Origin of the sequence: Bacillus cereus group sp. MYBK245-2, from assembly GCF_051916145.1 — a bacterium.
In the GTDB taxonomy this organism is placed as follows: domain Bacteria; phylum Bacillota; class Bacilli; order Bacillales; family Bacillaceae_G; genus Bacillus_A; species Bacillus_A pacificus.
On record NZ_JBQAGB010000002.1, the window covers coordinates 1 to 115343 of the forward strand.

Below are 115343 nucleotides of genomic sequence, written 5' to 3' on the forward strand. Positions count from 1 at the left end.
ATTTATGTCAATTTAATTAGGGATGGAAGTTGTTCAAGACACTGGGGAATGTCTTATAAATTAGGGAGGAACAACTTCGATACATATACTATAAAATGTGGATGTGACGCCCGTGTGAACATAGAGTGAAAGAGAGAGGGAGTTTTAAATAGAAGATAGAAAGACAAAAATAAGACCATCACGCAGGATGGCCAAAGGAAGGGGACAATTTATGTCAATTTAATTAGGGATGGAAGTTGTTCAAGACACTGGGGAATGTCTTATAAATTAGGGAGGAACAACTTCGATACATATACTATAAAATGTGGATGTGACGCCCGTGTGAACATAGAGTGAAAGAGAGAGGGAGTTTTAAATAGAAGATAGAAAGACAAAAAATAAGACCATCACACAGGATGGCCAAAGGAAGGGGACAATTTATGTCAATTTAATTAGGGATGGAAAGCTGTTCAAGACACTGGGGAATGTCTTATAAATTAGGGAGGAACAGCTCCGATACATATACTATAAAAGATAGATGTGACCCCTATGTGAACATAGAGTGAAAGGTATGAGGATTTAAGGAATGATACATATAAAATGATTGTTGTGAGAGTTATAGAGTAAGGATACTTATAATAGAAAGAGTCTTTTCATAAATGAAGTGAAGTTCGAGTATAAATAACAGTTGAAAACTATGAAAAAAAGGATTATGCTCAACTATATTATAAGAATATAAGGTTTATCCTGCTATTTAAGGTTTTTTATAAGCCTTTAGTTATGAGGGAAAAAAGGGAGCTAGTGAATATGGAAGTAACAAAAAGACAAAGGCTGTATAATCGTTTTATACGATTAAATCCACCACAAATATTAGCATTAGGTTTTTTCTGCTTAATTGTGGTTGGCGGTTTGTTATTAAAGTTACCATTCGCAACGAAAGTACATATTAGTTGGGTAGATGCTTTCTTTACGGCAACATCAGCAGCAACTGTAACGGGTTTGGGAGTAGTAGATACTGCAAGTACGTTTACGATGTTTGGCGAAATTGTAATTATGTTTTTAATTCAAACGGGCGGTTTAGGTCTTATGACAATTGCCATTTTAATTGTTTGGGTATTAGGTAAAAAAATCGGATTACGTCATCGCTTATTAATTGGAGAGGCGTTTAATCAGACAAATATAGGTGGTCTCGTAAAATTAGTAAAACGTGTCTTTATATTTTCAATTTGTATTGAGTTTATTGGAGTCATCTTTTTATCATTTCGTTTTATTCCAGAGTTTGGCTTTGGAAAAGGTTTATACTATAGTATTTTTCACGTGATCGCATCTTATAATAATGCTGGATTTGCTCTATGGCCGGATAATTTAACAAGGTATGTAGGCGATCCGATTATTAATATTGGGATTTGCTCTTTAATCGTAATAGGTGGTCTCGGATTTACCGTACTAATTGATATATGGTATAGCCGGAGTTTTCGAAAACTATCGCTTCATTCCAAAATCATGATTATTGGAACGGTAGCGCTAAATGTGATAGCGATGATTGTGATTTTTGTATTGGAATATAATAATGTGAAGACGTTAGGGAATTTACCGTTAAATGAAAAGTTATGGGCTTCTTTTTTCCAAGGGATTACTCCTCGTACGGCTGGATTTAATACAGTTGACTACGGGGGAATGGAAGAATCATCTATATTATTTACGATGGTTTTAATGTTTATTGGTGCAGGAAGTGTATCAACAGGTGGAGGGATTAAATTAACAACGTTTGTTATTTTAGTTACATCTGTTCTTTCTTTCTTTAGAAAGAAAGAGGAAATCGTATTATTTCAGCGCACAATTAAAATGTCGACAGTAACGAGAGCATTAGCAATTGCCGTTGCTAGTCAAATCCTTATTTTTGCAGCAGTATTTATGTTAATGCTTACAGAAGACTTCAGTTTTATTCAGTTACTATTTGAAACAATTTCAGCGTTTGGAACGGTAGGATTAACGATGGGAATTACTGCAAAGTTATCAGCGTTTGGAAAATGTATGATTATGTTTGTTATGTTTTGTGGATTAATCGGACCGTTAACACTTGTATTTTCTTTAGCGCGACCAGCAAAACAAAAAATTAAATATCCGTCAGAAGATGTATTTACAGGATAAGGTATCCCGCATAAGCGAGATACCTTTTTCTTTTTAAAAGAGGGAGAACAATAAGCCGATAAGCGCTACTCGGAATAAAATTGCAATGAGTGCTGCAATTCCGCCGACAATCGCAGCGATACCACCAGTTACAGTAGCTCCGCGATTATAAGCGTAAATACCTAGTAGTACAGAAACAAGACCGAATAATGTTGGGAAGGTGAAAAGTGATAAGATAGATAAGGCAAGAGCGATAAAGCCAGCCGTTGATCCAGCAGCGGACGATCTTACATCATCTTTATGTTCCTTCTCATCGTAATCATAATCAATGCGCTGTGGTGCAACCTCAGCTGCATATTCTTCTTTATAGTCACTATAATCACTATCTATTCTATCTCTTTTTTTATACTCATCAAATTTCTCAGTCAAAGTCATGACTCCTTTCATAACAAGGTTCAATAGTAGTATGTATCTCTTTTTCCTTTTTATCCGAGTATGTACAGGGAGTAATATCCATTTAAAAGGTGAAGATTGTTTTTTTGAAATAGGAAAAGTTAGTATGACTTCCTCTATTTTGGAAAGTATAAAAAAGAATAATGAGGAAAGGGTGCAATACATAATGGAACATCCAATTGAAAATTTAATGAAAACAGCAATGACAAATTTAAAAGAGATGGTAGATGTAAATACGATTGTTGGAAGTCCAGTTTCAACAGCTGACGGAAATGTAGTATTAACAGTATCTCAAGTGGCCTTTGGTTTTGGAGCTGGAGGAAGTGACTTTAAAGGTGAATTTATTTCCGAAAAACATAATAATGGACAAGGGCAGCATAAAGAGAATAAGCAAAGTCATCCATTTGGAGGCGGAAGCGGGGCTGGGGTTTCTATTAGCCCAGTTGCTTTTTTAGTAGTTGGTTCTAACGGTGTGCAAGTATTACATCTCAATAGTAGTACACATTTAATTGAAAAAGCTTTAAATACCGTACCAAGCACTGTAGATAAATTTGTAAATGGTCGCTAAAAGTGAACTTGCATTTTTTAGGAATTATGATATATTAGAAAAAGTGCGCTTTAGGATGATCGGAATAATTGAACTGTAAATATATATGATGTGTGGAATAAGGGAGAGGAATTTATGATTAATATCAAAAACTTAGTAGTTGGCTTATGTATGTTAGTAAGCGGTTTTGTTGTATATGTAATAAAAGAAAAAGCTCCATTCTAAAACAGACAAACCGTTATTGTCTGTTTTAAATTTGTGAAAAATGTTGACAAGTTGTTATATTGATGTTAAAATTTTAATTCGTGTCTCGGTTACAGCTAGTGTAAAGTAAATAAATCTTATAAATATAATACGAAAAGTTTGCGAAAGATCGGGTAGTTTTACCAACAACTTTTGTGAACAAACCCTATAAATTATAATTATAGGCTTTATAGGTATACTAGTGAATCAAGGAGCGGTCAGTGGAACCGTAATGATGAGAGAGAGGTAGGGCTTTCATCCAGTATATGTTACTTTCCCGTTAGGTGAATATAAAAAAGAGGACTCCTTTTCAGAAGGAGTCCTCTTTCTTTTTTGTATGGAATTTAAATGCGGCTCTCAACTTGCTGGCAAATTTCATCTGTTGTTAAACCGTGGGCGTTAATTACCGATCCTTTTATTGATGTATCTGCAATACCCATCATATTAGAATCTTGCCCAGTTACAACGCAACAGTCGCATCCTTGTGCGTCATGTTCCGAGTTAATTGTAACGACTTCATGCCCCTGTTGCTGAAGAGCTTGTTGGACATCTGTTAACGAATTTTCAACACCAATTTTAGCCATAATTCTCACCTCCTACCATCTAGTTGTTAGTATGCTCAAGTTCATCGTATATATTTATACAAAGACGGTAGGAAGCATATATTTATCTGTTATTTACGGGTAGTCTGATTAAAGTACGACTTTATTTAGTCGTTATATACACCAGTAAGCATTTGGCTTACGAATTGATCGTTTAAAGTATCTTGGGCGGAAGAAGTATTTGAATGGATGTCGATGGAAGCAATAAAATTGTTATGTTCTTTATTATTTGGTTCTACCTCTACATAATTATCGAATTTACAAAAACCTTTCGTATCCATTAGATCGAATAGTTGAAGCATTTCTACTACCTCTTGTCTCGTTCCTTTAATTTGTACACACGCCATATTGATTTCCTCCTTCATTTTGACAAATTGTTTTTTAAAAATAGGATTATGATTCCGAAATGAAAAATATGAATGTTATTTTTAGACAGCGTTATTTTTATTATTTCCCCCCTTTTTCAGCAAAAGTCGTTGTATATTCCCGAATTTATAAAAACGGACGTCCGTTTATTGAATACAATAGATTCGTATCAATTGACGAAAATCCTTCTTTTAAACAAATATTTTTTTAATGGAAATTGACGAAAAAAATTTTTTGACTTTTTGTAAACGTTAACAATGTTGTTAAATCAATATAATTAAAGATGTACGTACGAATAAAAATTATAAATTTTCTAAAAATTCACTTGATTTATTTAGAAAGGAGAGTAAACTAGGAAACAATAAAAAATTCATAGAACATAGGAGGCGCTTTCCAGTGAACGAGCAATGGATTTTCTTAAATGGAGAATTTGTTCCAAAAGACGAGGCAAAAGTATCAGTATATGATCATGGTTATTTATATGGAGATGGAGTATTTGAAGGAATTAGAGTCTATAGCGGTAATGTTTTCCGTTTGAGAGAGCATCTTGTCCGGTTATATGAATCAGCAAAATCCATCATGTTAGAAATTCCATATTCTTTAGATGAAGTAACGAATATTGTTGTTGAGACGATTCGACAAAATAAATTATCTAATGGATACATTCGCCTAGTTGTATCGAGAGGAGCAGGAAATCTTGGGTTAGATCCTGATTCTTGTAAAAAACCGAATGTAGTAGTAATTGCAGAGCAACTATCTTTATTCCCGCAAGAATATTATGAAAAAGGGATTCCAGTTGTAACAGTTGCAACGCGCCGAAACCGTCCAGATGTATTGTCGCCTCAAGTAAAATCTTTAAATTACTTAAACAATATTTTAGTTCGCATCGAAGCGAAATTGGCTGGAGTACAAGAAGCGCTTATGTTAAATGATCAAGGATACGTAGCTGAAGGTTCAGGGGATAACGTATTTATTGTAAAAGGAAATAAATTAATTACACCACCAAGTTCTGCTGGAGCGTTAGAAGGCATTACACGAAACGCTATTTTAGAAATTGGTGAAAAACTTGGATATGACGTTAGAGAAGAGTTATTTACAAGACATGACGTATATGTAGCTGATGAAGTATTTTTAACAGGAACAGCAGCTGAAGTAATTGCTGTTACGACAGTAGATGGTAGAACGATTGGTTTAGGGCAAACGGGTCCACATACGAATCGTTTACTAGAAGAATTCCGAAAGTTAGTTATAGAAGATGGAGAGAAAATTTACGAAGAAAATAAAGTTGGATAACAACTTTTTATAACATAAGAAAGCGTTGATAGGGAGGAGTAGTTGATTGTGAAGCCTCACAGAGAGTCGGTGGTTGCTGGAAACCGATGGTTCACGTCGACGAACATCGCCCTTGAGTGCTAAGCTGAAGCATTTGTCTAGGCTTAGACGGTAGCTCCGTTACTAGCTAGACTCATTTTATGGGTCACTGAGGCAAGAGTATTCTTGCAAAGAAGGGTGGTACCGCGAAATCTTTCGTCCCTTCAGCACATAGCTGGAGTGTGGACGTAGGATTTTTTTTATTGATAAAAGTTTTTAAAAGGGGGCTTATAAGAACAATGTCTTCAAAAACGGAAGAGAAACTGGCAACTGGTGCACAGCTATTGTTAGAAGCGCTAGAAAAGGAAGGAGTAGAAGTGATTTTTGGTTATCCTGGTGGTGCTGTTTTACCTCTTTATGATGCACTCTATGACTGTGAAATTCCGCATATTTTAACAAGGCATGAACAAGGTGCTATTCACGCTGCTGAAGGATATGCCAGAATTACTGGCAATCCAGGGGTTGTCATTGCAACGAGTGGACCGGGTGCTACAAATGTGATTACTGGTCTAGCAGATGCGATGATTGATTCGTTACCACTTGTTGTATTTACAGGGCAAGTAGCGACAACATTAATTGGAAGTGATGCTTTTCAAGAAGCCGATATTATGGGGCTTACGATGCCGGTGACAAAACATAATTATCAAGTGCGAAAGGCTTCAGATTTACCTCGAATTATTAAAGAAGCATTTCATATTGCGAGAACAGGAAGACCAGGGCCAGTCGTTATTGACCTTCCGAAAGATATGGTAGTAGAGCAAGGCGAACGATGTAGTGATGCGCAAATGGATTTACCAGGATACAACCCGAATTATGAACCGAATCTACTTCAAATAAACAAATTATTACAAGCAATTAGAGTTGCAAACAAGCCATTAATTTTAGCTGGAGCAGGTGTATTGCATGCGAAAGCTTCGAAAGAATTAACAAGTTTTGCTCGTAAATACGAAATTCCTGTTGTGCATACATTACTTGGTCTTGGTGGCTTTCCACCAGATGAAGAGCTTTTTCTAGGGATGGGAGGAATGCATGGTTCTTACACAGCGAATATGGCGTTATATGAATGCGACTTACTCATTAATATAGGTGCGAGATTCGATGATCGTCTTACTGGAAATTTAGCTTATTTTGCTAAGGAGGCGACTGTCGCGCATATTGATATTGATCCAGCAGAAATCGGAAAAAATGTGCCGACTGAAATTCCTATTGTTGCAAGTGCTAAGCAAGCGCTCCAAGTATTACTTCAATCAGAAGGAAGGACAGAAAATCATCATGAGTGGATCTCTTTATTAAAGAATAGAAAAGAAAAGTATCCATTCTCTTATAAACGAAATTCTGAAAGTATTAAGCCTCAATATGCAATTGATATGTTATATGAAATTACGAAAGGAGAAGCGATTGTAACAACAGATGTGGGGCAACATCAAATGTGGGCAGCCCAATATTATCCGCTAAAAAATCCAGATAAATGGGTAACTTCAGGAGGATTAGGAACGATGGGATTCGGATTTCCTGCAGCAATTGGTGCACAAATTGCAAAGCCTGAAGAACTAGTTATTGCAATTGTTGGTGACGCTGGATTTCAAATGACACTGCAAGAATTAAGTGTGTTAAAAGAACACTCTTTACCTGTTAAAGTATTTATTTTAAATAATGAAGCTTTAGGAATGGTAAGACAATGGCAAGATGAATTTTATAACAAAAGATATTCGCACTCTTTACTACCTTGCCAACCAGATTTCGTTGCTCTTGCGAATGCGTATGGCATAAAAGGAGTTCGCATAGATGATCCACTTCTTGCGAAGAAACAATTGCAGCATGCAATTGAATTACAAGAACCGGTCGTAATTGATTGCCGTGTACTTCAATCAGAAAAGGTAATGCCGATGGTTGCGCCAGGGAAAGGTGTTCACCAAATGGAGGGAGTGGAAAAAAGGTGAAGAGAATTGTTACAGCAACAGTTCGAAATCAAAGTGGTGTGTTAAACCGAATTACAGGTGTTATGACACGAAGACATTTTAATATTGAAAGTATTTCAGTAGGTCATACGGAAGCATCGGACATATCGCGGATGACGATTGTTGTACACGTTGAAAATGAACAGCAAGTTGAGCAGCTAATTAAACAACTGCATAAGCAAATTGATGTTTTGAAAGTATCAGATATTACAGAAGAAGCGATGATTGCAAGAGAACTTGCACTTATTAAAGTAGCCACTTCGGTAGCGAGGGCGGAATTATACAGTTTAATTGAACCGTTTCGAGCCGCTGTAATAGATGTTGGAAAGGATTCCATAGTTGTGCAAGTAACAGGTACACAGGAGAAAGTAGAAGCATTAATTGAATTACTTCGTCCATACGGTTTGAAAGAAATTGCAAGAACAGGGGTAACAGCCTTTACGCGTAGTATGAAAAAACAAGATAAGCAAGTTATGTTAATTCAATAATCATTTAAATATAGGGGGAAATGAAAATGGCAAAAGTTTATTATGAAAAAGATGTAACGGTAAATGTATTAAAGGAAAAAAAAGTAGCAATCATTGGATACGGCTCGCAAGGTCATGCGCATGCGCAAAACTTACGTGATAACGGATTTGATGTAGTAGTAGGTTTAAGAAAAGGGAAGTCTTGGGATAAAGCGAAAGAAGATGGATTTTCAGTATATACAGTAGCGGAAGCAGCAAAGCAGGCTGATGTAGTAATGATTTTACTGCCAGATGAACTGCAACCAGAAGTATATGAAGCGGAAATTGCGTCAAATTTACAGGCAGGAAATTCTCTCGTTTTCGCACATGGATTTAATGTTCACTTTGATCAAGTGAAACCACCAGCGAATGTAGATGTATTTCTAGTAGCGCCAAAAGGTCCAGGACATCTTGTACGCCGTACATTTAGTGAGGGTGGCGCTGTTCCAGCATTATTTGCAGTATACCAAGATGCAACAGGAGTTGCGACTGAAAAGGCACTTTCTTATGCCGATGGAATTGGAGCGACGAGAGCTGGTGTATTAGAAACGACATTTAAAGAAGAAACAGAAACAGACTTATTTGGAGAGCAAGCTGTACTTTGCGGCGGAGTAACTGCGCTAGTAAAAGCTGGATTTGAAACGTTAGTTGATGCGGGATATCAGCCGGAACTTGCATATTTTGAATGTTTACATGAACTGAAACTTATTGTTGACCTTATGTATGAAGGTGGACTTGAAAATATGAGATATTCAGTTTCAGATACAGCGCAGTGGGGCGACTTCGTATCAGGGCCACGCGTTGTAACGGAAGATACGAAGAAAGCGATGGGTACAGTGCTAGCAGAAATTCAAGATGGTACATTTGCAAGAGGTTGGATTGCAGAGCATAAAGCAGGAAGACCGAATTTCCATGCGACAAATGAGAAAGAGAATGAACATGAAATCGAAGTAGTTGGACGTAAATTACGTGAAATGATGCCTTTCGTACAGCCGCGAGTAAAGGTAGGGATGAAATAATATGAAGCAGATTTTGTTCATGGATACGACGCTACGTGATGGCGAACAATCACCAGGAGTGAATTTAAATGAACAAGAGAAATTGCAAATTGCAAGGCAATTAGAGAGACTAGGGATCCATGTTATGGAAGCTGGCTTTGCAGCAGCTTCCGAAGGGGATTTTCAATCGGTAAAACGCATCGCGAATACAATTCAAAATGCTACAGTTATGAGTTTAGCTAGAGCAAAAGAAAGCGATATTCGAAGGGCATATGAAGCTGTGAAAGGTGCGGTATCTCCTCGTTTACACGTATTTTTAGCTACAAGTGATATTCATATGAAATATAAACTTTGTATGTCAAAAGAGGATGTATTAGATAGTATTCATCGTTCTGTTACACTTGGAAAATCATTATTTCCAACAGTACAATTTTCTGCAGAAGATGCGACAAGAACAGCAAGAGATTTTTTAGCTGAGGCAGTAGAAGTTGCGATTTGTGCAGGAGCGAATGTAATTAATATTCCAGATACAGTTGGATATACGAATCCAGAAGAATATTATTCTCTTTTTAAGTACTTACAAGAATCCGTTCCTTCATATGAAAAAGCAATTTTCTCTTGTCATTGTCACGATGACCTTGGGATGGCTGTAGCAAATTCGCTAGCTGCGGTTGAAGGGGGAGCATTGCAAGTAGAGGGAACAATTAATGGAATTGGAGAGAGAGCAGGGAATGCGGCATTAGAAGAAGTCGCAGTTGCTCTTCATATTAGAAAAGATTTCTATCAAGCAGAGCCTTCTATGACGCTAAAAGAAATTAAAGCGACAAGTACATTAGTAAGCAGATTAACAGGTATGGTTGTACCGAAAAATAAAGCAATCGTTGGAGCGAATGCATTCGCTCATGAATCCGGAATTCATCAAGATGGTGTATTAAAAGAAGTGACAACGTATGAAATTATTGAACCAGAGTTAGTAGGCGAATCTCAAAACCTATTTGTACTTGGAAAACATTCTGGACGTCACGCGTTTACAGAAAAAATGAAAGAGCTTGGCTATGAATTTACAACGGAAGAACGAGATGCAGTGTTTGAAGCGTTTAAAAAATTAGCTGATCGTAAGAAGGAAATTACTGAGGAAGATTTACGAGCACTTATGCTTGGTGAAGCAGCATTTGCGGCTCAGCAATATAATATTACGCAACTGCAAGTACATTTCGTATCAAATAGTACACAATGTGCGACAGTTGTACTAAAAGATGAGGAAGGAAATGTATTCGAAGATGCAGCTACTGGCTCTGGTAGTATTGAAGCGATTTATAATGCAATCCAAAGAATTTTAGGATTAGAATGTGAATTAGCGGATTATCGCATACAATCTATTACACAAGGTCAAGATGCACTGGCTCATGTTCATGTTGAATTAAAAGAAGGAACACATCAAGTATCAGGTTTTGGTGTTGCGCAAGACGTATTGGAAGCGTCGGCGAGAGCATATGTCCACGCAGCGGGGAAATTGAAATCTTTTATCCAGCTTGTGAAATAAGTGTTTGACAGGTGAGAGAGGCTATTCTCACCTGTCAAATTAAAGTTCTGAAAATTCAGTTAAAAAGGAGTGTTGAAATTGGAAAAACGTATCGTTTGTTTAGCTGGTGATGGTGTTGGACCGGAAGTTATGGAAAGTGCGAAGGAAGTATTGCATATGGTAGAAAGGTTATATGGTCATCATTTTCATTTGCAAGATGAGTACTTTGGCGGGAGTGCTATCGATTTAAATGGGCAACCATTACCACAACGAACGCTTGCCGCTTGTTTAGCAAGTGATGCGGTTTTACTAGGAGCAGTTGGTGGACCAAGGTGGGATAGTGCGAAAGAAAGACCAGAGAAAGGATTATTAGCTTTAAGAAAAGGGCTCGGTGTATTTGCGAACGTTCGCCCTGTAACGGTAGAAAGTGCAACGGCACATTTATCGCCATTAAAAAAGGCTGATGAAATTGATTTCGTTGTCGTTCGTGAATTAACAGGTGGGATTTATTTTTCTTATCCGAAAGAACGAACCGACGAAGTAGCAACAGATACACTTACGTATCATCGCCATGAAATTGAACGTATCGTTTCTTATGCCTTTCAATTAGCGAGTAAACGGAAGAAAAAAGTAACATCTATTGATAAGGCGAATGTTTTAGAATCTAGTAAACTATGGAGAACTGTAACAGAAGAAGTAGCCCTTCGTTATCCAGATGCTGAACTAGAACATATTTTAGTAGATGCAGCTGCTATGGAGTTAATTCGGAATCCAGGACGGTTTGATGTAATTGTAACAGAAAATTTATTTGGGGATATTTTAAGTGACGAAGCTTCCGTATTAGCTGGATCATTAGGAATGCTTCCATCAGCAAGTCACGCGGAAAAGGGCCCTTCGCTATACGAGCCTATTCACGGATCAGCGCCGGATATTGCTGGGAAAAATAAGGCAAATCCAATTGCGATGATGCGCTCTGTTGCCATGATGCTTGGGCAATCGTTCGGATTAACGAGAGAGGGGGGTGCAATTGAAGAAGCGATTTCAGCAGTCCTTAAATTAGGAAAATGTACAACAGATATTGGCGGGACTGAAACGACAACTTCATTTACGAAGGCAGTAATGCAAGAAATGGAAGAGCAAGCACTAGTAGGGAGAGGAAGATAATGGGGAAAAGGTTGCTAGATAAACTTTGGGAAAGACACGTAGTTGCGACAAATGAAAATGGATTAGATTTATTATATATCGATCTGCACCTTGTTCATGAAGTAACGTCACCGCAAGCCTTTGAAGGCTTGCGGCTTACAAATCGAACGGTACGCAGACCAGATTTAACATTCGCAACGATGGATCATAATATTCCAACGAAAGATGTTTGGAATATTACCGATCGCATTGCGAAGCAGCAACTAGATACACTTCGGGAAAATTGTAAACAATTTCAGGTGCCGTTAGCGGATATCGGAGATGAAGAGCAAGGGATCGTTCATGTTATCGGACCAGAACTTGGGCTCACGCAGCCAGGCAAAACAATTGTTTGTGGTGATAGTCATACAGCAACGCACGGTGCGTTTGGCGCGCTAGCGTTTGGTATTGGTACGAGTGAAGCGGAACATGTATTGGCAACGCAAACGCTGTGGCAAAGAAAACCGAAAGCGATGGGCATTGAGTTAAAAGGAAAATTACAGAAAGGCGTTTACGCAAAAGATATTATTTTGCATCTCCTTTCAAAGTACGGTGTAGCAGTTGGAACGGGATATGTAATGGAATTTTACGGAGAGACGATTCAGGCTATGGAGATGGAAGAGAGAATGACGCTTTGTAATATGGCGATTGAAGGAGGAGCAAAAGCGGGTATTATCGCGCCAGATGAAAAAACAGTTGCTTATGTAAAAGGACGTAAATATGCACCGAAAGACTATGAAACTTTCGAGAAGAAATGGTCTGAACTTTATACAGATGCAGATGCAATGTATGATTTACATATTTCGATAGACGTTACGGATTTAGCGCCATACGTTACGTGGGGAACAAATCCGAGTATGGGAGTTCGTATTGATGAGAAATTGCCAGAAAAGCATGATGTAAATGACGAAAGAGCATTTTCTTATATGGGATTAAGCCCTGGACAAAGTACGTATGACATTCCAGTTCAGCATGTCTTTATTGGATCTTGTACAAATTCCAGGCTCTCAGATTTAGAAATTGCTGCATCTGTTGTGAAAGGGAGAAAGGTAAAAGAAGGTGTGCGAGCACTCGTTGTGCCTGGATCGAAAAGAGTAAGGGACGCGGCGATGCAAAAAGGACTACATCACATATTTGAAGAAGCAGGATTTGAATGGAGAGAACCTGGATGTTCCATGTGTCTTGGAATGAATCCAGATCAAGTACCTGAAGGAGAGCATTGCGCTTCCACTTCAAATCGTAATTTTGAAGGGAGACAAGGAAAAGGAGCACGAACACATTTAGTTAGCCCGGCAATGGCGGCAGCAGCTGCGTTATATGGTCATTTTGTTGATATTAGAAAGGAGAGTTATGATGGAGCCATTTCGTATTCATAAAGGTACTGTCGCAGTACTTATGAATGATAACATTGATACAGATCAAATTATTCCGAAGCAATATTTAAAGAGAATTGAAAGGACGGGATTTGGGAAATATTTATTTGATGAGTGGCGGTATGATAATGAACGACACGAAAATCCTAATTTCCCACTTAATGCACCAGATAGAAAAGGAGCAAGTATATTAATTACAGGTGATAATTTTGGATGTGGTTCTTCAAGAGAACACGCACCTTGGGCACTTGCTGATTATGGTTTCCGCGTAATTATCGCGGGAGGGTTTGCAGATATTTTTTATATGAATTGTATGAAGAATGGTATGTTACCAATTGTAATGGATAAAGAAATGCGAGAAAAGCTTGCCAAAACGGATGCAAGAGAACAAATAGAAGTAAATTTAGAGAATGAAGTAATTACAACAAGTACGCACAGGTTTCATTTTACAATCGAGAAAATGTGGAAAGAGAAATTATTAAATGGTTTAGATGAAATTAGTATTACAATGCAATATGAACAAGAAATAAAGGAGTATGAAAGAATGGTAGCTGTATATTAAAAGATAACGGAATATTTAAAATGTATTTACATTCAGAATTAAGTATTATATACTATGTAAAAATTAGAGGAGAAAGGGAGTAAGTATTATGAAAACAATGCAATCTATTAAAATGCTTACACAACTACATCATCATACATAAAGCCCTTGAACCTAGCGTGAAAACGTGTAGGTGCAAGGGTTATTCCCGTTGTACCTACACGCTACTAAAGAGCCTTGTAGGTATATTTTATCTACAAGGCTCTTTTTATTTTCGGTTTAGGTGCATGAAATAAGCATACATTAGAAAGGGAAAGGTGTGAGAATTTCGATGACAAAATGGAAACGGGCAAATCCAAATGGAACGAGAGATTATTTATTCGAAGAATGTACGTTAATTGAAGAAGTGGAGCAAAAATTAAGGCGTACTTTTTTAGAGAGAGGTTATGAAGAAATAAGGACACCAACAATTGAATTTTATGATGTGTTCGCTTTTCAAAGCAGGCCGATAGATGAAGAAAAGATGTATAAATTTTTTGATGAAAAGGGAAGGATTATCGTATTGCGTCCAGACATGACAATTCCTTTAGCGAGAGTGATCGGAACGCAGAGGTGTGATACACCACTTAAAGTGACGTATAGCGGAAATGTATTTCGAGCGAATGAGTCCCTTACTGGAAAATATAATGAGATCGTGCAAAGTGGTATTGAAATTATCGGTATTGATAATGTAAGAGCTGAAATTGAATGTGTTATAAGTGTCATTCAATCACTTCAAAAGTTGAAAGTGCAATCTTTTACAATAGAGATTGGGCAAGTGCAGTTATATAAATGTATTGTCAAAAAGCTCTCCATTCATGAGGAAGAAGAGAAAGTTCTTAGAACATATATTGAAAGTAAAAATTATGCTGCTCTATCAAATTTTATTAGAGAAAAAAAATTTGATCGATGTGATGAAACAGTAAGGTTACTGGAGAAATTACCAAGGTTATTTGGGAATTTAGAAGTGATTGAGGAAGCAGAAAAACTCGCCTCCAGTAATGAAATGAAAATGGCCATTGCAAGAGTGAAAGAAATATATGAAGCAATTGACAAGCTAGGCTATGGATCGTACATATCAATTGATTTAGGTATGATTCAACATTTGGACTATTATACAGGTGTTATTTTCAAAGGGTATATATATGAAATTGGAGAAGAAATTGTTAGTGGCGGAAGATATGATGAGTTAATTGGAAATTTTGGAGAAATGTTGCCGGCTGTTGGACTCGCGGTGCAAGTTAATCAAATTGTGAAGGCGCTGCAGGAGCAGCAAGAACCGTATGAACGAAAGAGAATAGATATTATGATTCATTACGAGTTAAATAGATTAGCAGAAGCGGAACGGTTACGAAATTTACTTCAAAAGGACGGGAAAAAAGTAGAGATATCTTTATGTTCTAATTTAAATGACACCTTTCAATTTGCAAGAAAAAATCAAATAGTGACGGTTGTTGAGGCAAAGAACGAATCGTTAGTGGAATATGTATGGAACGAGAAATGGGTAGTCCAGAAAGAAGGAGAAACTTCATGCGTAACATTCAAATTGCGTTAACGAAAGGAAGATTAGAAAAACATGTGATTCCACTCTTTGAGCAGATTGGAATCGATTGTTCAGAGCTTAAAAATAAAGGACGAAAGCTTGTCTTTCAAAGTAAAAATACAGATATCTCATTTATTTTGGTGAAAGCAGTAGATGTTGCTACTTATGTAGAACATGGAGTAGCGGATATCGGGGTCGTTGGAAAAGACATTTTAATGGAAAACGAAAAAGATATTTATGAAATGTTGGATTTAGGAGTAGGTGTGTGTAAGTTTTGTGTTGCTTCTATCCCTACTTATAATCCGAAGAGCTACCGGAAGAAACGTATTGCGACGAAATATCCACATATTACTTCTAACTATTTTCATGATAAAGGAGAGGATGTAGAAATCATAAAAATAGAAGGGTCTGTAGAAATCGCTCCTATTCTTGGATTGGTAGATGCGATTGTTGATATTGTTGAAACAGGAAAAACATTACAAGAAAATGGACTCATTGTATTTGAGGAAATGTATTCTATATCTGCTCGAATGATTGTGAATAAGGCTGCATTAAAAACTAAAAAAGACGAAATATTCAGTATTATAAATATGATGGAGCAAGAAATTTTGTCAGGAAAATAGGGGGACTTGTAATGGAGATCGTTTTTGAAGATTTTCAAAAGGCGTTATCGAAAATAAAATTGCTACGAGAAAACGCTAATATAATAGAAGAAACTGTTCAAAGAAATGTAAGCGAAATCGTTCGAAATGTAAGGGAGAGTGGGGATGAGGCCTTATCTTTTTATACAAAAAAGTTTGATGGTGTAAAGATAAAAGAGTTTCGTGTAAGTGAAGAAGAAGAAAAACGAGCGAGTATGTTTGTAGAGAATTCATTTTTAGAAGCGTTACAAGAGGCGAAGAAAAACATTATTTCGTACCATGAAAAGCAAAAAAGACAATCGATGTTCGATTGTGCGAGTGAAGGCATCATTAGAGGGCAAATCATTCGGCCGTTAGAGAATGTAGGCGTATATGTGCCAGGCGGAACTGCTTCGTATCCTTCGTCAGTATTAATGAATGTATTGCCAGCAAAACTCGCTGGTGTGAAAAAGATTGTAATGGTAACACCGCCAAGAGAAGGAGGAATTGATCCACATATTTTAGTTGCTGCAAGCCTTGCGGGAGTAGATGAAATTTATACGATAGGTGGTGCGCAAGCAATTGCTGCTTTAGCATACGGTACGGAATCGATTCCGAAAGTGGATAAAATAGTTGGACCAGGAAATTTGTACGTCGCTCTAGCGAAACGAGAGGTATATGGAATAGTAAATATCGATATGATTGCTGGACCGTCAGAAATTGTAGTTATTGCGGATGAAACCGGCAATGCAAAATATATTGCGGCTGATTTATTATCACAAGCAGAACATGACGAGAGAGCGACAGCGATTTGTATTACAACAAATATAGAGTTAGCACAAGAAGTAGAAAAAGAGATAGAAAGGCAGTTAGAAACATTACCAAGAAGCGAAATTGCACGTGAATCAATAAATAGAAATGGAGCCATTTTTATCGTTCCTTCTATAGATGAGGCACTACAGTTATCGAATGAAATTGCCCCGGAACATTTAGAGTTACATATAAAAGAACCGATGAATGCTTTAGCTTATGTGAAACATGCAGGATCTATCTTTCTTGGACCATATGCACCAGAACCGCTCGGGGATTATTTAGCAGGACCGAATCACGTGTTACCGACAAGTGGAACGGCAAGGTTTTTCTCACCGTTATCAGTCGATGATTTTGTGAAAAAATCAAGCTTTCTGTCTTATACGGAGGAAGCATTAAGAGATGTCCAACATCATATTGTAGAGCTTGCCAATAAAGAAGGATTACATGCGCATGCGAGAGCAATTCAAATAAGATTTGAGGAGGAAGAATAATGCGTGAGTCTAGTCAAATACGTGAGACGACAGAGACAAAAATAAAATTAAGTTTACAGCTTGATGATGGGAAGAACGTTTCTGTACGAACGGGAGTTGGTTTTTTTGATCATATGCTAACTTTATTTGCAAGGCATGGAAGATTCGGTTTGCAAGTGGAGGCAGAAGGCGATGTATTCGTTGATGCGCATCATACAGTTGAGGATGTTGGAATTGTACTCGGAAATTGTTTGAAAGAAGCATTGCACAGTAAAGAGGGGATTAACAGGTACGGCTCAGCATATGTACCGATGGATGAGTCTTTAGGCTTTGTTGCAATTGATATAAGTGGACGCTCATATATTGTATTTCAAGGAGAATTAACGAATCCGAAGCTTGGGGATTTTGATACAGAACTAACGGAAGAATTTTTTAGAGCAGTTGCTCATGCTGCCAATATTACATTACATGCTCGTATTTTATACGGAAGTAATACACATCACAAAATTGAAGCCTTATTTAAAGCGTTTGGTAGAGCGCTTAGAGAAGCAGTCGAAAGAAATGCCAACATTACTGGTGTAAATTCAACGAAAGGGATGTTGTAATTGATTGCCATTATAGATTATGGAATGGGAAATATTCGTAGTGTAGAACAAGCATTAAAGCATATTGGAGCAGCGTACATTGTAACGAGTGATAAAGAAGAGATTTTTAGAAGTGATGGAGTGATTTTACCAGGAGTAGGTGCATTTCCAAAAGCGATGGATGTATTGGAAGAAAAAGATTTAGTGCGTGTGTTACAAGAAATCGGGCGTTCAAGAAAACCACTTCTAGGTATTTGCCTAGGAATGCAGCTTTTATTTGAAAAAAGTGAGGAACTACAAGGCTGTAACGGGCTAAGTTTATTGCCAGGCGTTATTCGAAAGCTAAAGGTTCCTTATAAAATTCCTCATATGGGATGGAATGAGTTAAAGAAAGAAGGAGAAATAGCGCTTTGGAATGGAGTAGAGGACGGTTCTTTCGTATATTATGTCCACTCTTATTACGCAGATTGTCCAAATGAAATTGTGTATGGAATAAGTGATTATGGAGTGAAAGTACCTGGTTTTGTAGCAAAAGAAAATATATATGGCGCACAGTTTCATCCTGAAAAAAGTGGTGATATAGGCATGCAAATGTTGAAAAATTTTAAAGGAGTGGTAGAATCATGGAAATCTTCCCAGCTATCGATTTAAAAAAGGGACGATGCGTTAGACTGTATCAAGGGGAATTTAGTAAAGAAACAGTAATGAATGAAGATCCGGTTGCGCAAGCGATTATATTTGAAACATTTGGAGCGAAACGGTTGCACATTGTTGATTTAGATGGTGCAGTTGCTGGTGAATCGTTAAACTTGTCCGTCATTGAAAGAATTTGCAAGGCAGTACGTATTCCAGTGCAAGTTGGCGGAGGAATTCGATCACTTGTAGCCGTAGAGAAGTTATTTTCAGTAGGGGTAGATAAAGTGATTTTAGGAACAGCTGCTCTTTATGATAAGCCATTTTTAGAAGAAGCAGTTTTTCTATATAAAGAAAAAATCATCGTCGGAATTGATGCGAAAAATGGTTTCGTCGCAACGAGAGGCTGGCTTGATGTATCTGAAATTTCTTACATTGATTTAGCAAAACAAATGGAGAATATAGGTGTTCAAACAATTGTATTTACAGACATTTCGAAAGACGGGACACTTGCAGGACCGAATATAGCACAATTGGAGTTACTACAAAAAAGCGTTTCTACTCGACTTATTGCTTCTGGAGGAATTGCATCTATTCAAGATGTGAAAAAGTTAAATGATATGAACATATACGGCGTCATAATTGGTAAGGCTCTTTACGAGAAAACGATTGATTTAGAAGAAGTGCTAGAGGTAACAAAGTTATGTTAGCAAAACGCGTTATTCCATGTCTAGATGTGAAAGAAGGGCGAGTCGTAAAGGGTGTAAATTTTATAGGACTACAAGATGTCGGGGATCCTGTTGAAATAGCAGCTTTATATAATGATGCGGGAGCAGATGAAATAGTATTTTTAGATATTACGGCAACTCATGAAGGACGAAAAACGATTGTAGATGTTGTAGAAAAAACGGCTTCAAAAGTATTTATTCCTCTTACAGTTGGCGGAGGAATTTCAAATGTGAAAGATATGTACAATTTACTAAGAGCTGGAGCAGATAAAGTTTCAATTAACTCAGCAGCAGTGCGAAATCCAAAATTAATCGGAGAAGGGGCAGAGCATTTTGGCTCACAATGTATTGTCGTCGCAATTGATGCTAGAAAAGTAGCGGAGGGTAAGTGGAATGTATATGTGAACGGCGGAAGAGTTGATACGGGAATGGATGCAATCAGGTGGGCAAAGCGCGTTACAGAGCTAGGCGCAGGCGAAATTTTATTAACGAGTATGGATGCAGACGGAACGAAAAACGGATATGACCTTCGTTTAACAGAAGAAATTTCAAAAAGTGTTTCCGTACCTGTCATCGCGTCAGGCGGGTGCGGTCATGCTGATCACATTATAGAAGTGTTTCAAAAGACAGCAGTTGATGCAGCATTAGCGGCATCAATCTTTCATTACGGTGAGGCGACAATAGGGGACGTAAAGAGAAAGTTAAGAAATGCAAATGTTGAGGTGCGGCTATGAAACCTAACTTTTCAAAAGGACTATTACCAGCAGTTGTAATTGAAGAAGATACAAAAGAAGTTTTAATGCTAGCTTATATGAATGAAGAGGCATATGAAAAAACAATAGAAACGAAAAGAACATGGTTTTATTCTCGTTCAAGAAGGTCGTTATGGAATAAAGGAGAAACATCAGGTAATGTCCAACATGTGCAATCTCTTTATTTAGATTGTGATCAAGATTCAATTGTTGTTGTCGTAAAGCAAGTAGGACCTGCATGTCATACGGGAGAAAAAACATGTTTTCATTACAAAATTATATAGGGGGATACATATGAAAAACGCCTTTACATTACTATTTGAAACAATTAAAGAACGAAAGAGAAATCCACTTCCTGAATCATATACAAATTACTTGTTTTCAAAAGGAGAAGATAAAATTTTAAAGAAAATTGGTGAGGAATGTACGGAAGTAATTATTGCATCCAAAAATAATGATAACGAAGAGCTAGTGAAAGAAATGGTTGATGTATTGTATCACTGCTTCGTGTTATTAGCCGAAAAAAATATATCATTAGAAGATATTATGGAGGAAGTGACAGAAAGAAATGGGAAGCTTTCGAGAGTAGGGGACAGAAGAGAAATAGATACATTATAGGGGGAATACGTATGAAGGTGGATTATCACATTCATTTAGAAGAAGGGCCATATTCAATAGGATGGCTAGCTAAAATAAATGAATCATTACAACATTATGAACCGCTAAAAGAAGAAAAACATTCTATGGAATGGCTTGTGAAAACACAAGAACGCCTGCAAAGACGTGTGAATGAAGGACCATTTACAACGAAATGGATTGATTTATATTTAGAAGAAGCTTTGCGAAAAGGGATAAAAGAAGTTGGTATTGTCGATCATTTATACCGTTTTTATGAAGCGAAAGAATACTATGAAAAATATGTTGATATTAGTGATTCGGGGCTTGGACGTTTACAAAAGGAATGGTTAGACCAAGTAAGGGTAGCTTCACTACATGATTTTACAAAGGCAATTGAAGAGGCGAAAGAACGGTGGAGTAAAAGAGGTGTTACGCTTAAACTTGGAATTGAAGCAGATTATTTTATTGGTGGTGAACAACAATTACAATCTTTACTTGCATTAGGAGATTTTGATTATGTAATTGGTTCTGTTCATTTTTTAAATGGCTGGGGATTTGATAATCCAGATACGAAAGAATATTTTAAGGAACATGACTTATATGCTTTATATGATACGTTTTTCAAAACGGTTGAGTGCGCAGTTCGTTCTGAGTTATTTGATATTATTGCTCATCTTGACAACATAAAAGTATTTAATTATCGGTTAGATGAGAATGAACAAATTTCTTATTATAAGAAAATTGCGCGTGCATTAGTAGAAACAAATACAGCAACGGAAATAAATGCGGGATTGTACTATCGCTATCCTGTGCGCGAAATGTGTCCGAGTCCGCTATATTTACAAGTATTAGCTAAACACGAAGTTCCGATTACACTTTCTTCAGATGCTCATTATCCGAATGATTTAGGGAAATATGTGGAAGAGAATATAAAGACGTTACGTAATCATGATATTGCTCACTTAGCTACATTTACGAAACGAGTCCGAACGATGAGATTACTAGAAGAAGTAACAATTTCAAAATGATCATGATTTTTTCATGAAAACCCATCTTTTTGTTCAAAATAAGAAAGAATAAAAAGGAGGGTAAAGAAATGGTGAAACAACAAAATAAACAAAATGTACAAGATGCACAGCAACAAGCGTATACTTCTGATACGAATGCTACATCTCAATCAGTGATTGAGGAGCAAATTAGTGATACAGTTGCAGAAGGAACAATTGATGTGAAGCTTGGAAAACAATCGCAAGAAAAAGCGTAAAAAGAGGGGAGACTTGCATCTCCTCTTTTTTTATGGAAAAGTGTCGATTTTCAAAACTATAATCAAATTCCTTGGTTTTTATATGTGGATTTCTTACAATGAAAGATAAGAGCTATCCTATTTTGTATAGAAGAGGTGTTAGTATAGTGGCAAAAATATTAGTAGCAGGAAAAATTCCAGCAATCGGATTAGAACTATTAAAAGATCATGATGTAGAAATGTATGATAAAGAGGAGTTAATTTCTTTAGATGAATTAACAGAACGTGTAAAAGATAAAGATGCATTGTTAAGCTTACTTTCTACAAAGGTGACAAAAGAAGTGATTGATGCGGCACCTAATTTAAAGATTGTTGCAAACTACGGTGCTGGTTACGATAATATTGATTACTCATATGCCGGAGAAAAAGGGATTGCGGTAACGAATACACCGAAAGTATCAACGGAAGCGACAGCGGAATTAACATTTGCACTTCTTTTAGCAGCTGCACGTAGAATTCCTGAAGGTGATACGCTATGCCGTACAACTGGATTTAACGGATGGGCTCCATTATTTTTCTTAGGCCGCGAAGTACATGGTAAGACAATTGGAATTATCGGCCTTGGAGAAATTGGAAAGGCAGTTGCAAAGCGTGCAAAAGCGTTTGGAATGAATGTTTTATATACAGGACCAAATCGAAAGCCCGAAGCTGAAAGTGAACTGGAAGCAACATATGTAACATTGGAAGAATTATTACAAACAGCAGACTTTATTACAATTAACTGTGCGTATAATCCGAAATTGCATCATATGATTGATGAGGAACAGTTCAAAATGATGAAGAAAACAGCGTATATTATAAATGCTTCACGTGGACCAATTATGCATGAAGCGGCACTTGCTCATGCTTTAAAAACGAATGAAATTGAAGGGGCAGCTCTTGACGTGTTTGAATTTGAACCGAAAATTACTGAAGAGCTAAAAGGATTAAAGAATGTGGTACTTGCTCCTCACGTAGGAAATGCAACATTCGAAACGCGTGATGCGATGGCCGAAACGGCGGTAAGAAATATTTTAGCTGTATTAAATGGCGAAGAACCTGTAACGCCTGTCAATCAAAAAGTATTCGTTACAAAATAAAAAGAAACCTTCCGGAATCGGAAGGTTTCTTTTTATTTTTCTTTATTTGCTCTTTTTGATGGTCGTTGTCTAAGGAATTGAGATAGCATGTACAAAATATATAGTGGAATAGCAATGAATAAGAAAACAGAAAAATTACCGAATCCTGTTTGGTACATTGTGATAATGATGCCCACTAAAAATAGTGTAATAATGATGCTATATCGTGGAATTGGTACATCTTTTAAACTTGGGATACGAATGCGGCTCACCATTAAAAATGCGAACGTTACAAATACTGTAATAAGAACGATTTTTGGAATGGTATGTGAAAATAATGTTAAGAAAGCAACAAGCCCTCCCGCTGCTGTAATCGGTACCCCAGTGAAGTATTTCATTGAAGTAGAAGATGGTGTTACATTAAATCGTGCTAAACGATATGCTCCGAAAAGAGGGAATAGCCCCGCTATGTATAGTCCGATGATTCCATAATTAGAGAAAGATGTGTAATACATGAGAACAGCAGGTGCTGCACCAAATGTTACGACATCCGCAAGCGAGTCAAGCTCTTTTCCCATTTGTGAATCAACACGTAATAAACGAGCAACACGCCCATCAAGACTATCTAACATCATCCCGATAAGTACTAAAATAGCAGCTGATTTATAATATCCTAAAGATGCATAGCCGATTGACAAGAATCCACTATATAAATTTCCGAGCGTAAATAAGTTTGGAATAGCTGCTCTATACAAAATCTGATCCCTTGCTTTCTGTAATAAATTCTTAATTAGTTTATGAAAGTTTACTTATTTTATCATACCATAAATTTCTTCTTCATACGAAAGAAATTCCCAATTTGTGAAAGATTTCATAGAAGAATGATTTGAAAAATAAGTGAAAAAAGAAGCAACTTTTATAAAGTTGCTTCGTGTATTATTCAAAGTTCGTTGTCATAGTTCCAGTTTTATACCGATTGTTAGGATCGAAACGTAACAAATCTCCATAAATGAGTTTGTCGGAAAGTTTCAATTCCGTTTTTGCTTTTTCAATATTCGGTTGACATAATGAGATGTCTGCTTCTTCACCTGTGTTTCGTTTATAGCACATGTTTTTTGTATAAACATAATCTTCCGAAACGAAGCTACCATCACGCATTACCATAAGAGGGTCTTTTTCTTTAATAAATAGGTCAGTTCCAAATTCAACTGATTGATTTGTTTTAATACCAAGTAAATGAAGTAGCGTTGGTTTAATATCAATTTGACCAGACACTTTAGAAATGACTTTTCCTTCTTGACCAGGCACGTGAATGATGAGAGGGACGCGTTGTAATTGCATAGAATCAAATGGTGTAATAGCGTCTTTCCCAAGGAATTGAGCCATAGCTGCGTTATGGTTTTCAGAAATACCGTAATGATCTCCATAAATGACAATAATGGAATTATCATACAGTCCTTCTTCTTTTAATTGTTTAATAAATTGTTTAAGAGCTTCATCCGTGTAACGAACAGTTGGGAAGTAACGGTTTACAACACCACTTTCTGAATTAAACTCATCAACATATTGATCTTCTGGATTTAGAAGGAATGGAAAATGGTTTGTTAAAGTAATGAATTTTGTATAGAACGGCTGTGGTAAAGATTTTAGCTTTGGAATAGATTGTTCAAAGAACTCTTTATCTTTTAACCCCCAACCGACAGACATTTGTTCTGTGCCAACATAATCATTTAAATTAAAGTAACGATCATATCCAAGTGCAGGGTACATTACATCACGATTCCAAAACGTTTTATCGTTTGAATGGAAGACAGCAGAAGAATATCCGTATTTCTTTAATTGTTCTGGTGTAGCTGTATATTCATTTGTTGCATGAGTAAAGAATACAGAACCGCGGTCTAACGGATAAAGTGAATTTTCAACGATAAATTCAGCGTCAGAAGTTTTACCTTGCCCTGTTTGATGATAGAAGTTATCGAAATAAAAACTATCTTTAATAAATGCATTTAAAAATGGAGTAATTTCTTTTCCATTTATTTTTTTATTAATAACAAAACTTTGTGTAGATTCCATTGAAATCAAAATTACATTTTTACCTTTTGCAGCTCCAAATAAGTTTTTATCAACTTGCTTATCTTTTGAGTCTGTATAGTTTTTAATTTCAGAGAACCCGTCCCCACTCGCAAATACACGTTCAGCTGAAGATTTAGATTGAAGTGTAATATCAAATAGATGATATGTGTATAACCCTAAATTTTTCACGACAGTTTGACGGTCAAACGAGCGTGAGAACATTTGTGGTTTATAAATAATGGAAACAACAATTTGTAGTGCTAATAGAGCTGTTACACCGCTAAAGAAAGTTCTCTTTTCAGAGCGAGAAAGCGGCGTTTTGTCGCAAAATGATGGGAATTTACGCGAAAGAAACATTAAGATGATCGCATCTGCGAATAACAGTAATGTTTTATACGTAAAGAGTTCTTTTATACTCGTCCCTAAATCAGCCATATTATTTGTTTGAAATAATACTGGGAACGTAACGAAATCGTTATAAAACCCATAAAACATTGCATTTCCAAATAAAATGAATGATAGTATAAAACTAATTCCAACTATAATGCGATTTCGGTGTTTAGATGCAAATAAAGCAAAACCGAAAAATAAAAGTAACGCAGCTAGTGGATTAATAAAAAGCATAAATTCTTCAAAGAAATTATCAATTTTAATATCAAACGCTAGCTTGTACACAATATATGTTTTTATCCATAATAAAACGACTGCAACGAGTGCGAATCGCAGTTTTGGAAACAGACGTTGTAGCATAATATACTCCTCTCCTAAAAAGCATGACGGTTCTTGTGGGCCTATTTGATTAGCGCCTCATTTTATATATACGAACAGTCCTTTATTATTATGTTTATTATACTATGAGTATCATTATACGAAAATAAAAGAGAGTTGTGGACTTTTTTATAACAATTGAGTAGAAAAAGGGCAGTAGGAGACAATAAAATGGAGTTTCTATGTATGATTATTATCGTGCGCGGAAAGAATCGTGTAACAATACGGAGGTTATAATGCGAAAATTATTATATTTTATAGTATGCAGTAGTGTTATACTTTTTGCTTCACCAAGTGTGTCGGTAGCTCAATATGATGCACCTCTTATGGAAGATGCCCTTTATTCTGTCTTATTCCCGAAAATAAATAAAGCAATCGAAAAACAATATGGGGGCTTGAAGCCTTATCAATGCCCGAAAATTATTAGTTTAAAAAAAGTGTATAGCGGTACATATTTATTTCAAGCAGTTATTGAAGTGACAAAGTATGAACGTGTTGCAGGGAAAATTGCGCCACCATTTGAGAAGGTAACGATTACATTTAATAACGAAGAAGGCGAATGGGAAGTGACAAAGGTTTCAGTAAAGCGCTTATCAAACGATACGAAACTAAACTGTAAAAAAGCAATATAAAAAATTGTTTGACAAATAAAATGGTCCTTTGGTATTGTTAATAGCAACAATTAGATGTTTGAAAATTAAATAGACTTACCTCATCTACTCTCAAAGGTAGAGGCCGCGATAGGAAAGAGTAAGCTATGGGAGATTTAATGGGATCTGTGATCATAGGTTGAAAGGGACTATTGCCGAAATATAAGAATAACCATCTTATTCATATATTGGGACTACATTGAATAAATGTAGTACTGTCATAAGATTTATTTTATGGAGAGCTATTTGGAGATGTTGATGCGGTTTCTTATTTTGAGGAGATAACAACTCGTTTATTTTTTCAATATATATTTTTCCTAATAAGAAACGCGTGTGAACATTGTTCCGCGCGTTTTTTGTCTATCTAAAAGCGTGCTGCAATGAATAGAAGATTGGGGTTATGAGTTTTAGAGGAAATAAGGGAGGAATTCAAATGTATTTACACGGCACAAGCCGAATCAATGGGCAAGGACACTTAGAAATTGGAGGGTGCGATACGACGCAGCTAGCAAAACAATACGGAACACCACTTTATGTATACGATGAAGAGTCAATTCGAGGAAAGTGCCGCGCGTTTCATCGTGCTTTTAAAGAAAGTGGGTTCTCTTATCAAGTAGCATATGCAAGCAAGGCGTTCTTGTGCATGGAGATGTGCCGAGTAGCTCGTGAAGAGAATATGTCATTAGATGTTGTTTCTGGAGGAGAATTATATACTGCACTACAAGCAGGATTTCCGGCATCGCGCATTCATTTTCATGGCAATAACAAAACAGATGAAGAAATTGTGATGGCTCTTCAGGCGAATATTGGTTGTTTTGTCGTAGATAACTTCTTAGAATTAGAAATTTTGCATGATTTAGCAGTGCAACATGGGAAATTTGTGAACATATTAATTCGTGTAACGCCCGGAGTAGAGGCGCACACACATGAATATATTACAACAGGTCAAGATGATTCAAAATTTGGATTTGGCGTGTCAAATGGTCAAGCGATGCAAGCAATTGAGCTTGCTTTACAAAAATCCAATTATAACGTGTTAGGAATTCATTCACATATCGGATCACAAATATTTGAAACGGCTGGCTTTGTGCGAGCGATTGAAGTTCTTCGTCAATTTTTAGAAGCAGTGAGAGAGCGAACAAACTATGTAGTAAAAGTGCTAAATGTAGGGGGAGGATTCGGAATACGCTACACAGAGTCCGATGCACCATTAACTCTTGAGACGTATGTGCGAGCTGTAACAAGTGCGGTGAGAGAACAATTTACGTTATGTAATTATCCATTGCCAGAAATATGGGTTGAACCAGGTCGTAGTATTGTAGGTGATGCCGGAACGACACTTTATACAGTCGGATCTGTGAAAGACATTCCTGGTATTCGGAAATATGTATCAGTGGATGGTGGGATGACTGATAACTTAAGACCTGCTTTATATAACGCTCGTTATGAAGCGATGTTAGCGAATCGAGGGAATGATGAGAATGAGGAAGTTGTTTCGATTGCAGGGAAATGCTGCGAGAGTGGAGATATGTTAATTTGGGATATTAATCTACCGAAAGTTACTTCTGCGGATTTACTAGCAATTTCTTGTACAGGGGCATACGGGTACTCGATGGCGAATAATTATAATCGGATTCGTAGACCAGCTGTCGTCTTCGCGAAAGGTGGTACATCACAAATTGTTGTAGAGCGCGAAACATATGAAAATATTATTGGGAACGATCGCATACGTATTAAAGAACTTGTTTAAATGAGGAAAAAGGAGTTGTTCGGATGGGCAATTCCTTTTTTATAAAATAAAATAATTAAAATATATCGGAAAACTAGGATTGAAAAAAATCAGAATTGTGATAAAATACAAATACAAAGCTTATCAAGAGAAGCGGAGGGAACTGGCCCGGCGAAGCTCGGCAACCTGCTTATAGAAAGCAAGGTGCTAAATCCAGCAAAATGGAATCCATTTTGAAAGATAAGGTAAAATATATTACCGAACAGTCTTTTCGAAATGGGAAAGATTTTTTTTATGAATAAAAAGGGGGGCTGTTCGCGTGAGCGTACGGGAACATTTTGAGGAAGTATCTGAGAAAATTGAAGCGATGCTTGCTGATATGAAATATGGTTCAATTACAATTGTTGTGCAAGATGGCAAAGTCATTCAATTAGAGAAAAGTGAAAAAGTACGTTTAAAGTAAAAAGCGCTGACTAGAAAAACTAGAGGCGGTTTTAACCTATTTCATTAGGTTAAAACCGTCTTTTTGCTTTTATAGGGGGAAAAAACATGTTGACGTATGAAACGTGGGAAGAAAATGATGTTTCATTTTCAGAAGAAGATGAAACGAAAGGCGCGTTATCTGTATTAAGTTGGGCTTATAAAGAATATAAAAGTGAAATTGTATACGCATGTAGCTTCGGAGTGGAAGGGATGGTACTGCTGCATCTTATTAACCAAGTAAATCCATCTGCTAAAGTTGTTTTTTTAGATACAAACGTACATTTTCAAGAAACGTATGAATTAATTCAAAAAGTGCGGGAACGATTTCCGTCATTAAATATTATAGAAAAACAACCAGAACTTACACTTGATGAACAAGCCAACTTGCATGGTGACAAGCTATGGGAGAGCAATCCTAATCTCTGTTGTAAGATTAGAAAAATTTTGCCTTTAGAAGAATCATTAGCGAATGAAAAAGCGTGGATATCGGGACTGAGGAGGGAACAATCAGAAACCCGTAAGCATACAAAGTTTATAAATCAAGATCATCGCTTTCGATCTATTAAAGTTTGTCCGCTCATTCATTGGACGTGGAAAGAGGTATGGCGATATGTATACAAACATAGTTTGCCGTATAACCCATTACATGACATTGGATATCCAAGTATTGGGTGTGAGAAGTGTACGTTACCTGTAGGAGAGGGTGGCGATTCAAGAGATGGTAGATGGGCCGGGAAAGTAAAAACTGAATGTGGCCTTCATTATCAATAAGGTGAATTTGAAAATAAAGCTAAGAGAGGGTATAGAAAATGAGTACAAGAAACGAATTAATAAATCGAATAGACGAGACATACGACGTATCACAAATTGAAAAAGAAATTGGGCTAGACAACATTGCATTAAGTGATTTAGAACTATTAGCGACAGGGGGATATAGCCCGCTTACTGGTTTTTTAGGAAAGAAAGATTATGATTCGGTTGTAGAAACGCTTCGTTTAAATAATGGAAGTGTTTGGAGTATACCTATTACATTACCAGTAACAGAAGAGGTAGCAGAGACGCTAAAAGTTGGAGAGGAAGTAAAACTTGTTAACGGTGGAAATGTATATGGTGTCATTCAAATAGAAGATATTTTTGTGCCTGATAAGGAAAAAGAAGCGTTACTAGTGTATAAAACGACGGATGAGGCTCATCCAGGAGTGAAAAAATTATACGAACGACCGAACGTTTACGTCGGAGGAGCTATTGTTCTGACGAAACGTTTTGAAAATAATCCGTTTCCTTCTTATCATTTAGATCCAATTGAAACGAGAGAAGAATTTAAAAAACGTGGTTGGAAAACAGTAGTTGGATTCCAGACGAGAAATCCGGTACATCGTGCTCATGAATATATTCAAAAATCTGCTCTTGAAATTGTAGATGGCCTCTTTTTAAATCCGCTCGTTGGGGAAACGAAGTCGGACGATATTCCTGCTGATGTAAGAATGGAAAGTTATGAAGTATTACTTCAAAACTACTATCCGAAAGATCGTGTCTTTTTAAGTGTATTTCCTGCAGCAATGCGTTACGCAGGACCGAGGGAAGCGATATTCCATGCATTAGTCAGAAAGAATTTTGGATGTACCCACTTTATTGTAGGACGCGATCATGCAGGAGTAGGAGATTATTACGGTACTTATGAAGCACAAGAAATTTTTACAAACTTTACAGTAGAAGAGTTAGGGATTACACCGTTATTTTTTGAGCATAGTTTTTACTGCACGAAATGTGAAGCGATGGCTTCAACGAAAACATGCCCGCATGGAAAAGAGGATCATGTCATCTTATCTGGTACGAAAGTAAGAGAACTATTAAGAAACGGTGAGGTTCCGCCAAGTACATTTAGTCGTAGAGAGGTAGTAGAGGTACTAATTAAAGGTTTGAAAAAAGAAGTAGTAACAGAATAGGGAGAGAATGAGATGGATACGAATATTACTTGGCATACAGCTTCTGTTTCAAAAGATGAGAGAAGAGTGAAGAATGGGCATCATAGTTTTGTCATTTGGTTTACTGGTTTATCAGCTTCGGGTAAATCTACAGTAGCGAACGCGGTTGCTCGTAAACTATTTGAAAAGAATATTGGAAACTATGTACTTGATGGAGATAATATACGTCACGGTTTAAATAAAGACTTAGGTTTCTCTGAAAGTGATCGTATGGAAAATATAAGACGAATTGGCGAAGTAGCGAAGCTATTTGTAGATCAAGGGACTGTTGTTCTTACAGCGTTTATTTCACCGTTTCGAGTAGACCGAAAACAAGTTAGAGATCTATTAGCTGCAGATGAATTTATAGAAGTGTTTGTAAAATGTCCAATGGAAGAGTGTGAGAAACGTGATCCGAAAGGACTTTATAAAAAAGCAAGAAAAGGTGATATTAAAGATTTTACAGGTATCGATTCACCGTATGAGGAACCAGAGCAAGCGGAATTAACTGTAGAAACGCACAAGTATTCTATTGAAGAATGTGCAGAACAAATCGTGAAGTACTTACAAGAGCGTAGTTTTATATAGGGGGATAAAAAATGAGTTATGAAAAAGTATGGGCTAACAATGAAAAATTAAATCAAACTGAGAAAAATAAATTAAAAAAAGATGGATTGGAAATCTTTAATGATATTCCTTACTATGCAGAGAATGGCTTCGAATCTATTCCGAAAGAAGAGTGGGACGCATTCAAATGGGCAGGGTTGTACTTACAAAGACCGAAGGAAGCTGGTTATTTTATGATGCGTGTAAATATCCCTTCTGGCATTATTACGAATGCACAGGCAGAAGTGCTTGCTTCTATCGCTGAGGATTATGGACGTGACGTAATAGATATTACGACAAGACAGGCAATTCAGTTTCATTGGTTAGAAATTCATCAAATTCCAGATATTTTTAAAAGATTAGCAAGGGTTGGGTTATCTTCAGCTGGGGCGTGTGGTGATATAACGCGTAATATTACGGGGAATCCACTTGCTGGTATTGATGCAAATGAACTATTTGATACAACTGGCATTGTAAAAGAGGTATATGATTATTTCCAACATAATGAAGAATTTTCTAACTTACCACGTAAATTTAAAATGTCTATTAGTTCTAACATTTATAATTCAGCAAACGCAGAGATTAACTGTGTTGCATTTACACCTGCAACGAAAGAAATAGATGGTGAGAAAAAAGTTGGTTTTCATATAAAAGTAGGCGGTGGGTTATCAGCCCGTCCATATTTAGCTGATGAATTAGATGTATTCGTTTTACCAGAAGAAGTGAAGGCGGTAGCAATTGCGATTGCTACGATATTCCGTGATTTTGGATATCGTGAAAAACGTCATTTAGCTCGTTTGAAATTTCTTGTTGCAGACTGGGGAGCAGAGAAGTTTAAAGAGAAGCTAATAGAATATACAGGACCATTACAAAGTAAAGGAGAAAGTGCTCTTAAAGGCTGGAATGCGGGGTACTTTTATGGTGTCCAAGACCAAAAACAAGATGGACTAAAATATGTAGGTTTTAATGTGCCAGTAGGACGCCTACATGCAGAAGAAATGTTTGAGATTGCAAGAATTGCTAAACAATATGGGAATGGACAAATTCGTACATGTAATTCACAAAACTTCATTATTCCGAATGTTCCGCCAGAAAATGTAACTGGCTTGCTAAATGAGCCGTTGTTTGAAGCGATATCAGCAAATCCGAAATCGTTTATTGGTCACGCGGTTTCTTGTACTGGTATTGAATATTGCAATCTTGCATTAGTAGAAACGAAAGAAAGATTACGAAAAATTGCCGAATACTTAGATACACAAATGGCACTCGATGTTCCGGTTCGTATTCATATGGTAGGATGCCCGAATTCATGTGGTCAACGTCAAATTGCTGACATTGGATTGCAAGGTGTAAAAATGAAAACGAAGGAAAAAGGAATTGTTGAAGCATTTGAAATATATGTAGGTGGAACGCTGTTAGATGGTGGTGCTTATAATCAAAAGTTAAAAGGAAAAATAGATGGCGAGGATCTACCTGATGTACTCGCATCATTTATAAGTTATTTCAAAGAAAATAAATTACCAGCTGAAACGTTTTATGATTTTGTAGGCCGTGTTGGTGTAGAGACATTACAAACAGCGTTAAATAACGTGTTAGAAGAAGTAATAGCGTCTTAGGAGGGGTAATATGGATTTATATCGATTTGAAGCGGTATTAGTGAATAGCATTGTTCCGATTGTTGTTGTTGCTGAAAGTGAAGAACAGGCATTTAAGATGGCGGAGATTGAGCTTGAAAAACATTTTTTACCGTTACCAGAAGTAAAGGAGATTGCTTTGTTTGAAAAAAAGAAGATTCGAAAAAGCGCAGCCTTTGTTATTCATGAGTAAGGAACATTGAAATATTAAGAAATGAAAACTTCCATTCCTATATAAGGATGGAAGTTTCACTTTAATAGTAGAAATGAGGAGAGATGATGGGAAAAGTATATATCGTTGGAGCGGGCCCTGGTGATCCAGATTTAATTACTGTAAAAGGATTGAAATGCATTGAGAAAGCAGATGTTATTTTATACGACCGTCTCGTGAATAAAGAATTGCTTTCTTATGCAAAGCCTGAAGCGGATTTAATTTATTGCGGAAAACTACCAAATTATCACACGATGAAGCAAGAGACAATTAACACGTTTCTTATTAAATATGCGAAAAAAGGAAAAGTTGTAACGAGGCTAAAAGGTGGGGATCCATTTGTATTTGGTAGAGGAGGAGAAGAAGCTGAAGCGTTAGCAAAGCAAGGTGTACCGTTTGAAATCGTTCCTGGTATTTCAGCTGGAATAGCTGCTCCTGCTTATGCTGGTATTCCAGTGACACATCGTGATGCAAGTGCAAGTTTTGCTATTGTGACAGGGCATAGAAAAGAAGATGCTGAAGAGGATGTGAAGTGGGAAAATTTAGCGAAAGGTGTAGAGACTTTAGCTGTGTATATGGGGGTTAGCAATTTACCCTACATATGTGAGCAACTGATAAAGCATGGAAAAGATAAAAGTACGCCTGCTGCTATTATTGAGCGGGGAACGACATCTATGCAGCGCACAGTTGTTGGGACGTTAGGAACAATTGTAGATGTTGCGAAAAAAGAACAAATTCAAAATCCGAGCATGATTGTAATTGGAGAAGTCGTCCGTTTTAGAGAAAAAATCCATTGGTTTGAGAAACAGACAGAAAGTACGTATCAAGTAAGTGGAGTGTTATAAAATGAAAGCCATCTTATATATATGTCATGGAAGTCGCTTGAAAGCAGCGAAAGAAGAAGCGGTTGCATTTATTACGTCATGTATGAACCGTGTAGAGGCAAGTATTCAAGAAATTTGTTTTTTAGAGTTAGCGAGTCCAACTATTGATGAAGGGTTCCGTACATGTGTGAAGCGTGGTGCTACAGAGATTATTATTATTCCAGTTTTTTTATTAGCGGCAGGTCATGTGAAAAAAGATATCCCGTTTGAATTGGAAAAGTTAAATAATCAATATCCAAGTATAAAAGTGACCTATGGTAATCCATTTGGTGTATCAGAAGCACTTATAAAATCAGTGTATAGCGGAAGTGGCATTGAACAGGAAGATAAGAATGAAGTGACGTTACTTCTCGTTGCAAGAGGGAGCAGTGATCCTGAAGTATTAAAAGATATAAACTGGATTGCTTCTTTATTTCAAACGGAAGAGAAGATTAAGAAAGTAGAAGTTTGTTACTTAGCGGCTGCCGAGCCGAAATTTGAGGAGAAGTTAAAGGAAGTTGTAGAACGAAAAGAAAAGAATATCGTTGTGCTACCTTACTTGTTATTTACAGGTTTACTTATGAAACATATTGAAAAAGAAGTGCGCCAATATGAGCTAGATGAGATAAAAATAAGTCCGTATTTAGGAAAGAATGAAGCGTTTCAGTATATGTTAATTCAGAAAACGAAGAAATTATTGAAGGGAGATCAATATGTATCCACTTACAGTGCGAGTTGAGAAGAAACGTGTTGTTGTCATTGGTGGAGGGAAAGTCGCGGGATTCAAAATTATTCCTTTACTAAAACAAGGTGCAGATATAGTTGTGGTAAGTCCTGAATTGGATGCGAATTTAGTGAAACTTGTAGAAGAAAAGAAAATTCGTTGGTATCAAAGGGAGTATGAAAAAAGTGATATTAATGGTGCTTTTTTAGTTGTAGCAGCGAGTAGTGATGCCGTATTGAATGAAAAGGTTGCTGAAGATACGGCAGAAAATCAGCTGGTAAATGTTATTACGAATCCGGAAAGTGGAAATGTTCATTTTCCGGCGGCGTTTCATCGTGGGCTACTTAATATAGCTGTTTCTACTGGAGGAGCGAGTCCGAAACTTGCAAAAAAAATTCGAGATGATATCGCAAATAAATATGATGAGACGTATGAATCGTATCTGGATTTTTTATACGAAGTTAGAATAAAAGTGAAAGAATTACAAATAGAGAAAAGAGAGAGAAATATATTGTTGCAAGAGGTATTGAAGTCGATATATGTTCAAAATGAACAAAAAAGAGAATTGTTTTTACAAGAATTAGAGAGAAGAGTTCATATAGGATAATAAATAAATTGTACTTTACAACTATAAAAATATAATTTATAATCACAAGTAACTTCAATAGATGAAATCGATGAGCAAGAAGAGTATGTATATTTGATACGTTCAGAGAGCTGGGGTAAGGTGTGAGCCCGGTACGATAAAATATACAGAATGGGCTTGCGAGAGGTATGTTGAACATTGTAGTAGGCAACCCGGGTTCCGCCGTTAAAAGGATAGAGTATCGGAGTTTTTCCTGTACTTGAACAAGTGGGATTTATCAATCCAATTGAGGTGGTACCACGGTATTAACATTACATATATCGTCCTCTACATGCATATTTGCGTGTAGGGGACTTTTTTATTTTCTAAAGGAGGTGTGCGAGTATGAAATGAAAGTGTATAATTAACAAAAGTTTAAATATTCAGAAAAGGAGAATTTATGATGAAAGAAACACAGCAATGGACGTCGAAAATAGGCTTTGTACTCGCAGCAGCCGGAGCCGCAGTAGGTCTTGGTGCAATATGGAAATTTCCATATGTTGCAGGTAATGGCGGGGGAGGCGCATTCTTCCTTGTATTTTTACTATTAACTTTATTTATAGGTATGCCACTCCTTTTAGCTGAATTTGTTATTGGGCGTAGTACGCAAAAAGAGGCAGTTACAGCGTATAAAGTATTAGTGCCAAATAGCAAGGTATATCCTTGGATTGGTCGCATGGGAGTTGTTACTTGTTTTAGTGTACTATCTTTTTATAGTGTTGTAGGTGGATGGATTTTACTTTACTTATACTATAGTGTGACAGGAAGCTTCTGGAATGGAGTGACTGATTATGGGCAATTATTCGGTGAGACGATTTCAAATCCAGTAAGCGCGATTGGAGCGCAATTTGTCTTTATGCTTTGTACGATTTTTGTTGTAAGTAAAGGTGTAGAGAAAGGGATAGAAAAAGCAAGTAAGTATATGATGCCGCTATTATTTATTTTGTTTATTGCAATTATTGTTCGTGCGTTAACACTGGATGGTGCTTTTGCTGGGGTAGAGTTCTTCTTAAAACCAGATTTTTCAAAGCTGACAGCAGATACGATTTTATACGCGATGGGACAATCATTCTTCTCGCTAACAGTTGGGGCCTCGGTAATGGTCACGTATAGTTCCTATTTGAAGAAAGAAGAACATTTAGCAAAATCAGCAACATCTATTGTAAGTTTAACTGTTTTTATTACAGTACTTGCAGGATTAGCGATTTTTCCGGCGATTTTCGCATTAGGTGTTAAGCCGACTGAAGGACCGGGGTTACTATTTATCGTCCTTCCAGCAGTATTTGCGAAAATACCATTTGGACAATTTTTCTTCATTATGTTTTTGGTGTTATTTTTCTTTGCAACGTTAACATCTGCGATTTCCATGCTTGAAATTGTAGTAGCATCTGTTGCGAAAGATAACGAGAAAAAGCGTCCGTCAGCATCGTTATTAATTGGTATTCTTATTTTTGCAGTTGGAATTCCGTCAGCTCTATCGTTTGGAATTATGAGTGATGTGAAAATATTTGGGAAAACATTCTTTGACTTAGTCGACTTCTCAGTAAGTAACGTATTGCTGCCATTAGGGGTACTAGCTATTTCGTTATTTGTACCAAATAAAATGAGTAAAGAAATGTTAATGAAAGAATTAGAAGTTACGGAAACGAAAGGGAAAACATTATTTAATATTTGGTTCTTCTTACTTCGTTATGTTATTCCAGTAACTGTAATTATTGTATTTTTAAATGCGATAGGCGTATTTAAAATGTTTGCATAATAAAAAGACGGAGATTTCTCCGTCTTTTTATTATGTTGTAGGTGTATTTAATAAACGATTATATGCTTTATAGGCTGTGACGACTGCGAGGAATGATCCGATTAAAAATAAAACTGAGCCGCCAAATGTAAATATCCGGCCAATAAAAGTTTCTCTAGCTTCTTGTATTTCTTGTTGTAATTGTGTATTCATATAATTCACCCCGTAAACTATAGGCATTTAGTTGTAGTCTATGTGGAATGCCTATAGTGTGTGAAGGGGAAATAAAAAAACTCGGTATGCACCGAGTTTTTTTATAATCCGATATAAGGAGATGGATCAACTGCGTTTGTCTTACCGACATTCCATTCTCCAAGATGAAGTTCAAAGTGTAAATGTTGTCCGTATGATTGGCCGGTATTCCCCATAAATCCAAGTTGAGTTCCTTGTTTTACAGTTTGTCCATTCGATACAGAACGGCTACTCATATGAGCATATACTGTTGTATATGTTTTTCCGTTAATACGGTGAGATAAGTACACAACATTTCCGTAACTAGATGATAATTCTGAGCGAATAACAACGCCATCTGCAGCGGCAATAATTGGAACAGTTCCTGAAGCAGCGATATCGATTCCTTTATGGTTATCAATAGAGCGCACGCCAAAACCAGAAGTTTTTGATCCAGCTGCTGGTTTAATAAATCCTCCGATGTTTGTATCGTGTGGTGTTGGGGCCGCTTGAGCTGTTTGAGCAGATGAAGCAGCTTGTTTACGAGCTTCTTCCGCCTTGCGAGCTTCCTCAGCTTTACGAGCTTCTTCTGCGCGTTTTTCTTCTTCAATTGCCTTTTGAACAGCTTGACGCTGATTTTCTAAAATGCCTTTAGATTCTTCTAATCCTTCAATCTCTGAATCTACTTTTGCCACTTTCGTATGTAGATCGCTAATAAGAGTTTGTTGCTGTTGTTGGTTATTTTGTAATTCTTGTTGTTTTTGTTCTAATTTTTGCTCGGATTCTTTCAGTTGTTGCTCTTTTTTCTCAACAGCCTCTTTTTCTTTCGTCACAGCATCTTGGTCAGTTGTTTGTTTTTTCACAATATCAGTATCGTTGTTTAAAATTAAACTGACAGAGTACATATTATCAACAAGATCAGCAATGTTTGCAGAATTTGTTAATACTTCCGTAATGATATTTGTGCGAGGTTTTTCTTGCATAGATTGCAGTCGTTGCTTAATAACTTCCTGACGTGTATCTATGTTTGTTTGTAATTGCTCTATATGTTTCTTTTTTTCAGTAATTATTTGTTGTGTTTTACTAATTTCTTTTTTTGTATCGTTTAATTCAGCTTCGTTTTTATTAATAGAAGTAGTTAAATCGTCGATTTTCTTTTGTAATTCTTGAATTTCTTTTTCTATTTGTTCTTTCTCGGCTGATTTATTTTGTAAGTCATTTTGTTTTCCTTCTAATTCAGATTGAATATTAGATAATTTATCTTGATTCGTTTCAGCGTATGCGGGTGAAAGTAACGGGGAAGCAAAAATCGTTCCTGCTGCTAAAACGCTGAACGCTACAAATTTCTTTTTCATGGTTGTCTAGCTCCTTTCCCTATGAATGTTATATATCATAAGAAGAAGAGTGTCTATCGTTGTAACCATAATGTAAAGAAAATTTTATAAAATTACTAAGTTTTGTCGGAATTTATCATTTTTCAACGATAAATTTCACTGTAGATTCATTTTTTATATTTGTGTAACAAAGGTTTGTTTTTAGAGTTTTCTTGTAAAATAAAGGGAAAAGTGAATTTGTTTTATGTAGTGAAATATTAGTTATATATTCAATAAAACACTGGTAAGGAATCGTTCTCATGTTAGGTTTTCTGACATGGGTTTTATTTTTGTCAAGAAAATTATTTGCGTTCGGGCAAAGTTATTTTGTTGTCAGATTTTAAATTTTGATTTATGATTTTTAACAGGGACAAAATGTAGTGAATTGTCGAATAATATGTAATACTCTTAATTTCAAGTTTTATAGAGATAGATAGAATGAGAGATGGAGTGACACATCGAAGAGGGGGTTACAACAAATATGAAAAGAATAGGACTTGCATGGCAAATATTAATTGGTCTTACGCTAGGTATTGCAGTTGGGGCAATTTTCTTTGGCAATCCGGCAGTGGTGAGCTATTTACAACCAATTGGTGATATTTTTATCCGATTAATTAAAATGATCGTTGTACCGATTGTTGTAGCGAGTATTGTTGTTGGGGTTGCTGGTGTTGGCGATGTAAAAAAATTAGGTCGACTAGGCGGAAAAACAATTATTTACTTTGAAATTATTACAACAATTGCAATTATTGTCGGTCTATTAATTGCGAATATTTTCCAACCAGGAAAAGGCGTAAATATGGAGCAGTTAACAAAGACAGATATTTCGAAATATACACATACGACAGAGCAAGTACAAAGTCACTCATTTGCAGATACATTTGTAAATATTGTTCCAACAAACATTGTAAAGTCATTAGCTGACGGAGATATGCTTGCTATTATCTTCTTCTCTGTATTATTTGGTTTAGGTGTAGCGGCAATTGGTGAAAGAGGAAGACCGGTTCTTCAATTTTTCCAAGGTGTAGCTGATGCAATGTTTTACGTAACAAACCAAGTTATGAAATTTGCACCATTTGGTGTATTTGCGTTAATTGGAGTTACAGTTTCTACATTTGGTCTTTCTTCATTAATTCCATTAGGGAAATTATTAATTGTAGTATACGGAGCAATGATTTTCTTCGTTGTAGTCGTATTAGGAATTACAGCGAAAATATTTGGAATTAACATTTTCCAATTCTTTAAGATTTTAAAAGATGAACTGATCTTAGCGTACTCTACAGCAAGTTCAGAAACAGTTTTACCAAAAATCATGGAGAAAATGGAGAAGTTTGGTTGTCCAAAGGCAATTACATCTTTTGTTATTCCGACAGGTTATTCATTTAACTTAGATGGATCAACTTTATATCAAGCAATTGCGGCTATTTTCTTAGCACAAATGTATGGTATTGATTTATCTATTACACAACAAATTACATTATTACTTGTATTAATGCTTACATCAAAAGGTATTGCGGGTGTACCTGGCGTATCATTCGTTGTATTATTAGCGACACTTGGTACAGTAGGTATTCCAGCTGAAGGTTTAGCGTTTATTGCTGGTATTGACCGTATTTTAGATATGGCCCGTACAGCAGTTAACGTTGTAGGTAACTCTTTAGCAGCTGTAGTTATGTCTAAGTGGGAAGGTCAGTATGACGCTGAAAAAGGACAAGCCTATTTGAAAGAAATTTCTAATAAGCAAGCAGCTTAATTATAATTTGAACAAGCTCTCACATAATATGTGGGGGCTTTTCTATATAGAAAGGGAGCAGACGAAATGAAACGTAAATATGGTGACGGTTCTTCGTGGAAGCGACTAATAGAGAGGGATTATACTGTTAAGCAAATAGAAGAAGGAATGCTAGGAATACTGGAAATAGAAAAGGTGAGAGAACCTAGTTGTAAAGAATATGATGGTAAGGAACTTTGTATTGCTGGTAATCAGTATACGTGGATTCAATATTTCATAGATGGGAAAAACTTTGCGATTACAGCTATGTTAGATGATCAGAAAAAATTAGTGCAATATTATATCGATGTGGCGAAAGAATATGAAATAGATGACTGTGGCTTACCATATTTTGATGATTTATATTTAGATGTAGTGTTATTACCGAATGGTAAAATGTATGTACTCGATGAAGATGAGCTAGAGGATGCTTATAAAAGTGGCGATGTTACAAAAGAAGAGTATGAGTTAGCTTGGTACACTACGAAATGGATCATAGCTGCAATGAAAAATAGTGAATTTTATTGGATTTCAATATTGGAAGAAGAAATCAAAAATTTAAAATGATTATTGTATTCAAATTTTTGTATAATTACCAAAAAAATCTATACAAAAAATAATTGACTTTTGTTTTGTAAGCGAGTAAAGTTAGGGAAGAAATTATTATTAAAAAATAAATATGAAACCTTCTTATAAAGAGAGGCGGAGGGACTGGCCCTACGATGCCTCGGCAGCGGACTCGATTTCAGAGTGCTGTGCCAAATCCAGCAAGCATATGCTTGAAAGATGAGAAGAGCGTTTCTTATAGATGTATAAGACCTCTTCTCGTTGGAAGAGGTCTTTTGTTATTCATTAGAAAAAGGTTGAAACTAGGGAGAGATGGTACTTTGAAAGAAACGAGAGGAAATGGTTTGGCATTATTACCACTTGGGATATTTTTGGCGCTATTTATTGGTTCTGGAATTATTACAGGTGATTTCTATAAATTGCCGATACTTGTAGCAATTTCAATTGCTGTAGGAGTCGCTTTAGCAATGAATCGTAAAGAAAGTTTTCATGTAAAAGTGGAACGATTTGCTAAAGGTGCAGGGAACCCAGACATTATGATTATGGTTCTGATTTTTGTACTGGCAGGAGCATTTTCTGAAACAGCAAAAGGGATGGGTGGCGTTGATTCTACAGTTAACTTAGCGTTATCGATTTTACCACAAGGATTTATCGTAGCTGGCATTTTCGTTATAGGAGCATTTATTTCATTAGCGATGGGAACTTCAATGGGAACAATTGCTGCATTAGCACCAATTGCTGTAGGTATTAGTGGGCAAACTGATATCTCAATTGCACTTACGATGGCTACTGTTGTTGGCGGAGCGATGTTTGGTGATAATTTATCATTTATTTCAGATACAACAATCGCAGCTGTACGTTCACAAGGAACAGAAATGAAAGATAAGTTTAAAACGAACTTTTTAATTGTATTACCAGCAGCTATTATTACAATTGTACTATTAGTAATCATTACTTTAGGAAGCGATACGCAGATTAAAACGCATAGCTTTGACTGGATAAAGATTTTACCGTATGCAGGAGTACTTATTACAGCGCTACTTGGTTGGAATGTACTTATCGTGTTAACTGGTGGAACTGTACTATCTGGGGTTATCGGTCTTTTAGATGGAAGTTATACGTTAGAGAGTTTCTTTAAAAGTGTAACGACTGGAATGGGCGGTATGATGGAGTTAGTATTACTTGCTATTTTAATTGGCGGTATGGTCGAATTGATTCAATATAATGGTGGCATTCAATATTTAATGAATATTTTAACGCGTAACATTCGTTCAAAAAAAGGAGCAGAGTTCGGTATCGCTGGTTTAGTAGGTATGACGAATATGTGTACAGCGAATAATACCATTTCTATTATCTTTACAGGTCCGCTTGCGAAAAACATTGCAGATCAATATGAAATTGATCCTCGTAAATCAGCGAGTGTATTAGATCTTTTCTCGTGCTGTGTGCAAGGGTTAATTCCGTATGGTGCGCAAATGTTAACAGCAGCAGGATTTGCGGCGTTATCTCCAATTGAACTGTTACCATATGCGTTTTATCCAATCTTAGTTGGCGTATGTGGAATCATTTCTATATTAATTGGTTTCCCGAGGTTTTCTAAAGTAGCGGAAAAAAAAGAGTATCATAAAACAGCATAATGAAAATGAAGTGTATGAAAAGTAACGAAAGCCGTACAGAGAACATTCTCTGTACGGCTTTTTATGTGCGGGAAAAGAGTGAATGATCCCATGCTATCGTATGTTTTTACAAAAGGCTGAATGCAACTCGGTCTTAAGTCTGAGTTAAAAACGGTTCTTAAGCTCGTTATGGAAAAAAGAAAAAATAGTTAAGATAAGAGTATCAAATCGAAGGGAGGCAAGCACAAGATGAAACAATTTCTAGCGTTTATCGCGGCTGGTATTTTAGCTTTAATTGCTCTTGGTAGTCTTGCTGGTATTGTAGGATTCGCAATCGGAGCAGGAGTTGTGTACTGGAGCTATAAATCATTTGTGCGAGCACAATCATTTTTTGGAAAGTTAGCTTGGGGTATTGTTGGTTTGATCGGCTTGTCCATCGCCCTTTCTCATTCCCCAGCATTAATCGGTATTGCAGCATTAGTAGTTTTATACTACGGATACCGTGAGTGGAAAAAAGAAAAAGATGTAGTTGTTGATTCTGCTCCAGAAAGTTCTAAACCATATAGCAACTTTGAAGATGAGTGGAACAAGTTAATGAAAAACTAATATAAAATCAATCAAATCAAATTTATAAAGTAGAAGAGAGGAAGATTATAATGAAACAATCTTTATTCGGACGTGTACGCGATGCAATTTTAGCAGATTTTCATAATGTGTTAGATGAGAAAGAAAGAAAAAACCCAATTGCTATGTTAAACCAATATTTACGTGATAGTGAGCGTGAAATAACAAAAATTGAGAAGTTAATTCAGCGTCATAAAACATTAAAATCTAACTTTGCTCGTGAGCTTGAGCAAGCACGTTATTTCGTGAATAAAAGATCTAAGCAAGCGATCATCGCTCAAGAAGCAGGCGAACTACAACTACATGAGCGTGCATTAGAAGAAGTAGCTTATTATGAAGGGCAAGTAACTCGATTAGAAGAAATGTATGCAGGTGTTGTAGAACAAATTGATGAGCTAGAGCGTCGTCTTTCTGAAATGAAAAATAAATTAAAAGAAATGCACGCAAAACGTATGGAATTAATGGCACGTGAAAATATGGCACACGCAAATCGTCGTATGAATGCTGCGATGCATAAAATGGATGAAAATAATCCATTCTTACGCTTTGAAGAAATTGAAGATCATATTCGCGACTTAGAAACTCGTATGAACGAGGAGCATGAACGTGACACATTTGATATGAAGATTGCAAAGCTTGAGCGTGAAATGAAAGAAAAGAATGATGTATCGTTAACGAAAGAGTTAACAAAATAATAGTAGTATATTATAAAACAGGCTTATGATATAGTGATAGGAGAAAAGGTGTTGGAAAGCAATGCCTTTTCTTCTATGTATATGTGACAAGAAGGGGGGAGCTGAAATGAAGAAACATTTTTCAAAGACACAATTAATGGGGATGCTCCTCATCATATTTGGATTCGGTCTTTTTCTTGATATGATACTTGGACATTTTGAACCAGGTGGTCTCATTTTTGCATTTATTATGCTTATGTTTGGAAGGCATTATCGTAAAAAGAATCGTTATGTACGGGGAAATGTATTTTTATTTGTCGGTGGTATCGTATTTTTATTCTTCTTATTTTCATCAGCAGCATTTGTTCTTGTCGTATTTGCTTGTTTAGCTTTAATTGGTTATCAATTGATTCAACAAGGGCATCAGCAAAAAGCAATGAAGGTTGAAATTAAAGAAGAAGGGATTATAGACGAAGAGAAGCAAATATATCGTACAGAACCATATTTAAAAAATATGTTTGTAGGCAATGTACGAATGATGGATCATATTTATGAACTTGAGGATATTAATGTTCAATATGGTGCTTGTGATGTGGAAATAGATTTAACAACTGCTATGATTCCAGAAGGAGAAACGGTAATTGTTATTCGGGGTGTCGTTGGTAATATTCGTTTATATGTGCCATATGATATTGAACTGTCTTTAAATCATTCTGTTATTGTCGGACGTGTGCTCTTGCCAGGTCATGAGGAGACAGGGTTTAACCGCAATGTTACATTTAGAACAGAGCAGTATAAAGAGGCTCCTCGTCGTATTAAAATTATTTCTTCGCTTGTCGTAGGCGATACGGAAGTGAGGAAAGTATAATGAAGAAACAAAAAAATATTTCGTGGATGTATATTCGTTATTCTATGTTGTCCTCAGTTAGTATCGCACTCATTTGTACAATTGTATATGTATGGAAAAGCGAGCAACAAGTATATGATTTATTATGGAAGGAATCCATCGCTTCTGTTCCAATTGGCTTGTTTATTATGACTACAAGTTTACTTATCGGGGGGATTGTAGGATATGCAATCGGTTACTATATAGAGCAGCGTATACAAGGATTAAATACGTTTCTATTTGAAGTAGAGCGAGGGAATTTTCCGAGTGATGTTTCGTTTACTGCAGATGATGAATTTCATGAAGTGGAACGAAAAGTAATCGGTCTGGCTCGTCGATTAGAGGAGCAAGCTGGACTCTTTCAAAAGGTAACGAATGAACGAGCTCATTGGAATGAAGAGATGAGACAAGAAGCGATTTCCCAAGAAAGGCATCGATTGGCGAGGGAGCTGCATGATTCTGTAAGTCAGCAGCTTTTTGCAATGTCGATGATGATGTCGGCTATTAATGAACAAGTAGCTGAATTTCCAGAAACGACGAAAAAGCAGTTACAGCTCGTTGAAAATATGGTTGTAAATGCACAGTCAGAAATGAGAGCATTGCTTCTTCATTTACGCCCAGTACAGTTAGAAGGTAAGAAACTAACAGAAGGTATAGAAGAATTATTAACAGAACTATCTAGAAAGCAACATATGAAAATTGAATGGTTAATTGAACCGATTCAATTAAAAAAAGGTGTAGAAGATCACTTATTCCGCATTGTACAAGAGGCGCTATCTAACACTTTACGTCATGCGAAGGCAAAGAAAACGGAAGTGCGTCTTCGAAAAATTGATCAATATGCAATATTGAAAATTATTGATGATGGTGTAGGTTTTAAAGTAGGAGTGAATAAGGCTGGTTCTTACGGATTAAGGTCAATACAAGAGCGTGTTCATGAAATTGGTGGGACATTAAAGGTACTTAGTTTTCCAAATAAAGGTACACAAATAGAAGTAAAAGTACCGATTATGATTGAGAGAGGGGGAGAATCATGATTAAAGTATTACTAGTGGATGATCATGAGATGGTTCGAATGGGTGTATCAGCATATTTATCAACGCAGCCAGATATTGAAGTAGTTGGAGAAGCTGAAAATGGAAGAAAAGGTTCAGAGTTAGCTTTGCAATTAAGGCCGGATATTATTTTGATGGATCTTGTCATGGATGAGATGGATGGTGTTGAAGCAACACGTGCTATTATTCAAGAATGGCCAGAAGCAAAAATTGTAGTTGTAACGAGCTTTTTAGATGATGAGAAATTGTATCCTGTTATTGAGGCCGGAGCGACAAGTTATTTATTAAAAACATCAAGAGCGAGTGATATAGCAGACGCTGTACGAGCTACTTATGATGGAGAAACGGTATTAGAGCCGAAAGTTACTGGTAAAATGATGTCTCGTATGCGTCAGAAGAAAGAACAACCTTTGCATGAGGAGTTAACAGAAAGAGAGTCTGAAATTTTGTTATTAATTGCAGAGGGGAAAAGTAATCAAGAGATTGCAGATGAGTTGTTTATTGCCCTCAAAACAGTAAAGACACATGTGAGCAATATATTAAATAAGCTAAATGTAAGTGACCGGACACAGGCGGTTATTTATGCGTTTCGACATCAATTGACGAAATGATAAAGTGAAATTTTAACCAGTGGGGTGGTCCCCACTGGTTATTAGTTTGTACAAAATCTTTTTATTGACGCCAATAAATGTAAGCGTTATCATTAAGTTGTTAACAGTACATACAAAGGGGAGAATGTATATGCTAGTTCAAACTATATTCGGTATGGATAAGTCTAAAAAACTAGGAGATTATGTGAACGCATTACAAGCGCTTTGTGAACAATATAATGTTGAAACAGATAAAATTGCAATTGTTGAGGCGACAGAAGAGTACTATTTATTTTTAATAAAGCAAGAAGAGTGCTACGATGTTGTCAAAGTAGAAACAGTGGATACAAATATCGATTATTATACGAAAGCGTATAAAATAAGCAGTTTTAATCATACTGCTTATCAAATGTAAAAAAACTCCCTTTCGGGAGTTTTTTAGGATGCTTTTATTTCACGAGATTCGGTGAGTAAGGGAACTTTTTTCGCGCCGCTTAGCTTAGCGATTGTAAGGCCGATAAGAGCTCCGATTAATGCAGGTACTAGCCAACCTATTCCTTCATTATATAAAGGGATAAATTCAAAATATGATGTGATAAATGAAACTGAAATACCACCTTGTTTTAATCCATCAAATACGCTTACGATTGCTGCGCCAATTAAAGCACCTACATAAACAGAGCGATATCCACCGAAATATTTATGCAGTAACGATAGTAGAACAAGTACAATCGCAACTGGATATACAACAAGTAAAATTGGAACAGAGATGGAAATGATTTTTGTTAAACCTAAGTTGGCAACTAATAATCCCAATACACAAATGATACTTGCGAATGTTTTGTATGAAAATTTAGTCAATAATGTTGAGAAATATTGACTACATGCAGATACAAGTCCAACACATGTTGTTAAGCAAGCGAGTGTAACGATAAGAGATAATAAAAGCAGACCATATGGACCGAATAATTGTTGTACGATTACAGTAAGTAATTTTCCACCATTCTTTGCATATCCGAGCGAGACGCTAGTTGCACCGAGCCAGCCAAGCGCACCATATACAAGTACGAGGCCAATAGCAGCAATAAGTCCAGCTTTGGCTGTTGCGATGGCAATGGATTTACGATCCTTCACACCTTTAGAGCGAATGGTATTTACAACGATAATGCCAAATGCAAGTGCTGAAATGGTATCCATCGTTAAGTAACCTTCCATAAAGCCTTTGAAAATCGGAGAAGTTTGATACTCTTGCATTGCAGGTCCTGATTGTCCAAGTGGTGTAAATACACTTTTAACAAACAATAAGAAAATAGAGAGTAATAAAATAGGTGTTAATATATTTCCGATACGATCTACAAGTTTAGATGGATTCAAACTCAGCCAATATACGATAGCAAAGAAGATGATTGTATATGCAAAAAGTGCTAGGCTGCTAGAGCGAATCGTTTCTGGTAAGAAAGAACTAACGCCCATTTCATAAGCGACATTTGCAACGCGTGGAATACCCATAGAAGGACCAATGGCGATGTATACAACTACCGTAAAGAATATTCCGAATAATGGGTGAACATGACTTGCAAGTTGCTGCATACCATTTCCTGATAAAGAAATTGCGATAACTGTTAGTAGTGGTAAACCCACTCCTGTTAGTAAAAATCCAATCATTGCCGGCCAAAAGTTTTCGCCTGCATTTTGTCCAAGCATGGGAGGGAAAATTAAATTACCTGCCCCAAAAAATAAAGAAAATAGCATAAGACCCGTGAAAAAAATATGTTTTTTTGATACAGTGTTCATTGTTTTTCCTCCTTTTTTAAAATTCATTTGTAAGAACACAAAAAACTCGTCCCTAAAGAAAGGGACGAGTTATATTTACCCGCGATACCACCCTAATTTATACATGTAGAAATAATTCTATATGTATACGGCTCTGCAACGTACAACATGATACGTGTTCCTTGTAACGGGGAACAGCCGGTAAGAACTTACTATAACATTCGGTTCTACTTCTCGGAGATGATTTTCGGCTACGCACTGAACGTTGGCTTTCAGCAAATCGCCAACTCTCTGGGGGACAGTCCTATAACGTACTCGTTCTCGTCAATGAATTTTTATTCAAGTATTCTGAAAGTATTGTTACATTTTTTTTTTAGAAAGTCAATATATTTTTTAATAAAATATATATATGCGGAAATGTTATTTGTTTTGGAATGAATAGTTGATGTAAATTGAATTGTAAAACAGAAGTAAAAATTTGCGGAGAATTGTAAAATTTATAGAGAAAGTTGATATTTATAGGAGTAAAGAAGGGATTGTTTGAATTTAGAGAGAATAATACAACAATCCACTTGCTGGAAAGAACAAACCAAAAGAGGTGACTGAAATGCTTGCGATGGGAGTATTATTTGGCATTATTGCTATAATTGGTTTTATGTGGTTATATTATTCGCGTTCGTTTAAACAAGCAGAAGTTTTACTCTTTCAAAAAGGTAGTTTGTTGACAAATCAGTCTAGATATTTAGTATGTCCGAAGTGTGGAAGTGCGCAGGCCAGAAGTGGAGGATATCAAGAGTGTTGCAAAATTAGATTATGAAAGAAGGAAGCCTCACATTATTTTGTGAGGCTTCCTTCCTTACAACTTCATGGCGCTCCAAATGGTCCAACGATCTCTTTCGATAATAGGAGAGACGTTTTGTAAGGCGGTCTTTACTTGTTGTAGAAGTTGAGAAAGTTCATAATCTGTTAGTTCATATAGAATGGATCGGCCTGTTCGAGGTGATAAATCTTGCAATAATGCCTGTACAGAACCATGTATTTTTCGTATCTCCCATTGTGTTTGAGTCGGGAAAACGTGAAGAAAATATTTTTGTAATTCTTGCTGTATCGTGGTGGTTTTTGGACGTCTTTTTGATTCTATTTCAATGAGTTTTGGGAAGATAGAGAAAAAATATCCACGGATGTGTTCGGGACTTCCAGGGATCGTACAATCTTCAATAGTTCGGTCTTGTACAATAAGTACACCGTTTTTCTTTAATATACGAGAAGCTTCACGTAGAAATGTAGGAACGTCTTGTAAATGATGAATAACTGCGCGCGAAATAACAATGTCGAATGTATCATTAGGATATGGGACGCTATGTGCATCACCTTGAATGAAAGAAATGTTTGAAAATCCGCTACAATTTTCTTTTGCAGCCTGTAATATTTCTTTTGAAAAATCAAGCCCAACAACACTTTCTGCTCCCATAAGAGCAAGTTCTTTCGTATAAATCCCGCCACCACAGCCGATATCAATTATTCGTTTCTTTTGTACGTCTGTAATATTTTTTATCATTTCTCTCCAAGAAATATGGGCGTTTCGCTGTGCGTATGTGTATTTATTATTTGCATCGTGAAAATTAATGGACATGAAAAAGACCTCCTTTCAATGCTTAGTATAGCGTATTTTATAGTGTGTCACGTTTTTGTTTTTTGTATGAAGATTATAAGAGTTTCTTATTGTAAAAGGAGGATTAAGTTGAAAATGAAATATGTATTGCTGTTATTTGTTATGTTACTAGCATCTTGTAGTCAAGTTGAGCAAAAAAAAGAAACAAAAAAAGTGGAAGAGACGGTGAATGAAGTGAAAGAAACAATAGAGGTAACCGTTATACAAAAAAAACATAAAGAGAAAAAGTTACAGGAATCAGAAGCTAAGGTAGTAATAGACATTATAGATAAAGCTGAGAAACAAGAAATAACAGGTAGCTTTGGTGAACCTGAATATGAAATACAAATTAGTAGAGATGGGAAGAAAGAAACGTATTATGCATGGCTAAGAGGAGAAGACAGACGAGGATGGGTACAACATAAGAAAGCTATGTATATGCTGAATAAAAAAGATACAGAAAAGCTTTTGGCTATATTTCCAAATGTATCAGAACAAAAAGAAGATGAAACACAGGCAGGTCCTTTAACGGAAGTAACAAAAAAAGATTTGCAGATTACCGCGTTCCATATTAAAGCGGGCGATCAAAAAGTGAATTATACAGTACGGTATACGATTTCACAATCACTATACAACAAGTTAGAGAAGGAACAAGAATACTATTTGCAGGTCATTTTTCCAGAAAAAGTTCAAAAATTAATTGGAGCAAAAGAGAGTGGAAAAATCTTAGGAGAAAAGGTAAAGGAAGGATATAAACAGTATGAATTGCATGCTACTGTTCCGGTACAAGGTGCTTCAGAATCACAATTAAAGTCATTAGAAACATATTATGAAAATTATGATTTGAAAATATTAAATAGTAAACAAGAAAAAATAGGTGTTTTTCAAAATATTATTCAAATTGTTAAAGATTATGGTGAAAAAATGAATTTACAAAGATAAGGTGAAACGTTATTCGAGATAAACTCCTCAATTCTATATGAACTTTCCTAGGAAATGATAATAGAGAGGGGAACCCCCCCTCTCTATTACTTTGCTTTTGCAGATGGCTCATTCATTGATTTTCGTGTAATAAGAAAAGAAATCATAAGAGCGGAAAGGATGATAAGAGCAATAAATACGTGATTGGGCAACAAATCTAATAGTAATACGTAACTAACGGTATAAAAAATAAGAGTTGAGGCTAAAAAAGATAGAGCTCCTATTATGAGAGATTGTAAATTCAATTGTGTGCACCTCCTTTTATTTATATTTTTGTCTAAAAATGGATTATATAAACATTATTTCTAACAATAGAAAAAAATATGTCATAATAGAAAAAAGAACAAGCTTTGATGAATGTATATCATTCATTAATGAAAGATAAAGGAGAGGAATATGAAAAATAATAAAAAAGGATTATGGGGAATTATTGTTGCAATAGGGTTATTTTTACTTTCTAAGTTAAAGTGGGTATTTGCAATTTTTAAATTAGCAAAGTTTTCAACGGTATTTAGTATGTTTCTATCACTTGGTGCGTACGCAGTTATATATGGTTGGCAATTTGGGGTAGCGCTCATTTATTTGTTGTTTATTCATGAAATGGGTCATTTATGGGCTGCGAAAAGAAAAGGTATACCAACATCGCCAGCAATATTTATTCCATTTATGGGCGCTCTTATTGGGATGAAAGAGATGCCTAAAAATGCAAAAGATGAAGCATATATTGCCTATATGGGACCTCTTTTCGGATTACTTTCATTTTTACCGGCTATTCCACTTTATATGATAACGAAAGAGCCGTTTTGGGCGCTCATTATTTTACTCGGAAGTATGATTAATTTCTTTAATTTAATTCCGGTTTCTCCGTTAGACGGGGGACGGATTATTTCAGTTGTAAGTACGAAAATTTGGGGAGCGGGGCTTGTTTTACTACTTGGGTATTCAATTTATTTTAAAAGTATTTTGGGCGGATTTATTTTTATTATCGGCTGTATGGAATTGTATAGAGTAATAAAGAGAGATGAGCCAATTAAGGAATTAGGATATAAAATTGATGGAATGAAAGAATATGTTGCAAGGCTTGAAGAAGAGTTAAAAGAAACTGGTGCAGTGCATCGGAATATATATATGATGCAACATGAAATAAATGTATTAAGGCAAAAAGAAAGAGAGAAAGAATTAAAAACAGGAGAACTTCAAAAGATTGAAGTGTTAGAGTATCTTTTACCAAAGTTTGAGCCACTTGATTACGTCCCATATGAAGATGAAAAAGAAACACATACAATTCATATACGAGAAGCATTTGAAATGTCAGAAAGAAAATTACAGGAATGGGATGCAGACAAGAGACAACAGGAAAACTATTACAAAGTGGATACGAAAACGAAATGGACAGCATTTGCTTGTTATATCGGATTAATGGCTATACTCGGTTACGCAGCTTATGAAGGGTATATGGTTTTACAAGAACATTTGCCAACGAGGAATGTATAGAAAAATATTGTCGAAATGATAAGCTAGCTAGCATTCTAGTTAGCTTATTTTCTTTTGTAAGTGCAATGTTCATATATTTTTCACAAAAACACCGTGTTAATAGTGATTAAAATCACAATCTGTATTATACAATTCGGTTAAACTAAAAACAGTTAAGGAAATAGAGGAGTGGGATACAATGTTAAGTGAAAAAACAATTGAAATCGTAAAGTCAACAGTACCATTATTACAGGAAAAAGGCGTTGAAATTACAACGAGATTTTATGAAATTTTATTTTCGGAACATCCGGAGCTATTGAATATCTTCAATCATACAAATCAGAAAAAGGGAAGACAACAACAAGCGTTAGCGAATGCTGTTTATGCAGCTGCAACGTACATTGATAATTTAGAAGTTATTATTCCAGTTGTAAAACAAATTGGTCATAAGCATAGAAGTTTAGGTATTAAAGCAGAGCATTACCCGATTGTAGGTACATGTTTACTACGCGCAATTAAAGAGGTCGCAGGTGCACCTGATGAAGTTTTAAACGCATGGGGAGAAGCTTATGGTGTCATTGCTGATGCATTCATTAGTATTGAAGCAGAGATGTATGAAGAAGCGGCACATAAAGAAGGTGGATGGAAAGATTTCCGTAACTTTGTAGTTGTAAAAAAAGTGAAGGAAAGCGATGTTATTACGTCATTTTATTTGAAACCTGAAGATGGAGGGAAAGTTTCTTCATTCATCCCAGGACAATATGTAACGGTTCAAATCAATATTGAAGGTGAAACATATACACATAATCGTCAATATAGCTTATCAGATGCTCCTGGAAAAGAATATTATCGTATTAGTGTCAAGAAAGAAAAAGGTGTAGATACACCGGACGGTAAAGTATCTAATTACTTACATGATCATGTAAAAGAAGGCGATATGTTACCAGTAAGTGCACCAGCGGGAGATTTCGTATTAAATATGGATTCAACATTACCAGTTGTCCTAATTAGTGGTGGAGTAGGTATTACACCAATGATGAGTATGCTAAATACGTTAATTGAACAAGATTCAAAACGTAATGTATGTTTTGTTCATGCAGCACTAAATAGTAATACACATGCAATGAAAGAACACGTTGAGGCAGTAGATAATGAATACGAACAAGTGAAAGCATACACTTGCTATTCGGCGCCGACTGAAAAAGATCTGGAAATGAAAAACTTTGATAAAGAAGGTTTGATTGAAGCTGAATGGCTGCAAACGATTATTCCGACAACGGAAGCAGAATTTTATTTCTGTGGTCCAGTAGCATTTATGAAGCATATAAATGCTACATTAACTGATTTAGGTGTGAAACAAGAGCATATTCATTATGAATTTTTCGGTCCAGCAGCAAGCTTACAATAGATGGAGTTTGAAGAAGCAAAAAAACGAGGTATTATTTCACCTCGTTTTTTATTTGTTCTCGCAATAATCGATTTACCGTTTCGCGGCGTATACCGATGAGCTGACCAATTTCAGTTTGTGTTAATATTTCATATATAGGAATGTCACCTAAATATAGTGTGAACCATTCTTGTAAGCGATGAAGACGTTCTTTTGGAGAGACGGTCGTCAATTGGTCGATACGTTGCTGCATCATTCTTAATTTTGACTGTAATTGCATAGCGATATTTGCATATGATGCAGGATCCGCTTGAAGTTGATTGTACCACTCATTGCTAATTATAGGTTCAACTTCCGTTTTCATTAAAGCGATTGCTGTACCGTGATATTCCTTCGGTGAAATTAAGGAATGGTGAGGTATCGTTTCTCCTGGAACGATAATGTTAAATAGAAATGGTGTTCCATCTTCTTCTATCCTTACTACTTTTAATAAACCTGTTTTTATAAAATATAAAGGACCGTCCTCACCTTGACGGAATAGTACATCTCCTTTGTGTAGAATCAATGTTAGCCCCCCGTTTATTAAACATTTCTATTTTTTAGTGTATATGTATAAAGACAATATGCTATTTAAACAGCAATTTCATTGACGAAATATATGCTATTACAGTAGTATACTATTTAGTGTGTAATAGTACTAGCAATGAATACGCTGTAGGGGGTTTAGTATATTGTTAGATGCGATAAAAATGACGGATATGAGAATTCCGGCAAATGCCATCATTCATGTAGAAGAGATGAAAGGTGGAGTCGTGTTATCCGTTGAAGTGGATGGCCAAATTATTTATACGATGGCTTATGATGAAGAAACAGATAGTTATGCTGAATTGTATGATCGAAACGATAAGAGGGCGTGCCAAGTACATGAAGACTTTATGGGATGGTCACTTCTTCACTAAAAAGATGTCAATATGACATCTTTTTTTATTAAAACGATAGAATATACAAAGAAATGAAATATAAGGATAAAATTTGTAATAAATGATTTTGCATTGTTAGCACTTTGTAACTGCAAGTAAATTATTTTTTCGCTATCATAAAGGTAACAGTCGCAGTTATAGGAGTGGTCAACGTGAAGAAAGTACATATTTCCAATTACATGTTATTATGTGTTTGTTTAATTTTATTTGTTCTCTTAGGAGGATTTTTATATTCATGTGTATAAGAAAAAACGCATTCTAAAAAGAACACGTTATAAAAAAGAAGTAATGATTAATCTAGTCCCAAGAATAATTAATGTGATACGTAATAAATTAATTACGGCGTTACCGCTTAATTTTGTATTAATATATGCCCCGATTTTTCCACCAATCCATGCACCAGGAATAAGAATTAATGCGTAAATCCAGCTGACATTTCCAAGGGAGATGTGAGTTGCAGAACTTACAATTGCTGATAGAAATACGATAAACATCGAAGTTGCTACAGCAATATGTGCTGGGAATGCAAAAAGTAGCATCATTGCTGGAACAAGTAAAGCACCGCCACCAATTCCAAATAACCCAGATATAAAACCAACTATAAAGGCGATAAAGATAGCGAGAAGCGGTGGGAATTGATAGTGTACAGTGTTTCCTTCGTTATCTGTAAAAGAGCGCTTGATTACAGTCATATTTGATAAAGAAAGGGGTTTTAATTTGTCTCGTAACATAAGAAGAATGGAGACAAAAATAAGAAAAATCCCAAAATATAAAGAAAATGTATCTTGGTTTAAAAATTTATTCGCCCACGAGCCGATGATACCACCAGGGCCACTCCCGATAAATAAAATAAGTCCACTTTTGTAATCTACTCGTTTATGCTTCATATAAGTAAGGGTGGAAGATAGTCCTGTAAAAACGACTGTTACCATTGAGGTTCCTACTGCAAGTTGTGGTGATAGGCTGTGTAATCCGATTAATAACGGAACAATAATAATTCCGCCGCCAAGTCCGACTAGACTCCCGACTGTCCCGGCGATTAGCCCGATGAAAAGTAACATGATGTATTCCAAAATTGCCAACTCCTCTATATAACTTATCCACCAATTATTATACACGCTTTTTCATGGGAAAAAGCTTTGTTCACAAAAAAGTCGTCTTCCTAGAAAAATAAGGAAGACGACTTTTAATTAAAAGATTAAGTGTAATAAAGAATAAAATAAAGCAGCTAAAGAAGCTGAAATAGGAAGTGTAATAACCCAAGTAATTAACATGCGTTTTGCAGTTCCCCATTTTACACCTTTCACACGATGAGAAGCACCAACCCCTAAAATAGAAGAAGAGATAACGTGCGTCGTACTAACTGGTAAGTGAATGAATGTTGCCCCGAAAATAACAAGAGATGATGATAAATCAGCAGCTACACCATTTACAGGACGAATTTTCATAATTTGTCCACCGACAGTTTTAATGATTTTCCATCCGCCGACAGAAGTACCAAGACCCATTGCAATGGCACAAGATAATTGTACCCAGAACGGGATATCGCTAGAAGTATGATAACTATTCGCCATAAGAGCCATTGTAATGATTCCCATTGCTTTTTGCGCATCATTCGTACCATGTGTATAAGCTTGTAATGCAGCAGTGAAAATCTGGAATATACGGAAGTTTTTGTTCGTCTTCGTTAAATTAAAGTTTTTAAAGACGACTTTAAAAATACTGTATACGATATAACCAATAACAAATGCGATAATTGGTGAAATGATTAAAGCTTCAATAATTTTTATGAATCCTTTAAAGTTTAATGAACTAAAACCAGCAGCAGCGATAGCTGCACCTGCGATGGAGCCAATGATTGCATGCGAAGAACTACTTGGAATACCGTAGTACCAAGTAATCAAATTCCATGCTATTGCCGCAAGTAAAGCAGCTAAAATTACAAGAGAACCATTTTGTAAAGCGAACGGATCAACAATATCTTTCGTAATCGTTTTTGCTACACCTGTAAATGTCATCGCACCTAAAAAGTTCATAATAGCTGCCATAATAATTGCATGTCTAGGCTTTAGAGCTTTCGTTGAAACAGCCGTTGCAATAGCGTTTGCTGTATCGTGAAATCCATTAATAAAGTCAAAAGCTAAAGCGCAAATGACTACTAAAACGGTCAGTATCAAGAGTGTATCCATGATCAAACTCCTTACGCGTTCTTCATAATAATTGTTTCTAATACGTTTGCAACGCTTTGGCAGCTATCCGCTACTTCTTCAAGCTCTTCGTAAATCTCTTTGTATTGAATGATCTTAATTGGATCTTTTTCACGAGAGAATAAGTGCTTAATCGCGTGACGGCGAATATCATCACATTGTGATTCATAATCTTTAATCTTAATCGCATTTGTACGAATGTCGACTAATTTTTTGTTAGACATTAATTCAACAGAGTTTGCAATTTCAATCGCACATTGATTAATTGCTTCTACGAATTTAATCATGTATTCATCAGCTTCTGTAATAGAATACATTTCGAATAGACCAGCACTATGATCTAATCCGTCTAATACATCATCCATACTCATTGCAAGCTGTAGGATGTCCTCACGTTCAATAGGAGTAATAAACGCTTTGTTTAGCTCCATAATGATTTCGTGAATAAATGAGTCACCTTTTGACTCATACTCTTTCATGCGCATAGAAAACTCTTTTAAATCGCTAGCATTTTTAATTTTATACTCCACGAAAAACTGCGCGCCTTCTTTTAAATTTTCGGAAACATTCATTAACATTTCAGAAAATTTATCTTTTTTTGATTTAAAGACCATTATTAGTTACCCCCACAAAAGTAATATATGTAAAATATATTGGCTAGTCAATTCTAACAAAAAACTGTCGTTTTTTAAAACATTTTATCGAAAAGTTTACAAAAACTTAACATAACTCTTATTGTTGTATTAATAATATTAATAATCAATATTGAATATCTTACTTGTAGAATGTCCTTTTCTTGCAAAAAGTATGAATGTGAAAGAAAAGCTTTACACTACAGGAAAGACTACGTTATTATAATAAATTTAAAAGGAGGTATATTCTTCCTTTTGAAAAGAAGAGTGTAAACAAACGAAGGAAGTGAACGAATGAAATTGAAGAACACTCACTTAAAAAAAATGCAGGAGTGGTTCAACAAGAGGAAGAAGCTTCGTAATTCATTAATTGTATTAGGAAGTTTGCTCGCTACTCTATTTATTGCTATAAATATAATAATTTCTATTCAAGACATATCTGAATTAAAGCAGGCTGTTCCGCAGCCGACCTTAATTTATGATGCAAATAATGAAGTTGCGACTAAATTAGCTTCTTCTAAAACAGAAGGCGTAAAAAAGAAAGATATTCCTGATATTATGGTTCAGGCCATTGTTGCAGTAGAAGATAAGGAATTTTTTAACCATCACGGGATTTACTATAGTGGAATTATAAGTGCAGTTTTTAAAAATATTACAGCAGGAGAAGTTGTAGCAGGGGGAAGTACAATTACACAACAACTTGCGAAAAATGTATTTCTGACACAGGATCGCACATACTCTCGAAAAATTAAGGAATATTTTTTAACAAAAAAAATAGAGCGTACGTATACGAAAGATGAAATTATTGAAATGTATATGAACCAAATTTATTTTGGTGAAGGTGCTTGGGGTATAAAAAGGGCAGCTAAATCTTATTTTGATAAAGATGTAAAAGATTTAACAATTTCAGAAGCAGCAACGATTGCGGGCTTGATTAAAGCACCATCTGCGTATTCACCTTATAAAAACTTTAACAAGTCAATTGAAAGACGTAATGTCGTATTAAGTTTAATGAAAGAGCAAGGGTATATTTCGGACGAACAGTATAATAAAGAAAAAGAGAGTGGACTTGTGTTAAAACGTGGCGTTGATGATAAATACAAGGGAAAATACTCTCAATATGTAGACTATATTGTTAGAGAGGCGATGGACAAGTACGAATTAACACAAAATGAAATTTTAGCAGGTGGTTATCGTATTTATACAGAGCTTGACCCGAAAAAACAACAGGCCGTAGAAGACGTTGTGAATAATGATAGTTATTTCAAAGATAGTGGCTCAGACCAACTCATGCAAACGGGTGTAGTTCTTATGAATCCCAAAACAGGTGGTGTACCAGCTTTAGTTGGAGGCAGAGGGCCGTATCAGTTTTTACAGTTTAACCATGCAACCCAATTAAAAAGACAACCTGGCTCAACGTTAAAGCCTTTGGCTGTATATGTACCAGCGTTAGAACAAGGATATGAAGTATACGATATATTAAAAGATGAACCATTTAACATTAAAGAATATAAACCACAAAATAGCGATCATACTTTTCACGGTGATGTGACAATGTATGAAGCCGTAGCAAAGTCGTATAATGTTTCAGCTGTGTGGCTATTAGAACAAATTGGATTAGATAAAGGATTGAAATCTTTAGAGCGATTTGGTATTCCATTAGTGCCAGAAGATCGTACGTATCCAATTGCTTTAGGCGGTATGCATGTGGGAACATCTCCATTTGTAATGGCTCAAGCATACAGTACATTTGCAAATGACGGAGTCCAAGTGGAAGCTCATGCAATTAGGGAGATACAAAATGCTGAAGGTGAAACGCTTGGAAAGTGGTATAAGAAAGAGACACGAGTGACGAGCGAGAAAGTTTCTCAAAAAATGACATATTTATTAAAAGGTGTTGTCGAAAAGGGAACGGGCGAAAAGGCGAAAGTTAATAATGTTGATACGGCAGGTAAGACAGGAACTACTCAAATTGTAAATGGCCCGAGCACCGGTGCAAAGGATTCATGGTTTGTTGGATACACACCAGATTTGGTAGGTGCGATTTGGGTAGGATATGATAAAACCGATAGCGATCATTATGTTCCGGGTGGTAGTCAAATTACGACGACAATGTTCCGGGATATTATGAAAAAAGCGAACGCAAATCCAGCTCAAAAAGCATTTCAGTTATCGCTCATATCTGAGGCTGATTATAAAAAACAATTGACTACAATAGAAGAGGAAAAACGAAGAAAAGAAGAAGAGAAGAGAAGGAAAGAAGAGGAACAACAACGAAAACAAGAGCAACAAGAGTGGCTTGATAAAGTGAAAGAATGGATTCCTTCATTTTGGTAAAAGAAAGAGGCGAATAACGAAATTCGCCTCTTTTTTTGTACAAAAACAACATAAAATTTTAATCGGTAGAGAGTTTTGTCTATCTTCATTAGCTATTAATCCATATCTATTGAGATACATGATATTACTCGTTAAGTATAATATTCGTACTGCCAAAGGATTCGGAATCGTATGTGACGATTATTTGGCCTTTACTAATAGGTTCGTAAGGTAATTCTTCTTCGTAATTACCGCTATTTTCATTGTGGATAGAAAGTGTGATTTCATCGACTTTTTTATTTGTATACTGATCTTTAATCATTTCAGCAATTTGGAGTAACGCCTCGGAACTAGAAGCTTTCGTAATAAGTATCCCTTTTATAACTTTTTTTTCATTCTTTGTGGCATTGGAATAAGGGATGTTGCTTTGTTTCGTATATAGAAGTTTGTATGGAGCAGTTTTTCTCTCTGCTTTTGATATAGTGGAATATTTTAGAGTTAAAAAAAATCCTACACATAAAATAATGCATACCATAAGTGCAAACCAAATGCGTATTAGTGACATAACTCTCATTTTCATCCCTCTTTCATATCTTTGACTTCACTATTTATCATACAAAATGAGGATTAAGATAGAGTAAATTTGAAGTAAAGAAACGTAAAGAAGGAGCACCTATCCTCCCAAATAAGTGCTCCTTTTTATTCAAAGAGAGATTTAATAGACAATCAAAAACTTAGTACTTATAAATGTGCTTGATAACTCCAAAATAGTATTGGAAATTGTGGTTAGTAAATTCGGAAGATGGAAAGTATAGCAGTTGTTTCGCCTGTATTAGGAATAGAAATAGTATTTGCTGTAGGCTGTACAGAAATTGTTGTGCCAGCTGTTAAAGTAACAATCGTTGAGAAAGAAACCGCACTACCGATAACGTTAGTTGAGAAATTACGAGTAGGTGGTTGCCCGTTAAATGAAAGACCGAAGCCAAATGGTGAAGAACCTGGGAAAGTTGTAGATGCAGAGAAACTAATATCATATACACCAGTTTCTAAAACAGTTAGAGTATCAGAACCATTAAAGGATATATTTGACAATTCAAATGATTCATTAAATTGTATATTACTTCCTGGTGATACAGTTTGTGCATTTGTGTTTCCTAATACAGCCGTAGTTACAGGAATTGGAGTACCCGCCGGTCCTGTTGCACCCGTAGCGCCAGTAGCGCCAGCCGGTCCTTGAATACCTTGAGGTCCTTGAGCCCCGGTAGCACCTGTTGCACCTGTTGCCCCGGTAGCGCCAGTAGCGCCAGTAGCGCCAGCCGGTCCTTGAATACCTTGAGGTCCTTGAGCCCCGGTAGCGCCGGTAGCACCTGCAGGTCCTTGAACGCCTTGAGGTCCTTGAGGCCCGGTAGCGCCGGTAGCCCCCGCAGGTCCTTGAACGCCTTGAGGTCCTTGAGGCCCAGTAGCGCCAGTAGCACCTGCAGGTCCTTGAACGCCTTGAGGTCCTTGAGGCCCAGTAGCGCCAGTAGCACCTGCAGGTCCTTGAACACCTTGAGCCCCCGTAGCACCAGTAGCACCTGCAGGTCCTTGAATACCTTGAGGTCCTTGAGCCCCGGTAGCGCCGGTAGCCCCCGCTGGCCCTTGAACACCTTGAGGTCCTTGAGCCCCGGTAGCACCTGTTGCGCCTGCAGGTCCTTGAACACCTTGAGGTCCTTGAGCCCCGGTAGCGCCGGTAGCCCCCGCAGGTCCTTGAACGCCTTGAGGCCCAGTAGCCCCGGTAGCGCCAGCCGGCCCTTGAATACCTTGAGGTCCTTGAGGCCCTTGAGGTCCAGTAGCGCCTTGAGCGCCTGCTGGTCCCTGAGGCCCAGTAGCACCTTGAGCACCCGCCGGTCCTTGAGGTCCAGTAGCACCTGTTGCGCCAGTAGCCCCGGTAGCACCAGTTGCTCCTCCTCCAAGGCATCCTGACCCGTATTGAACTAGGATAGCTTGGATCTCTGTTATGAGTTTAACTAGTTTGTCGGTCGTACAACAATCTACTTTGAATAACTTAGCGATATACAATAAATAATTAAGCAGGCTTTGTAGTTCAACGTACAACGCTCCGCATGAGAAAGGTGTTGTTCTTAAAATAGTTAATAGATTAGCAATGATAGAATTTCCAATTTGTCTTTGTGCTGGAGATAAATCTAAGCAATTGAGAAATTTTTGTAAGTTATTTAGGGCAGCGATCAAGTTATCGATATTATTTTGAGAAGGGTTTTGAAAGACAGCTTGAATAGCTTGGCCAAGAGCTTGAAGAAGTCTAACGAATTCTGTAAGTTCGGACTTAGAGATGTTAATATGACTACAAGCTCTGACTTCGCAACAGTCATTACCATAAAATACTTTTCCTTTATTTTTATTGTTCATCTTTTCATTCCTTTCTTTCATAGAATCAATAGTCATTACTATATATTAAAATGAAATTTATACTAAATCCGTGATGGACAAACTACCATTTCTAAAAAAATAAGAAATTGGCCCGCTTGGCAAACAAATAAGTAAGATATAGAGAAGGTTTCATATAATGTAAAGAAGAAAAGTTCAACATAAAAAACTGCATGTCGATTGTTAAGGGATTTAACAATTGACATGCAGTTCGTGGATTGGATTTTATTTGTCTTGATTTAATCTTTCAAGGGCTGTTTTAGGTAAGATTGGAATTGAAATAGTAAAAGTAGTACCATCTTCATTACTAGTCATTTTTAATGTACCGTTATGATTTTGAATAATTTTTTTCGTTACTGCCAAGCCGAGTCCTGTACCGGAATCTTTTGTTGAGAAGAATGGATCAAATATATATTCTTGAATCGCTGATGGAATACCAGTTCCATTATCAGTGAAAGTAATACGAACAAAATTATCTAGGCGGTAACTAGTAATTTGGATAGAAAGTTTTTTTTCTCCTTGAGCATCGACAGCGTTCTGGAATAAGTTTAAAAAAACTTGCACAAGTTCATGACGATCAATATGAACTGAAATATCATCTAATTCGGTAGAAAAATTATAATCAATTGAAATGTTATGTAAAAAGACTTCGCTAGCTAGTAACTGTTGAATATAATCACGTAAAAATGTATTAATTGGAAAGGGTTCTCTTGTAAATTCACGTGTTTTTGAAATAGATAAAAATTTTGTAATGATACTATTTGCGCGATCTAATTCAGGAATAAGTAAGTTTTTAAATAGTTCTTTATTAGATGGAGAAACAGTTTCTTGTAAAAATTGTAAATAACCTCGTACGGTTGTAAGAGGATTACGTACTTCATGTGCAATACCAGCTGCAATTCGCCCTGCTAACGAAAATTTTTCTGCATCACGTTCTGTGTTTAAATAATGAAAGACACTAATAACTCTAAAAATTTCTCCGTTATAATCACGAATAATCCGGTTATTTAAAATGCCATAGTTTTTGTCTAAAACTTCTTCATTATATATTTCTGTGCCTGTTCTTAATGTTTCAAGAGCTTTAATTTTTTCTTCAGGTAATTTTAGTAATTGTTGAATTGGCTTTCCGATTATATCATTTCGGACTACACCAAAATCATCTGCCGCAGCCTGATTACATAAGGTTATATTTCCTTTATTATCAACAAAGGTTACATGATGTGAAAAAGCATCAAAAATATGAACAAAGTATGTTTCAAGTTGTTTAAATAAAAATAATGAATCGCAAGTAAGCTGAAAATCAGCCTCTTTATTCTCTTTTTGTATGTTTTGAATAGAATGAGTTGATCTCGTTTTCTTTATTTGTAAACCAATCTGTGGATTTTTATATGTGAAATGATGTGGTAATTGATTCACAAGTTCTTCATAAAAACGTACTTTATTTTCTAATTCTTCTATTCGTTTTTCATGAGACACAATATCATCTTTTGGAAGCATAAATAAATAACCCCTCAATTTAAAAATTCTTCCATCTAGTATATCATATTTTTATACGGATACTCTTAAAGAAGGGACTACTTAATGAAATTGATTGGTCGAAGTGTTCAGGAAGTGAGTAGAATGGATAGTAGGTGAAGTTAAAAAGGGAGGAATATATTTGCTTTTCATTGGAGTAACAGGGTGGGGAGATCATGATTCTTTATATATAGACCCCTATGAAAATAGAAATAAATTACGAACATATAGTGAGTATTTCCCTATAGTAGAAGTGGATAGTTCATTTTATGCGATGCAACCTGCACGAAACTATACGAAATGGGCAATGGAAACACCGAAAGATTTTTCTTTTATCGTCAAAGCATATCAAGGAATGACAGGACATATGAAAGGTGAAATTCCTTTTTCTACGTTCGATGAGATGTTTGATGTATATAAACAATCTATTCTTCCTTTAATTGAAGCTGGTAAATTAAAAACGATTTTATTTCAATATCCACCATGGTTTGATTGTAAAAAGAAAAATGTAGATTTTCTCCGATATACGAAAGAAAAAATGGAAGGTTTTCCGTGTGCAATAGAATTTCGAAATCAAACATGGTTTTATCCAGAAATGAGAGATAAGACGTTAAAGTTTCTAGAGCAAGAGAAATGGATTCATACAATTTGTGATGAGCCACAGGCAGGGATGGGTTCGGTACCACTCGTATTAGAAGTAACGAATGCAGAGATGGTGTTAATACGTTTTCATGGCCGAAATGTTCATGGCTGGCTTGATAAAGGGGAAAATTGGAGAGCGGTTCGTTGCTTATATCGCTACAACAATAAAGAATTAGAAGAATGGGTAGAAAGACTAGAACAATTAAAAAAGAAGACAAAGGACATATACGTACTATTTAACAATAATTCAGGCGGAGATGCGGCTGATAATGCGAAACAGCTTATGAAAATGATGAACATTACATATGGTGAGCCAAAGCCTGAGCAATTAAATTTGTTTGAGTGATAATAAACAAGAAAGGCACTGTACAAACAGGGGGAATGTACAGTGCCTTTCTATATGAAAAAGAGGGGTAACAATGTTACTGAGCGTTTGGTTGATTCATCAATTGTTGGCTTCGTAATAAATGATAATGGTTATCATTATCATTGTCAATGGTTTTCCTGAAAATAAATAAAAAATTTTTTGTGAGGTAGTAACGATAGGGAGATGCCTAATAGAAGTTTGGCTAAAGTAAGGAATTGTTTCGAGGTAGATTTCCGGCAAACCCCTGATAAAGTATAAAAAAAGAACAGCAATTAATGCTGTTCTTTGCTAGTGATGAATTGTTGTAAATCAAAAGGAGTTATCGCTTGGATAAATTCTTTTGAGATAAGTGTTTGAACAAGAGTACTCTCAGAAATAGAAGCACCTGTTTTCTTTTCATAAGCTTGTTTTAATAAATCAAGTTTTTCAGCCGTTTCTTTCGGTAATTCAATTGTTAAAGTGTTCATAATTTCTCCCCCTTACTATTAGAGTACCACTACAATATAGGAGAGACAAGAAAAGAGAATGTGAAACATAAAAAAGGTTACCATTTATAAATGGTAACCTTTTTTATGTATAAGAGTTATTAAGCAATACCGATATACTTTAAAGTTTTTGATGGAGTACTATGATCAAAGAAGTGTTGTAAAAATGCGATATCAACACCTGATTTGTATGCACAATATCCCCAAGTTTTTCGAAGTGTATGTGAGCTAATCCCTTCTAATCCAACTTCTTTTGCAGCTTTGTTTAAAATGTACCACGCATGTTGTCTCGTAATAGATTTTGTTCCTTTTTGAGACTTTAACAATGGTTCATTACGTTTCCAAGTTTTACGTTCTTTCATATAGTCTTCGATCGCGTGCTGTAAGTCTTCATTTACAGCGAACCATTTATGTTTCTTTACTTTTTCATTGTAAAATAAAATGGAATGGCGAACATTTTCATTTTCATCGATTACATCACTAACTTTTAATTGTAAGATTTCGCTTACTTTTAAGCCAGAATTTACAGCTAATACGAATAATAAGCCATCACGTTTCGAAGATTGTAAAAGTATATTTTTGATAGTTTCTAATTGTTTTTCGTTTTGAATAGGTTGTCCTGCTTGTTTCATTTCACGCACTCTCCTCTTTTATATGTGTAAAGGAAAGGATTAACTTGTTTCTTACTATAAAGGGAGAGTGTGAATTTCATGTGAACTCCTAGTGAAATTAAGACAAATTATTTGACTTCTTTTACTTTTTGTAAATTAAAGTAGAATACAACACTATTAGTCGTATTATATACACCGTACTCGGCATGGTGGAGGTCTAAAATATTTTTAACAATAGATAATCCAAGACCAGTACCACCAGTATGACGGCTACGCGATGCATCTAAACGATAGAAACGATCCCAAATTTTTTCAAGACTTTCTTCTGGAATAGGGTTTCCTGTGTTTTCGATTTCAACTTTTACTGTACCTTCCATTTCCATAACGGAGACTTGTATTTTTTCTCCATCTGGTGTATAGCGAATTGCATTGCTAAGTAAATTCACAACTACTTGTTCAATACGACTACGATTCGCTTTCACAAATATAGAAGGGTCTACATCTATATTCACTTGTAAATGCTTTTCCTCCATGCTAAATAATAACTTTGTATAGACTTGTTGAATTAATTCACCGATTGAGAACGTCGTCATATCTAGTTTGTACGTACCTGATTCTAATTTTGCTAATTCTAACATTTCAACAATAAGTCTGTTCATATTTTCAGTTTCTTCTAAAATAACATCTGTGTAATACGTCGTATCTTTACTAACGCCATCTTTAATTCCCTCAGCGAAACTTCTAATTACACTGAGCGGTGTTTTTAATTCGTGTGATACACCAGAAATGAATTCTTTTCGCGTTTTTTCTAATTGACGTTCACGTTCAATATCTTGTTGTAATTTTGTATTGGCAACATTTAATCGATCGATTCGGTCTTTTAAATTTACAGATAACGTATTAATACTACCGGAAAGCCCTCCAATTTCATCGTCTGCTGTTACAGGTAATTTTTCGCTAAAATCAAAATTGGCCATTTTCTTTGTAACGCGATTCATTTTAATTAATGGTTTCACAATGATTTTTGAGTAGTAGAAGGATAACAAAATAATTACGAGAAATACGATGATTAAGGCATAGACATAATAATCTTTCAAAACGAGCATCGCTTCATTAACAGGTTGCAAAGATGCTATCGCAAAAGCATATTCTGTAATCTCTCCATTTTCTATAATAGGTTTTACAAAGATACTATTCTTTATATTCTCCCCGCTATCTATTATATAAGTGTTTAATTGCTGCGAGTTAGCAGTGCCATTTCTAATAAGCTCTGCAAAATATTGAACGGCTTGCAATGTTTCAATATCATTTGCAAGACGAACCTCCGCTTTCGATGGAAGCTGTAATTTAGAGATCGTACCAGTAAACTCAATTTGAGTAACAGTTTTGTATCGGTTTGTAAGTCTATTTTTAGAAGGGTTACCATTAATAGATGAAAAATCTGAATTGGTATATTCGTTTTGCCATCTATTATAATTTGTTGTCAATTTTATTGGTGTTATTGTTTTGTTTTGTAGTAAACCGACGACGTTTATCACATCGTCTTTTTTCAATCCTAAGTTTTCGAATTTCTTATATTCTTCGGGTGTTAAAAGATTATTGAGAGGAATAGAATATGTCTCATTATTTTTAGGATTAAATACATCAATATAGTAATTGTTGTCGCTTTTAATAATGCCATTCGTATTTAAAAATTGCATGTCAGCATTTGTTTTATCATGAAATTCTTGTTTTAGTTTTCGAATTTCTTCATAAGTTTTCCCACTTTTTTCGTACGTATCTACGAACTTTTCAAAAGCAGTTTGAACTGTTTTTACTTTTTTATTAATATAAAATTTCTCTAAAAATAGAGATTGTCCTAGGAAAAATAGGAGGAATATGATTGTAAATAATGTTGATGTTAATAGAAATAGTTTAAAGACGATACTTCTGTTTTTCACTGCGTCACCTCTTGTGAGAAATACTGTAAATGGTTTCTTTATTATAACAAACGTTACAAAAAAGTAGAGGAGAAAATCTGTCTCTTCTGGAAGTAGTTTTTAATAAAAAGTCACATAAAAAGAACTCGACAGACGTATGACGAGTTCTTTAATGTATTATTGTTGAATTGCTGCATCTAAAGCGATTTCAATCATTTCGTTAAATGTAGTTTGACGCTCTTCAGATGTTGTTTCTTCACCAGTGAAGATGTGATCGCTTACTGTTAAGACAGATAATGCATTTACACCGTATTTCGCTGCTAATGTGTAAAGCGCAGTTGTTTCCATTTCTACTGCTAGTACACCGTAATCTCCAAGCTTTTTAACCATGTCCATGCTTTCGCGGTAAAATACATCTGCTGTTAAAACGTTACCAACACGAACGTGTAGGCCTTTTTCAGTTCCAGCATCGTAAGCTTTCTTTAGAAGATCGAAGTTTGCAGCTGGTGCAAAATCAAATCCTGGGAATGTTAAACGGTTCATATTAGAATCCGTACAAGCTGTCATTGCAATAATAACGTCACGTACTTTTACGTCTTTTTGAATGGCACCGCAAGTTCCAACGCGAATTAAATTTTTAACTCCGTAGCTTTGGATTAATTCGTTTACATAAATAGAAATAGAAGGAACACCCATACCTGTACCTTGCACAGATACACGTTTTCCTTTATAAGTTCCAGTGAAACCTAACATACCACGCACGTTATTATAGCAAGTAACGTCCTCTAGAAATGTTTCAGCAATATATTTTGCACGCAATGGATCACCAGGTAATAGAATAGATTCAGCAATTTCGCCTTGTTTTGCTTCAATATGTACACTCATGAAAAGTCCTCCTTATAATGTATTGATAGAAATCAATATCATTTGCATTATACACTACGAATCCTTTCAATTAAAATCTTTTTATTATTTGTAATATGTGCAAAACAGAAGGATTTCATAAATTGTCATCTAGAATATATATGTAAGAAGTTTTGTATGAATAGAGACTATAAAAATGGTAGGTGATGTTTTGAAAAATCTTGTCATTGGACTCGTTGCTTTGCTATTTGTTGTAGTAGGCGGATTTTACATAAAAAAGTATCAAGAAACTACAGAGACTGTAGGTGATGTTCAGGAAGTAAAATGGGATGTGTCAAATGGAAAAGGAAATGAGAAAGCAGATATTGTGTTTCAATTATTAAATAATAAAAGTAGCGAAGTGCGTGGTGTGAATGATCAAATTCGGGCAGTTATTGTAGACGGACAATTAAAACATGTACAACAAATGAAACCTACATTCGCAGGAAATGGATCATATAAGGTATCTTCTAAAATAGCGAAAGATGAAGGATATACAATATTTTTATATGAAGACAAAAATAAGTCTGTGCAATCATTTGCGAAGAAAGATTTTGGGAAGGAAATAGAGGAGAAAAATAAGAAAAAAGTAAAATTTCCAATCGATAGTGTACTTACAAAAAAAATAGGGGAGTATGAAGTTTCTCTTTTATTCGGTGCACTGCATCCGAATGAGCCAGTGACGTTAACATTTCAATTTCAAGCGAAAAAGGGTGAAAAATTGAAATTACATTCAGAGAGAGGAGAAGTGGAGGCGCTCTATATTGTGGACGAAACGAGAGAAAATTTTTTATATGCAATCCCTGTTGATACAGATGGACAATTACAATACCGTATTACATTTCCTGCTGAAGGAACGTACAAAATATGGGGAGATTTCTATATAAATGGTAAGAAATATGAAAAAGAATTTATTGTACAAGTTCAAAAAAGAAAAAACAGCTAACTATTTAGCTGTTTTTTCTTTTTCCTATTAATTTTGTTACAGAGAGCATCGTAATTGGTAAAGAATGATTCTTTCTAAATGCTAAATATTTACCGCTCCATGCTGGTTTATATTTTTCTTTAAAATGTCGTAACCCGCTGAAACTATATGTGTAACGAACATTATTAAAGATGGCAGCAGCAACCCGTTCAGACCAGAAAGATTGTGTCGATAAACCTACATTTGAAAGTGGTGCCATACCAATATTAAAGGAGTGGTATTCATTTTCTTTTGCCCACTGGAATAGGTGGATGAAAATTGCATCCATAATGCCGCTAGGCGCATCTGGATAATAGCGCATTAAATCAACAGACAATGATCCGTCTTGATATACGGGCATAAATGTCGTGAATGCAATGATTTTTCCATCTGCATCAGATAATGTAGCGATAGGAGCACGGCTAATATATTCACGATCAAAGTATCCGAGTGAGAAACTTTTCTCTTTTTTTCCACCGAGCCACGCATCTGAAACTTTTCTTAATTCTTCAAATAGTTCATCTGAGAACGGCGGCTGGTGAATAGAGAATGTATAGCCTTCTCGTTCAAAACGGTTGAAAGTTGCTCGCATACCGGCACGTTTTTTTCCTGTTATTGTAAATGTGTTCAAGTCAACGACAGCCTCTTCACCAAGCTTAAAGAAGTTGTAACCAAAATCATGATATAAACTCATCCATTTACTTTCGATTTGGTAGAATACACAAATGTATCCAAATCGGTCAGCTTCAGCTAAAAACTCTTGTAACACAGTACGGTAGGAGGAAGGATCTCCAATTGGATCACCTAGCACAACAAGACGTTTTCCAGTTATAGAGAAGAGAAGGAGCGCTTTCCCATCACTACTAAAGAAGAATTGTTTATCACCTAAAAAACCTAAATGACTAAGTACATTTCCACCATGTTCATCTAAAAAGTTTTGCAATCTTTTATCATTAGCTGGTTGCCCGGGAAATTCATTTCGATAACGATTAGCAATGAGTGAGCCAATTAGTAAAAATGTAGGAACGAAAAAGGCAGCTGCTAATGCACTTCGTTTTACTTGCGTAATATTACGAACGACAAAATCAGGTTTAAAAGCTTCTTTTGCACCTGCAAATAAAATCCCTAAGTTTTTATATAAATATAAAGTTATAAGTAAGAATATAAAAACTTTTACGATATCAGAAAGTGAGACTTCCATTTTCTCGCGTACAAATCTTTTACGAAGCATATATAATACAGCGAGTACAATTAATAAAATAAACGTTTCTTCAATATCAATCCCTTTTAGCGTATTAAAGATAGCTGCTCCGATTAAAGAAACAATCGTCATATAGTAAGAACGCTTTGTTCCATAATATATGCCTCGTGAAAGGATTAGGAGGAGAATACCGAATGTTAGTGATAAGCTAAAAGAAAATTGAATAAGATGTTTTGGAGCTAGAATATGTAAGGCGTGTGCTCTGTTTATACTTGTCGGTAGAATGGTCGATAAAATAACCATTAATCCAGCAAATACTGTTAAAGCAGCAGAGGCCCATGAACCTAGTTTTCCTAGAAAATCACGCTGCAAAGTCCATATAACACCAGTTGTTTCTAATGCAGGCGCAATAAAAGGTTTGTCTTCAAACTTTTTAATGGCCACGCCTGTCATTTCAAAAGCTGCAAAAATAAGACCGAGGCAGAATGGTAAAATGTAATAGACGAGGCGATATAATAACATAGCAGGTAGTAATACGCCTGTATCAATGCCATATTGTCCGAGCCCAGTTAAAAAGACAAGGTCAAATGAACCAAGTCCACCAGGTACAAGACTAACAACACCAGCTAAAGCAGCAATGACATACACACCTAAAAACTTTTGAAATTCGATATCAATGCCAAATAATATTAGTATGACGTACATAACAATACCAGCAGATACCCACTCAACTAACGAAACTAATGAGTATAAAACAGTTGGATTTTTCTCTTCTTCTCGTTCATCTTGTCCTTCGGTTTGCTTTGGTTTTCTATTTTTTAGTTTAGAAAAGCCGATGTATATAGGGACGAAAAGGGCGAAGAAGATCAAAACAGGCCATAGCCACGGTTTTTCATGCAAAATAAAACTTGTGTCTAATATTCCAATAAGGCCGAGGAATGAAAGAATAGCGAGTCCGTTAATAAAAGCAGTTGTCATCCAGGCGATACTTTTAATCAGCTTGCCATTTTCTTTTATGTATGGACGATAAAGCATCGTACGTACACCCGCTCCAACGAGACCACCAAATCCAATAAATCCATTTAAGGTATTAGCAATCCATGAGATACGAAAAATCTTTTGGACAGGTATATCAGCTTTTAAATAACGAAGCATAACATAGTCGTAAAAGAACATTGTTGATACGGCAAATGCACCAAGTGTAATTGCTAAAAAGACTCCTCCGGTTGGAATGTTTTTAATTGTATTGATTGCTTCTAAAAAAGAAATGCCTGCTAATTCTTTTTTTGCTTGAAAGAATACAATGGTTAATACAACAAATGGGAAGATAATTTTCCCGATTTGTAAGAAACGTTTCCATGAAAACGACATAAATACAACTCTCCTTGTATAAGAAAACTGAGACAATAATATTATTATGACAAACTTCAAGAAAAATAAAAAGGTAAATTCCTGTATGAGGAAGCTATTTTTTTATAGGGATTATATTTAAAAGAGTATTTCGTTTGTCAGAAAATTAAGTTAAAATAAATTGAAAGAAGGAAGAGAGGGGAAGTAGATGATTATAATAGGTTATGCGGGATATGAGCTAGAGAAAGCAAAACCTAATACATCAGAAGATTTCTTTAATAGATCTGAAGTGACATATATATTAAATGATAAAGAAAGAACCTTTTCTGTTTTATATGTTCGATATTTTGAAGAAGCTTTACAAGAAATTACTCCTTTTGAAGGAAATCCGGTATGTAAAGTAGAAAATCAAGACATATATTTGCGGGATATTGTAGCGATCTGTTGTTTACTGAAAGAGAATGAGCTTCGCATGCAAAAACGTTTGTATTTAAATAATATAGAAGAATTCCAACAATATTTTGATGAGGAAATAGTCGTGAAAGTACAAGAAATATTGGCTGAATTACATAAAAATAAAAGAGTAGAAATAGCGTGAACTGGCAAAGGAGAGGGAAAAATGTCTAATCTAATGGTGGAAAATCAAACAGAACAAGTTTCTATGTTTTTAGAAGATGTTATTCATTTGATAACCAATTATGTAAATTATCATACGTTGCCTTCTTTATTAGAAGAGACACCGGCAGGAAACGAACAATATTATAAAGGGTTATTAGCGTCAATAAGACGTCTTCTCGTTTTTTGTGAAGAAGGGCATGATGCGTGTTTTGTTTTGTTAAATAGCCAGCCATTTCGAAAGACAGCAGCTGAAAAGATTTTATATAAAATTTATCATCAAGTAATTGCAGAGTTTTTTTCACCAAAGAGTGATCATTGGTATGAAAATAGTCGATCTGCTTATACAGGGAAAAACTCCATCGTTTTTCAACAAACGCCACCTGCATCTATAGAGCAAGTAATGAAGAATTTAGAAGGTAAATTTCAATTGATGCGTGAAGAACTAGAATATTATGAGACGGATTACCAAACAAAGATGTTACACAAATATTAATTGTGAAAAAGAAGCTAAGGGTACTTAGCTTCTTTTCCTTTTGCACAGTTATATAAGGGATTTCCTTTGAATATATTTAAGGGGATAGCATTAAGGAGGTGTAACATGAGTCAGCAAGGTGTATTCACAGATTACTTTCATGAAGTAGAAAGCTGGTGTGAAAGTGTTCTTCACGTATTAGATAGCCGTGCAATGGAAGTGTATGATGTCCATATGCTTGCTTATAAAATTCAAACGTTATTAGATCGTATGAAAGAGCATGAGTATGATACAGATGCAGAGTTTATGTATGAAATAAGTGATGATGTAGAACATATTCAGCATCATTTGCAGGAAGTATTCGTGCAGGGAGAAGAGGAATATGAACTATGTGAAAGAGGGGATAGTGAACGAGCTGTTCCAATTGGAGGGCATACACTCCCGCCACTACCATATCCATATAATGCGTTAGAACCGTATATTTCTAGAGAAATTATGATGTTACACCATGATAAACATCATCGTAGTTACGTGGAAGGATTAAATAAGGCAGAGAAGATGATGGAAGAAGCGAGAAAAACAAATCAATTTGATTTAATTAAGCATTGGGAAAGAGAAGCTGCTTTTCATGGATCAGGTCATTACTTGCACACAATATTTTGGAATAACATGAAAAAAGGTGGCGGCGGAAGTCCAAGAGGGGCTCTTTCACACCGGATTGAACAAGATTTTGGAAGTTTCTTGCGTTTTCAAAAACATTTTACAGAAGCAGCCTCTAAAGTGGAAGGTTCAGGATGGGCAATTCTCGTTTGGGTTCCGCGATCGGGAAGATTAGAAATTTTACAGAGTACACTTCATCAATTATTTACACAATGGGATACGATACCGCTCCTTGTACTAGACGTGTGGGAACATGCGTATTATTTACAATACCAAAATCGAAAAGATGAATATATTAAAAATTGGTGGAATGTTGTAAATTGGCCGGATGTAGAAAAAAGATTTGAAAGTGCAAAACAAATAGAATGGACACCTTATTAGACGCAGGTTCTCTGCGTCTTTTTTATTGGTAGGAGAGGGAGATTTCGTTCATATTTTAAAAGGCCAAGCATACACTTGTACAAAAAGTGCCAAAAGGACGTGGGGGGAAATATGAGACGAATTTGTGTAATCATTACGCTTCTTATTATGTACGCAAGCGTTATACCAATTCCTACATATGCAAAGATGACCAGCAATGTTAGTGCTCGAAATGCTGTATTAATGGAGCAACAGTCAGGTCGCGTATTATACGGAAAAGCAGAACATGAGCCGCAAAAGATTGCTAGTATAACAAAAATTATGACTGCCTTGTTAGCTGCTGAGTCAGGAAAAATGAAAGAAATGGTCTCGGTTAGTAATGAAGCAGTGAGAGTAGAAGGCTCAGCAATTTATTTAAAGCCTGGACAGAAAGTAAAATTAGAGGATTTAGTATACGGACTCATGCTTAGATCTGGTAATGATGCAGCACAAGTAATTGCTGAAAATGTAGGAGGGAGTATAGAAGGGTTTGTATATTTAATGAATGAAAAGGCGAAACAAATTGGAATGAAAGATACTCACTTTTCAAACCCACATGGTTTGGATGGAGATGGATCCCATTATTCGTCGGCCTATGATATGGCACTTTTAACAAGGTATGCAATGGGGAACGAAACCTTTAAGAAGATTTTTGGGACAAAAACGTATAAATCAGATTCGTGGGATTATCCGTGGAAAAACAAACATAAACTTGTGACGTCTTATTATGAATTTGCAACAGGAGGAAAAACGGGTTTTACGAAGAAAGCAGGACGGACGCTTGTTACAACAGCATCAAAAGATGGACTAGATTTAATTGTCGTGACTTTGAGCGCTTCTAGCGATTGGGATGATCATATGAATTTATTTGATAAAGGTTTTGAACGTTTCAAACAAACAAACGTTGTAGGACAAGGAGCTCTTGCTGAAATAACTGAAAAGAAATATGCCAATCATGTTTATACGAAAAATAGTTTTGCGGTACCTTTAACTGAGCAGGAAAGAAAGAATGTCGTATTAAAAGTTGAACTCGATAAAAGTGCGAAACTTAAGGATGGAGTAAAGGTTGGAAAGACAGAAATTTATGTTGGCAATGAGAAAGTTGGAGAACGAAATTTATTTTATAGTAAACGAAAGTTAGTAGCTACAACGGGAGTGTATTGGAATAATGTGAAAGAAATTTTTTCTCATATGATAGGTGTTGGAAGCGATGGTTAATCTCGTATGGGTAGCGATGGCAGTCATAGGGATTGTATATGCCATGATAAATGGAACGATGGAAGCAATCAATAAAGCAGTATTTGATGGAGCAAAAGACGCAGTAACAATTTGTATAGGGCTCATTAGTGTTTTAGTATTTTGGCTCGGTTTAATGAAAGTTGCAGAGGAAGCAGGGTTGTTAAAAAAGTTAGTGTCACTTTTTATGCCGATAGTAAAAAGATTGTTTCCAGAAATACCAAAGGACCATCCGTCAATGGGATTTATTTTATCGAATATGATGGCTAACTTTTTTGGGTTAGGTAATGCTGCGACCCCTCTTGGTATAAAAGCGATGGAACAATTGAAAGAGTTAAATGGGGGAAAGGATTCGGCGAGCCGTTCTATGGTGACGTTTCTTGCGTTAAATACATCAGCGATTACTTTAATTCCTACTACTGTCATTTCGATTCGAATGACGTATGAATCAGCGAATCCAACTGAAATTGTTGGGGTAACATTCATTGCACAAGTACTCTCTATGATCGGAGCGATTTGGATTGATCGCTATTTTTACCGAAGAAGGAGTAGGAAGGGGCGGAAAAAATGAGTATTGTTAATACGATATCATTATGGGTAATCCCTTGTGTAATTGGTTTTATTCTTTTATATGGAACGATAAAGAAAGTGCCGACGTATGAATCGTTCGTTGAGGGGGGAAAAGAAGGAATTCAAATTGCAATCTCTATTTTACCGTTTATGGTTGGAATGCTCGTATCTATTTCTATATTTCGAGCTTCAGGTGCATTGGATGCAATGATATCAGTAATGAAGCCGATGTTAGATTTAATTCATGTCCCAGCAGAAATTGTTCCACTGGCACTTATACGCCCTATTTCGGGCTCTGCTGGTTTAAGTATTACGACCGATTTAATTGCCACATATGGACCAGACTCATTCATTGGGCGATTGGCTTCTACGATGCAAGGGAGTACAGATACGACTTTTTATATTTTAACAGTATACTTCGGAGCTGTTGGAATTAGAAAAATGGGAGATGCATTAAAAGTAGGACTTTTTGCTGATTTAATCGGAATTATTTGTTCGATTGTGTTTGTTTCTTTAATGTTTAAGTAATACTATTCATTTTTTATGCTATTTCGCTTATAATACGTATACGACCACTATTAAGGTGTTGCTTAATAGTGGTTTTTTTATGCGGTATTTTTGACAAAATAATGAACTTTTATTGTGAGCAATATGAAAAATATGGACAATAATAAAAGGTAAAACCATGATTTGACCTTTATATGTTTATTATCATCGCTATGTTGTTTAAGTAAGAGGAAGCGAAAAGCCGTTAAGCGTATGCGGTTGCCAAGTCTTTCTAATGTAAGGTAAGATAAATTCGAGGTGAAAAAAAGAAATGGAACGATTACAAAAAGTGATTGCGCAAGCAGGTATTGCATCGAGAAGAAAGGCTGAGGAATTAATTCAGCAAGGAAAAGTGAAAGTTAACGGAAAAATAGTGAAGGAGTTAGGAACGAAAGTAACTCCTCAAGATAAAGTAGAAGTGAATAACATTCCTCTTGAAAAAGAAGAACCTGTTTATTTTTTACTATATAAACCAACTGGCGTAATTTCAAGTGTATCAGATGATAAAGGAAGAAGTGTTGTAACAGACTTTTTCCCGGAAATTACACAACGTTTATTCCCAATCGGACGATTAGATTATGATACGTCTGGCGTATTATTAATGACAAACGATGGGGACTTCGCAAATGTATTAATGCACCCTAGATATAAAGTTGAAAAAACATATGTTGCAAAAATAAAAGGTCCTCTAACAGGTGAGAAAATTCGCATGTTAGAACGCGGTGTTATGTTAGAAGACGGAAAAACAGCACCAGCGCGTGTGAAAATCATTTCTTGGGACAAGCGTAAAGAAATGGCGATTGTACAATTAACAATTCATGAAGGTCGTAACCGTCAAGTACGTCGTATGTTTGAAGCTTTAGACTGTAAAGTAGTGAAACTAAAGCGTGAACGCTACGCCTTTTTAGAAGTGGGTAGCTTGCGACCTGGTGATGCAAGAGAATTGACACCGCATGAGGTGAAACAATTACGTGCATTGGCTTCTACAAAGCCTCGCTAATCGATATTGTGAAACTTTCACCAGTGGAATGCTCCGCTGGTGATTTATTAAAAATACATATATTCATCACTCGTCGAAGAGAGGGGAAACAATATGAAAAAAAATCGCTTATTATTTCGCGTTATTATTCTGCTCATTTTAAGCGGTGCTGTAGGATTTACACTTTATCAAGGATATTTCTCTAAAGAAGAGAAAATGGAAATTGGAAAAGAAGCACCTAACTTTGTTGTGACAGATTTAGAAGGAAAGAAAATTGAGCTAAAAGATTTTAAGGGAAAAGGTGTATTTTTAAACTTTTGGGGTACGTGGTGTAAACCTTGTGAGAAAGAAATGCCTTATATGAATGAACTATATCCAAAGTATAAAGAAAAAGGCGTTGAAATCATTGCGTTAGATGCAGATGAAACGGATATTGCTGTTAAGAATTTTGTGAAACAATACGATCTTAAGTTCCCCGTTGCAATCGATAAAGGTGGAGAAATTATAAAAACGTATGGAGTAATACCATTACCAACAAGCTTCTTGATTGATAAAGATGGTAAGGTGATTCAAGAGATTAAAGGTGAACAAACGAAGGAACAATTGGAGGAGTATTTAAAGAAAATCACTCCGTAATAAAGAAAACCTTTACATACAAGGCGCTTACCTATAGTGCCTTCGGTTTAAAAATTCTGAGTATTGCGGTAACTTGAGGTTAGAATATACAATAGTACATATAGATACAGGGGCGGTGAGAGTGTTGAAAGAAATTAAATGTGAATGTGGACATGTGAATCCGATAGGAACTGTTTTTTGTGAAGCTTGTGGGAAACCATTTGAAAGCAATGAAAATATAAAACTATTGGATATGCGCTATGAGGGGAGTGCTCGGAGATCTCTCACGCAAACAAAAACGATTATTGATAAAATTTGGAGCTTTTTCTCTTCTGTAAAAGTGGGTGTATGGCTCATTGTAATCACTTTAGCTGCATCGGCGATAGGGACTATTTTTCCGCAAGAAATGTACATAACTCCAGGAATTGCACCAGCTGAATATTATAAGCAAGAATACGGATTTTTAGGGCAATTATACTATCAATTAGGCTTTAATAATTTATACGGTTCATGGTGGTATATGATGTTAATTGCTTCAATTGGTATTTCTCTTGTGATATGTAGCTTAGACCGTGTCATTCCACTTTATAAAGCTTTAAAGAAGCAAGGGGTAAAAAGACACCCTAGCTTTTTAAAGAGACAAAGATTATATGGCACTGGTACACCGCAAGAGGGAGATTTTGAAAAAGTTCAAAAGAATTTAAAGAAAACGAACTATAATGTGAAAGTGGAAGACGGAAACGTTTTAGCAGAAAAGGGACGTTTCTCGCGTTGGGGTCCATATGTAAATCATATCGGTCTTATTATCTTTTTATTCGGTGCGATGCTTCGTTTTTTACCGAGTATGTATGTAGATGAAACGCTTTGGTTACGTGATGGTGAAACGAAAGAAATACCAGGGACGGATGGCCAATATTATTTAAAAAGTGAGAAGTTTATAAAGGAAGTTTATGATAAAAGTAAGGACAAGGAAGTTTTTGATGAAGCAATTGACCGTGTAGGTGATAAAATGATTGCGAAAAACTTCCAAACGAATGCCGTATTATATAAAGCGGTAGGTGAAAAGATAGCTGGACAAAAACCAAAATTGGAAAAAGTAAAAGAAGTTGAAATTCGAGTAAATGAACCGCTGAAATTTGATCAATTTGCTGTTTATCAATTGAGTTATAGAGAAAATGAATTTAAAAGTATGTCCTTCCGTTTGCAAAATAAAGAAAATAATCAAAAGTGGGGACCGATTAAAGTTGATTTAACAAACCCTGCAGAAAAATATGATTTAGGAAATGGTTATTCTTTAGAACTATTAAGCTATTTCCCTGATTTTTATTTTGATGAGAATGGAAGGCCAAATACAAAAACAAAATTACCAAACAACCCTGCATTTGTATTTAAAATGTTTACGCCTGAAACACCAGATGGTGAAGTGAGTTTTGTTGGTATTCAGCAAAATATAGAACCTGATGGAAATAATAAATATAAAATGTCGTTTGCAGGCGTGGAAATGCAAAATGCAACAGCACTTACTGTAAGGAAAGATTTAACGCTTTGGATTCTCGGTATTGGAGGATTTATATTTATGGTTGGTGTCATTCAAGGAATGTATTGGAATCATCGCCGTATTTGGATACAACGCGTTAATGATGAATGGTGGATTGCAGGACATACGAATAAAAACTGGTTCGGTTTAAAGAAAGATATTGAAAGAGTACTAGAAGGTACAGCAATTCCGCAACCAAATGATAAAGTAGTCGATAAAAAAATTAGTTAAGGTGGGGAAACGATATGGTGCAAATAAGTAGTAACTTTCTCTTTACCGCATTTATTTTATATTTAATTGCCACTCTATTTTTTGGGGGAGCAATTAAAGAAAAGGGTCATAAATGGGCAAACGTAGGAATAACGATTACAATTTTAGGGTTTATTGCACAAACAGTTTATTTTGTAACAAGGTGGATCGCATCAGGTCATGCGCCAGTTAGTAACTTTTTTGAATTTGGTACGTTTTTCGGCATGATGCTTGTCGGAGCATTTATTGTCATGTACTTTATGTACCGCGTAAGTATAATCGGACTATTTGCATTACCAGTTGCGCTTTTATTAATTGCTTATGCAAGTATGTTTCCGAGGGAAATATCACCGCTTATTCCATCTTTAAAAAGTAATTGGTTACATATTCACGTGACGACTGCGGCTGCAGGACAAGCAATTTTAGCAATTAGTTTTATTACGGGCGTTATGTATTTATTGAAAAATGTAGATCAATCAGTGAAAAGTAAACGTACATTTTGGCTAGAGACGGTAGTATTCACACTTGTTTGTACAGTTGGGTTTATTGGAGTAACAACGGTATATTCTAGTATGAAATATGAAGCGAAGTTTCAATGGATTGATAAAAATGAACAACAAGTGGAAATGAAATACAATCTTCCGGCTTTAGTGGGGCCGCATGAAGGGAAGTTACTGACAGAAAATAAATTAGAGCCGACAGTTGAAGTTCCGGCGATTGTAAATGCGAAAAAATTAAATACTGTTATTTGGTCAATGTTAGTTGGAACGTTACTCTATATCGTATTAAGGCTAATTTTACGTAAACGAGTATCAGCGGCACTTCAGCCGTTAGTGAAAAATACGAATAGCGATTTGTTAGATGAAATAGGATATCGTTCTATTGCAATTGGATTCCCAGTTTTCACATTAGGTGCATTAATTTTCGCCATGATTTGGGCTCAAATAGCGTGGACACGTTTTTGGGGCTGGGATCCGAAAGAGGTTTGGGCACTTATAACTTGGCTCTTTTATGCGGCGGTATTACATTTACGTTTATCAAAAGGGTGGCACGGAGAGAAGTCAGCATGGTTAGCGGTAATTGGTTTTGCAATCATTATGTTTAACTTTATTGTAGTAAACTTAATTATCGCGGGTTTACATTCATACGCATAGAGAAATAAAATAGGAGAGTGTATGTCACTTTCCTATTTTATTTTTGTCAACTTTTCTTCTTTTTTGAGAAAAACATGACAAAGTAGCGGTTGATTTTGTAAAATGATGTCGAGGACATTATATACTGTTCAAAAAAAATACATAGTTTTGGAAAAAAATTGAACAAACTTTATTATTCTTGTGAAGCATAATATGGGAAGTGAAACATTTAGAAGATTGCTTAAATAAACGAGAATAGCGCAACATAATAGTATAGAAGGGTAGGTGTGAACCGTTGTGGTAAAAGTACGCAACGGGTAGAAATGGAAAATGAATCAAGAATTTTAATTGTAGACGATGAGGATCGTATTCGTCGTTTGTTGAAAATGTATTTAGAGAGAGAACAATACACAATTGAAGAAGCAGACAATGGTGATACAGCTTTAGAAATGGCGCTGCAAAATGATTATGATTTAATTTTATTAGATCTTATGATGCCGGGTAAAGATGGTATCGAAGTATGTAAAGGGGTTCGTGAGAAGAAAGCGACGCCAATTATTATGTTGACAGCAAAAGGTGAAGAAGTAAATCGAGTACAAGGGTTTGAGGTAGGAACTGATGATTATATTGTGAAACCATTTAGCCCACGTGAAGTAGTGCTTCGAGTGAAAGCGGTCTTACGCCGTTCTGTACCAACAACATTCTTTACACAAGATACAACGACAAAAGATGTTACTGTATTCCCTCATTTAACAATTGATAATGATGCACACCGTGTTACAGCAGATGGTAATGAGGTGAACTTAACACCGAAAGAATACGAATTACTATTATTCTTAGCGAAAGCGCCTGATAAAGTATTCGATCGTGAGCAATTGCTAAAAGAAGTATGGCAATATGAATTCTTCGGAGATTTACGTACAGTTGATACGCATGTAAAGCGTTTACGTGAGAAGTTAAGTAAAAAATCACCCGATGCTGCGAAGATGATTGTTACCGTTTGGGGAGTAGGTTACAAGTTTGAGGTTGTGAACGACTGATGCTTTGGAGAAGTGTAGTAGGGAAGTTATGGATGACCATATTACTTCTCGTTTCGTTCGTGCTTGGATTTGTTGCGATTTTACTTTCACAGTTTTTTAGAACATATTATGTTGATATGAGTGAAGCTAGGCTTCAAAAAGTTGCAACAAGTGTTTCAGAGTTAATTGAAGAAGGTGCCGATGTAAAAACGATTGAGAATATCGCATACAAATTCTCTGATCCACTTTCAAGGATCATTATTGTAGAAGATGGAAAAGAAATATCTTCTTCACCGAAACAAGAAGGATTAGTCACTCTTACAATGGATGACTTAAAAGAAGATAAAGAATTAGCGGCTGTGTTTACAGACAAAAAAGAAATTAAGAATAACATTAGAAAAGCCTCTAATAGTAGAAAGAATAAAAATACTGAAAATGATATTATGATTGTCGGAAAACCAGTACAGTCAAAAAATCAAAGTGCAGTGTTTGTATACGAATCTTTACAAGTGCCGATACAAGGTATGGAAAGAACGACTGATTTTATATTCTTATCAGCAGGGATTGCGATTATATTAACAACTTTCTTTGCATTCTTCTTATCTACTCGAATTACAGCACCGCTTCGTAAAATGCGTGAGGTTGCTTTTGAGGTATCGCGTGGGAAGTTTGATGCAAAAGCTCCTATGGTATCCCAGGACGAGATTGGTGAGCTTGCAACAGCCTTAAATCAAATGGGGAAACAGTTGAAGTTTAATATGAATGCCCTGCAGCAAGAGAAAGAACAGTTAGCTAGTATTTTAAGTAGTATGGCAGATGGGGTTATTACATTAAATCAAGAGGGTGAAGTCGTTGTAATCAATCCGCCGGCTGAACATTTCTTACAAGTTTGGCAAGAAGAAAAAGAGATAGAGCTCAGTAAAAAACTACCTTCTGAACTTGTTGAACTATTCCATCTCGTTGTAGAAAGCGAACAACAACAAGTGGTTGAAATTAATTTACAAAAAGGTAACTATGTAGTTCTTATGACGCCGCTTTACAATCAAACGAAAATTCGTGGGGCTGTAGCTGTATTGCGTGATATGACGGAAGAACGCCGTCTTGAGAAAATGCGCCAAGACTTTATTGCGAACGTATCACATGAACTTCGTACACCGATGGTCATGCTCCAAGGGTATAGTGAAGCAATTTTAGATGATATTGTGCAAACAAAAGAAGAAATTAACGAGTTTGTTCAAATCATTTATGATGAATCCGTTCGTTTAGGGAAACTTGTAAATGAATTGTTAGATTTAGCGCGTATGGAAAGTGGTAATGTAGAGTTACATATAGGTGAAGTTGATATTCATCCTTTCGTTGAAAAAATAAGTCGTAAATTCCAAGGAATTGCAAAGGATAAAGAAGTCGCGTTAACGGTTGATTTCAAAAATCCAATTGAGCAATACCCGTTTGATGCAGATCGTATGGAACAAGTATTGACGAATTTAATTGATAACGCAATACGTCATACGAACGCAGGTGGACATGTAACGCTTGTAATTGATACGAAAAATAATGGTCTTATTTTTGAAGTACAAGATTCGGGCGCTGGTATTCCAGAAGAAGATATTCCATTTTTATTTGATCGTTTCTATAAAGCTGATAAAGCAAGAACACGTGGGAAAAAAGGTGGAACAGGACTCGGGCTTGCGATTGCAAAAAATATTGTGCAAGGCCATGATGGGAAAATTGCTGTTTCAAGTGTCGTTGGAGAGGGAACTACATTCTCTGTATATTTACCGAATCGTATAATTTAGATATACGTTTTTAAAGTTGATAATGAATAAAGTTCTACTGTTGTTTATTTTTTTGTAAAATCAATTAAATAAATAATAGTAGAACTTTTTTTCTAACTTAGTCGAATGAAGAATGATGAGAGGGGTGTCGTAAAGCGATGAAATTATATACAAAAACAGGAGATAAAGGGACAACAAGTGTAATAGGCGGCAGAGTGGATAAAGATAATATCCGAGTTGAAGCATATGGCACAATAGATGAGGCGAATTCTCATATTGGATATGCGATGACTAAACTACAAGGCGGGTCTTTCGGAGATATTTACAATGAACTTGAAACGATTCAACATGAACTATTTGATTGCGGGGGAGACTTGGCGATAGTAGGCGAGAAAATTCCTTATAAAGTAAAAATTGAAATGGTCGAAAACTTAGAAAGTAGGATCGATTCGTATACAGAAGAAGCACCGCCACTAGAACGGTTTATTTTACCAGGTGGAAGCGAGTCGGCAGCTGCTATTCATATTGCACGTACAGTTGTAAGGCGAGCAGAACGATGTATCGTGTCCCTGCAAAAAGAAGGAGAAATAAATGAAGTTGTTCTAAAGTATGTAAATAGATTATCTGATTATTTATTTGCAGTAGCTAGAGTAATAAACGCTCGATTACAAGTAAAAGATGTAGAGTATAATCGCAGTGCAATCGTTTTTCGTGATAAGAAAGAGAAGGAAGTGGAGTGATTCACTTTCTTTTTTTGTATAGTTTTTTCTGTAATATACCAAAATAGAGAAGGTATGGTCGTAATTAGAAAACGGAGGATGTATATGAAAGCTTTAAAATATGGCGTCATGTTATTGACAGTACTATTTTTATCTCAATTACATGTGTACGCAGAGGGAAATCAATGGGCATGGCCTGTTGAAGGACAGATAAGTGATTATTTTGGAACAAGGCACGGAAAACACTACGGTATAGATATAGCGGCACCGATTGGCGCGCCTGTGTCAGCTATTCAAGAAGGTAAGGTAACAAAGTCTTATTATTCAAGTAGTTATGGAAACGTTGTTTTTATTAAACATGGAGAATATGAGGCTGTGTATGCACATTTAAATAAGAGATATGTAGTTCAAGGGGATTATATTTCAAAAGGAGAAATAATTGGAGAAGTAGGAAATACAGGAGAATCCCGAGGTGCACACTTACATTTAGAAGTTCATCAAGGAAGATGGACGATGGCAAAAAAGAATGCGATGAATCCATTGCTTGTTTTACATGAACAAAGAAATGAAGCAGTTTCTTCATCGTTATACGTCGTCCAAAAAGGCGACACTCTAGTTAGCATTGCGCGGAAATTTAGAATGTCAGTTAAGGAAATTCAAGAAAAAAATGGGTTGCAACAAGAGCTGATTTATCCAAATCAACAATTATATGTAAAGTAAAAAAAGAGCTAGTTAAAACTAGCTCTTTTTTACCAAAAAATAAAGACACATATAAATCCAGAAATAGCTAAGTAGCTATATAAGTAAAATACTTTCGCTCTTGTTTTTTCGTTTGTTCGAAATAGTACAATAGTCGGTTCAATTAAACCAATTGTCAAACAAAGTAAACCAAGAAGCATACAACCGATTGAAATAGAGTACAGGGCGATTTGTGGTCCTTGAAATGGAATCATCCATTTTAATAAAAATGCAATGAGTGCAGTATAGCAAATGCTGCCGATGTATTTATTCAACGGTGCATTAGAACGGAAACCAGGAAGCTTTTTTAAGAAAGAGCGGGAAACAACTTCAATTTGTAAAGATGTATGCTCTTCTATTATTTTTTGAGCTTCTTTTCCTTTTTGGAAAAGGGATAATATCCAGTTTCGCTCACCTTGAAAAATAAATTGTGAAGTTGTCAAATAATGATCAACCTTTACTTTATTCCAACTCTTCCATGGATGACGCTCACATAATTTTAATTTACTTTCTGACTTTTTATCATACTGATAAATACTGATGCCATCTTCATCGAAAGCAGCATAGTATGTCTCGCTTGAGAATGTGCCTAAATCAATTGGACAGTAGAAAAGTAATTCTTTTTTTAAGTAAAAGTATTCTTTCCTTAAGTTTTTTTTCATTGTTTCTCGAATAGAGTGTCTCTTTTCTTTCTTCATGACATTTCCTCCATAATCCAGAAAATGTTCTTATCTTAACAATTCAACATCTTATCACTTTTAATTATATATGACTAGGGGATTCATAGGAGAAATGCCGAATACTAAAAAATATGGAGTGTATTGTAAAATATAATGAATGATTTTGATTATGTAAAATTAATAACTTATTTTTAATAAGTTACGATTTTTTTGTTCACAATACGATCATGTTGTTGTATAATGAAGTAGAAAATAGAATATCGGTCTATCTTCGGGGCAGGGTGAAAATCCCGACCGGCGGTGATGAACTATATGTGATTTTGTTCTAAGCCCGCGAGCCGTTAAGGCAGGATTTGGTGTGATTCCAAAGCCGACAGTACAGTCTGGATGGGAGAAGATGGAGGTTCAAGCGTTCAAAAAAGATAGGTATTTGAACGTCTGTTTGATGTGCCTTAAATTCTCCCTTTGTGTAAAACACAAAGGGTTTTTTCGTTCTATGAAAAAGTAGGCATAGCAGAACCTTTCCACTTTCCATGAGATGATCGATGGAAAAGGAGAGAGAAAGATGAAACAAAAAAACAGTGTAGTGCAGATGGTGAGTGTAGCAATGCTAAGTAGTATTGCATATTTACTGATGATGTTGGATTTCCCATTCCCAGGGCTTCCGCCATTTTTAAAAATTGATTTTAGTGATGTGCCAGCTCTAATTGCTGCGATTATTTTCGGGCCAGTTGCAGGGGTAATTGTAGAAGCGATAAAGAATATTTTACATTACGGGATTCAAGGGAGTTTAACGGGAGTACCAGTTGGAGAAATTGCTAACTTTATTGCAGGATGTTTATTTATTGGACCAGCAACTTTCTTATTTAGGAAGTATCGTACTGTTAAGAGTTTAACGACAGGATTAATGCTAGGGACAATTACAATGGCGCTCATTATGAGTGTATTAAATTACATCATCATATTCCCAGCTTACACTTGGTTTTTAAATTCACCAGCTATGTCTAGCGAAGCGATAAAAACAACGGTTGTAACGGCAATCTTACCATTTAATTTGATTAAAGGAATTGTTGTAACAATTGTATTTGTAGCGTTATTCTCACGCCTGAAAGTATGGGTATTTGCAAAAATGAAAAATGCATAAATATAAAATAAAACCATTAGTAGTATACAACTACTAATGGTTTTTTATTAAGGAGACTGAAAATAGAAAACAAAAAATACCCCTCAAATGAATGAGAGGTATTTTTTGAAGTTAATAAAAGACTATTCGAATTTTAAAGCATCGCCGTCGAATGATTCGTCAGCAACTTTAATTGAGTCAGTTGGACAACCTTCGAATGCATCCATCATATCTTCAAGTAATACATCTGGAATTTCAACGATACCTTGGTTATCGTCTAATGTTACGAATGCAATACCTTCATCATCATAGTCATAAATGTCTGGTGCAGCAGCGCCACAAGCACCACATGCAATACAAGTATCTTTATCAACGATTGTATATTTTGCCATCTTTTTTCCCTCCTGATAATATGTATGTGAAAAGCTCGCCATAAAAATTATAACCTTATTGTAAAACGGTTTTTAAAACTTTTCAACATAAAATTATAATGATAATCCTTATCAATTAGAGTGTCAACTAATTTTTGCATTATGTCATAAGATTTTCAAAATACGTAAATGTTATTTCGTTTGGTACAATATAATATATACAGGTATATATTGCCCATATGATAAGTTTAATGAGTAACGGTAGATGGCGCAATCATATCAAAAGTAATTAAGTTAGATTGAAAGGTGGAAGCGGTAATGCAACTACAATATACTGTATTGTATTGTTTAAAACAATTGAATGGTGAAAGAACCGTTTCTTCTATTTATTATTTATTAAAGGGAAAACGTTCTTCGCAAACGTTACAAGATGGAAATATGTTCCGAATTTCTTTTTTGTTTGGAATATATAAATCGTTAAATAGAAATGAATATGATCGTGAAGTTGCAAAGTTGTTGCAAGCAGATTTGATTCAAGAAATACATGAAAATACATATTTGTTAACACCTAAAGGTAAAATGCAGTTACATACATGGGAGGAAGGGTATGCTTTTCCAGCCCATTTGCATGGTTTGCACTATGGTGAATTAGGTGAAACGTTTTGGAAAAGATTATCTTTAATTATTCAAACTGTATCTAATTTACAACAGAATAATACGAAGTTTATTCCTATTCAACAAGATACAGAAATAATGGTGTGGGTGAAGCGATTTTTAACAGGTATGCCGTATAGGCGAAGTGAATTGGCGAAAAGATTATGGAAAGAAATACATAATCTTTTAGGGAAATGTGATGTGATAGAAGCAACGATTGTAACATATAGATTAACAGGATATGAACGTATCGGTTGTACATTGCAGCAGTTAGCGGAAATTACGAAACGAGATATTTTCAGGGTATATTTCTTATTTTGGGGTACAATTCATTTCCTTATACAAGAAGTTCGCGATAAAGAAAATGAATTTCCGTTATTAGCTGAGATTATCTCTTATCCAAATGAGAGAGCTGAATTATTTAGTTTATCAACGAAAAAAACATATAATTTTTGGAGACAAGGGCGCTCATTAGAAGAAATAGCGACAATTAGAAATCTAAAGGTTGCAACGATAGAAGATCATTTTGTTGAAATTGCTTTGCGTGAAAGAGATTTTTCTATCGAGATGTTTATGGAAAAAGACAAAATAGATAAAGTAACAGAAGTAATTGATGCATTACAAACACGTAAGTTGCGTGAGTTGAAACAAGCTGTTGGAGAGGGTATCTCTTATTTTGAAGTTCGTCTTGTATTGGCGCGGATGGAGGGTATAAATGAAACTTGAGGAATATTTATATAGGTGGTTTGGATATTCTGAATTTCGTCCAGGTCAAAAAGGGGTAATTACAGATTTATTGGAAGGAAAAGATGTTATAGCGATGCTTCCGACCGGAAGAGGGAAGTCTATGTGCTATCAACTTCCAGGGCTCATGCAAGAAGGGACAGTACTTGTTGTATCACCATTATTATCTTTGATGGAAGATCAGGTTACACAATTAAAATATGTTGTGAAAAACCGAGTGATAGCATTTAATAGTTTTCGGACATTGCATGAAAAAAGAGAAGCAATGAAAAGGTTAGCTTCCTATAAATTTATTTTTGTTTCACCTGAGATGTTGCAGTCGGAATTGTTAATAAGAGAATTGAAGAAAGTTCATATTTCATTATTTGTTGTGGATGAAGCTCATTGTATTTCGCAATGGGGTTATGATTTTAGACCAGATTATAAAAAACTAAATGTAGTTATTGAAAATATCGGGTCTCCTACGGTGCTAGCATTAACTGCAACAGCGACGAAAGATGTACTCCGAGATATAGCAGAGAGTTTGAATTTGGAGAATGTGACGCAGCATGTGTATTCTATTGATCGTCCAAATATAGCAATGGAAGTACAATTTGTGGAGACGATAGAAGAGAAGAAAGAGGCGCTTTTGGAACAGGTGATGTATTTACAAGGGCCGGGGATTGTATATTGTTCAAGCAGAGCATGGACAGAACGTTTAACGGAATATTTAAGGGGAAAAGGCGTTACTGGTGTCGCTTTCTATCATGGTGGTATGGAACATGAAGAGCGCATGTTAATTCAACAGCAGTTTATGAATGACCAGTTGCAGCTTGTAATATGTACAAGTGCTTTTGGTATGGGAGTAAATAAATCAAATACGAGATATATTATTCATTTCCACTATCCGACTAATATAGCTTCTTATTTACAAGAAATCGGAAGAGCTGGAAGAGATGGTGAACCTAGTATAGCTATTTTACTATGCAGTCCGTTAGATCACGATTTACCAATTTCAATCATTGAAGATGAATTGCCAAGCCAGTCACAAATACAATTTTTATTTTCTTTACTGCAGGAAAGAATGTTTCAAACAAAAGAATTACCAATAGAAGAGGTAGAAGAAATTTGTTATAATGCAGCAAGATTTAATGAACAATATTGGCGTTTCGTCCGCTATCATCTTGAAAAGCTTGGAATCATACAACAGAGAAAATTAATATTAGAGAGCTTGTCAGATGAAATTATGACAAGATTAATAGCTGAAGTAGAAATCAGGCTACGTAATAAATATAGTGAGCTAGAAAACATGAAATCATGGATACAAGTGAAAGAATGTAGACGTGAATATTTGCTGCGACAGTTCGGTTACAGAAAAGAGGGCGAGTTAAAGAATTGCTGCGACTATTGTCATATTACAAAAACAGATTATAAAAAAAGACAAGCGCAACAATCGGATTTCGACTATAATTGGGAAACAGAGTTACAAAAGCTTTTCGGTCTAGAAAAGATGGGGGAATGATGAACATTCAAAGGCATAATATTGAAGATATGAGTCCGAAAGAAATAAGGTTGAATCTGTATATCACACAGTTCATTATTATCGGTATCGGTTGTTTACTAGCATATATACTATTCCGAGATATAAAGTCGGTGTATAGTCTGTGGAAATGGGAACCGGTGTCTATACTTATAATAGGTGGCTTGTTAGCGATTGGTATTGTGTTATTAGATTATGTTGCAATGCGAGTATTTCCAGAGTCTTGGTTTGATGATGGTGGTATTAATGATAGGATGTTTCAAGGGATGTCAGTTATGCATCTACTTGTTATTACATTCATTATCGGCTTTGCAGAAGAATTTTTATTTAGAGGTGTAGTGCAGACGCACTTTGGAATTGTAATAGCGAGTTTCGTATTTGCAGTATTACATATTCGGTATATAAAAAAGCCATTTTTGTTTTGTTTCGTCTGTTTCATTAGTTTTGTTTTTGGCTATGTATTTGAATGGACAGGAAATTTGTTTATAACAATCTTTGCACACTTTCTTGTTGATTTTATAATGGGGCTCCAATTAAGAAAATAAATGGAAGGTGGTGGTGAACAACATGAGAAGACGAATTCCTGATTTTGAAGAGGAATTAGAAGTTGAGCGAGTGGAAGAAAAAGAAGGTTTACCGCCGCGTAGTGAAATTCATAGAAATAAAGAGAAAAAACAAAAGTTTAAAATGAATCATATTTTCGTCCGAGTTTTAACATTTCTATTCATATTACTACCAATTAGTATTTTATGGTATACGGATAAATATATTCAGGTGAAAAGTGATGGTAATAACGCTGGAAAAAGTGCATTTGAGGTCATTTTCTTTGATTCAGCTAAATCTCAGTCCGAGGCATCATCTGAGAAAGTTGTCACACATACGGTGAAAGAGGGAGAAACCTTAGAAAGTATAGCAAAGCAATATTTTTCAGATGAAACTGGGATCGAAGTGATTAAAAAGTATAATGATTTACAAAAAGATGAAGTGAATGTAGGTCAAGAATTAAAAATTCCGATAAAAGATAAGTCCACGAAGCGAGAGAGTTAGTAAAATACTTACTATAAAAACTGGGAATTATCTTTATGAGGAAGGGAGTAAAAAATATATGATATGGATTATCTTATTAAGTACTCTCGTTTGTATTGGTATTATATTTCTTCTTGTAATGTATACGGAAGCAACGCGTAATACGGTGCTAGAACATACTTTAATATTTGAAGAATTTCCGAAAAGTTTTCAAAAAGTAAATATATTCTTTATATCAGATATTCATAGAAGGGGCATTTCGAATTCGTTAATTGAACAAGTAAAAAGAAAAGTAGATCTTGTAATTATTGGTGGTGATTTAGCGGAAAAAGGTGTCCCTTTATCGAAAATCTCTGCAAATATACAAAAGTTAAGAGCGATAGCTCCTGTATATTTTGTATGGGGAAATAATGATTATGAGATTGAATATCATGAATTGGATGCTTTATTATTAGAAAATAATGTGAAAGTTTTAGATAATACAAGAGTTGTATTTGAGTCTGAATTAGGAGAGAAAATTTGTTTGCTCGGTGTAGATGATGTTGGTTTGAAACGTGATCGTTTAGATTTAGCGTTGGCTGATTGTAAGGAAGATGGTTTTCGCATATTAATTAGCCACAACCCTGATATAATAAATAAAATGTCTGGAAAAGAACAAATTTCACTTGTGTTAAGTGGACATACACATGGAGGACAGATTCGATTATTCCCATCTAAAAAATATTTAAAAGGTGGCGTATATAAGCATTCAAATATGACTCTTTTTGTTAGTAATGGGTATGGAACAACGTTGGTTCCACTTCGCTTCCGAGCACCTGCTCAAACACATATTATTACGTTATGCGGAGGGAAATGATGCCAACTCTAAACGGAAAATATAATATAAAAGCTGTTTCGAATATAATTGGAATTCAACCAAGTACGCTTCGTGCATGGGAAAGACGATATCAAATGATTGCCCCAAAGCGGAATCATGCGGGGCATCGATTATATACAGAAGAGCATATTCAAATTTTAAAATGGTTAATGGACAAGGTTTCTTCCGGCATGATGATTGGACAAGCAGTTCAATTATTAGAAGGGAATCGTTTGCAGAATAATGTTCAAAATGAAATACATTACGGTAGAGAAGTTGTTTTAGTGGACGATATACTACAAGCTTTGTTAAAATTTGATGAAATTACAACTTCTGCATTGTTAAACGAGGCTTTTAGTATTTATGCAACAGAAAAAGTTATAGCAAGTATTGTTCTTCAAGTGTCAAATAAATTGTTAACGTTAAAAAATAACAATGAAGTTACAATGGTGCAATTCCAATATGTCGTATCATTTTTACAAACGCGTCTAGGGATGGTATATCATAATGCATCATCGTTTTCTTCTATACACAAAGTTGTCGTGTTAGAAAGTAATATGTTGAAAGGGTTTGTTTTCTCAACGTATTTACGATTAAAAGGATATGATGTGATATATATTCGGGCAAGCGTAGCGGAAGATAGTATTTCGTTAGCTGTTGAGCAAATAAGACCTAAATATGTAGTAATCTCTTTTGATGACGGACGAGAACGGAAGAATGTAATGAGCTATGTGGGTTTTTTGCAAGAAAAAAATGAGAACCTTTCTGTTGGGATTATAGGAGAAATAGGTGCTCGAGATCAGTTGAACATTCAAACAAGCCTAATTGGTGATACGAAAGAAGAATGGGATGATTGGTTAAACATGTTAGAATAGTTGTTCGAAAAGAACCATCTATTTTCTATTTCATATAATAAAAATTATATTCATTGGTTGCGTAGGGAGGGTATGATATGAGGCTGGAACGATTAAATTACAATAAGATAAAAATTTTCTTAACATTTGATGATTTATCTGAAAGAGGATTAACGAAAGAAGATTTGTGGAGAAATGCACCGAAAGTACAGCAATTATTTCGTGATATGATGCAAGAAGCAAATAAAGAATTAGGATTTGAAGCGGATGGTCCGATTGCAGTTGAAGTATTTTCTCTACAAGCGCAAGGAATGGTCGTAATTGTAACGAAAGAACATCAAGAAGCGGATACAGATGATGAGTTCCGTGACGAGTTTATTGAAATGCAAGTGACTCTAGATGAAAGCGAGCATATCCTTTATGAATTTGCTACACTAGATGACGTAATTAACCTGTCGAATCGTTTATATAACCTTGATGTAACTGGCGGAAAATTATATACGTGGGATGGGCGTTTCTATCTTTGGATGGAAGAAGAGGAGCAAATTCAATTACTGAAGGCAGATTTTATAGCTATTTTAGCGGAATATGGTAATCCGTCTACAGCAACTATTTATCGTCTAATGGAGTATGGTAAAGAATTAATGGCTTCTCAAGCAATTGAACAAATACACAATTACTTTGTGAAAAAACAAAACCTTAGCTAATATAACCTAAGGTTTTGTTTTTTTTATTGTACTTAAATGTATCTTTTCAAAGTGCTGTACATGAATAAAATAAAAAATATTTAAATATTTAAGTATTTTACTTTTCTAAAAGTAATAAAAGGACTATAATGATAGTGAAAACGCTTGCAACAGAAAATACTTTGTATATATTTGTTAGCGTTTTCTATTGCATTCCAAATTTAACGGTGTATACTAGGCAATGAAGGTTTACTAAACAAGTGAAATTACAGGGGGTTTACTTACTATGGTAGCCGAAAAGGGAACTCAAACAAAAACACAACAACAAAGGGAACAACATTTTGAACTATTGAATTCAACACAAATTGTTATCAGTGAAGCGTTAGAAAAATTGGGTTATCCAAACGAAGTATATGAATTATTAAAAGAACCAGTTCGTATGATGACAGTGAAAATACCAGTTCGTATGGATGACGGGACTGTTAAAATATTTACAGGATATCGTGCACAACATAATGATGCTGTTGGTCCAACGAAAGGTGGAATTCGCTTCCATCCGAATGTAACAGAAAATGAAGTGAAAGCACTTTCAATTTGGATGAGTTTAAAATGTGGTATTGTCGACTTACCATATGGCGGAGGTAAAGGTGGAATTATCTGTGACCCACGTGAAATGTCATTCCGTGAGTTAGAAAGATTAAGCCGTGGTTATGTACGAGCAATTAGTCAAATCGTAGGGCCGACGAAAGATATTCCAGCTCCAGATGTATTCACAAACTCTCAAATTATGGCATGGATGATGGATGAGTATAGCCGTATTGATGAATTTAACTCGCCAGGATTTATTACAGGTAAGCCACTTGTATTAGGTGGATCACATGGACGTGAAACAGCAACAGCGAAAGGTGTTACAATTTGTATTCGCGAAGCTGCAAAAAAACGCGACATTGATATTAAAGGTGCGCGCGTTGTTGTTCAAGGATTCGGTAATGCTGGTAGCTTCTTAGCTAAATTTATGCATGATGCAGGTGCAAAAGTTATTGCAATCTCAGATGCTTACGGCGCATTGCATGATCCAAATGGATTAGATATTGATTATTTATTAGACCGTCGTGATAGCTTCGGTACAGTAACAAAACTATTTAATAATACAATTTCAAACAAAGAATTGTTAGAACTTGATTGTGACATTTTAGTTCCAGCTGCAATTGAGAATCAAATTACAGAAGAAAATGCTAATGATATTAAAGCAAAAATTGTTGTTGAAGCTGCAAATGGTCCAACAACATTAGAAGCAACTAAAATTTTAACAGATCGCGGAATTTTACTTGTTCCAGACGTATTAGCGAGTGCTGGTGGGGTAACAGTATCTTACTTTGAGTGGGTACAAAATAACCAAGGTTACTACTGGACTGAAGAAGAAGTAGAACAACGTTTAGAAAAAGTAATGGTAAGATCATTTGATTCTATTTATGAAACAGCACAAGTTCGTAAAGTGAACATGCGCTTAGCAGCGTATATGGTCGGTGTTCGTAAAATGGCTGAAGCAAGTCGCTTCAGAGGTTGGGTATAATATTATATTGTGAGAAAACGTGATTCCTTTCGAGGGAATCACGTTTTTTTGTTGAAGTATTAGAGTGAGGTGTTGTAAATGGGAGATGAAATGATGGAACGAGTAGAACAATTAGAAGAAAAGGTTAAGAGGTTAGAGGGAGAACTCGTAAAAACGAAGCAAGATCGAAAAGCAAGTACCGCTCGGGTGTTCGGAGAAGGATTATTATTTTTAATATTTGGTGCGGTTGTAGTAGGGCCGATTATCGCTTTTATATTGGTAATTATTAATTGGTTTGTTGAAAAATAAAATAAAAACAAAAAGAACGCTTGTTCTACACGAACAAACGTGCTATACTCTCCTTAGATAAACAAAACGGAAATGATTTTAAGGAGAGATAAATGATGAAAATGACAGTAGACCAAAGATTTATGATGCCAGCAGATGTTGTAGAACGAGTGGAAGTATTAAGAAACAAACAAAGTAAGCGCGGCACATTATTACAATCAGTAAATAAATTTTTCGGTTTAGATACGAAAGAAGATTGTGTTTGGTTTTACGGTTTTTATGGAGTTGCTGTAAGTATTTTATTATTTATGGTGTTCACATCAAATATTTTCGATTTTCTCTTCGCGTAAGAAATATGCTATAAGGACATTGCTACCGAATACATATATAAAGAAGTAAGGTAATCTTCTGAAGCGGGAGTTGGTAGTAATGGCGATGTTTCCTATAGAGCGTAACTATATTGGATATGGAAGTTCACGACCGGGTATTCCTCTTTCTAAAGTAAGGTTTATTGTAAGTCATGATACGGGGAATCCTGGTAGCAATGCGATTGGGAATCGGGATTATTTTAATGAAATACAGCCGAAAGCTTCGGCACATACATTTATAGATGACAAAACGATATTAGAAATTATTCCTATAAATGAAGTTGCCTACCATGTTCGATATGGTGTGCCGACAGATAATGACTTATATGGATATGATGCCAATAAGGCTGCCATTGGAGTGGAGCTTTGTTATGGCGGTGATGTTAACTTTTGGGAAGCATATACCCGTTTTACGTGGTATCATGCGTATTTATGTCAAAACTTCGGCTTGAATCCGAAAAAAGATATCGTATCACATAAAACACTTGACCCAGCTAGAAAGATTGATCCTGAAAATGTATTAGGGAAACAAGGTATTAAATTTCAGCAGTTTTTAGCAGATGTCTATCGGATGTACGTTTCGTTTAGATGACAAATATATGAAAAATGAATACAATAAAGATAGGTGCCTACTGCTGTAAGTAGGTTTTTTCTTGTTTTTATAAATAGTGTATTGGTAGAAGACTAGGAGTGAACCGAGTATGCAGAAAGAAACAGCTATTATAATTGGAGGCGGTCCGTGCGGATTAGCAGCAGCAATTTCGTTGCAAAAGGTAGGGATAAATCCGTTAGTAATTGAAAAAGGAAACATTGTAAATGCGATTTATAATTATCCAACTCATCAAACATTTTTCTCCTCTAGTGAAAAATTAGAAATTGGTGATGTAGCTTTTATTACAGAAAATCGTAAGCCTGTTCGAAATCAAGCGCTTGCGTATTATCGCGAAGTAGTAAAACGTAAATCTGTACGTGTAAATGCTTTTGAACGAGTGGAGAACGTTCAAAAAGATGGAGAAGCTTTTCAGGTTGAGACGACAAAGCGTGACGGAAGTAGAGAAATATATATAGCGAAATATATTGTAGTAGCAACTGGATATTATGACAATCCAAATTATATGAATGTTCCAGGTGAGGAATTGAAGAAGGTAGCTCACTATTTTAAAGAAGGACATCCTTATTTTGATCGAGATGTAGTCGTTATAGGTGGGAAAAACTCGAGTGTAGATGCCGCTTTAGAGCTTGTGAAAGCTGGTGCACGTGTAACGGTTTTATATCGCGGAAGTGAGTATTCACCAAGTATAAAGCCGTGGATTTTGCCAGAGTTTGAGGCGTTAGTCCGAAATGGTACAATTGACATGCATTTCGGGGCTCATGTGAAAGAAATTACTGAACATACATTAACGTATACAGTTGATGGCGAAGCATATACAATCCAAAATGATTTTGTATTTGCGATGACTGGTTACCACCCTGATCATAGTTTCTTAACAAAGATGGGTGTTCGGATTGATGAAGAGACAGGACGTCCAATTTATGCACAGGATACGATGGAAACGAACGCTGAAAATATTTTCATTGCAGGTGTAATTGCTGCTGGAAATAATGCAAATGAAATATTTATTGAGAACGGTCGATTTCATGGGGATGCGATTGCGCAAACCATTGCAACAAGAGAAATATAAAAAGAAGCTGTCGAAATAAACTTCGACAGCTTCCTTTTTAATCGTGCATAAACATGTTTTGGATTGCTTCATGAGAAGTTGTATTCTCTAATGCAACTAATAATTTAATACGTGCTTTTTGAGCGTTTAAACCGTATGTGAATACAATACCCATATCTTTTAATTGTTTGCCGCCACCTTCATATGAATATACATCTTGAACGATGCCATTGAAACAGCGAGAAACTAATACGACAGGAATTCCTTTATTTATTAGTCGTTCTAGACTAGGAAGTGTTCTTGGAGGTAAATTACCTTGTCCAAGCGCTTCAATAACAATCCCGTCTACCGGAAGATTTTCAATTGCTGCTAACAATGTATCGTCCATACCAGCGTACGCTTTTAGAACGACTACATTTTTAGAAACCTTATTTACTGAATATGTTTCGTGATGTACTAAAGCATGGTGGAATACAACACCACGTTTTGTTACCATACCGATTGGTCCATACTGTGGACTTTGGAATGTTGCTACATTACTTGTATGTGTTTTCGTTACGTTTGTAGCGCAATGAATTTCGTCGTTTAATACGACTAAAACGCCTTTTTCGGCAGCTTCACTACTGCTAGCGACTTTTACAGCTGATAAGAAGTTATATAGACCATCAGCACCTAATTCATTGCTAGAGCGCATTGCGCCTGTTACAACGATCGGAATAGTTGCTTGTACTGTTAAATCTAAGAAATAGGCCGTTTCTTCTAATGTATCCGTACCATGCGTAATGACTACGCCATGAATGTTGTCTTGTTTTACTCTTTCATCAATGATGACTTGTAATTGTAACATTTCGCTCGGTGTCATATGAGGAGATGGTAGATGAAACACATCTTCAACGATTAAATCAACATCGCCTTCTAAATCCGGAATGAATTTTAAAAGAGGATTTTTTTCACCTGGTTGTACGACCCCAGTTTCTTTATCTTCCTCCATTGCAATTGTTCCACCTGTGTGTAAAACTAGGATTTTTTTCAATGCTTATACCCCTTTCAAGTAAAAAAATACATTTAGAACATAACATGTTTTGAGTAAATTCGACAATGGAAATGTATAAAAGTATGCCTCGAAAATGACAATAAAATGAAATGCTATATGTACGATGTATAAAATTACGAAACGAAATGTGCAAATACAGTATAGGAGGGAGCCGTTACGTTGAAAAAGATGGAGAGAATGCTTATTCGTATATTAATAATACAATTCATTTGTCTTTCTGTTGTGCAATTGTTATTTATACATAAGTCATCAGTGAAATATTTATCTAAAATTGTTTATTATGAAGGTGTCATGGTAAAAAACAAAGCAGAAATCTTACGGGTGAATAGGTAGTTTTCATTTTCTTCTATGAAGGATTATGCTACAATAATTGAGGATTTAATGACGTGAAGCAAATGAGAAGAAGCAGGAGAATACCTGCTTTTCGTTTTGTTTTATAAGTGAAAAAATGAGGTGTTACAATGGATAAACGAATTTCAATTGCTATAGATGGTCCAGCAGCGGCTGGAAAAAGTACAGTTGCGAAAGTTGTGGCGAAGAAGCTTTCTTACGTTTATATTGATACAGGCGCAATGTATCGTACAATTACATATGCAGCCCTTGAGCAAAAAGTGGACATTGAAAATGAAGAGCAGTTAATGGAAGTTGTAAAAAATGTGAAAATTGAGTTTCAGCAAGGAGAAAATACACAACTTGTATTTTTAAATGGACAAGATGTTTCGGAAGTCATTCGTACACCTGAGGTGACGAATCGAGTATCGATTGTGGCAAAACATCGCCTTGTTCGTGAAGAAATGGTACGTCGTCAACAAGAGTTAGCAGAAAAAGGCGGCGTTGTAATGGATGGTCGTGATATTGGTACACATGTGTTACCAGATGCTGAAGTAAAGATCTTTATGCTTGCTTCTGTTGAAGAAAGAGCAGAGAGAAGACATTTAGAAAATATGAATAAAGGTTTCGATTCTAATTTAGAGCAGTTAAAAGAAGAAATTGCTCAGCGTGATAAATTAGATTCAGAACGCGAAGTTTCTCCTCTAAAAAAAGCTGATGATGCATTGGAATTAGATACAACTTCTTTATCAATTGAAGAAGTTGTCCAAAAAATTATGGGTATTGTTTCGGGAGTGTTTGCGAAATAAAGAAAGGGGGTAGCCTCTTTCTTTTTTGTTTATATAAAAATGTAAAGGATACGTGAATTGTGAGTCTCTTTCCTTGACAAATGACCGGATTTATAAGAAGTTAGTTAAAGAGGAATAAAACTGTCAGAATATATTCGCTATTATATTTCAAAACATACTTTCTTCAACATGATTTTGCTGTATACTATTTATATAGGTTTAATATATTTTCTAGTGAAATGTATGAAGCTTACGTATGTGATGATAAATTCTTAAACATGCAAATGAAAACAATTGTTTTCATTTCGTATATACATAAAAAATGCTTTGTCAATTCTGTAGGGAGGTATTTCCATGGTAGAGAAAATGAATGAAGAAGTTATGGATTCAAAAGAATTACAAGTTGGTGACGTTGTTACAGGTTCTGTAACGAAAGTTGAAGAGAAACAAGTGCTTGTAAATGTTGGATACAAAACAGATGGCGTAATTCCAATTAGTGAATTAGCTAACGTTCATATTGAAAAAGCAAGCGATGTTGTAGAATTAGATCAAATACTAGAATTAAAGATTATTAAATTAGAAGAAAATGATCTTGTCTTATCTAAACGTGCTGTTGATGCAGAAAAAGCATGGGTAGAATTACAAGAGAAATTTACTTCTGGTCACGTATTTGATGTTACCGTAAAAGATATCGTGAATGGTGGATTAGTTGTGGACCTTGGTGTTCGTGGCTTTATACCAGCTTCACTTGTAGAAGTACATTATGTAGAAGATTTTACTGACTATAAAGGCAAAACATTAGCCGTGAAAATTGTTGAATTGGACCGTGAAAAAAATCGTGTGATCCTTTCGCATAAAGCGGTAGTAGAATTAGAACTAGATTCTAAGAAGAAAGAAGCAATTTCTTCATTAAAAGAAGGCGACGTTGTTGAAGGGACAGTACAACGACTAACGGATTTTGGTGCTTTCGTTAATGTTGGCGGTGTGGACGGTTTAGTTCATATTTCACAAATTTCACACGAACGTGTAGAGCAACCTTCTGAAGTATTAGAGCAAGGTCAAAAGGTAAAAGTAAAGGTATTATCTGTTGATGCTGATACACAACGTATTTCTTTATCAATTAAAGCAGCTCAACCAGGACCTTGGGAAAATATTGCTGGTGAAGTAAAAGCTGGTGATATTCGTGAGGGAATAGTAAAACGTCTTGTTACATTTGGTGCATTCGTTGAAATTTTACCTGGCGTCGAAGGTCTTGTGCATGTATCTCAAATTGCAAATCGTCACGTGAAAAATCCAAATGAAGTATTGGAAATGGGACAAGAAGTAAAAGTGAAAGTACTTGAAGTTCATGTAGCAGAGAAACGTATTTCTTTAAGTATAAAAGAAGCGCTTGAGGAAAATAATGTAACTGAAGATTATAGTCAGTATGAACCGAATGCTGATTCTGCTACTTTCCAATTAAGTGACATTATTGGTGAACAACTGAAAAAATTAAAGAAATAAAGAGGGGTACAAGTGGTAAGGGCAAAACGTAAATTAGATCATATTGAATACGCTCTTTCTACTGGTCAGTCTCGTACGCATGGCTTTCATGATATTGATTTTGTGCATCAAAGCTTGCCAAATTCAAATTATGACACAATAACATGTGAAACAAAAATCGGCGAACTTTCACTAAGTTCGCCGATTTTTATCAATGCGATGACTGGTGGTGGAGGAGAGAAAACGTTACATATTAATGAGCAATTAGCATATGTAGCGAAACATCATAATCTTGCTATGGCTGTAGGATCGCAAATGGCTGCGTTAAAAGATGAAAGTGAGGCTGCTTCTTATAAGATAATTAGAAAGGTAAATCCACATGGGGTTTTCTTTGCTAATTTAGGTAGTGAGGCAACTACTGAGCAGGCAGAGCGTGCCGTTGATATGATTGAAGCGAACGCATTACAAATTCATTTAAATGTCATACAAGAGTTAACGATGCCAGAAGGAGACCGTGACTTTACTGGTGTGCTTCAGCGTGTTGAGAAAATTGTTTTAAATAGTAAAGTTCCTGTCATTGTGAAAGAAGTTGGATTTGGAATGAGTAAGGAAACAATGCAACAGTTAGCGAGCATAGGTGTAACGGCAATTGATATTGGCGGACAAGGTGGTACGAATTTTGCTGCTGTTGAAAATGAAAGAAGACAGCGAATGCTTTCTTATTTTAATAACTGGGGCATACAAACAGCAACCTCGATTATTGAAGCAACCTCTACAAATAATAACCTCTCTTTTATTGCATCTGGGGGTATACAAACAGCGCTTGACGTAGCGAAAGCAATCGCATTAGGGGCGAATACAACTGCTTTTGCTGGATACTTTTTACGCATTTTAATGCAAGATGGCATCGAGAAGTTAGTGGATGAAATTGATCTTCTACATACAGATTTGAAATTTATTATGACAGCTCTTGGCGCGAAGACGATAGAAGAGTTACAATCTGTACCTCTTGTTGTAAAGGGCGAAACGTATCATTGGTTAACGCAGCGTGGTATTGATACGACGCATTATAGTAGGAGATAAAAAATCAACCGTTTGGTTGATTTTTTTGTTTTCTATTCATTTTAGTAATATAAAGTGAGGGATAGAATTGATATTCTAGAAAAATGAAATAATTCCTATATATAAACAGTATCTTGTAAAATTTGCGACTGAAAAATGTAGATAATGTGCCATTGAATTATTGCAGAAGGCTTAATTTTGCTAAGAAAAATAGGTATGGATAAAAATAAAGTTTAGAAAAATTTGTATGTGAAATGTTATTTCAATATGAATAGAAATTATGAAGAAATATGTAAAAGACGGTTTCGTACAATATCGAAACCGTCTTTTTGTATTCATTAGTGCTGATTCTGTTTTCGAGCTTGCTCAGGTGTATCAAGTCCAGTTGCACCCGGATATTGTAGTGATTGGTCACGGTCAGATTCAACGCGGCGAGATTCTCTTAGTTTTCGTTCTTGACGATCTTTACCCATAATGAATAGCACCTCCTTATTAAAAGTGTTGCTGTTATATGAAAAAACTATGCGCGAAGAAAGTGGATTAACTTTCATAAAAAGTTCCCATAATGGAAAACATAGGAGGTGAAATGATGGAAGGGAGTACTTTTTATTTTGTAGCTTGGATAGGGTGGATTGTCGTAACATTTTTTATGAAAAAGGACTCTATTCGGTGGAAGATAAGCGCTTGTATATTGATTTTTATTATTTGTTCTCCGTTACATGTAACGATTGCTTCATTCACGGTATCAGTAAATGCAATTTTACTTTCTGGTATAGCTTTTATAGGAATCACGCTCTATTCTATTTGGAAAAAATTATATAGCTTACTTTCGGCACTTATTATTGCAATGTTATATACAAGTTTTCATTTGTTAGAAGTATATGATCCAATTTGGATTGTGGTGGACAGGTTGTTTTTGTTAAGTAGTGCTCTTGTATATGCATCCGTTTTATTACATGAGGATCGCATATTACGACTATGTTCTCTTTATATAGGAATGTTGCAGGGAGAGTTGTTTGTGACAATTATTTTTCGGAAACTGCATTTTCCTTACGATTACGGTAGTTTAGCGTTTTTTGATATCGTCGCTGTTTCTACATTATTCATGGCAATTTTATTTTGGATTGCGAAAGTATCAGTACACATGGAACAGTTTAAGAGGAAAACACGTAAAAGAAAGGCGAGGGTAATACATGATTGAATATACACCGGCCATTTTATGCGGCGTAATAGCAGGGACAGTAACGAGAGTGCTTATGCTCCGGACAGATACGCGGCAATATCCGACGAGGCTCCACGGGAAAATTATTCATATTGCGATGGGGTTAATTGCGGCAGCTTTAGGAGCGATTGCGATTCCGTCTATATTGAAAAAAGATTTTTCTGCCATTACGTTTCTTACGTTAGCAGCAACACAGTTTCGTGATGTGCGTAATATGGAAAGAAATACATTGCAACAATTAGATGGTTATGAGCTTGTACCGCGTGGGAATACATATATTGAAGGAATTGCATTAGTTTTTGAAAGTCGCAACTATTTGGCGATGTTAACGTCGTTTGTAACGACGTTTGCTTATATAGGGTTCCGTTCATGGATTGCTGGAGTAGTTATGGCTATCATCGCATTTTTTATCGCGAAAAAATTAATGTCTGGTAAGAGGTTGCATGATCTTGTTGATATCGAGCATGTTCCACTTCGTTTTGAAGGAGCGGGGCTGTATATTGATAATATTTACATTATGAATATTGGATTGCCAGCAAGACAAGAGGAAATTATGAAGTATGGAATGGGTTTTATTTTAAGACCGAAATCAATTGATGCGATGGTGACAATCTCTAACTTAGGACAACGACAAGCTATTTTACATGATGTTTCTGTTGCTTTAGGGATTTATAGAGATTCTGGTACGCCGGCACTTGTACCGTTAGCAAAGCGTGATTTAGAGGATGGCAGGGTTGGAATCTTTGTCTTGCCACAAGATCAAGATGCGGAGAAAGCGATAGGTGTCATAGGGAACGTGCCGACGTTAGAAAGTGCTGTTCATATGTCATCGGAAGCCCCGAAAGGAAGGGGAGATAAGAGATGATGTTAGAAAGTGTAATTCTTGCAGTTATTACAACGACCCCGGAGAAATTTGCTGGTGGTGCTCCTCTGTTTACTTGTGAATCTAAAGAGGAATTAGAATTTGTTGCAAATAATTTAGAGGCAATTCTAGATGGCATTGCGCATCGCTTACAAGAGAATGTATATATTATTGTGAAACATTAGCAACGTGTGTTATAATGTGAGGTGTTTTGATACGTTGAGAAATATTCTGGAATGCAAATCCCTTCTTGCACAAAGAAGGGTTTTTTACATAATAAACAGAAGCAAGTTGAAAGGATGAAAGTATATGCCGAAACCAGTAATAGCAATAGTAGGCCGCCCGAACGTAGGGAAATCTACTATTTTCAATAGAATTGTTGGAGAGAGAGTTTCAATCGTAGAAGATATTCCAGGTGTAACGCGCGATCGTATTTATAGCGCTGGAGAATGGTTAAATCATGAATTTAACATTATTGATACAGGTGGAATTGATATTGGAGACGAGCCATTTTTGACACAAATTCGTCAACAAGCTGAAGTAGCAATTGATGAAGCGGATGTTATCATTTTTATGACAAATGGTCGTGACGGTGTAACAGCAGCTGATGAAGAAGTTGCGAAAATATTATATCGTTCAAATAAACCGGTTGTACTTGCAGTAAATAAAGTGGACAATCCGGAAATGCGCAGTGATATTTATGATTTCTATGCATTAGGATTTGGTGAGCCATTCCCAATTTCGGGTACACACGGATTAGGATTAGGTGACTTATTAGACGAAGCTGCACAGCATTTTCCAAAGATTGAAGAAGACGGATATGATGAAGATACAATTCGTTTCTCTTTAATTGGCCGTCCAAACGTAGGGAAATCATCACTTGTAAATGCTCTTCTTGGTCAAGAACGTGTAATTGTTAGTAATGTAGCAGGAACAACTCGTGATGCGGTCGATACACCATATAGTAAAGATGGGAAAGATTATGTAATTATCGATACAGCTGGTATGCGTAAAAAAGGGAAAGTGTATGAAAGTACAGAAAAGTATAGTGTACTTCGTGCACTAAGAGCGATTGAACGTTCTGACGTTGTTTTAGTCGTTTTAGACGGTGAAGAAGGAATTATTGAACAAGATAAAAAAATCGCTGGATACGCTCATGATTCAGGGCGAGCTGTCGTTATCGTTGTAAACAAATGGGACGCAGTGAAAAAAGACGAGAAAACAATGAAAGCATTTGAAGAAAACATCCGTTCTCATTTCCAATTTTTAGATTACGCACCGATTGTGTTCTTATCTGCGAAAACGAGAAAACGTACACAAACGCTAATACCGGTTATCGATGAGGTAAATGAAAGTCATAGTATCCGTATTCAAACGAATGTATTAAATGATGTAATTATGGATGCGGTAGCGATGAATCCAACGCCAACGCATAACGGTAGTCGTCTGAAGATTTTCTATGCAACACAAGTTGCGGTAAAACCACCAACATTTGTTGTGTTTGTAAACGATCCAGAACTATTGCATTTCTCATATGAGCGTTTCTTAAAGAATCGTTTACGTGAATCATTTGGCTTTGTGGGAACGCCGATTCACATTATCGCTAGAGCAAGAGACTAATGGAGAGGATGTGATTTTATGACAAAAATCACAGTAGTTGGAGCAGGTAGCTGGGGAACAGCGTTAGCGATGGTATTAGCTGACAATGGGCATGATGTACGTATTTGGGGAAATCGTTCTGAACTTATGGATGAGATTAATACAAAACATGAGAATAGTCGATATCTTCCGGGAATTACATTGCCAAGCACAATCGTAGCCTACTCTTCTTTAGAAGAAGCATTAGTAGATGTAAATGTAGTACTGCTTGTAGTACCAACGAAAGCGTATAGAGAAGTACTACAAGATATGAAGAAATATGTAGCGGGTCCGACTACTTGGATTCATGCAAGTAAAGGAATTGAACCTGGTACGTCAAAACGTATTTCGGAAGTGATTGAGGAAGAAATTCCAGAGGACTTAATTAAAGATGTTGTTGTACTATCTGGACCGAGTCATGCGGAAGAAGTTGGGTTACGTCAGGCGACAACTGTTACGTCTGCAGCAAAGCGTATGGAAGCGGCTGAGGAAGTACAAGATTTGTTTATGAATAGTTATTTCCGTGTATACACAAATCCAGATATCGTTGGAGTTGAACTTGGTGGTGCGTTAAAAAATATTATCGCATTAGCTGCTGGGATAACTGATGGTCTTGGATTAGGTGATAATGCGAAAGCGGCATTAATGACGCGTGGTTTAACGGAGATTGCTCGTTTAGGAAGAAAAATGGGTGGAAATCCGTTAACGTTTGCTGGTCTAACTGGTATGGGGGACTTAATTGTAACTTGTACAAGTGTCCATAGCCGAAATTGGCGTGCTGGGAATTTGCTTGGAAAAGGACACTCTTTAGAAGAAGTGTTAGAAAGCATGGGTATGGTTGTGGAAGGTGTAAGAACAACGAAAGCTGCGCATGAATTGGCAGAGAAAATGGAAGTGGAAATGCCGATTACAGCTGCTTTATATGACGTCTTATTCAATGGGAATAATGTAAAAGATGCAGTAGGCTCATTAATGGGGCGTGTTCGAAAACATGAAGTGGAAGCTATACCTGACTTACTTTAAAGAAAAGCGACAGAAGTACAATTGTACTTCTGTCGCTTTTTATTTTTTTGGGTCTTTTCACCATTTTTTTATTTTTGCATAGGATGAAGAGTAACTTGAGGAGAGGGTGAAAAGAATGGATAACAACATTTTTAATAACATTGAAAAAGAAGCGAAAGTGAATAAAGAAGATATTTTTAAATTAGCATCATCGGTACAAAATGCGAATTTACGTGATGAGACTGTACTTCGTCAATTGATTCATCAAGTGGCTCTTATGGCAGGACGTGAGGTGCCGAAAGAACAAGAGGATCAAATTGTAAAAGCGATTATTAACAATAATATGCCGACAGATTTTGGCTCGTTAAGCAAAATGTTTAAAAAATAAAATATGAGAAACAAAGAGTTTGTAAATTGCATATGATAGCCATGAAAGTATGGGAATAGAGCTGTTTTGGGCATATTTGGTCAACCGAAGCGAGTGATACACTCGCTTCGGTTTTATTTTTATCTAGACTGGTGGAAAATGCTGAAAAACCTATTGATTAAAACTACATATTCTCGATTTGTAGTAAAATGTTCTTTTTTGTATTTGTTTAAAGATTTTAATTTGTTAAAATAGTATAAAAATAGATTGATAAAAAGGGGTGTGTATATGTCGGAAGGGCTAATAAAAATGTGGTTTGCTTTAGGGGCAATTGGATTTATGTTTTTTGCAGTAAGTTTTATTTTGCTAAGCAGATATAAAATAAAGAATAAATTTTTGAAAGGGATTACAGCGTTGGTAGCGTACACCCTTATGATTGTATCAGGAATTGTTATTTTTCTTGTTGTATTTAGTGGACCTGTACAGCAGTAAAGGGAATGATACGGAGCGAGTTAAATTAGTATGAAAAGGTGATTGCTAGTGAAAAAAGTCCATATTATTTTAATATTTTGTTGTATGAGCATTTTAACAGGATGTCTGTATCCAAAAGAAAATATGAAACAAAATGCTGTGCCTTATGAAGATCAGCTGCAGGTCGTTCAAAAAGCTGTTGCGACATTTAAGGAGCAAAATGACGGGATATTGCCAATTAAGACGCGGGATATGAATACGCCTATTTATCAAAAATATCCAATCGATTTTCAAAAGATTTCTCCGCGTTACATACAAGAAGCGCCAGGGAATGCCTATGAAAGCGGGGGAGTATATCAATACGTATTAATAGACGTTGAAACAAACCCGACAGTAAAGTTAATTGATGTGAGGATGGCTGAACAAATTCAGCAATTATCATTAAAGCTTAGGATGTATCGAGATGAACATCAATATCCACCTTTTAAAAAGGTAATTTCAGATGGTGTGTATGAATTAGATTTCAAAAAACTTGGATATAAAGATGTACCGCAAGTGACAAGTCCGTATTCTGGTAAAGGACTTCCGTTTGTAATTAACGAAAAGGGAGAAATTTATGTTGATTATAGAATCGACTTATATGAAGCGCTGAAAAAAAACGAAGGACAATTTAAGGAGGGGGAAGATATTCGGAATATACTTTCGAAAGATTCTCCGTTTGTACCTGCGTATTCTTTACCGTATACGGTAAAGAATGGAGAACCAATTTTTTTAAAATCATAAGTCATGAACCTTTCTTTTAGTGAATAAGTTCTAGAAGAAAGGTTTTTTATGTTACACAACTTGCGATGCAAACAAAAGGTATTTTTTTAATAGTCATATGAAATTGGACAAAATTATATGATATATTGTCCGAACTTCTAGAATACCATTATATTATATCAGATATTATAGGCAACGTTAGAGAAGGTATTAGTTGACTATAAACGTGGAATTATTCCCAAAAATATTGAGGGAGGGAATCACTTGGAAAAGGTAGATATTTTTAAAGATATTGCGGAACGCACAGGCGGTGATATTTATTTTGGAGTTGTAGGAGCTGTTCGAACAGGAAAATCAACATTCATCAAAAAATTTATGGAACTTGTAGTTATTCCTAATATTGAAAATGAGTCTGACCGTCAAAGAGCGCAGGATGAACTACCTCAAAGTGCTGCTGGCCGTACAATCATGACGACGGAACCGAAGTTTGTTCCAAACCAAGCGGTTTCTATCGAAGTAGATGAAGGTCTTGAAGTGAATATTCGATTAGTAGATTGCGTCGGATATACAGTTCCAGGAGCAAAAGGCTATGAAGATGAGAATGGCCCGCGCATGATTAATACTCCTTGGTATGAAGAACCTATTCCATTCCATGAAGCTGCAGAAATCGGAACACGGAAAGTAATTCAAGAACATTCAACAATTGGTGTTGTAATTACAACAGATGGAACGATTGGTGAAATTCCAAGAAGAGATTATATAGAGGCAGAAGAACGCGTCGTAAATGAGCTAAAAGAAGTCGGAAAACCTTTCATTATGATCATTAACACTGTACAGCCGTATCATCCAGATACAGAGCAATTGCGCCAAAGCTTATCTGAAGAATATGATATCCCAGTCATTGCGATGAGTGTTGAAAGTTTAAGAGAAACAGATGTATACAATGTACTTCGAGAGGCGTTATTTGAGTTCCCTGTTTTAGAAGTGAATGTGAACCTTCCGAGCTGGGTAATGGTGCTAAATGAAGGGCATTGGTTACGCCAAAGTTATCAAGAAGCCGTTCAAGAGACTGTGAAGGATATAAAACGTCTTCGTGATGTAGACCGTGTCGTATGGCAGTTTAGTCAGTATGAATTTATTGATCGAGCGAGCCTAGCTGGCATTGATATGGGGCAAGGCGTAGCAGAGATTGATCTATATGCACCAGATGAATTATATGATCAAATTTTAAAAGAAGTAGTAGGGGTAGAAATTCGAGGGAAAGATCATTTATTGAAGCTTATGCTCGATTTATCTCATGCGAAAATAGAATATGATCAAGTGGCGGATGCCCTGCGTATGGTAAAACAAACAGGATATGGTGTAGCGGCGCCTGCGTTAGCTGATATGAGCTTAGATGAGCCAGAAATTATTCGTCACGGTTCAAGGTTTGGTGTGAAATTAAAAGCGGTAGCACCATCTATTCACATGATTAAAGTTGATGTGGAGTCCACGTTTGAGCCAATTATTGGTACAGAAAAACAAAGTGAAGAACTAGTTCGTTACTTAATGCAAGATTTTGAAGATGATCCATTATCAATTTGGAATTCTGATATATTTGGACGTTCGCTGAGCTCGATTGTTCGGGAAGGTATTCAAGCGAAACTATCTTTAATGCCAGAAAATGCGAGATATAAATTAAAAGAAACGCTAGAAAGAATTATTAATGAAGGATCTGGCGGATTAATCGCGATTATATTATAAGAAAAAATCCCTCTCATCGTAGAGGGATTTTTTAAATTTTCGCATACAAAATAGGAAAATAAACAGCCATTATCTAATATATTGTTGTAAATTGTCAAGTTTCATCAGATTTTCACATTTTAAGAGTAACAATTTCCTTAAAAATATTGAATTATAAAGGAGAATCGTATAATATAGGCGTTGATAATGATTTATCTACATCTTTGTAGTATAGAATTTGTAAAAATTGCCTACAAATGAAAGTAAGACTCATTTTATGATCATTATACAGTCTTATCTTTGGGAGGAGGTGAATGGCATGAACAAGACAGATTTAATCAATGCTGTTGCAGAAGCAAGTTCCCTTTCTAAAAAGGACGCAACAAAAGCAGTAGACGCTGTTTTTGATTCTATCTTAGAAGCTTTAAAACAAGGTGATAAAGTACAACTGATCGGATTCGGTAACTTCGAAGTTCGTGAGCGTGCGGCTCGTAAAGGTCGTAACCCACAAACAGGTGAGGAGATTGAAATCGCTGCAAGTAAAGTACCTGCATTCAAACCTGGTAAAGCGTTAAAAGATGCGGTTAAATAATCCTTACATATTAACAGGGAAGAAGAGTTTCCTTTTAGGAAACTCTTCTTTTTGCTTTTAAAAACATAAATATGCTAGAATGTGTTCGTATCACTTTTAGGTTTTCGGGAGGGCTAGCGGATGGCAAAAGTTAATTTAGAACAAATTGAACATGCAGTACGCCTTATTTTAGAGGCAATCGGAGATGACCCAAATCGTGAGGGAGTACTTGATACACCAAAGCGTGTTGCAAAAATGTACGCAGAAGTGTTCTCAGGTATGCATGAAGATCCGAAAGAACATTTGCACAAAGTGTTCGGAGAAGATCACGAGGAGCTTGTACTAGTAAAAGATATACCGTTTTATTCGATGTGTGAGCATCATTTAGTTCCATTCTATGGAGTTGCTCACGTTGCATATATTCCGCAAGGCGGAAAAGTGACAGGGTTAAGTAAATTAGCTCGTACTGTAGATACAATTGCACGTCGTCCACAGCTGCAAGAACGTATTACATCAACAGTAGCGAACTCTATTATGGAAGTACTAGAGCCGCATGGTGTAATGGTAGTAGTAGAAGCAGAACATATGTGTATGACGATGCGCGGTGTGAAAAAGCCAGGTGCAAAAACAGTAACAACAGCGGTACGTGGTGTACTAGAAAATGATGCTGCAGCACGTAGTGAAATTTTATCTTTTATTAAAACGAAGTAAAGAAAAGTGGGAAACTGCTTTTCTTTTTTTTTTTTGTAAATAAATGATATAGTTTTAGCAAGGCAGAGTGAGAATAGAAAGGCTACTTAAAAGAATAGAAGATGTTATGTAGTTCGATAGAAGTTTGGAAAGAGTAGCCAAGTTTTGGTTATAGAAAATAGAGTGTATGTGTTATAATAAGTTTTATGAATTAGAAAACAAGGGTGATTTTTGTGTGTGACATCTACGGAGGGTATGCGGGTATAAGAGAGAAATTGATGGTGAAATTACGCCATCCTTATTTTATAAACTATATTGAAGAACCATTTATTGATGAAGAGAAAATAGCATTGTTATATGGTACTTTAAAAGGTGCAAATTTACATATAGAACAAATTGAGCATTATGTAGTAACGATTATGCTTGTGCAAATTGCGCTTGATACACATGAAAGAGTATCGAATAAAGTAGGGGAAGAAGCGAATGAATCGCATAAGCGTCGCCAGTTAACAGTGCTTGCTGGTGATTATTATAGCGGGTTATATTATTACTTATTATCTATGAATCGTGATATTGTTTTAATTCGTGCGCTTGCTGAAGGAATTAAAGAAATTAATGAACACAAAATAATGTTATATCAAAAAGCGCATAAAACGATGGATGACATACTGGAAAGTGTAGTAACGATTGAGTCTGCACTTTTGCAAAAAACATGTGATCATTTTCATTTATCGCATTGGAAATCGTTTATAACATATGTACTAGGGAAAAATCGTCTCCAAAAAGAATGTGAATTACATGTTGAAAAACAGCATTCACCTGTTTTTCAAGCGGTTCAAGAGATTTTGAACGATAAAGCGGATGCAGAAACAGTTATGAATGGATGGATGATGGAACTCGGAAAGAAAGAAGATCAATTTTTAGAGAATCACACAGATATAAGCGAAATAAACTCTGTGTTAAGAGATAAATCGAAGACATAAGCAATTTTACATTGGAAGAAGGTACGAGCATGCAACAATCAAAAGAAGAAAGAGTACATGATGTATTTGAGAAAATCTCTGATAAATACGATGTAATGAATTCTGTAATTAGTTTTCAAAGGCATAAAGCGTGGCGTAAAGAGACGATGCGCATTATGGATGTAAAACCAGGTAGTAAAGCGCTTGATGTTTGCTGCGGGACAGCGGACTGGACAATTGCGCTAGCTGAAGCAGTGGGTGAACAGGGCAAGGTTGTTGGTTTAGACTTCAGTGAAAATATGTTATCTGTTGGTAAGCAAAAGGTAGAGGCTTTACAATTAAAACAAGTAGAACTTCTACACGGAAATGCAATGGAACTTCCATTTGAAGATAACACATTTGATTATGTAACGATTGGATTTGGTTTACGTAACGTACCGGATTATATGCACGTATTAAAAGAAATGACGCGTGTAGTAAAACCGGGTGGAAAAGTAATTTGTTTAGAAACATCTCAACCAACAATGATTGGTTTTCGACAAGGTTATATTTTATACTTTAAATATATCATGCCGTTATTTGGAAAGTTATTTGCGAAAAGTTATAAAGAATATTCATGGCTGCAAGAATCTGCTAGTACATTCCCAGGTATGAAAGAATTGGCTAATATGTTCGAAAAAGCTGGACTTGAACGTGTGCAAGTGAAGCCATTTACTTTTGGGGTAGCAGCGATGCATTTAGGTATGAAACCAGAATCAAAATAGAAAAAAGAAGTTTTAGGTTAAGGTGAACAATATGAAGTTACAACTTATGTACTCTTTTTTACGATCGGATATTAATGTGATAGAAAAAGAATTAAAAAAGACAGTTGCTTCTGAACAGCCATTAGTAGAAGAGGCGGCATTACAACTTATTGAAGCTGGTGGGAAGCGAATTCGTCCTGTATTTGTGTTGCTTGCAGGGAAATTTGGAGATTATAAGTTAGACGCAATTAAGCATGTAGCTGTTGCGTTAGAACTTATTCATATGGCTTCTCTTGTTCACGATGATGTTATTGATGCCGCGTTTTTACGACGTGGTAGTGCAACTGTGAATGCGAAATGGGGAGATCGTATTGCCATGTATACAGGGGACTATTTATTCGCTAAGTCTCTTGAATGTATAACGAATATTGAAATTCCAGAGGCACATCAGGCTCTATCGCATACCATTTTAGAAGTTTGTAAAGGTGAAATCGAACAAATTAAAGATAAGTATGACTATGACCAAAATTTAAGAACATATTTAAGAAGAATAAAGCGAAAAACCGCATTATTAATTGCTGCAAGTTGCCAATTAGGAGCAATTGCTGCTGGCGCTAATCGTGATACAGTAAGTCGTCTGTTTTGGTATGGCTATTTCGTAGGGATGTCGTATCAAATTATTGATGATATTTTAGACTTCGTTTCCACAGAAGAGAAACTTGGAAAACCTGCTGGTGGTGATTTATTGCAAGGAAACATTACGCTTCCTGCTCTATATGCTATGGAAGATCCGGTTCTTTGTAAGAAAATCAAATCTGTACATGAAAATACAACAGCGGACGAAATGAAAGAAATTATTGAGGCTGTAAAAAATAGTGATGCTATTGATAAAGCATTTGCGTTTAGTGAACGTTATTTACATAAAGCATTAGAAATGATAAAACCACTCCCACGTGGACAAGCAAAGTATGCATTACAAAATGTAGCAAAGTATATTGGGAAACGAAAATTTTAGTGTTTTTTCTAAAAAATAAAATAATCTCTCTATTTCAAAACTATTGCACAATTGTGATAAGGGTGTTAATATGTGTGTGGGGATATACAATTACATACATAATTCAGAAGTGGAGAGATTTTTTATGGAAAAAACATTTCTAATGGTTAAACCAGACGGTGTACAACGTGCCTTCATTGGGGAAATTGTAGCTCGTTTTGAGAAGAAGGGCTTTCAATTAGTTGGTGCAAAATTAATGCAAGTCACTCCGGAAATTGCTGGACAACATTATGCTGAGCACACAGAGAAACCTTTCTTTGGTGAATTAGTAGACTTTATTACATCTGGCCCTGTATTTGCAATGGTATGGCAAGGTGAAGGTGTAGTAGATACAGCTCGTAACATGATGGGTAAAACAAGACCACATGAAGCAGCTCCTGGAACAATTCGTGGAGATTTCGGTGTAACTGTTGCGAAAAATATTATCCATGGTTCTGATTCGTTAGAAAGTGCAGAGCGCGAGATTGCTATTTTCTTTAAAGAAGAAGAATTAGTTGACTACTCAAAATTAATGAATGAATGGATTTACTAATTATTTTGAAATAATTTGTAAACGCTTTAATCACTGTGATAATAGTAGAAAGTGCAAGGAGAATAGGGGTATTCTTCTTGCACTTTTTTTATTTCTATTAGTTACGAAGTTAGAGCTGTTATGATATATTGATATGTAAAGTAACGGCCTATCGGAGAATAAGCGAATGGCTGATGTATTCATAACTCTTTCATATTTTTAGAGTAATGAAAGA

The 115343-nt window shown here is 35.8% G+C and carries 124 protein-coding genes, 4 riboswitches and 3 other annotated features; of the genes, 98 read left to right on the top strand and 26 right to left on the bottom strand.

Annotation, left to right across the window (positions count from 1 at the left end):
• The first annotated feature begins 786 nt into the window (after positions 1-786).
• Positions 787-2130: a TrkH family potassium uptake protein gene (locus tag ACTFRN_RS04770; protein ID WP_000454127.1), complete on the top strand. Its 1344-nt coding sequence runs from the start codon at positions 787-789 to the stop codon at positions 2128-2130.
• Between the two features lie 33 nt (positions 2131-2163).
• Here ACTFRN_RS04770 and ACTFRN_RS04775 read toward each other — a convergent pair whose 3' ends face one another.
• The gene (locus ACTFRN_RS04775) at positions 2164-2556 is read right to left on the bottom strand and encodes an imidazole glycerol phosphate synthase (protein ID WP_001997037.1); all 393 of its coding nucleotides are present in this window, start codon (positions 2554-2556) and stop codon (positions 2164-2166) included.
• Positions 2557-2668: 112 nt separating this feature from the next.
• Between ACTFRN_RS04775 and ytfJ the strand changes: the two genes are divergently transcribed.
• On the top strand, positions 2669-3130 hold the full coding sequence (gene ytfJ / locus ACTFRN_RS04780) for a GerW family sporulation protein (RefSeq protein ID WP_001997038.1): 462 nt from the start codon (positions 2669-2671) through the stop codon (positions 3128-3130).
• A gap of 114 nt (positions 3131-3244) precedes the next feature.
• Entirely contained in the window at positions 3245-3334 is a 90-nt protein-coding gene (locus tag ACTFRN_RS04785; protein ID WP_000608225.1) for a hypothetical protein, read from the top strand.
• A gap of 362 nt (positions 3335-3696) precedes the next feature.
• Here the strand turns inward: ACTFRN_RS04785 and ACTFRN_RS04790 are convergent, their stop codons facing one another.
• Positions 3697-3936, bottom strand: coding sequence for a YkuS family protein (locus ACTFRN_RS04790; protein WP_001062581.1), 240 nt, complete (start codon positions 3934-3936; stop codon positions 3697-3699).
• A 125-nt stretch (positions 3937-4061) separates the two neighbouring features.
• Entirely contained in the window at positions 4062-4301 is a 240-nt protein-coding gene (locus ACTFRN_RS04795) for a DUF3911 family protein (protein ID WP_000752504.1), read from the bottom strand.
• A 415-nt stretch (positions 4302-4716) separates the two neighbouring features.
• On the opposite strand from ACTFRN_RS04795, the gene ilvE reads away from it, so the two are divergent.
• The 20 genes from ilvE to ACTFRN_RS04895 all read left to right on the top strand — a co-directional run bounded on the left by ilvE (position 4717) and on the right by ACTFRN_RS04895 (position 22953).
• Positions 4717-5613 carry a branched-chain-amino-acid transaminase gene (gene ilvE / locus ACTFRN_RS04800; protein ID WP_001005497.1) on the top strand — a complete coding sequence of 299 codons (897 nt, stop codon included), beginning with the start codon at positions 4717-4719 and terminating at the stop codon, positions 5611-5613.
• Between the two features lie 16 nt (positions 5614-5629).
• Positions 5630-5858, top strand: a binding site (T-box leader).
• Positions 5859-5930: 72 nt separating this feature from the next.
• Positions 5931-7631, top strand: coding sequence for an acetolactate synthase large subunit (gene ilvB, locus ACTFRN_RS04805; protein WP_000095845.1), 1701 nt, complete (start codon positions 5931-5933; stop codon positions 7629-7631).
• Positions 7628-8137 carry an acetolactate synthase small subunit gene (ilvN, locus tag ACTFRN_RS04810; RefSeq protein ID WP_000822944.1) on the top strand — a complete coding sequence of 170 codons (510 nt, stop codon included), beginning with the start codon at positions 7628-7630 and terminating at the stop codon, positions 8135-8137. The genes ilvB and ilvN overlap by 4 nt, the downstream gene beginning before the upstream one ends.
• Positions 8138-8163: 26 nt before the next feature.
• Entirely contained in the window at positions 8164-9174 is a 1011-nt protein-coding gene (gene ilvC / locus ACTFRN_RS04815; RefSeq protein WP_074614904.1) for a ketol-acid reductoisomerase, read from the top strand.
• Between the two features lies 1 nt (position 9175).
• Positions 9176-10696: a 2-isopropylmalate synthase gene (gene leuA / locus ACTFRN_RS04820; RefSeq protein WP_000809575.1), complete on the top strand. Its 1521-nt coding sequence runs from the start codon at positions 9176-9178 to the stop codon at positions 10694-10696.
• A gap of 78 nt (positions 10697-10774) precedes the next feature.
• Positions 10775-11839: a 3-isopropylmalate dehydrogenase gene (leuB, locus tag ACTFRN_RS04825; RefSeq protein WP_074614902.1), complete on the top strand. Its 1065-nt coding sequence runs from the start codon at positions 10775-10777 to the stop codon at positions 11837-11839.
• Positions 11839-13233: a 3-isopropylmalate dehydratase large subunit gene (gene leuC / locus ACTFRN_RS04830; RefSeq protein ID WP_000518095.1), complete on the top strand. Its 1395-nt coding sequence runs from the start codon at positions 11839-11841 to the stop codon at positions 13231-13233. Before leuB ends, leuC begins: the two co-directional genes overlap by 1 nt.
• Positions 13211-13792, top strand: a complete 582-nt coding sequence (gene leuD, locus ACTFRN_RS04835) for a 3-isopropylmalate dehydratase small subunit (protein ID WP_000433214.1) — start codon at positions 13211-13213, stop codon at positions 13790-13792. The genes leuC and leuD overlap by 23 nt, the downstream gene beginning before the upstream one ends.
• Positions 13793-14102: 310 nt before the next feature.
• Complete coding sequence (gene hisZ, locus ACTFRN_RS04840) at positions 14103-15365, top strand: ATP phosphoribosyltransferase regulatory subunit (protein ID WP_000170318.1); 1263 nt, start codon at positions 14103-14105, stop codon at positions 15363-15365.
• Positions 15341-15976, top strand: coding sequence for an ATP phosphoribosyltransferase (hisG, locus tag ACTFRN_RS04845; RefSeq protein WP_001244478.1), 636 nt, complete (start codon positions 15341-15343; stop codon positions 15974-15976). The genes hisZ and hisG overlap by 25 nt, the downstream gene beginning before the upstream one ends.
• An 11-nt stretch (positions 15977-15987) precedes the next feature.
• Entirely contained in the window at positions 15988-17277 is a 1290-nt protein-coding gene (gene hisD, locus ACTFRN_RS04850) for a histidinol dehydrogenase (protein ID WP_088106563.1), read from the top strand.
• Entirely contained in the window at positions 17277-17861 is a 585-nt protein-coding gene (gene hisB, locus ACTFRN_RS04855; protein ID WP_001209290.1) for an imidazoleglycerol-phosphate dehydratase HisB, read from the top strand. The genes hisD and hisB overlap by 1 nt, the downstream gene beginning before the upstream one ends.
• On the top strand, positions 17862-18491 hold the full coding sequence (gene hisH, locus ACTFRN_RS04860; RefSeq protein WP_000560335.1) for an imidazole glycerol phosphate synthase subunit HisH: 630 nt from the start codon (positions 17862-17864) through the stop codon (positions 18489-18491).
• Positions 18464-19183, top strand: a complete 720-nt coding sequence (hisA, locus tag ACTFRN_RS04865; RefSeq protein WP_000402315.1) for a 1-(5-phosphoribosyl)-5-[(5-phosphoribosylamino)methylideneamino]imidazole-4-carboxamide isomerase — start codon at positions 18464-18466, stop codon at positions 19181-19183. Before hisH ends, hisA begins: the two co-directional genes overlap by 28 nt.
• Positions 19177-19935, top strand: coding sequence for an imidazoleglycerol phosphate synthase cyclase subunit (hisF, locus tag ACTFRN_RS04870; RefSeq protein ID WP_000880230.1), 759 nt, complete (start codon positions 19177-19179; stop codon positions 19933-19935). The genes hisA and hisF overlap by 7 nt, the downstream gene beginning before the upstream one ends.
• Entirely contained in the window at positions 19932-20237 is a 306-nt protein-coding gene (gene hisI, locus ACTFRN_RS04875; protein WP_000803969.1) for a phosphoribosyl-AMP cyclohydrolase, read from the top strand. Before hisF ends, hisI (ACTFRN_RS04875) begins: the two co-directional genes overlap by 4 nt.
• A gap of 10 nt (positions 20238-20247) precedes the next feature.
• A complete protein-coding gene (hisI, locus tag ACTFRN_RS04880; RefSeq protein WP_000786130.1) occupies positions 20248-20571 on the top strand; it encodes a phosphoribosyl-ATP pyrophosphatase in 324 nt (107 codons plus the stop codon).
• Positions 20572-20582: 11 nt separating this feature from the next.
• The gene (locus ACTFRN_RS04885; protein ID WP_000861821.1) at positions 20583-21599 is read left to right on the top strand and encodes a histidinol phosphate phosphatase domain-containing protein; all 1017 of its coding nucleotides are present in this window, start codon (positions 20583-20585) and stop codon (positions 21597-21599) included.
• A gap of 68 nt (positions 21600-21667) precedes the next feature.
• Positions 21668-21835, top strand: a complete 168-nt coding sequence (locus tag ACTFRN_RS04890; RefSeq protein ID WP_000240694.1) for a DUF4025 domain-containing protein — start codon at positions 21668-21670, stop codon at positions 21833-21835.
• Positions 21836-21981: 146 nt separating this feature from the next.
• Positions 21982-22953: a 2-hydroxyacid dehydrogenase family protein gene (locus ACTFRN_RS04895; protein ID WP_001062826.1), complete on the top strand. Its 972-nt coding sequence runs from the start codon at positions 21982-21984 to the stop codon at positions 22951-22953.
• 32 nt (positions 22954-22985) lie between these two features.
• Here the strand turns inward: ACTFRN_RS04895 and pssA are convergent, their stop codons facing one another.
• Together pssA and ACTFRN_RS04905 are read right to left on the bottom strand one after the other, a co-directional pair.
• Positions 22986-23687, bottom strand: a complete 702-nt coding sequence (gene pssA / locus ACTFRN_RS04900) for a CDP-diacylglycerol--serine O-phosphatidyltransferase (protein WP_000285422.1) — start codon at positions 23685-23687, stop codon at positions 22986-22988.
• Between the two features lie 181 nt (positions 23688-23868).
• On the bottom strand, positions 23869-25755 hold the full coding sequence (locus tag ACTFRN_RS04905) for an LTA synthase family protein (protein WP_000941720.1): 1887 nt from the start codon (positions 25753-25755) through the stop codon (positions 23869-23871).
• A 200-nt stretch (positions 25756-25955) separates the two neighbouring features.
• Here ACTFRN_RS04905 and ACTFRN_RS04910 point away from each other — a divergent pair, with 200 nt between their 5' ends.
• The 12 genes from ACTFRN_RS04910 to ACTFRN_RS04965 all read left to right on the top strand — a co-directional run bounded on the left by ACTFRN_RS04910 (position 25956) and on the right by ACTFRN_RS04965 (position 37021).
• The gene (locus ACTFRN_RS04910; RefSeq protein WP_088106564.1) at positions 25956-26405 is read left to right on the top strand and encodes a DUF3888 domain-containing protein; all 450 of its coding nucleotides are present in this window, start codon (positions 25956-25958) and stop codon (positions 26403-26405) included.
• An 89-nt stretch (positions 26406-26494) separates the two neighbouring features.
• A riboswitch (Lysine riboswitch) is annotated at positions 26495-26676 on the top strand.
• Positions 26677-26856: 180 nt separating this feature from the next.
• The gene (gene lysA / locus ACTFRN_RS04915) at positions 26857-28173 is read left to right on the top strand and encodes a diaminopimelate decarboxylase (protein WP_049111562.1); all 1317 of its coding nucleotides are present in this window, start codon (positions 26857-26859) and stop codon (positions 28171-28173) included.
• Positions 28174-28290: 117 nt separating this feature from the next.
• A riboswitch (SAM riboswitch) is annotated at positions 28291-28399 on the top strand.
• Positions 28400-28471: 72 nt separating this feature from the next.
• On the top strand, positions 28472-28615 hold the full coding sequence (locus tag ACTFRN_RS04920; protein WP_000116161.1) for a YezD family protein: 144 nt from the start codon (positions 28472-28474) through the stop codon (positions 28613-28615).
• Positions 28616-28701: 86 nt separating this feature from the next.
• Positions 28702-29406, top strand: coding sequence for a phosphoadenylyl-sulfate reductase (gene cysH / locus ACTFRN_RS04925; protein WP_000958989.1), 705 nt, complete (start codon positions 28702-28704; stop codon positions 29404-29406).
• Positions 29407-29444: 38 nt separating this feature from the next.
• A complete protein-coding gene (gene sat / locus ACTFRN_RS04930) occupies positions 29445-30581 on the top strand; it encodes a sulfate adenylyltransferase (RefSeq protein ID WP_049111560.1) in 1137 nt (378 codons plus the stop codon).
• Positions 30582-30593: 12 nt separating this feature from the next.
• Positions 30594-31187, top strand: a complete 594-nt coding sequence (gene cysC / locus ACTFRN_RS04935) for an adenylyl-sulfate kinase (RefSeq protein ID WP_000380511.1) — start codon at positions 30594-30596, stop codon at positions 31185-31187.
• A gap of 11 nt (positions 31188-31198) precedes the next feature.
• A complete protein-coding gene (locus tag ACTFRN_RS04940; RefSeq protein WP_000119632.1) occupies positions 31199-32821 on the top strand; it encodes a nitrite/sulfite reductase in 1623 nt (540 codons plus the stop codon).
• A 10-nt stretch (positions 32822-32831) separates the two neighbouring features.
• Entirely contained in the window at positions 32832-33032 is a 201-nt protein-coding gene (locus ACTFRN_RS04945) for a DUF3906 family protein (RefSeq protein ID WP_000366912.1), read from the top strand.
• Positions 33033-33118: 86 nt separating this feature from the next.
• Positions 33119-33895 (top strand): uroporphyrinogen-III C-methyltransferase, encoded by a 777-nt coding sequence (cobA, locus tag ACTFRN_RS04950; RefSeq protein WP_000521271.1) that lies wholly within the window; start codon positions 33119-33121, stop codon positions 33893-33895.
• 1 nt (position 33896) lies between these two features.
• Positions 33897-34652 (top strand): sirohydrochlorin chelatase, encoded by a 756-nt coding sequence (locus ACTFRN_RS04955; protein WP_000644352.1) that lies wholly within the window; start codon positions 33897-33899, stop codon positions 34650-34652.
• Positions 34627-35244 (top strand): NAD(P)-binding protein, encoded by a 618-nt coding sequence (locus ACTFRN_RS04960; protein WP_000283349.1) that lies wholly within the window; start codon positions 34627-34629, stop codon positions 35242-35244. The genes ACTFRN_RS04955 and ACTFRN_RS04960 overlap by 26 nt, the downstream gene beginning before the upstream one ends.
• Positions 35245-35305: 61 nt before the next feature.
• Positions 35306-35554 (top strand) — a binding site (T-box leader).
• A gap of 111 nt (positions 35555-35665) precedes the next feature.
• The gene (locus tag ACTFRN_RS04965; protein ID WP_041184454.1) at positions 35666-37021 is read left to right on the top strand and encodes a sodium-dependent transporter; all 1356 of its coding nucleotides are present in this window, start codon (positions 35666-35668) and stop codon (positions 37019-37021) included.
• A gap of 30 nt (positions 37022-37051) precedes the next feature.
• Here ACTFRN_RS04965 and ACTFRN_RS04970 read toward each other — a convergent pair whose 3' ends face one another.
• Together ACTFRN_RS04970 and ACTFRN_RS04975 are read right to left on the bottom strand one after the other, a co-directional pair.
• Positions 37052-37213, bottom strand: a complete 162-nt coding sequence (locus ACTFRN_RS04970) for a hypothetical protein (protein ID WP_001095994.1) — start codon at positions 37211-37213, stop codon at positions 37052-37054.
• Between the two features lie 101 nt (positions 37214-37314).
• The gene (locus tag ACTFRN_RS04975; RefSeq protein WP_000726427.1) at positions 37315-38586 is read right to left on the bottom strand and encodes a murein hydrolase activator EnvC family protein; all 1272 of its coding nucleotides are present in this window, start codon (positions 38584-38586) and stop codon (positions 37315-37317) included.
• A gap of 499 nt (positions 38587-39085) precedes the next feature.
• On the opposite strand from ACTFRN_RS04975, the gene gltP reads away from it, so the two are divergent.
• The 9 genes from gltP (at position 39086) to ACTFRN_RS05020 (ending at position 46802) form a co-directional block, all read left to right on the top strand.
• Entirely contained in the window at positions 39086-40357 is a 1272-nt protein-coding gene (gene gltP, locus ACTFRN_RS04980) for a glutamate/aspartate:proton symporter GltP (RefSeq protein WP_000821146.1), read from the top strand.
• A 66-nt stretch (positions 40358-40423) separates the two neighbouring features.
• A complete protein-coding gene (locus ACTFRN_RS04985) occupies positions 40424-40942 on the top strand; it encodes a DUF402 domain-containing protein (RefSeq protein ID WP_014893185.1) in 519 nt (172 codons plus the stop codon).
• Between the two features lie 120 nt (positions 40943-41062).
• Positions 41063-41168, top strand: a riboswitch (SAM riboswitch).
• Positions 41169-41262: 94 nt separating this feature from the next.
• Positions 41263-42579, top strand: coding sequence for a Na+/H+ antiporter NhaC family protein (locus ACTFRN_RS04990; protein ID WP_000665478.1), 1317 nt, complete (start codon positions 41263-41265; stop codon positions 42577-42579).
• 228 nt (positions 42580-42807) lie between these two features.
• Positions 42808-43164 carry a lmo0954 family membrane protein gene (locus ACTFRN_RS04995; RefSeq protein WP_000808648.1) on the top strand — a complete coding sequence of 119 codons (357 nt, stop codon included), beginning with the start codon at positions 42808-42810 and terminating at the stop codon, positions 43162-43164.
• A gap of 50 nt (positions 43165-43214) precedes the next feature.
• The gene (locus tag ACTFRN_RS05000; RefSeq protein ID WP_088106565.1) at positions 43215-43877 is read left to right on the top strand and encodes a PspA/IM30 family protein; all 663 of its coding nucleotides are present in this window, start codon (positions 43215-43217) and stop codon (positions 43875-43877) included.
• A 106-nt stretch (positions 43878-43983) separates the two neighbouring features.
• A complete protein-coding gene (gene liaF / locus ACTFRN_RS05005) occupies positions 43984-44724 on the top strand; it encodes a cell wall-active antibiotics response protein LiaF (protein WP_000716091.1) in 741 nt (246 codons plus the stop codon).
• Positions 44724-45779 (top strand): sensor histidine kinase, encoded by a 1056-nt coding sequence (locus ACTFRN_RS05010; RefSeq protein WP_000744320.1) that lies wholly within the window; start codon positions 44724-44726, stop codon positions 45777-45779. The genes liaF and ACTFRN_RS05010 overlap by 1 nt, the downstream gene beginning before the upstream one ends.
• On the top strand, positions 45776-46408 hold the full coding sequence (locus ACTFRN_RS05015; RefSeq protein ID WP_000598709.1) for a response regulator: 633 nt from the start codon (positions 45776-45778) through the stop codon (positions 46406-46408). Before ACTFRN_RS05010 ends, ACTFRN_RS05015 begins: the two co-directional genes overlap by 4 nt.
• A gap of 55 nt (positions 46409-46463) precedes the next feature.
• The gene (locus ACTFRN_RS05020) at positions 46464-46802 is read left to right on the top strand and encodes a DUF3922 domain-containing protein (RefSeq protein WP_370530097.1); all 339 of its coding nucleotides are present in this window, start codon (positions 46464-46466) and stop codon (positions 46800-46802) included.
• Between the two features lie 23 nt (positions 46803-46825).
• On the opposite strand, the gene brnQ3 is transcribed toward ACTFRN_RS05020, so the two are convergent.
• Positions 46826-48181: a branched-chain amino acid transport system II carrier protein BrnQ3 gene (gene brnQ3, locus ACTFRN_RS05025; RefSeq protein ID WP_001099152.1), complete on the bottom strand. Its 1356-nt coding sequence runs from the start codon at positions 48179-48181 to the stop codon at positions 46826-46828.
• A 57-nt stretch (positions 48182-48238) separates the two neighbouring features.
• Positions 48239-48497 (bottom strand) — a binding site (T-box leader).
• A 270-nt stretch (positions 48498-48767) separates the two neighbouring features.
• On the opposite strand from brnQ3, the gene ACTFRN_RS05030 reads away from it, so the two are divergent.
• Positions 48768-48977 carry a hypothetical protein gene (locus ACTFRN_RS05030; RefSeq protein ID WP_000880630.1) on the top strand — a complete coding sequence of 70 codons (210 nt, stop codon included), beginning with the start codon at positions 48768-48770 and terminating at the stop codon, positions 48975-48977.
• Between the two features lie 39 nt (positions 48978-49016).
• On the opposite strand, the gene ACTFRN_RS05035 is transcribed toward ACTFRN_RS05030, so the two are convergent.
• Complete coding sequence (locus ACTFRN_RS05035; RefSeq protein ID WP_000026256.1) at positions 49017-49793, bottom strand: class I SAM-dependent methyltransferase; 777 nt, start codon at positions 49791-49793, stop codon at positions 49017-49019.
• 108 nt (positions 49794-49901) lie between these two features.
• Between ACTFRN_RS05035 and ACTFRN_RS05040 the strand changes: the two genes are divergently transcribed.
• Positions 49902-50753 (top strand): hypothetical protein, encoded by an 852-nt coding sequence (locus ACTFRN_RS05040; protein WP_000782993.1) that lies wholly within the window; start codon positions 49902-49904, stop codon positions 50751-50753.
• A gap of 86 nt (positions 50754-50839) precedes the next feature.
• Here ACTFRN_RS05040 and ACTFRN_RS05045 read toward each other — a convergent pair whose 3' ends face one another.
• Positions 50840-51037, bottom strand: a complete 198-nt coding sequence (locus tag ACTFRN_RS05045; RefSeq protein ID WP_001053353.1) for a hypothetical protein — start codon at positions 51035-51037, stop codon at positions 50840-50842.
• Positions 51038-51188: 151 nt separating this feature from the next.
• On the opposite strand from ACTFRN_RS05045, the gene ACTFRN_RS05050 reads away from it, so the two are divergent.
• Together ACTFRN_RS05050 and hmpA are read left to right on the top strand one after the other, a co-directional pair.
• Positions 51189-52286: a site-2 protease family protein gene (locus ACTFRN_RS05050; protein ID WP_000794485.1), complete on the top strand. Its 1098-nt coding sequence runs from the start codon at positions 51189-51191 to the stop codon at positions 52284-52286.
• A gap of 178 nt (positions 52287-52464) precedes the next feature.
• A complete protein-coding gene (gene hmpA / locus ACTFRN_RS05055; protein WP_000947720.1) occupies positions 52465-53673 on the top strand; it encodes an NO-inducible flavohemoprotein in 1209 nt (402 codons plus the stop codon).
• Between the two features lie 31 nt (positions 53674-53704).
• Here the strand turns inward: hmpA and ACTFRN_RS05060 are convergent, their stop codons facing one another.
• On the bottom strand, positions 53705-54217 hold the full coding sequence (locus ACTFRN_RS05060; protein ID WP_000600575.1) for a Crp/Fnr family transcriptional regulator: 513 nt from the start codon (positions 54215-54217) through the stop codon (positions 53705-53707).
• A 166-nt stretch (positions 54218-54383) separates the two neighbouring features.
• Between ACTFRN_RS05060 and ACTFRN_RS05065 the strand changes: the two genes are divergently transcribed.
• Positions 54384-54611, top strand: coding sequence for a hypothetical protein (locus ACTFRN_RS05065; protein WP_000882907.1), 228 nt, complete (start codon positions 54384-54386; stop codon positions 54609-54611).
• Positions 54612-54904: 293 nt separating this feature from the next.
• On the opposite strand, the gene ACTFRN_RS05070 is transcribed toward ACTFRN_RS05065, so the two are convergent.
• From ACTFRN_RS05070 to ACTFRN_RS05080, 3 genes are all read right to left on the bottom strand, one after another.
• Positions 54905-55705, bottom strand: a complete 801-nt coding sequence (locus tag ACTFRN_RS05070; RefSeq protein ID WP_000455758.1) for a sulfite exporter TauE/SafE family protein — start codon at positions 55703-55705, stop codon at positions 54905-54907.
• Positions 55706-55822: 117 nt separating this feature from the next.
• Positions 55823-56821: an inorganic phosphate transporter gene (locus ACTFRN_RS05075; protein WP_000380271.1), complete on the bottom strand. Its 999-nt coding sequence runs from the start codon at positions 56819-56821 to the stop codon at positions 55823-55825.
• Positions 56822-56832: 11 nt separating this feature from the next.
• The gene (locus ACTFRN_RS05080) at positions 56833-57453 is read right to left on the bottom strand and encodes a DUF47 domain-containing protein (RefSeq protein WP_000231448.1); all 621 of its coding nucleotides are present in this window, start codon (positions 57451-57453) and stop codon (positions 56833-56835) included.
• Positions 57454-57765: 312 nt separating this feature from the next.
• On the opposite strand from ACTFRN_RS05080, the gene ACTFRN_RS05085 reads away from it, so the two are divergent.
• A complete protein-coding gene (locus tag ACTFRN_RS05085) occupies positions 57766-59808 on the top strand; it encodes a transglycosylase domain-containing protein (RefSeq protein ID WP_000769283.1) in 2043 nt (680 codons plus the stop codon).
• Positions 59809-59932: 124 nt separating this feature from the next.
• Here the strand turns inward: ACTFRN_RS05085 and ACTFRN_RS05090 are convergent, their stop codons facing one another.
• From ACTFRN_RS05090 to ACTFRN_RS05100, 3 genes are all read right to left on the bottom strand, one after another.
• Positions 59933-60361, bottom strand: coding sequence for a hypothetical protein (locus ACTFRN_RS05090; RefSeq protein ID WP_001265562.1), 429 nt, complete (start codon positions 60359-60361; stop codon positions 59933-59935).
• Positions 60362-60573: 212 nt separating this feature from the next.
• Positions 60574-62193, bottom strand: coding sequence for a Gly-Xaa-Xaa repeat protein (locus ACTFRN_RS05095; RefSeq protein ID WP_140383353.1), 1620 nt, complete (start codon positions 62191-62193; stop codon positions 60574-60576).
• Between the two features lie 243 nt (positions 62194-62436).
• Positions 62437-63708 carry a PAS domain-containing sensor histidine kinase gene (locus ACTFRN_RS05100; RefSeq protein WP_000937013.1) on the bottom strand — a complete coding sequence of 424 codons (1272 nt, stop codon included), beginning with the start codon at positions 63706-63708 and terminating at the stop codon, positions 62437-62439.
• 160 nt (positions 63709-63868) lie between these two features.
• Here ACTFRN_RS05100 and ACTFRN_RS05105 point away from each other — a divergent pair, with 160 nt between their 5' ends.
• A complete protein-coding gene (locus ACTFRN_RS05105; RefSeq protein ID WP_049111617.1) occupies positions 63869-64714 on the top strand; it encodes a DUF72 domain-containing protein in 846 nt (281 codons plus the stop codon).
• A gap of 293 nt (positions 64715-65007) precedes the next feature.
• Here the strand turns inward: ACTFRN_RS05105 and ACTFRN_RS05110 are convergent, their stop codons facing one another.
• From ACTFRN_RS05110 to deoD, 4 genes are all read right to left on the bottom strand, one after another.
• A complete protein-coding gene (locus tag ACTFRN_RS05110) occupies positions 65008-65202 on the bottom strand; it encodes a DUF3924 family protein (protein WP_001094859.1) in 195 nt (64 codons plus the stop codon).
• Between the two features lie 119 nt (positions 65203-65321).
• Complete coding sequence (locus ACTFRN_RS05115) at positions 65322-65852, bottom strand: tyrosine-type recombinase/integrase (protein ID WP_000806236.1); 531 nt, start codon at positions 65850-65852, stop codon at positions 65322-65324.
• Between the two features lie 107 nt (positions 65853-65959).
• The gene (locus ACTFRN_RS05120; protein WP_000797532.1) at positions 65960-67771 is read right to left on the bottom strand and encodes a sensor histidine kinase; all 1812 of its coding nucleotides are present in this window, start codon (positions 67769-67771) and stop codon (positions 65960-65962) included.
• Between the two features lie 156 nt (positions 67772-67927).
• Positions 67928-68635, bottom strand: a complete 708-nt coding sequence (gene deoD, locus ACTFRN_RS05125) for a purine-nucleoside phosphorylase (protein ID WP_000110707.1) — start codon at positions 68633-68635, stop codon at positions 67928-67930.
• Between the two features lie 175 nt (positions 68636-68810).
• Here deoD and ACTFRN_RS05130 point away from each other — a divergent pair, with 175 nt between their 5' ends.
• On the top strand, positions 68811-69599 hold the full coding sequence (locus tag ACTFRN_RS05130) for a hypothetical protein (RefSeq protein ID WP_041184453.1): 789 nt from the start codon (positions 68811-68813) through the stop codon (positions 69597-69599).
• A gap of 4 nt (positions 69600-69603) precedes the next feature.
• Here the strand turns inward: ACTFRN_RS05130 and mprF are convergent, their stop codons facing one another.
• Entirely contained in the window at positions 69604-72189 is a 2586-nt protein-coding gene (mprF, locus tag ACTFRN_RS05135; RefSeq protein WP_000010863.1) for a bifunctional lysylphosphatidylglycerol flippase/synthetase MprF, read from the bottom strand.
• 187 nt (positions 72190-72376) lie between these two features.
• On the opposite strand from mprF, the gene ACTFRN_RS05140 reads away from it, so the two are divergent.
• The 14 genes from ACTFRN_RS05140 (at position 72377) to ACTFRN_RS05205 (ending at position 85415) form a co-directional block, all read left to right on the top strand.
• Positions 72377-72766 (top strand): hypothetical protein, encoded by a 390-nt coding sequence (locus ACTFRN_RS05140; protein ID WP_088106567.1) that lies wholly within the window; start codon positions 72377-72379, stop codon positions 72764-72766.
• Between the two features lie 21 nt (positions 72767-72787).
• The gene (locus ACTFRN_RS05145) at positions 72788-73279 is read left to right on the top strand and encodes a YpuI family protein (protein WP_000067566.1); all 492 of its coding nucleotides are present in this window, start codon (positions 72788-72790) and stop codon (positions 73277-73279) included.
• 105 nt (positions 73280-73384) lie between these two features.
• Positions 73385-74299 carry a superoxide dismutase gene (locus tag ACTFRN_RS05150; RefSeq protein WP_000082669.1) on the top strand — a complete coding sequence of 305 codons (915 nt, stop codon included), beginning with the start codon at positions 73385-73387 and terminating at the stop codon, positions 74297-74299.
• A 111-nt stretch (positions 74300-74410) separates the two neighbouring features.
• Entirely contained in the window at positions 74411-75535 is a 1125-nt protein-coding gene (dacB, locus tag ACTFRN_RS05155) for a D-alanyl-D-alanine carboxypeptidase DacB (RefSeq protein ID WP_001252623.1), read from the top strand.
• Positions 75528-76124: a spore maturation protein SpmA gene (gene spmA, locus ACTFRN_RS05160; RefSeq protein ID WP_000247807.1), complete on the top strand. Its 597-nt coding sequence runs from the start codon at positions 75528-75530 to the stop codon at positions 76122-76124. Before dacB ends, spmA begins: the two co-directional genes overlap by 8 nt.
• Positions 76121-76651 (top strand): spore maturation protein SpmB, encoded by a 531-nt coding sequence (gene spmB / locus ACTFRN_RS05165; RefSeq protein WP_000029511.1) that lies wholly within the window; start codon positions 76121-76123, stop codon positions 76649-76651. Before spmA ends, spmB begins: the two co-directional genes overlap by 4 nt.
• Positions 76652-76940: 289 nt before the next feature.
• On the top strand, positions 76941-77669 hold the full coding sequence (gene rluB / locus ACTFRN_RS05170) for a 23S rRNA pseudouridine(2605) synthase RluB (RefSeq protein ID WP_000440555.1): 729 nt from the start codon (positions 76941-76943) through the stop codon (positions 77667-77669).
• 93 nt (positions 77670-77762) lie between these two features.
• On the top strand, positions 77763-78284 hold the full coding sequence (gene resA / locus ACTFRN_RS05175) for a thiol-disulfide oxidoreductase ResA (protein ID WP_000742210.1): 522 nt from the start codon (positions 77763-77765) through the stop codon (positions 78282-78284).
• A gap of 121 nt (positions 78285-78405) precedes the next feature.
• Positions 78406-80031 carry a cytochrome c biogenesis protein ResB gene (gene resB, locus ACTFRN_RS05180; protein ID WP_000910531.1) on the top strand — a complete coding sequence of 542 codons (1626 nt, stop codon included), beginning with the start codon at positions 78406-78408 and terminating at the stop codon, positions 80029-80031.
• A gap of 14 nt (positions 80032-80045) precedes the next feature.
• Positions 80046-81203, top strand: a complete 1158-nt coding sequence (gene resC / locus ACTFRN_RS05185) for a cytochrome c biogenesis protein ResC (RefSeq protein WP_000250095.1) — start codon at positions 80046-80048, stop codon at positions 81201-81203.
• Between the two features lie 302 nt (positions 81204-81505).
• Positions 81506-82222 (top strand): DNA-binding response regulator ResD, encoded by a 717-nt coding sequence (gene resD, locus ACTFRN_RS05190; protein WP_000426862.1) that lies wholly within the window; start codon positions 81506-81508, stop codon positions 82220-82222.
• Positions 82222-83997, top strand: coding sequence for a sensor histidine kinase ResE (gene resE / locus ACTFRN_RS05195; protein WP_000964684.1), 1776 nt, complete (start codon positions 82222-82224; stop codon positions 83995-83997). Before resD ends, resE begins: the two co-directional genes overlap by 1 nt.
• 137 nt (positions 83998-84134) lie before the next feature.
• On the top strand, positions 84135-84716 hold the full coding sequence (locus ACTFRN_RS05200) for a cob(I)yrinic acid a,c-diamide adenosyltransferase (RefSeq protein ID WP_000781287.1): 582 nt from the start codon (positions 84135-84137) through the stop codon (positions 84714-84716).
• Positions 84717-84800: 84 nt separating this feature from the next.
• Positions 84801-85415: a peptidoglycan DD-metalloendopeptidase family protein gene (locus ACTFRN_RS05205; protein WP_000645699.1), complete on the top strand. Its 615-nt coding sequence runs from the start codon at positions 84801-84803 to the stop codon at positions 85413-85415.
• A 29-nt stretch (positions 85416-85444) separates the two neighbouring features.
• Here ACTFRN_RS05205 and ACTFRN_RS05210 read toward each other — a convergent pair whose 3' ends face one another.
• Positions 85445-86131: a hypothetical protein gene (locus ACTFRN_RS05210; RefSeq protein WP_000711802.1), complete on the bottom strand. Its 687-nt coding sequence runs from the start codon at positions 86129-86131 to the stop codon at positions 85445-85447.
• Positions 86132-86376: 245 nt separating this feature from the next.
• A riboswitch (FMN riboswitch) is annotated at positions 86377-86516 on the top strand.
• Positions 86517-86678: 162 nt separating this feature from the next.
• On the opposite strand from ACTFRN_RS05210, the gene ACTFRN_RS05215 reads away from it, so the two are divergent.
• Positions 86679-87257 (top strand): ECF transporter S component, encoded by a 579-nt coding sequence (locus ACTFRN_RS05215; protein ID WP_000810858.1) that lies wholly within the window; start codon positions 86679-86681, stop codon positions 87255-87257.
• Between the two features lie 122 nt (positions 87258-87379).
• Here ACTFRN_RS05215 and ACTFRN_RS05220 read toward each other — a convergent pair whose 3' ends face one another.
• Entirely contained in the window at positions 87380-87628 is a 249-nt protein-coding gene (locus ACTFRN_RS05220) for a ferredoxin (RefSeq protein ID WP_001151996.1), read from the bottom strand.
• A gap of 297 nt (positions 87629-87925) precedes the next feature.
• On the opposite strand from ACTFRN_RS05220, the gene ACTFRN_RS05225 reads away from it, so the two are divergent.
• The 12 genes from ACTFRN_RS05225 (at position 87926) to ACTFRN_RS05280 (ending at position 97836) form a co-directional block, all read left to right on the top strand.
• The gene (locus ACTFRN_RS05225; protein WP_014893181.1) at positions 87926-88987 is read left to right on the top strand and encodes a helix-turn-helix domain-containing protein; all 1062 of its coding nucleotides are present in this window, start codon (positions 87926-87928) and stop codon (positions 88985-88987) included.
• Positions 88977-90506 (top strand): RecQ family ATP-dependent DNA helicase, encoded by a 1530-nt coding sequence (locus ACTFRN_RS05230; protein ID WP_000762989.1) that lies wholly within the window; start codon positions 88977-88979, stop codon positions 90504-90506. The genes ACTFRN_RS05225 and ACTFRN_RS05230 overlap by 11 nt, the downstream gene beginning before the upstream one ends.
• The gene (locus ACTFRN_RS05235) at positions 90506-91069 is read left to right on the top strand and encodes a CPBP family intramembrane glutamic endopeptidase (RefSeq protein WP_001025765.1); all 564 of its coding nucleotides are present in this window, start codon (positions 90506-90508) and stop codon (positions 91067-91069) included. Before ACTFRN_RS05230 ends, ACTFRN_RS05235 begins: the two co-directional genes overlap by 1 nt.
• Before the next feature lie 22 nt (positions 91070-91091).
• The gene (locus tag ACTFRN_RS05240) at positions 91092-91571 is read left to right on the top strand and encodes a LysM peptidoglycan-binding domain-containing protein (RefSeq protein WP_001254344.1); all 480 of its coding nucleotides are present in this window, start codon (positions 91092-91094) and stop codon (positions 91569-91571) included.
• Positions 91572-91629: 58 nt separating this feature from the next.
• On the top strand, positions 91630-92406 hold the full coding sequence (locus ACTFRN_RS05245; RefSeq protein ID WP_000637813.1) for a metallophosphoesterase: 777 nt from the start codon (positions 91630-91632) through the stop codon (positions 92404-92406).
• Positions 92406-93281: a MerR family transcriptional regulator gene (locus tag ACTFRN_RS05250; protein WP_140383354.1), complete on the top strand. Its 876-nt coding sequence runs from the start codon at positions 92406-92408 to the stop codon at positions 93279-93281. Before ACTFRN_RS05245 ends, ACTFRN_RS05250 begins: the two co-directional genes overlap by 1 nt.
• Positions 93282-93358: 77 nt before the next feature.
• Positions 93359-93967, top strand: a complete 609-nt coding sequence (locus ACTFRN_RS05255) for a genetic competence negative regulator (RefSeq protein ID WP_001235392.1) — start codon at positions 93359-93361, stop codon at positions 93965-93967.
• Between the two features lie 265 nt (positions 93968-94232).
• Positions 94233-95519: an NAD-specific glutamate dehydrogenase gene (gudB, locus tag ACTFRN_RS05260; protein WP_000225176.1), complete on the top strand. Its 1287-nt coding sequence runs from the start codon at positions 94233-94235 to the stop codon at positions 95517-95519.
• A 78-nt stretch (positions 95520-95597) separates the two neighbouring features.
• Complete coding sequence (locus ACTFRN_RS05265; protein WP_014893180.1) at positions 95598-95807, top strand: hypothetical protein; 210 nt, start codon at positions 95598-95600, stop codon at positions 95805-95807.
• A 92-nt stretch (positions 95808-95899) separates the two neighbouring features.
• Entirely contained in the window at positions 95900-96136 is a 237-nt protein-coding gene (locus tag ACTFRN_RS05270; protein WP_001983018.1) for a DUF3961 domain-containing protein, read from the top strand.
• Between the two features lie 79 nt (positions 96137-96215).
• Positions 96216-96746: a peptidoglycan recognition protein family protein gene (locus tag ACTFRN_RS05275; RefSeq protein ID WP_001240643.1), complete on the top strand. Its 531-nt coding sequence runs from the start codon at positions 96216-96218 to the stop codon at positions 96744-96746.
• A gap of 109 nt (positions 96747-96855) precedes the next feature.
• Entirely contained in the window at positions 96856-97836 is a 981-nt protein-coding gene (locus ACTFRN_RS05280) for a YpdA family putative bacillithiol disulfide reductase (RefSeq protein ID WP_014893179.1), read from the top strand.
• A 37-nt stretch (positions 97837-97873) separates the two neighbouring features.
• Here ACTFRN_RS05280 and ansA read toward each other — a convergent pair whose 3' ends face one another.
• Positions 97874-98848, bottom strand: coding sequence for an asparaginase (gene ansA, locus ACTFRN_RS05285; protein ID WP_000723054.1), 975 nt, complete (start codon positions 98846-98848; stop codon positions 97874-97876).
• A gap of 180 nt (positions 98849-99028) precedes the next feature.
• On the opposite strand from ansA, the gene ACTFRN_RS05290 reads away from it, so the two are divergent.
• From ACTFRN_RS05290 to ACTFRN_RS05305, 4 genes are all read left to right on the top strand, one after another.
• Positions 99029-99202: a YpfB family protein gene (locus tag ACTFRN_RS05290; protein WP_014893178.1), complete on the top strand. Its 174-nt coding sequence runs from the start codon at positions 99029-99031 to the stop codon at positions 99200-99202.
• A gap of 128 nt (positions 99203-99330) precedes the next feature.
• The gene (cmk, locus tag ACTFRN_RS05295; RefSeq protein WP_000361264.1) at positions 99331-100008 is read left to right on the top strand and encodes a (d)CMP kinase; all 678 of its coding nucleotides are present in this window, start codon (positions 99331-99333) and stop codon (positions 100006-100008) included.
• A gap of 333 nt (positions 100009-100341) precedes the next feature.
• Positions 100342-101490 carry a 30S ribosomal protein S1 gene (rpsA, locus tag ACTFRN_RS05300; RefSeq protein ID WP_000229551.1) on the top strand — a complete coding sequence of 383 codons (1149 nt, stop codon included), beginning with the start codon at positions 100342-100344 and terminating at the stop codon, positions 101488-101490.
• A 12-nt stretch (positions 101491-101502) separates the two neighbouring features.
• Positions 101503-102552, top strand: a complete 1050-nt coding sequence (locus ACTFRN_RS05305) for a type 2 isopentenyl-diphosphate Delta-isomerase (protein WP_000251030.1) — start codon at positions 101503-101505, stop codon at positions 102550-102552.
• Between the two features lie 317 nt (positions 102553-102869).
• Here the strand turns inward: ACTFRN_RS05305 and ACTFRN_RS05310 are convergent, their stop codons facing one another.
• Positions 102870-103004: a YpzI family protein gene (locus ACTFRN_RS05310; protein ID WP_000513900.1), complete on the bottom strand. Its 135-nt coding sequence runs from the start codon at positions 103002-103004 to the stop codon at positions 102870-102872.
• Between the two features lie 116 nt (positions 103005-103120).
• On the opposite strand from ACTFRN_RS05310, the gene ACTFRN_RS05315 reads away from it, so the two are divergent.
• The 15 genes from ACTFRN_RS05315 (at position 103121) to ndk (ending at position 115129) form a co-directional block, all read left to right on the top strand.
• Entirely contained in the window at positions 103121-103732 is a 612-nt protein-coding gene (locus ACTFRN_RS05315) for a YphA family membrane protein (protein WP_014893177.1), read from the top strand.
• A complete protein-coding gene (locus ACTFRN_RS05320) occupies positions 103725-104618 on the top strand; it encodes a YIEGIA family protein (RefSeq protein ID WP_000575281.1) in 894 nt (297 codons plus the stop codon). The genes ACTFRN_RS05315 and ACTFRN_RS05320 overlap by 8 nt, the downstream gene beginning before the upstream one ends.
• Positions 104615-104800: a capping complex subunit for YIEGIA gene (locus ACTFRN_RS05325; protein WP_000979051.1), complete on the top strand. Its 186-nt coding sequence runs from the start codon at positions 104615-104617 to the stop codon at positions 104798-104800. Before ACTFRN_RS05320 ends, ACTFRN_RS05325 begins: the two co-directional genes overlap by 4 nt.
• Before the next feature lie 124 nt (positions 104801-104924).
• A complete protein-coding gene (der, locus tag ACTFRN_RS05330) occupies positions 104925-106235 on the top strand; it encodes a ribosome biogenesis GTPase Der (protein ID WP_088106569.1) in 1311 nt (436 codons plus the stop codon).
• 18 nt (positions 106236-106253) lie between these two features.
• Positions 106254-107276 (top strand): NAD(P)H-dependent glycerol-3-phosphate dehydrogenase, encoded by a 1023-nt coding sequence (locus ACTFRN_RS05335; protein ID WP_000161775.1) that lies wholly within the window; start codon positions 106254-106256, stop codon positions 107274-107276.
• 115 nt (positions 107277-107391) lie between these two features.
• On the top strand, positions 107392-107643 hold the full coding sequence (locus ACTFRN_RS05340) for a stage VI sporulation protein F (RefSeq protein ID WP_000369754.1): 252 nt from the start codon (positions 107392-107394) through the stop codon (positions 107641-107643).
• Positions 107644-107910: 267 nt separating this feature from the next.
• The gene (locus ACTFRN_RS05345; RefSeq protein ID WP_001288995.1) at positions 107911-108114 is read left to right on the top strand and encodes a DUF2768 domain-containing protein; all 204 of its coding nucleotides are present in this window, start codon (positions 107911-107913) and stop codon (positions 108112-108114) included.
• 48 nt (positions 108115-108162) lie between these two features.
• A complete protein-coding gene (locus ACTFRN_RS05350) occupies positions 108163-108876 on the top strand; it encodes a hypothetical protein (protein WP_049113550.1) in 714 nt (237 codons plus the stop codon).
• A 243-nt stretch (positions 108877-109119) separates the two neighbouring features.
• Positions 109120-110598, top strand: coding sequence for a stage IV sporulation protein A (gene spoIVA, locus ACTFRN_RS05355; RefSeq protein WP_000416519.1), 1479 nt, complete (start codon positions 109120-109122; stop codon positions 110596-110598).
• A 298-nt stretch (positions 110599-110896) separates the two neighbouring features.
• Positions 110897-111169 carry an HU family DNA-binding protein gene (locus ACTFRN_RS05360; protein ID WP_001043860.1) on the top strand — a complete coding sequence of 91 codons (273 nt, stop codon included), beginning with the start codon at positions 110897-110899 and terminating at the stop codon, positions 111167-111169.
• Positions 111170-111289: 120 nt separating this feature from the next.
• Positions 111290-111859, top strand: a complete 570-nt coding sequence (folE, locus tag ACTFRN_RS05365) for a GTP cyclohydrolase I FolE (RefSeq protein WP_001151482.1) — start codon at positions 111290-111292, stop codon at positions 111857-111859.
• Between the two features lie 212 nt (positions 111860-112071).
• Entirely contained in the window at positions 112072-112821 is a 750-nt protein-coding gene (locus ACTFRN_RS05370; RefSeq protein ID WP_041184452.1) for a heptaprenyl diphosphate synthase component 1, read from the top strand.
• A gap of 29 nt (positions 112822-112850) precedes the next feature.
• Positions 112851-113564, top strand: a complete 714-nt coding sequence (gene menG / locus ACTFRN_RS05375) for a 2-heptaprenyl-1,4-naphthoquinone methyltransferase (protein ID WP_001187662.1) — start codon at positions 112851-112853, stop codon at positions 113562-113564.
• A 31-nt stretch (positions 113565-113595) separates the two neighbouring features.
• Positions 113596-114558 (top strand): heptaprenyl diphosphate synthase component II, encoded by a 963-nt coding sequence (hepT, locus tag ACTFRN_RS05380; RefSeq protein ID WP_074567394.1) that lies wholly within the window; start codon positions 113596-113598, stop codon positions 114556-114558.
• Positions 114559-114682: 124 nt separating this feature from the next.
• Entirely contained in the window at positions 114683-115129 is a 447-nt protein-coding gene (ndk, locus tag ACTFRN_RS05385) for a nucleoside-diphosphate kinase (RefSeq protein WP_000415885.1), read from the top strand.
• Positions 115130-115343: the final 214 nt, after the last annotated feature.

Coding starts and splice junctions, on each gene's coding strand:
- ACTFRN_RS04770 (WP_000454127.1), top strand. CDS start 787: ATGGAAGTAACAAAAAGACAAAGGCTGTATAATCGTTTTATACGATTA.
- ACTFRN_RS04775 (WP_001997037.1), bottom strand. CDS start 2,556: ATGAAAGGAGTCATGACTTTGACTGAGAAATTTGATGAGTATAAAAAA.
- ytfJ (WP_001997038.1), top strand. CDS start 2,669: ATGACTTCCTCTATTTTGGAAAGTATAAAAAAGAATAATGAGGAAAGG.
- ACTFRN_RS04785 (WP_000608225.1), top strand. CDS start 3,245: ATGATTAATATCAAAAACTTAGTAGTTGGCTTATGTATGTTAGTAAGC.
- ACTFRN_RS04790 (WP_001062581.1), bottom strand. CDS start 3,936: ATGGCTAAAATTGGTGTTGAAAATTCGTTAACAGATGTCCAACAAGCT.
- ACTFRN_RS04795 (WP_000752504.1), bottom strand. CDS start 4,301: ATGGCGTGTGTACAAATTAAAGGAACGAGACAAGAGGTAGTAGAAATG.
- ilvB (WP_000095845.1), top strand. CDS start 5,931: ATGTCTTCAAAAACGGAAGAGAAACTGGCAACTGGTGCACAGCTATTG.
- ilvC (WP_074614904.1), top strand. CDS start 8,164: ATGGCAAAAGTTTATTATGAAAAAGATGTAACGGTAAATGTATTAAAG.
- leuA (WP_000809575.1), top strand. CDS start 9,176: ATGAAGCAGATTTTGTTCATGGATACGACGCTACGTGATGGCGAACAA.
- leuC (WP_000518095.1), top strand. CDS start 11,839: ATGGGGAAAAGGTTGCTAGATAAACTTTGGGAAAGACACGTAGTTGCG.
- leuD (WP_000433214.1), top strand. CDS start 13,211: ATGGAGCCATTTCGTATTCATAAAGGTACTGTCGCAGTACTTATGAAT.
- hisZ (WP_000170318.1), top strand. CDS start 14,103: ATGACAAAATGGAAACGGGCAAATCCAAATGGAACGAGAGATTATTTA.
- hisG (WP_001244478.1), top strand. CDS start 15,341: ATGCGTAACATTCAAATTGCGTTAACGAAAGGAAGATTAGAAAAACAT.
- hisD (WP_088106563.1), top strand. CDS start 15,988: ATGGAGATCGTTTTTGAAGATTTTCAAAAGGCGTTATCGAAAATAAAA.
- hisB (WP_001209290.1), top strand. CDS start 17,277: ATGCGTGAGTCTAGTCAAATACGTGAGACGACAGAGACAAAAATAAAA.
- hisA (WP_000402315.1), top strand. CDS start 18,464: ATGGAAATCTTCCCAGCTATCGATTTAAAAAAGGGACGATGCGTTAGA.
- hisF (WP_000880230.1), top strand. CDS start 19,177: ATGTTAGCAAAACGCGTTATTCCATGTCTAGATGTGAAAGAAGGGCGA.
- hisI (WP_000803969.1), top strand. CDS start 19,932: ATGAAACCTAACTTTTCAAAAGGACTATTACCAGCAGTTGTAATTGAA.
- hisI (WP_000786130.1), top strand. CDS start 20,248: ATGAAAAACGCCTTTACATTACTATTTGAAACAATTAAAGAACGAAAG.
- ACTFRN_RS04885 (WP_000861821.1), top strand. CDS start 20,583: ATGAAGGTGGATTATCACATTCATTTAGAAGAAGGGCCATATTCAATA.
- ACTFRN_RS04890 (WP_000240694.1), top strand. CDS start 21,668: ATGGTGAAACAACAAAATAAACAAAATGTACAAGATGCACAGCAACAA.
- ACTFRN_RS04905 (WP_000941720.1), bottom strand. CDS start 25,755: ATGCTACAACGTCTGTTTCCAAAACTGCGATTCGCACTCGTTGCAGTC.
- ACTFRN_RS04910 (WP_088106564.1), top strand. CDS start 25,956: ATGTATGATTATTATCGTGCGCGGAAAGAATCGTGTAACAATACGGAG.
- lysA (WP_049111562.1), top strand. CDS start 26,857: ATGTATTTACACGGCACAAGCCGAATCAATGGGCAAGGACACTTAGAA.
- cysH (WP_000958989.1), top strand. CDS start 28,702: ATGTTGACGTATGAAACGTGGGAAGAAAATGATGTTTCATTTTCAGAA.
- sat (WP_049111560.1), top strand. CDS start 29,445: ATGAGTACAAGAAACGAATTAATAAATCGAATAGACGAGACATACGAC.
- cysC (WP_000380511.1), top strand. CDS start 30,594: ATGGATACGAATATTACTTGGCATACAGCTTCTGTTTCAAAAGATGAG.
- ACTFRN_RS04940 (WP_000119632.1), top strand. CDS start 31,199: ATGAGTTATGAAAAAGTATGGGCTAACAATGAAAAATTAAATCAAACT.
- ACTFRN_RS04945 (WP_000366912.1), top strand. CDS start 32,832: ATGGATTTATATCGATTTGAAGCGGTATTAGTGAATAGCATTGTTCCG.
- cobA (WP_000521271.1), top strand. CDS start 33,119: ATGGGAAAAGTATATATCGTTGGAGCGGGCCCTGGTGATCCAGATTTA.
- ACTFRN_RS04955 (WP_000644352.1), top strand. CDS start 33,897: ATGAAAGCCATCTTATATATATGTCATGGAAGTCGCTTGAAAGCAGCG.
- ACTFRN_RS04960 (WP_000283349.1), top strand. CDS start 34,627: ATGTATCCACTTACAGTGCGAGTTGAGAAGAAACGTGTTGTTGTCATT.
- ACTFRN_RS04965 (WP_041184454.1), top strand. CDS start 35,666: ATGAAAGAAACACAGCAATGGACGTCGAAAATAGGCTTTGTACTCGCA.
- ACTFRN_RS04970 (WP_001095994.1), bottom strand. CDS start 37,213: ATGAATACACAATTACAACAAGAAATACAAGAAGCTAGAGAAACTTTT.
- ACTFRN_RS04975 (WP_000726427.1), bottom strand. CDS start 38,586: ATGAAAAAGAAATTTGTAGCGTTCAGCGTTTTAGCAGCAGGAACGATT.
- gltP (WP_000821146.1), top strand. CDS start 39,086: ATGAAAAGAATAGGACTTGCATGGCAAATATTAATTGGTCTTACGCTA.
- ACTFRN_RS04985 (WP_014893185.1), top strand. CDS start 40,424: ATGAAACGTAAATATGGTGACGGTTCTTCGTGGAAGCGACTAATAGAG.
- ACTFRN_RS04995 (WP_000808648.1), top strand. CDS start 42,808: ATGAAACAATTTCTAGCGTTTATCGCGGCTGGTATTTTAGCTTTAATT.
- ACTFRN_RS05000 (WP_088106565.1), top strand. CDS start 43,215: ATGAAACAATCTTTATTCGGACGTGTACGCGATGCAATTTTAGCAGAT.
- liaF (WP_000716091.1), top strand. CDS start 43,984: ATGAAGAAACATTTTTCAAAGACACAATTAATGGGGATGCTCCTCATC.
- ACTFRN_RS05010 (WP_000744320.1), top strand. CDS start 44,724: ATGAAGAAACAAAAAAATATTTCGTGGATGTATATTCGTTATTCTATG.
- ACTFRN_RS05015 (WP_000598709.1), top strand. CDS start 45,776: ATGATTAAAGTATTACTAGTGGATGATCATGAGATGGTTCGAATGGGT.
- brnQ3 (WP_001099152.1), bottom strand. CDS start 48,181: ATGAACACTGTATCAAAAAAACATATTTTTTTCACGGGTCTTATGCTA.
- ACTFRN_RS05030 (WP_000880630.1), top strand. CDS start 48,768: ATGCTTGCGATGGGAGTATTATTTGGCATTATTGCTATAATTGGTTTT.
- ACTFRN_RS05035 (WP_000026256.1), bottom strand. CDS start 49,793: ATGTCCATTAATTTTCACGATGCAAATAATAAATACACATACGCACAG.
- ACTFRN_RS05050 (WP_000794485.1), top strand. CDS start 51,189: ATGAAAAATAATAAAAAAGGATTATGGGGAATTATTGTTGCAATAGGG.
- hmpA (WP_000947720.1), top strand. CDS start 52,465: ATGTTAAGTGAAAAAACAATTGAAATCGTAAAGTCAACAGTACCATTA.
- ACTFRN_RS05075 (WP_000380271.1), bottom strand. CDS start 56,821: ATGGATACACTCTTGATACTGACCGTTTTAGTAGTCATTTGCGCTTTA.
- ACTFRN_RS05080 (WP_000231448.1), bottom strand. CDS start 57,453: ATGGTCTTTAAATCAAAAAAAGATAAATTTTCTGAAATGTTAATGAAT.
- ACTFRN_RS05085 (WP_000769283.1), top strand. CDS start 57,766: ATGAAATTGAAGAACACTCACTTAAAAAAAATGCAGGAGTGGTTCAAC.
- ACTFRN_RS05090 (WP_001265562.1), bottom strand. CDS start 60,361: ATGAGAGTTATGTCACTAATACGCATTTGGTTTGCACTTATGGTATGC.
- ACTFRN_RS05095 (WP_140383353.1), bottom strand. CDS start 62,193: ATGAACAATAAAAATAAAGGAAAAGTATTTTATGGTAATGACTGTTGC.
- ACTFRN_RS05100 (WP_000937013.1), bottom strand. CDS start 63,708: ATGCTTCCAAAAGATGATATTGTGTCTCATGAAAAACGAATAGAAGAA.
- ACTFRN_RS05110 (WP_001094859.1), bottom strand. CDS start 65,202: ATGAACACTTTAACAATTGAATTACCGAAAGAAACGGCTGAAAAACTT.
- ACTFRN_RS05115 (WP_000806236.1), bottom strand. CDS start 65,852: ATGAAACAAGCAGGACAACCTATTCAAAACGAAAAACAATTAGAAACT.
- deoD (WP_000110707.1), bottom strand. CDS start 68,635: ATGAGTGTACATATTGAAGCAAAACAAGGCGAAATTGCTGAATCTATT.
- ACTFRN_RS05130 (WP_041184453.1), top strand. CDS start 68,811: ATGGTAGGTGATGTTTTGAAAAATCTTGTCATTGGACTCGTTGCTTTG.
- mprF (WP_000010863.1), bottom strand. CDS start 72,189: ATGTCGTTTTCATGGAAACGTTTCTTACAAATCGGGAAAATTATCTTC.
- ACTFRN_RS05140 (WP_088106567.1), top strand. CDS start 72,377: ATGATTATAATAGGTTATGCGGGATATGAGCTAGAGAAAGCAAAACCT.
- ACTFRN_RS05145 (WP_000067566.1), top strand. CDS start 72,788: ATGTCTAATCTAATGGTGGAAAATCAAACAGAACAAGTTTCTATGTTT.
- ACTFRN_RS05150 (WP_000082669.1), top strand. CDS start 73,385: ATGAGTCAGCAAGGTGTATTCACAGATTACTTTCATGAAGTAGAAAGC.
- dacB (WP_001252623.1), top strand. CDS start 74,411: ATGAGACGAATTTGTGTAATCATTACGCTTCTTATTATGTACGCAAGC.
- spmA (WP_000247807.1), top strand. CDS start 75,528: ATGGTTAATCTCGTATGGGTAGCGATGGCAGTCATAGGGATTGTATAT.
- spmB (WP_000029511.1), top strand. CDS start 76,121: ATGAGTATTGTTAATACGATATCATTATGGGTAATCCCTTGTGTAATT.
- rluB (WP_000440555.1), top strand. CDS start 76,941: ATGGAACGATTACAAAAAGTGATTGCGCAAGCAGGTATTGCATCGAGA.
- resA (WP_000742210.1), top strand. CDS start 77,763: ATGAAAAAAAATCGCTTATTATTTCGCGTTATTATTCTGCTCATTTTA.
- resC (WP_000250095.1), top strand. CDS start 80,046: ATGGTGCAAATAAGTAGTAACTTTCTCTTTACCGCATTTATTTTATAT.
- resD (WP_000426862.1), top strand. CDS start 81,506: ATGGAAAATGAATCAAGAATTTTAATTGTAGACGATGAGGATCGTATT.
- resE (WP_000964684.1), top strand. CDS start 82,222: ATGCTTTGGAGAAGTGTAGTAGGGAAGTTATGGATGACCATATTACTT.
- ACTFRN_RS05200 (WP_000781287.1), top strand. CDS start 84,135: ATGAAATTATATACAAAAACAGGAGATAAAGGGACAACAAGTGTAATA.
- ACTFRN_RS05205 (WP_000645699.1), top strand. CDS start 84,801: ATGAAAGCTTTAAAATATGGCGTCATGTTATTGACAGTACTATTTTTA.
- ACTFRN_RS05210 (WP_000711802.1), bottom strand. CDS start 86,131: ATGAAGAAAGAAAAGAGACACTCTATTCGAGAAACAATGAAAAAAAAC.
- ACTFRN_RS05215 (WP_000810858.1), top strand. CDS start 86,679: ATGAAACAAAAAAACAGTGTAGTGCAGATGGTGAGTGTAGCAATGCTA.
- ACTFRN_RS05220 (WP_001151996.1), bottom strand. CDS start 87,628: ATGGCAAAATATACAATCGTTGATAAAGATACTTGTATTGCATGTGGT.
- ACTFRN_RS05225 (WP_014893181.1), top strand. CDS start 87,926: ATGCAACTACAATATACTGTATTGTATTGTTTAAAACAATTGAATGGT.
- ACTFRN_RS05230 (WP_000762989.1), top strand. CDS start 88,977: ATGAAACTTGAGGAATATTTATATAGGTGGTTTGGATATTCTGAATTT.
- ACTFRN_RS05235 (WP_001025765.1), top strand. CDS start 90,506: ATGAACATTCAAAGGCATAATATTGAAGATATGAGTCCGAAAGAAATA.
- ACTFRN_RS05240 (WP_001254344.1), top strand. CDS start 91,092: ATGAGAAGACGAATTCCTGATTTTGAAGAGGAATTAGAAGTTGAGCGA.
- ACTFRN_RS05245 (WP_000637813.1), top strand. CDS start 91,630: ATGATATGGATTATCTTATTAAGTACTCTCGTTTGTATTGGTATTATA.
- ACTFRN_RS05250 (WP_140383354.1), top strand. CDS start 92,406: ATGCCAACTCTAAACGGAAAATATAATATAAAAGCTGTTTCGAATATA.
- ACTFRN_RS05255 (WP_001235392.1), top strand. CDS start 93,359: ATGAGGCTGGAACGATTAAATTACAATAAGATAAAAATTTTCTTAACA.
- gudB (WP_000225176.1), top strand. CDS start 94,233: ATGGTAGCCGAAAAGGGAACTCAAACAAAAACACAACAACAAAGGGAA.
- ACTFRN_RS05265 (WP_014893180.1), top strand. CDS start 95,598: ATGGGAGATGAAATGATGGAACGAGTAGAACAATTAGAAGAAAAGGTT.
- ACTFRN_RS05270 (WP_001983018.1), top strand. CDS start 95,900: ATGATGAAAATGACAGTAGACCAAAGATTTATGATGCCAGCAGATGTT.
- ACTFRN_RS05275 (WP_001240643.1), top strand. CDS start 96,216: ATGGCGATGTTTCCTATAGAGCGTAACTATATTGGATATGGAAGTTCA.
- ACTFRN_RS05280 (WP_014893179.1), top strand. CDS start 96,856: ATGCAGAAAGAAACAGCTATTATAATTGGAGGCGGTCCGTGCGGATTA.
- cmk (WP_000361264.1), top strand. CDS start 99,331: ATGGATAAACGAATTTCAATTGCTATAGATGGTCCAGCAGCGGCTGGA.
- rpsA (WP_000229551.1), top strand. CDS start 100,342: ATGGTAGAGAAAATGAATGAAGAAGTTATGGATTCAAAAGAATTACAA.
- ACTFRN_RS05310 (WP_000513900.1), bottom strand. CDS start 103,004: ATGGGTAAAGATCGTCAAGAACGAAAACTAAGAGAATCTCGCCGCGTT.
- ACTFRN_RS05315 (WP_014893177.1), top strand. CDS start 103,121: ATGGAAGGGAGTACTTTTTATTTTGTAGCTTGGATAGGGTGGATTGTC.
- ACTFRN_RS05320 (WP_000575281.1), top strand. CDS start 103,725: ATGATTGAATATACACCGGCCATTTTATGCGGCGTAATAGCAGGGACA.
- ACTFRN_RS05325 (WP_000979051.1), top strand. CDS start 104,615: ATGATGTTAGAAAGTGTAATTCTTGCAGTTATTACAACGACCCCGGAG.
- der (WP_088106569.1), top strand. CDS start 104,925: ATGCCGAAACCAGTAATAGCAATAGTAGGCCGCCCGAACGTAGGGAAA.
- ACTFRN_RS05335 (WP_000161775.1), top strand. CDS start 106,254: ATGACAAAAATCACAGTAGTTGGAGCAGGTAGCTGGGGAACAGCGTTA.
- ACTFRN_RS05340 (WP_000369754.1), top strand. CDS start 107,392: ATGGATAACAACATTTTTAATAACATTGAAAAAGAAGCGAAAGTGAAT.
- ACTFRN_RS05345 (WP_001288995.1), top strand. CDS start 107,911: ATGTCGGAAGGGCTAATAAAAATGTGGTTTGCTTTAGGGGCAATTGGA.
- ACTFRN_RS05360 (WP_001043860.1), top strand. CDS start 110,897: ATGAACAAGACAGATTTAATCAATGCTGTTGCAGAAGCAAGTTCCCTT.
- folE (WP_001151482.1), top strand. CDS start 111,290: ATGGCAAAAGTTAATTTAGAACAAATTGAACATGCAGTACGCCTTATT.
- menG (WP_001187662.1), top strand. CDS start 112,851: ATGCAACAATCAAAAGAAGAAAGAGTACATGATGTATTTGAGAAAATC.
- hepT (WP_074567394.1), top strand. CDS start 113,596: ATGAAGTTACAACTTATGTACTCTTTTTTACGATCGGATATTAATGTG.
- ndk (WP_000415885.1), top strand. CDS start 114,683: ATGGAAAAAACATTTCTAATGGTTAAACCAGACGGTGTACAACGTGCC.